The sequence below is a fragment of the Hymenobacter chitinivorans DSM 11115 genome, from assembly GCF_002797555.1.
Taxonomy (GTDB): Bacteria; Bacteroidota; Bacteroidia; order Cytophagales; family Hymenobacteraceae; genus Hymenobacter; species Hymenobacter chitinivorans.
The window spans coordinates 624,806-716,724 of the sequence record NZ_PGFA01000003.1 but is presented as its reverse complement, the minus strand read 5'-3'; the positions used below and the strand labels follow the sequence as shown (position 1 = coordinate 716,724).

Here is a 91,919-nt window from a genome sequence, read left to right as displayed (position 1 = left end):
TGCTCGACGCCGTAACGGGCCAGCAGGTGGACCTGCGGCAGCAGAGCACTTACCGCTTCTCGGCCAGCAACGCGGCCCTGATTACCGGCCGCTTCTCGCTCAGCTTCGGCAGCCTGCGGCCCCTGGCTACCAGCAGTGGCACGTTGGCTTCCAGCGTCGCCTTGTATCCGAACCCAGCCCAGAAAACGGCTTGGGTAGAGCTGCCTGCCGCGCTGGGTCGTAAGCCCGTAACGGCCACGCTGCTCGATGCGCTGGGCCGCGTGGTGCGCACCCAACAGCTGCCCGCCAACGGCGACAAGGCCCATGCCCTGTCGTTGGCCGAGCTGCCCGTGGGCGTGTACTCGCTGCGGTTGAGCACCGAAGCCGGCTTGGTTACCAAACGACTTATCATCGAATAAACTCACGGTAACCAACTCCCCAAAAAAGCCCCCGGAATATTCCGGGGGCTTTTTTTATGGTCTGGATTTCGGCTTTGCCAGGAGCGGCCTACTCGGGCAGCAACCCGCTGCTGACGGCGAACTTGATGAGGGCGGCGGTGTTTTTGGCCTGGGTTTTCTCGATGATGTTCTGGCGGTGGGTTTCGATAGTGCGCTTGCTGGTGAAGAGCTTATCGGCAATTTCGGCGTTGGTCAGCCCTTCGGCAATGAGCTGCAGTACTTCCAACTCCCGTTTCGAAAGGCTGCTACCCACCTTGGGCGCATCGTAGGTGCTGGTTTCGGGGCTTTGAAATTTGCGCAGCAAGCCCATTCCAATGGCAGTGCACAGAAATGGCTGGCCAGCGGCCACGGCGTACAGTGCGTAAATCAGCTCGGTACGCCCCGTATTTTTCAAAGCGTAGCCTAGGGCGCCGGCATCCAGGGCCTGCACCACGTAGCGCTCATGGTCGAGCATGGACAGCACCAGCACCCGGGTTTGGGGGTATTGCTCGCGCAGGGCCGCCAGCGTGGCAAAGCCATCCATGCCGGGCATGTTCAAATCGAGCAGGATGACGTCGGTGGGAGTCGTCGGTAGCATGGCCAGCAGCTCCTCGCCGTTGCTGGCTTCGCCCACGACCTCCAGGCCCGGCTCGTCGCGCAGCAAGCTGCGGATACCGTCCCGGATAATGGCGTGGTCGTCAGTAAGAATAATCCGAATCATAGGGGAATCAGTGTTAAACCGAGCGTGACAGGCCCCGTGAAAAAGACTGGCACTTGCTTTCAACAATGACGGGCTCATTCCCTCCTGCTGCTTCTGGCTGCCGCTGTCCCGCTATCGTGCCCATAACTCCTGGCACACGACTGGTAAACTGCAATATTAAGCGCTCCACTCCCCGAAGCAGCAGGTGAAAGGCAAAAGCCGTATTTACCACGTATTACGGCTCCGCGCCATTTTTGGTCCGTATAAATACCTATTGTTGCCTACCTTTGCCGCTGACTAGAGGTGGGTATTGGGTGGTACGGAAAAAGATCAGCGTTTGATGTGGCAGGACGCATGTCCCGGAGAGGTGCCCTCTTTTTCTAATCATGGGCTCATCTGAAACTCATTTTCTGGTCCAACCTTATCCTCGCAAACGGGTTGTAATGAAATTGTTAGTTTCTTTCCAGCGCTTCATCCTTTTGGGCTCCAACGCATGACTCGTATCATCTTAGCCGACGACCATACAATTCTCCGGGAAGGTATCCGGGCGTTGTTGGTTGCCGAGCCCGACTTTGAAGTAGTGGGCGAAGCCAGCAATGGTCAGCAGCTACTGGATTTGCTGGCCACCACCCCGGCCGACATCGTGCTGCTGGACCTGACCATGCCCGAGCTGGATGGCTTTGCCGTCTTGCCCCTGGTGCGGACCCAGCACCCCGAAACGCGGCTGCTGATTCTATCCATGCTCGAGCATGAGCGCTACGTGGCGCAGGCCCTGGATGCCGGTGCTACGGGGTATATCCTGAAGAATGCTGCCATTGCCGAAATTCTGCACGCCATTCGGACGGTGGCAGTAGGCCATCCGTTTCTGTGCACCGAAATAGCGCTGGAGCTGCTGCGTAAGCTTACGCTGAACATGGAAAAGCAGTGGGAAGAAAGCCTGGAGCCCCGCCCGGCTGATTTATCGACGCGGGAGCTGGAAGTGCTGCAGCTCATTGCCGAAGGGCTGACCAACGCCGAAATTGCCGATAAGCTCTTCACCAGCAAGCGCACCATTGAAACCCACCGCCAGAACATCATCGAGAAAACCCAGGCCAAAAACACCGCCGCCCTCATCAAATTCGCCGTCAGCAGCGGGTTGGTGAAGTAAGTGGCCGCCGTTGCTTAGCGGCAAGTCAAATACGTATTTTGCGGGGTAGCACTACGTAATTTTGGGCTCCGTTCAGATGCAATGCTATTGTAGCCCTTCCGGCAGCCATGCCGGCAGACTAGCTTAATTATTTTAGTTTCAGTAGCTACCGCTAGGGTTACCCGGACCACTCCCAGGGTGGGCTTCTTCAAATAAGCGCACCTATCCGGCAACCCCGCCGGGCAAATTCTCGCATGTAGTAAGGAAAGGAACAGCACTCATGTTCTTATTTACTGTATTGCCATGCCTGGCCGCAAGAAAAAAACCACCCGTTCACAGGACCCCAGCCGCCCCACCTGTCCGCTTCCCCAGGGCATTTTGATTGCCGTGGGAGGCCATGAAAACAAGGGCGAAGAGCCCGAAAAAGGCTCTAATCAGGACAACAACCGCAACTTCGTTCCCGACGGTATTCTTCAGCGCTTCGTGCAAGAACTCGTGGGGCACGACCCGTTGGTACTCGTTGTTCCAACGGCTTCGTCGGTGCCGGAAGAAGCCGCCCGCGACTACCACGAGGTATTTCGCCGCTTGGGAGTTGGCCGGATCGAAACCCTCAACGTGCAGCAGCGCTCCGACGCCAACGACGAAAAAACCCTGCAACTGGTAAATGAAGCCGCCGGCTTCTGGTTTACCGGCGGCGACCAACTGCGCCTGACGGCCATTCTGGGCGGCACGCACCTGTTGCAGCGCCTGAAAGAGCGGTATGCCTACGACAAGATTGTCATTGGGGGGACCAGCGCCGGGGCCACGGCTATGTCGACGCCCATGATTTATGAGGGGCGCAATGATGCCGGCTTCCGCAAGGGCGAAATTGCCATTACCACCGGCCTGCGCTTTATGCACGACGTAGCCATCGACACCCACTTTATTGCCCGGGGCCGCATTGCGCGCATGGCCCAGATTATTGCCACCAACCCCACCTGCATGGGCATGGGGCTGGAAGAAGATACGGGCGTTATTGTGCGGGAAGGCTACAAGCTGGAAGTCATTGGTAGCGGCCTGGTAACCCTGCTGGAAGGTAGCAGCTGCACGGCTACCAACATCTACGACATCTCCAACGACACTCCCTTCTCCATTCGGGACCTGGTGCTGCATTTTCTCAGCGCCGGCGAAGAATATGAGTTGCCCATCACCCCTGATATGTACCAGTAACCAGCCCGCAGCAAGCTGATCCGTAGCAACCTCGGGGCGGAGGAGCACCGTAGTACTGCATTCCACCAACCCGCTTCGTATGCAACGTACTTCCGCCTCTACCGTCTCGTCGTGGCTGGGCACCGGCCCGGCGCTGCCCACCTTTTCGCCGTTGACCAAGAATGCCCAGACCGATGTGGTGGTCGTGGGGGGCGGTATTGCCGGCCTGACGACGGCCTACCTGCTGCTGCGCGAAGGCAAAAAGGTAATCGTGCTGGAAAGCGGAGAGTTGGGCAGCGGCGAAACCGGCCGCACCACGGCCCACCTTTCCAACGCCCTCGACGACCGGTACACGCGCCTGGAGCACTTGTTTGGGGAGAAAGGCGCCCGGCTGGCGGCCGAAAGCCACGGCAGTGCCATCGACCAGATCGAGAAGATTGTGCTGGAGGAAAAGATTGACTGCGACTTCACCCGGCTCGACGGCTACCTGTTTTTGCCCAAAGACGGCAAGCCTAAGGAGCTCGATGAGGAGCTGGCAGCCGCCCACCGCGCTGGCCTTACCGGCGTGCAGCGGCTGGCCGACTCGCCCACCAAGGGCTTCCAGACCGGTGAGTGTTTGGTGTTTCCCAACCAGGGTCAGTTTCATATCACGAAGTACCTCAACGGCCTCATCGAAGCCATTGTCCGGCGCAAGGGTCAGATTTTTACTAACTCCCACGTCACCGACGTGAAGGGCGGCACCGAGGCCACAGTGACGGTGGTGACCGGGGCTACCGTGACGGCCCAAGCCGTGGTCATGGCGACGAATACGCCCGTCAACGACCGGGTGGTGATGCACACCAAGCAGGCCCCGTACCGCACTTACGTCATCGGGGCCCGAATTCCGAAGGGCTCGGTAACGTTGGCCCTGTACTGGGACACGCCCGACCCGTACCACTACATCCGGCTGCAGGAAGTGAAGGAAGGCCCCCGGGGCGGCACGCCCAACTACGACCTGCTCATTGTGGGGGGCGAAGACCATAAAGTAGGCCAGGGTGACCCGGAGGAAAGCCTGCGCTGCCTGGAAGAGTGGACCCGGGAGCATTTTCCGATGGTGCAGAGCGTGGAATACCGCTGGTCGGGGCAGGTGCAGGAACCCAGTGACAGTCTGGGCTACGCTGGTCCCAACCCGCTCGACAACGAAAACGTGTACATCATCACCGGCGACTCGGGCCACGGCATGACCCACAGCACGCTGGGCGCCATGATTGTGACAGACCTGATCAAGGGCCGGCCCAACCCCTGGGCCGAGCTCTACGACCCGGGCCGCGTGACGCTGAAGCCCGCCTCGGCCTACGAGTTTGTGCGCGAAAACGTGAATGTGGCCATCGAGTACACCGAGTTGCTCACCGGCGGCGACGTATCGAAGGAGGAAGACATTGCGGCCGGTAGCGGAGCCGTGCTGCGCGAAGGCATCACGAAAGTGGCCGTGTACCGCGACGAGCAGGGCCAGACCCACAAATGCTCGGCCATTTGCCCCCACCTGGGGTGCGTGGTGCACTGGAACGGTCTGGAAAAAAGCTGGGACTGCCCCTGCCACGGCTCCCGCTTCGACGCCCTGGGCAAGCTACTCATTGGCCCGGCCAACAGTGATTTGGCCGCCGTGGGGGAGCCTGCTGAGTAACCCTTTTAGGGCCGGGGTACACACGCGGATTTCCGTATAAACCCCGGCCCCAAAAGAGTATTTACCCTTGATATCGGCTTCTGTGGCCGGCCTATCTTTGTATAAGCCTTCGCCACGGCGGCGGGCTGGTTATTGGAACGATAACACAGTCAACAAATTATCGGGCATGGATATTCTGAAATTGTCGCAGCCCAACGTTTTTGTGGTGAGCTTACGGGGCAAATGCGAGGGTGAGCAGGGAGCCAAGCAGCTGGTCGACCTGCTGCGCGAAGCCACGCAGAAGCAGGCCGGCACCCTGTGGCTACTCTGCCAGGAACTCACGGCCATCGACTTTCGGGCCCAGCAGGCCTTGCTGCGCCACCTACCGTTTTTGCAGCAAGCCCGTATCAAGCTGACGCTGTGTGGCCTGCAGCCCGCCGTCCAGCGGCAGTTCGAAGCCTCGGGCCTCAACACCCTGATTTCGCTGCTGCCTTCCGAAGCCTACAAAGGCCCCCGCCCCATCCTGCGCTAGCCCCGCGGCGAAGGCTAGAGCACTCCTGCCAGCCCGCTGATGCTCAGGGCCACCACCGCCGTATTGAAGCCAAACGACACGAGGCCATGCAGCAGGGCCAGGCGGCGTACATACTGACTGCTAATGCTCACGTCGGCCGTTTGGGCCGTCATGCCCACCACGAAGGAGAAGTAAGCAAAGTCCAGATAATCCGGGGGCTCCCGCCCGGGAAACTCCAGGCCGCCGGCGTCGCCGTCGGCCGTGGCGTCGTAGTAGAGGTGGGCGTAGCGCAGCGTAAACACGGTGTGCACCAGCAGCCAGGCCAGGGCCACGGCCGCAATGCCCAGCCCCACGTGCAGGTGCAGGGCCGGCCGGCTGAGCTCGTGCACCGAGCTCAGCAGCAGTATCACGGCCAATAGGCTGCTCAGGGCCGCCACCAGCACGAAGGCAAACGACAGGGTGCGGCTGGCGTCTTCCCGCTGGGCAGTCTGGCGAATATGCTTCACGTCGGCGGTGGTAATGGCGGCCCAGAACAGTAGCAGCGTCGTAAGGCCAAAGGCGTCCCAGGCGGCTACGGCCCGGGCCATGGGCAGCAGCTTAGCCGGCAGCAGCAGCCAAGCCCCGGCGCCCAGCAGCAAGGCCACGACTAGGCGAATAGTGGCCGAGAGCTGGCCTAAGCGGTGGATAAACCGAAAAATAGCGGACGACATAGGCAATAAGAGTCGTCAAAAGTGCGCAATAAAGCTGGGTTTCAATTGGCCCCGGCTTACGCCAACCAGGTCAGGCAAAATTCCCGGCTTCTGCTTTTCACGGAAAGGCTACGTTAGCTGAGTTGGCTGGCTCAGGGTCTTTGGTGGCTGCTCCACTTTTTCCGCCGTTCCAAACCCGATGGTAAAGGCCGTCGTGCCCGCCGCGGTGGTTTCGAGGCTGAAGGTGAAGCCGTGCTGGAGCAGAATGTCGCGAATCATGGTCAGGCCGATGCCCTGCCCGTCGCGCTTGGTGCTGAAAAACGGGGTAAACAGCCGCCGCTGCACCTCGGGGGCAATACCGGCCCCGTCGTCCTCGATGCGCAGCAGGGGCGGCTGCAGGCTGGTGTGAATGGTCAGGTTGCCGTCCTCGCCGATGGACTCCAGGGCGTTCTTGACAATGTTGAGCAGGGCCTGTTCAATCTGCTGACCGTCCAGTTCCACCCAGAGCGCCTCGGGCGCCAGCTGCCAGTGCCAGCGGATACGGCGCTTCTCGCTCTGCACCAGCATCAGGCGGTGAATGGAGCGGAGCAGGTCGTGCACGTCGTGGGGGCGGGGCGTGGGCGCGGGCAGGCGCACCAGGTTGGCAAAGTTGGCAATGAAGTTGGCCAGGTGGGTATTGCGGTTGATGGATACTTCCAAGGCCTCGGCGAAGTCGGGCTGGTCGGCGGGGCGGAGCTGCTCGGTGTAGTAGCTGAAGCTTTGCAGGATGGAGTTGATGGCCCCGATGGAATTGTTGATTTCGTGCGACATCATCCGGATCAGCTTCTCGTAGGCCTGCTTTTCCTGGCGAATCAGCTCCTGGGTCAGCTCCTCGAGCATGATAAAGTTGCGGGTAAAGCCCCGGTCGAGGAAGTGGGAACAGTGGGCCCGGTAGGTTTGGATGCCCGAGAGCTGAATTACCTGGGGCTGCCCGGCCTGCAAGGTGCTCAGCCCCGGGCCCCACTCGCCCGGCAGCTCGGCCGGCAGCTGACGCAGCAGCTGGCTCTGGGGCAGGCGCAGGCACCGCTCGGCGGCGGGGTTGGCGGCCTCGATGCGGCCGTCGAAGTCGAGGAGCAGGATGCCGGCCGGCGAGGCCTGAATCAGGCGCTCCAGCAGGAAGCTTTTCTCGTGCTGAGTAACGCGCTCCTGCCGCAGCTCGTCAATCATGTGGTTATAGACGTCGATGAGCTGGTCCATTTCCTTCTGGCCCACGGGCACGAATTTCATGGAGAAGTCCTTGGACCGGATGGCCTCGGTGCCGGCGGCAATGAGCTGAAAGGGCCGCACGAAGCCCCGGTAGAGCTGCACGGTGAGCACAATGGAAATGACCAGCAGCACTTCCGTAGCCACAAACAGCGGGGCGTTGGTATGCCGCAGCTGGGCCGCCAGAGCAATGAGCACGCCGTGGATAAGGACAACGAAGAGCAGAAATTTGACGCGCAGGGTCATTCGTAGGAGTTAGGCTTCAAAGCTAGTAAGCTAGTTCCCCTCCTCAGCTGAGGAGGGGTTAGGGGTGGTTGACAACCATTGTTTATCTTGAACCTACTAAAACTATCTGCTATGTCGGCTACCGAGCATATCCACAACCTTATCCAGGAGAAGGACCACCGCCGGCAGCTTCGCCGCCACCTTACCCCGGCCGAGGCACTGCTGTGGCGGACCTTGCAGCGGAGCCAGCTGGCCGGCCGCAAGTTTCGGCGCCAACACAGCATCGGTTCCTACATCGTGGACTTCTACTGCCCAGCCGAGAAGCTGGTAGTGGAGCTGGATGGAGCGGGACACTTCACGGTGAGCGGCGAGGCTCACGATGTGGAGCGCACGGCTTACCTGAACAAGCAGGGAATACAGGTGCTACGGTTCGAAAACAAGCTGGTGCTGGAGCAGATGGATGGGGTGTTGGCTGGAATCGAGGCGGCGTTTGGTGCTGGGGGTCGTTCTGACGTTTCAACCACCCCTAGCCCCTCCTCATCTGAGGAGGGGAACTAGCTTGCTAGCTTCTTTTAGCTTTCCAGCCTTTTCTAGCTCCTGCCAGCCCCTGCCCTGCCCCTACTCATCGAAGGGAATGTCGTACTTCTCCAGCCTGCGGTAGAGGGCGCCGCGGCTCAGGCCCAGGGCTTTGGCCACGCGGCTCACGTTGCCGGCGTAGAACTCCATCGACTTGCGGATCATCTGCACCTCTACTTCTTCCAGGGTCATGGAGCCCACGGGCGGCAGCTCGCCGGGGGCGGCGGCTTTGGCGGGGGCTTTGGTAAACTGGGCCTGGAAGTCTTCGGGGCTGAGCTCATCCTTGCCCGACACCAGCACGGCCCGCTCCACCAGGTTTTTCAGCTCCCGGATGTTGCCCGACAGCGGCAGTTCGCGCAGCCAGTGCAGGGCCTTGGTGCCCACTTTCAGGGAGGGCCGGTTGTAGGTGGTGCGCAGGTTACTCACAAAGTGGTTTACCAGCAGCGGAATGTCGTCGGGCCGCTCGCGCAGGGCGGGCAGGCGCACGGTTATCAGGTTGATGCGGTAGTAGAGGTCTTCCCGGAAGCGGCCCTCGCGCACCATCTCGGCCAGGTTGCGGTTGGTGGCGCAGATTACCCGGATATCGAGGCTGCGGGCCCGGCTGTCGCCGAGCACTTCGTAGGTACGGTCCTGGAGCACGCGCAACAGCTTCACCTGGGAGCCCAGGTCCAGCTCCCCGATTTCGTCGAGGAAGATGGTACCCTTGTTGGCCAGCTCGAAGCGGCCCACCCGGTCGGTCTTGGCGTCGGTGAAGGCCCCGCGGCGATGCCCAAACATCTCACTTTCGAAGAGCGAGGCCGAAATACCGCCCAGGTTGACCTTCACGAAGGCTTTGTCGCGGCGGTGACTGTTCTGGTGAATGGCCTCGGCAATGAGCTCCTTGCCCGTCCCGCTCTCGCCCTCAATCAGAACGGAAGCATCGGTGGCGGCTACCTGCCCCACGTTGCGCAGCACATGCAGCAGCTGGGCGTCGGCGCCGATAATGGAGCGGAAGTTGAACTGCCGGTCCAGCTCGCGGCGGCTCAGCCCGGGCCCGGCGTCGGCGGGGCGGTCCTGGAGGCTGAGAATGGTGCGGATGGTCTGGAGCAGGGAGTCGTTGTTCCAGGGCTTGGTCACGAATTCGGCGGCCCCGGCCTTGATGCCCTCCACGGCCAGGGTAATAGAGCCCCAGCCGGTTATCAGAATCACGGGCACCTGGGGCGCAATATCTTTCACCTGGGCCAGCAGCTGCAGACCGTCGTGGCCGGAGGTGTCCAGGGAGTAGTTCATGTCCATCAGCACCAGAACCGGCGGGGTGGTGCGCACCACCTGCAGGGCTTCCTCGGGCGTGGCCGCGCCCTTGGTGGCGTAGCCGGCCTGCTTGAGCAGCAGCCCCAGGGAAGTGCGGACGGCCAGATCATCGTCTACAATCAGAATCATAAGCAGCAGCTGTTTCGGCGGGAGCAGGTCGGGCAGGTCGTCGCCCGGGAGGGGCATTGGCTGCGAAGGACGGAAAAGCCCGGTAAAATTCGAGAAAGAAAATATTGTTTTGCCCACCGGCGGCAGCCCCGGCCCGGCCGGGCCACGGGGCAGCAAGCCCAAATGTTGACGTTAGCGACTGTAAACACCAATCCGGAGCAGTGACTACCCTATTCCCTAGTCAGAGGTGGCGTTTGGGAGTACCGAATGCAACATTTGTGTATCCGGGGAGGCCCCTCCCGTGCAGCGGAGGGGCCTCGGCTGCACGGGAGGGGCCTCGGCTGCAGCGGAATGGCATTCCGGTGCAGCGGAGGCCCCTCCCGTGCAGCCGAATGGCAAACCGGTGCAGCCGAGTGGCATTCCCGTGCAGCGGTTTGCCATTCCGGTGCAGCCGAACGGCATTCCGGTGCAGCCGATTGGCATTCCGGTGCAGCCGATTGGCATTCCGGTGTAGCCGATTGGCATTCCGGTGTAGCCGATTGGCATTCGGCTACACCGGAACGCCAATCGGGTGTTGGGGTTTAGCAAGTTCTTGCAGCGCAGCGGTTTTCGGCCGCTTGCAGCTGGCTTATTCCTCGCGCAGGGACACGGCGGGCTGAATGCCGGCGGCAATGCGGCTGGGCTGCAGGGCACACACGGCCGTGAGCACGAAGATCAGCAGCGTGGCCAGGCCCATAGCCTGCATGTAGACCTCGGTGGCCACCCCGAATACGCCCAGCAGCGGAAACTGCGCGGCCAGCAGCAGCCCCCCAGCCACGCCCAGCACCGTCACGACCATCATTTCGCCCAGAAACTGCCCGCTGATGCCGTTGCCGGTGGCGCCCAGGGCCCGGCGCAGCCCGATTTCGGCCTTGCGCTGGTTAATGTTGTACCACAATACCCCGAACAGGCCCAGGGCCACGTTGATAATTAGAAACAAACCGACCATTCCCAGCGCCATCAGCGGGGTCATAATCACCTTCATTTTGTCGCGGCGGTTTTCGTCGAGGGTATTCACGTTGGCATCCCAGCCCTTGGTCATGGCTTTGATCTTGCGCACGAGCTGCTGCTCGAGTACGGCCCCGCTACCGGGCGCCACGCGCACCAGCAGCAGCGGGTCTTCCTGGTTGCCGATGCGGGTGGTGCCCTGCAGCACGCGGCGGTGGAAGATGGCGGGCTCGTTGGCGGCAAAGTCGCTGCCCGAGCGGTAGAAATCAATGACGCCCACTACCTGCCAGTCTTCGGTACCCTTCTCGTTGGTCATAATCTTGCCCACGGCCGGCTCCTGGCCGAACATGGCCTCGGCCAGCTTCCGGTTGATGATGACCGGCTGGTGGGCGGCGCCATCGTCGCGGCGGTCAAACCAGCGGCCGGCCACTACGTTCAGGCCCAGCACCGGCACCATGTCGTCGTCGGCGTCGTAGCGCTCGGTCAGGGGCGCCTGTTTGCCGTGGTAGCGGTACTCGTCGGTATTCCGGTTGTTGAACGAGAAGGGCGAGTTGGTGCTGGTGTGGGTCACGGCCACCACGCCGGGCGTAGCCTTGAGCTGCTGCATCACCAGGCGCAGCGTGCCGCGCCGGTCGGTGGTGTCCTGGCCGGGGCTCAGGTCAAACTCCCACACGTTGTCGGAGCGGAAGCCCATGGGCTGGTGGTAGTTGTAGTAGTTATTGACCAGCAGCACGCTCACCACGAAGAGCACGAAAAACGAGAGCAGGATTTCGGCGATGAGCAGGAAGTTGGACCGTTTCCGGTTCCAGATCAGGGTAAACAGGTGACGTAACATCGGTGAAATGGTGAGATGGTGAAATAGTGAGTTTGCTGTTCTGGGAAGGCAGTGAAGTGGAAGAGTGGTGAGTTGAACGTTTTGACGGGGCAGAGCCGCCCGAACGACAACTCACCAGTTCACCAGTTCACTAGTTCACCACCTCACTTTCCTTTCAGGGCCTGCACCGGCTGCAGGCGCGACATCTTAAAGGCGGGATACACGCCCGAAAGCACGCCGAAAAAGAGCGTCACGAGCAGGGCCCAGCTGAAAATGCGCCAGTTCAGCTCGAAGTGGGCGTAGGCCAGAATCTGGGCGCCGTCGATGAGCTGCAGGGCCACGTAGGCCAGCAGCAAGCCCAGCAGGCCCCCAATGGCGGTCAGGAAGATGTTCTCGACCAGAAACTGCCCGATGAGCGTGCCGCCGGTGGCCCCAAAGGCCTTCCGCACCCCGATTTCGGAGGACCGCTCCATAATGCGGCTCACGTTGATGTTGACCAGGTTCAGGGCTGGCAGCAGCATAAAGAGCAAAGCCAGGCCCGACAGAATAGAGTACAGAATGCTCAGGCCGTTGGACTCGTAGTTGGTCAAAGGGCTCATGATTTGCCGGGAGTAGGACGCCAGCAGCGGGTCGGCGTGCAGGTCGAGGTGGTCCATGTTTTTGGGGTCGGTCAGGGGAATCCGCTTGGCCATCTGGTCGAATTCGGCCTGCACCGCGCTAATATCCCCGGTGGACTTAGCCAGCACGATGGCCGAGAAGTCGCCGTCGAGGCTCACCCGCTGCAAGTCGCTGGGGCTGGTCGTGAGCGGCACCCACACGTCGGCGTAGGACGCCAGGCGCATGGCCGGCACGTCGTCGACCACCCCGATGACGCGGAACTTGGTTTGGTTGATTTCGATGGGGCGGCCCACCACGCCCTGGTCGGTACCGAAGTACTTGCGGGCCGTGGTGCGGTTGATAACAGCCACGTGGGCCGCCGACTTCACATCGGCCTGGTTGTAGGGCCGGCCAGCGTGGAAGGTGAAGTCGAGCACCTGCCAGAAGGCCTCGTCGGTGTACTTCAGGTCGAGGTCGAGGCGGCTGTTGCCCACGTAGCTGGGCGTGGCGTGGAAGTTGGAGTAGATGGCCACCTGCTCCGGGGTGCGCAAGGCACGCACGTACTTATTGAGCAGGTAGTAGCTGGGCGGCGAGTTCTGGTTGCCGCCGTCCTTGTACTTGATGTGCAGGAAGTTGGAGAACAGCATCCGGTCGAGCCGGCTTTCCGGGGCGTGGGCCCCCACGGTGTGGTCGAACATGGCCACCACCACCAGCAGCACCATCAGCGTGAAGCTGATGCCGAAGAGGCTGATGAAGGTGAAGAACTTGCGGCGCAACAGCACCTTCCAGGCGATTTTGAGGTAGCTAAGCAGCATAAGACTGGGGCTGAAAAGAAGAGGAGGAATGAAGCGAGGCCAGGCGGCGCTGGAGCAGGGCGCGGGCTTTGCTGAGCTGCGACTTGGAAGTACCCTCCGAGATGCCCAGCAGCGCGGCAATTTCGGGGTGGTTGTAGCCCTCCACGGCGTAGAGGTTGAACACGGTGCGGTAGCCGGCGGGCAGGTCCTGAATCAGGCGCAGCAGGTCGGCCGTGTCCAGGTTGCTTTCGGCCGTGGCCCGGATGCTGGCCACCGCGTCGTGACAGTCGTCGATGTCGAGGTGCAGGGGCTGGCGGCGGCGCAGCTGGCCCAGGGCCTCGTTGATCAAAATGCGCCGCACCCAGCCCCGGAAGCTGCCCTCGTGACGGTACTGCTCCAGAGCCCGGAACACCCGCACAAACCCCAGCACCAGCGCCTCTTCGGCTTCTTCCTGGTGGCGCAGGTAGCGCAGGCACACGGCCAGCATGCCGGGCGCCAGCCGGTCGTAAAGCACCTTCTGGGCCCGGGGATTACCGCGGCGGCACTCGGCCAGCAGGTCGGTTTCGGAAAGCTGGGCCAGGGAAGAAAGCAGCGTAGCCATGATGCAGCAGGAAAAGCGGAGGAAAAGGGTGAAAGGCGCGAATCGGAATTAGCTGACCTGGCTGCCGTCGAAGAAGCGGATAACCCGCTCGGTTTTCAGGGCCTGCTGCTCGTCGTGGGTTACCATCACGATGGTCACCCCGTCGTGGCGGTTGAGGCCCAGCAGCAGGTCCATGATTTCCTCGCCCATCACCGAGTCGAGGTTACCGGTGGGTTCGTCGGCCAGGATCAGCTCGGGGTTGCCGGCCAGGGCCCGGGCAATAGCCACGCGCTGCCGCTGCCCACCCGAAAGCTGGCTCGGAAAGTGGTTGGTGCGGGCACTGAGGCCTACTTTGTCGAGGGCGGCGTGGGCGCGCTGCCGGCGCTCCTTGCCGCTCACGCTGCTGCGGTAGAGCAGGGGCAGCTCCACGTTGTCGAGCACCGAGAGGTCGTTGATGAGGTGGTAGCTCTGGAACACGAACCCGATTTTCTGATTGCGCAGGTGGGCCAGCTCCTTGTCGGAGTAGGACGTCACCGGGCGGCCCGCAATTTCCACTTGGCCCCCCGAGGGCTCGTCGAGCAGACCCATGATGCTGAGCAACGTCGACTTGCCGCAGCCTGAGGGGCCCATAATCGACACAAACTCGCCTTTGTTAATGGTCAGGTTTACCCGGTTCAAGGCCACCGTTTCGATGGTCTTGGTCTGGTACACCTTTTCGATGTCGGTGAGCTTGAGCATGGCCTGGGCCGGAGCCGAGGCCACGCGGGCTTCGGGGGAATCGAACAGATTGTGGGGCGCCGTCGTGGAATTCATAGTGGAGGGTAGTTAAGAGTCGGAAGAAGGTTCAGGAGGAGCTCCCAGCTGTCCGTGTCCGTTTTTGCGCGGCAAGGCGGCTGGTTGTACTAGTAGTAGCCAACGCCCGTGCCAACTTTATAAATCACTGATTATCAAAAACCAAAACAACATTCGAGAAAATAGACTTTGGAAAATATTGTCCAAAACCGGACACGGTGTTCGATAATGGAAGCCGGCCCGTGCGATTTCGAACTATTGCCGCGGCCCGGCCCGCGGTGGCCCGAAAACGCAAAAAGCCGGACGAGACGTCCGGCTTTTGTAGCAGTAAGTGGCGACGGGGCCGCCCCACGCTGGAAGTATTAGTCGCAGTGGTTGGAGTTGTTGTAGGCATCCAGGGTGGCAACCAGGGCACTGGTCTGGGCCGTGGTGAGCGTGCCGCCAAACAGGCTAAGATTGCCAATCAGGGCATCGGCCTGGGCAATGGCAGTGGCAATAGAGGGGTCGTGGTCGACGGCCACGTTCAGTTTGGCCGCAATCAGCTGGTGGGCCAGGGCCAGCAGGCCGTTGCCTTTCACGGGCGTATTCAGCACCTTGATCAGGTCGGCTTTACTGTAAGGCGTGGCGACCGTGCCAATGGTAAGGCTGCTCACGGGCCAGCTGTCTGCGTGATTTTTCCAGTAGCCCTGGGTGTAGTTGCACTGCAAGCGGCAGAAAGCCAGGTTGTCGAGGCCAATGGAGCCGTAGATGGTCACCTCGATATAGCCCACGCCGGGCGTGTTGTTGAGGTTCACCAGGCCCACGCCGTTAGAACCGGTTTCGGGGAAGGTGGTGTAGTAGAGTTCCGTGCCGCCTTTCACGTCGAAGAGCTTTACTTCCCCACCTTCGAACTCGGCGCCTTCCCGGTCAATAATGGTCAGGGAGGTGGCCGTAATTGGGCCTACTTTGCTGAAATCGAAGTTGACGTAGCCCGTCACGTCGTCGTCGTTGGGCGTCAGGCCCCAGTCCACGAAGTTCTGGATAACGAGGATGTTGCCCAGGGCCGTATTGTTGCTCACCGTGCCACCGGCGCCGATGCCGGGGCCACCGTAGGCCACGTTGGGCGTACCCAGGTCATAATCCTCGAAGTGGGGTGCGGCCGAGTTGAAGACCATGGCGGCCACGGGCTGCTCGGGGGAGCGGGTATTGAGGCTTGTCAGCAGAATCGGACCGACGCCGCCGTCACTGTTTACCTGACTTAGCAGGCCGCTGGCCCCACTAAAACCGATGACGTCGCAGCCCGTGGGCACGGCGTTTTGCGCACTACCCGCCGCTTTCGGCGACGCAGATTCGGGGGCCAACTCCGTTTTTTGGCAACTAGCTGCCACCAATGAGGCAACTGCGCAGGCAACAAGGAATTTGTTTTTCATAGGTGATGGGGTTTAAGGGTGAACACGAGCAACGACACGGGTCTACGGTGGTGTTCAGCAGCAGGCAGGAAGAGCGGAAGTGTTATTCAATATACAAAGTTTATAATTAATAATTGGAATTATACCAATCATGACTACCTATCATCTTTTTACTGGAGTCATTTGACGCCGGTGCGCCTCATGGGGCAGAGGCCAACTCCTCTTGCGGCCTAGGGCGACTTTTTAGCGGGCCGACAACTGACCTTCAGCTTTTTATTAGCCCGAAAAGTTTTATCTTCTCCCTCCGTAGTGTTTCACCGACCTAACCCCATTTCCCATGCCCACCACAGCCACGAGTATCCGCGACGAAATCCGGCGCACCAACGACTCCTTCGAAGCCAGCTTCGAACAGGGCGACGCGGCCGCCATTGCCCGCCTCTACACCTCGGCGGGCGTGCTGCTGCCCACCGGTATGGCGCCCATTGAGGGCCTACCCGGCATCCAGGCCTTCTGGCAGGGCGCCATGGAAATGGGCGTCAAGCAGGTCAAGCTCAAAACCCGCGACATTGAGGAGCTGGAAGACACGGCCATTGAGCTAGGCACCTACACCCTCTTCGACGGTAACCACCGCACCATGGACGAGGGCAAGTACCTGGTGGTCTGGAAAGAGCAGCAGGGCCACTGGAAGCTCCACCAGGATATTTGGAACACCAACCTGCCCGCTCCCGGCCAGAAAGCCGCCTAAGCACTGGCCGCCTAGAAAAAGGAGCAGCATTACAGGCGGCGCAAACCACCGACCCGCTGAAATGTGCTGCGCCCTCTAAAGTAAGAAGCCCTTTCCCGTACCAACGGGAAAGGGCTTTGTGGTAAAAGAGCGGGGCGTACTGCGCAGAGGACGAAGTGCCCCAGCTGCGCCTCACAAGGGCAGACAAGAATGCGCCAGTCGCGCCATTTGAACATCAAACTCACCACTTCACCATTTCACTATCTCACAACTTCGCCACTTCACTGTAAAGCGGCTGCTGCAGGGCGAAGTCGTAGAGGGTGAGGGCGCGCAGGCGGTAGTGGGCCACCCAGCAGGCACGCAGGGCGGCAATGTAGGCGCGCTTGGCCTGGTCTTTCTCGGTCAAGGCAATGTTTAGATCCGTGAGGCTGATGCGGCCGACCTGGTAGGTGGCCCGGGCAATGGCGTAGCGCTGCTGGGCCAGCGAATCGGCCTGGGCCGAAAGCTCCAGCTGCTCGCGCAGGGAGCCAAGCTGGGCGGCCTGGGTCAGCACGCTCTGCTCGAAGGTAGTTTGCTCCTGGGCCACGGTTTGCTGCACCTGCTGGCGGGTCAGCTCGGCGGTTTTTACGATGGACTTCTGCCGGCCCCAGTCCACGAGCGGCATCGAAAAGGCCAGGCTCACTTGCTGCTTGTCCTGAGGGCTGTTGTAGGTTGACCAAAACTTGGAGGCGCTGTTGGTGTAGCCCAAGTTAGCCAGCAATGTGGCCTGCAGGCCCGTGGTACCCTTGGCCTGGGCCACCTCGCTTTCGGCCTGCAGCAGGCGGCGGCGGAAGGCCAGAGTTTCGCGCCGGTTTTGCCGGGCCTGGGCCAGGGCCTGGTCGGGGGCCACGATGAGCTTGGCCGTGGCTTCCGGAATAGTAAGCTGCAGGGCCTCCGTGGCCAGACCGGTGTAGCTCTGTAAGTTGACGGCGGCCGTCTGGGCGTCGAGTTGGGCCTGGCCCAGAGCTTTGCGGGAGTTGAGCAGGTTGAGTTGCAGCAGCAGCAGGTCGCTCTGGGACAGGCGGCCGAGCCCGAACCGTTCCTTGCCCAGGCGCAGCAGCTCTTCGTTGGCCCGCATGTTCTGACGAGCCACGTCGGCATTTACCTGCTGCAGCAGCACGTCGAAATACAGCTCCGTGATACGCTGGGCAATATTTTCGCGCTCTTCCACATACTGCCGACCCGACTCTTCATAACGCAAAGGCTCAATCTTGCGGGCCCAGCGCAGGCTGTTGTAGCGCCCGATAGGCTGGCTCAGGCCAATGCCGAAAGGCTGGTTGTTGTAGGTTCGCTCGTCGCGGTAAAAGTTCTCGATACGCTGCACGGCCGAGCTCAGGTAAATCTGGCCGCCGGTGGGACCGATGGCCTGGCTCAGCGTCACGCCCAGGTCGGTAAAGTCACTACTCACGGCCCGGTACACGGTACTGCCGTCGGGCTGGGTCACGGGCTTTATTTCCCGACCGAAGTTGGGCACCGTACCCTGCAACGCCAGCTGGGGCCGGTAGTTGGACAGGTAGGTGCGGTACTGCCAGTAGCTGGTTTCGCGGTTGGTAGCTGCCTGCTTGGCCACCGACGACTGGGCCAGGGCCTGCTCAATCACCTGGGGCAAGGTCAGGGGGGCAGGCGCTTGGGCTAGCGCGGGCCCGCTCAGCAGCAAGGCACTGAGGCCCGCCCAAAAAGAGAAACGACGCATACGAGTTGGTTTCATCACGCGGCGGCTTAGTTGTGGATGGTAATTGTGGGCGTGTCTTCGTATTGCTTCAGCTCGCTGAGCACGATTTCGTCGCCGGGCTGCAGGCCGCTGAGCACCTGCACGTAGTCGAAGTTGCTGTCGCCGAAGCGCACGGTGCGCTGCGTGGCTTTGCCATCGTGCAGCACAAACACACGCTGCTCCTTACCGCCCTGGTAAAACGGCCCGTTCTTGACGCGCACCACCTGGTGCTGGGCCCGGGTCACTACAAAGACGTCGGCACGCAGGTTGGAACGCAGCACCGGGTTGTGGTCGTCGGTGAGCTTGGCGTAGAACGTCACCACGCCCTTATCCACGGCCGGGCTGACGGTGGTGACCGTGCCGCGCAAATCAGTGTTGTTCACGCGTATTACTACCGCGTCGCCCAGATGCAGGGCGTCGGCGTAAGTGTCGGAAATGGTGGCCCGCACCCGGAAGCGGCTCAAATCGGCCACCCGGGCCAGGGCGTCGCCCTCGTTGACGGTGCTGCCAATATCCTCGTTGACCCAGGTCAGCACGCCGGGCTGCTGGCTGCTGATGTTGGCCTGGGCCAGCTTACCGGCCAGCTCGGTGATGCTGCGGTCCTGAATCTGCATGGTGAAGCCCAGCTCGCGCTGGTCGGCGGCGTTGGCGGCGCGCTGGTTGCGAATTTGCTCGCCCAGGCGCTGCAGCTCCAGCTGAGCCACTTTCAGGTTCAGCTCGGCCTGCCGCACGCTCTCGGCCGTACCGCCGCCCACTTTGAGCAGGTACTGCTCGTCGCGCAGGGTCGACTGCAGGCTGCGCACTTTCACCTGCTGCACCTGCTCCTGCGACTCCAAATCGTTCAGGGCCTTTTCCAGGGTGAGCTGCAACTGGCCGTTCTTGTTGCGGTTCTGCTGCTGCTCGTCCTGCAGCTTGGCCAGGGCCGTAGCGGTCAGCTCCTTATCGAGCTCCAGGATGGTCTGCCCCGGCTGCACCTTCTCCCCCACCTGCACGGCCACGCGGCGAATGGTGCTCTGGATGGGGCTGGTAATTACGGCTTCCCGGCTCGGAATAATCACGCCGGCCGCCGTCAGGGAAGCTTCCACGTCCCCGGTTTCGGCCGTGGTAGTCAGGATCTGGGCTCGGTCGATGCTGGGCTGCAGCACCGAGCGAAAAGCCAGCAGGCCGGCTACCAGCAGCAACGCGGCGGCGGTACCGATGAGCCACTGCCGGCGCCGACGGCGCGAGTGGGTGGCGGGGGATATTGCTCTGTCCATTTTCGTGCAGGAAGGTGGTGGTTTCCTGTACTACTAGCCAAGGGCTGTGCCATTTGCGCAACCCATTGAACCACTACATTTTATACACATTAAGCTTCAGACCACTCCCTAAAACATTGTCCGGAAACGGACAGGCTGTTCGAAAGTGGAAAAGACTTTTGCCCGCTTTCCAACAGCGCTCAGGCGGCGCGGCCACAGCTATTGGCAGCCCCGAACACACAAATGCCGCCCGCTGTGCTGACACAACGGGCGGCGGATGCAGACTAACGACAGACGGCTTAACGGCGGCGCAGGCGGCGCAAGGCCAGGGCTACGCCGCCTGCCAGCAGCAGGCTGGCCCCGCCGTCAATGGGTGCGGTGGTGGCGCCGGGCTGCGGACCGCCGTTGCCGGGGCCCTGGGCTAACGCCGGTAGTTGGCTTACACCAAGTAACAAAAGCCCGCATAGAGCTAAGCGACGAAGAAACGGAGTAGTCATGAGAGGTAGTAAACGAGGTATAGTGCTTATGGCTGGCACTAGAATGAAAAACTATTGAATGACGAGTTGACGAGTCAGCACCCCGGCTTGGCTGCGCACCTGCACGGTATAGATACCTTGGGCCAAACCCGATACGGCTAGTTGTGCGCGCACTTCTTTGCCGGCTACGGCCAGGTGCCGCTGCAGCACGCGTTGGCCCACGCTGTTGAGCAGGACCACCTCGGCACTATTGCCCGCTACGCCGCTGGCAACCACCGTCACCGGAGCCGTGGAGCTAGCCGGATTGGGATAAAGCTGCAGCTCCCCAGCCCAGGTACTGGCCTTCTGGCTGCTGAGCAGCGGGGCCTGGTGCAGGTGCAGCACAAAGCGCGTCGTGCTCAGCCCTGCACTCAGGCTGACGGCATAGCTGCCCTGGCGCAGGTCGTGCCAGGTGCCGGTCAGCTGGTCTTCCAGCCAGAGGGGCTCGGCCGCTGGCTGGTTCAGGACCTGAGCCGCTGAAAAGACGTAGCTGCCCGCGGCGGCCACGTGCACGCCCAGGTTCAGGCGCTGGGCACTGCGGCCCGTGGGCAAACCCTGAATAGCCAGGCCCTGGGCTCCTACTACCTGGTAGAGGCTGGGCTGCTGGCCCCCGTTGAGCTGCACTTTCACCGCGTCGTAGTCCGCGTCAAAGCCGATGGTGGCTCCATCCTGCTCGTAGACGTAGAACTGGTCCTGGCTGGCGGCATCCGAATGGTCCTGGCGCTGCAGGATCAGCTGCACCAAGGGCCGGGTTTCCGCCTGCGCCGGGCGGGCATACGTTGGATCCTGGTAGCTCGTCTCGCGCGAGGCATCCGAAAAGGCGAGGCTGCCGCTGGCCCCCGGCGCGCTGACGCGCACGAAGAAGGCCTGGCCCTGGGCAATGATGTTGGAGCCCACCCCGTTGACGTAGGCCGTGTAGCCACCCTCGTAGCGGCTCAGCGACCGGTACACGTAGGCCGCAGCCTGCAGATTGGTCCGGCTGACGCGGTTCCAGTCAATCGGCGACGGATAGGGGTTGCCCACTAGCTGCCAGCCGGCGTCAGGCTCACTGCTGCGCGTCAGCCCGCCCACGGCCACGGCCCCGGAGGTCAGGGTAGGGCCCGTTATTTCAAAGAGGATACCCGCCGGCTCATTGATGGTCAGGCCCTGGCCGCCGACCAAAACTTGGCTGGCGGCTACGGGCGAGGCCCACCCTTGGTTGAAGCCGGAGGCCCCCGCTACCGTACCCACCCGGCTCTGGTCGTAGGCCAGCACCGTGGGAAAGGGCGTGACCAGGCTCGGCTCGGCGGCTGAATTGTACTTGTCATTGAGTTGCAGCGGCCCCACGCCTACGGTGGCCTGGGGCGTAGTAGCCATGCTCAGGTTATTCAGCGTAGCGCCCAGTACGGCGGGAGAGTAATGGCGGTAGCCAAAGCCGGGGTTAGTCGCCGGGTCGATGTAGCGCTGCACCGTGACCGGGCCGCTCACCACCCCACCGCTGTTGACGACCAAAGCCGTACCCGCGTTGGAGGAAGCCAGCACCAGGCGCTGACCGGTCGTGCTCAGGTTGCCCGTGAGCGTGAGTTGGCGCTGCACCGTCACTGGGCCGGCCAGAATGGCGCCCGCCGCTCCAACGTTCAGGTTCTGCAGCGTAGTGGAAGCCGTGCCGCCCAGCGTCTGGGCCGTGGAGCCGGTAAAGGCCAAGCTACCCGCACCAGCCGCCGAGAACGTGCCGTTGTTAACCAGGTTGCCCGTTAGACTCAGCGTGCCACCATCAGCCAGGATGAGCTGGGCCCCACTGGCCAGCGTGAGCTGCTTGGCCGTGGGCGTGCTGGTGCTGATGCTGGGGTAACGGCTCAGGCCGGCCGGGATGGTCACGTCGTCATTGGCCGTGGGTACTACCCCACCCGACCAGTTGCCCGCATCCGTCCAGGACGAAGACACGGCACCCGTCCAACTCAGACCTGCTACCGTGACCGTGGCCCGGTAGGTAGCGGTGGCCGTAACGATGTAAATATCATTACCCTGGGTGACCGTGTTGGCGTAGATCAAACTCTGGGGCAGCGCCGGACCGGTACTCCAGGTACCGGTAGTCGGGTTATAGATTTGTACGTCGCTGGTAGCACTGGACGAGTTGGCTCCCCCCCCGAGGACGTACAGGTTACCATCCGAACCGAGCACAGCCGAGGCGCCCAGCTTCGCAACGGGCAACGGCGCTGCCGTGGTCCAGACGCCGGTAGCGGGGGTATACACTGCGTGCCGGGTATTGGCTTGTTGGTAAGCGCCGGGTACCGTACCGCTCTGCCCACCCCCGAAGGCATGAATCTGGCCGCTGCCATCCATGACCATAGCCATGGCATACCGGTCCTGAAAGCGCGAGTCGATGTTGGGCGGAGTTATGTCTTGCCCCCAGGTGTTGGCCACGGGGTCTAAAGCCAAAACACTTCTTTCCGGCTCGTGGACATAGATTTTACCATCTAAGCCAATCCAGGCCCGCGCGTTTGTAGTACTCTGGGTTCCTGCTTGGGAATAAGGATAGTTGGCAAAGGTGCTGGTAGCCCACGTATTGGCGCCAGGGTTGTATACCAACGATGTGCTGGGACTCTGCGGCACATTATCGACTATACTCCCTGAAAAATTATACAGTAACCCATCTTTGGCCACGCCGCCGTTGGCGGTTATACGGAAGGGCATATCGGCCGCCTTACTCCAAGTGTTGGTGGCAATGTCATACACCTGTACTTGCTTGGTAAAGTCGCCCCCAGGGTTGGTAATGGTCCGCAGATAGCCGCCAAAGACATAAATTTTACCATTGAGCACGGCCACTCCCCCATTACTCTGCCGTTCGGGCATGGCCGCCAGACTAGTCCAGCTGCTTATGGCCGCCGCCCGGGCCGCTGTGGCTGGGCCCGAGCCGATGGTATTAACGGGGAGGGCAGCATGTTGCTGGGCCCGGGCCGGCGCACTGAGGCTGCCCAGGAACGCAGCCAGGGCCGCGGCGGGTAATAATGTACGCATACATTTAGGGTAAAAGTGTTGAATGGAGCAGAGCAGCAGGTATCAGCTATAGCGAAGCCAATAGCAGGAATAAATCAAGCTCAAGTAACAACTTATACTCCATATAATCCAATTATAGTTGTATTATATATTTTCATCCACCTTTGCCCAGAGCTTAGCCCTTTGGTTGGGCTCCGGCCGGGTGGGTACTTCGGCCGTATGCCCTTGTGAGTATTTACATTTCGCCTCGTCAACCCCTGTCTGCAATGTCTCATTCTCAGGAACATGCGCCACTTTCCGGCCTTTACTCGTCGTCGCTCAGCCTCGTTACCGACCTCTACCAGCTCACAATGAGCTACGGCTACTGGAAGCAGGGCCTGCAGGATCGGGAAGCTGTTTTTCACCTTTACTTCCGCAAGCCCCCCTTCAGCGGGGGCTACGCCGTGTGCGCCGGCCTGGCCTACGCCACCGACTGGCTCCAGAACCTGCGCTTTTCGGCCGACGACCTGGCCTACCTGGCCAGCCTGCGCGGCTCGAAAGGCGCGGCCCTGTTCCCCTCCGAGTTTCTGGACTACCTGCGGGAGCTGCGCTTCAGCTGCGACGTGGATGCCATTGCCGAGGGCACCGTGGTGTTTGCCAATGAGCCCCTGATGCGCATCAAGGGCCCGCTGCTGCAGGTGCAGCTGCTGGAAACGGCCCTGCTCACGCTGCTCAACTTCCAGACCCTGATTGCCACCAAGGCCGCCCGCATCCGCGAAGCCGCCGGCGACGACCAGGTGCTGGAGTTCGGCTTGCGCCGGGCCCAGGGCTTCGATGGCGGCCTCGGGGCCAGCCGGGCGGCTTACCTGGGCGGCGTCGACGGGACGTCCAACGTGCTGGCCGGGCTGCGCTTCGGCATTCCGGTGCGCGGCACCCACGCCCACAGCTGGGTCATGTCGTTTGCCGAGGAAGAAGCTGCTTTTGAAGCCTACGCCGAGGCGTTTCCCGACGACTCCGTATTCCTCGTTGATACCTACGACACGCTGGAAGGCGTGCGCCGGGCCATCAGCGTGGCGCGCCGCCTGCGCGAAAAAGGCCACGAGCTGGGCGGTATTCGCCTCGACTCCGGCGACTTGGCCTACCTCAGCCGCGAAGCCCGGGCCCTGCTCAACGAGGCCGGCTTTCCCAAAACGCGCATCGTGGCCAGCAACGACCTCGACGAAAACCTCATCGTCAGCCTCAAGCAGCAGGGTGCCCAGATTGATACCTGGGGCATTGGCACCAAGCTGGTGACAGCCTACGACCAGCCGGCTTTGGGCGGGGTGTATAAGCTGGCCGCCCTGCGCAAAGCCGACGACTCGGGCTGGGAATACACCGTCAAAATCTCCGAGCAGCTGGCCAAAACCAGCATTCCGGGCATTCTGCAGGTGCGGCGCTACGAAACCGAGAAGGGCCAGCCCCGGGCCGACATGCTCTACAATATGGCCGAGCCCCTGCCCGCCGAGCTGACCATCGTGGACCCCGTGGACCCCACGCGCCGCCGGCCCATTCGTAGCACCCAGTTCCGGGAGCTGCTGGAGCCCATATTCCGCCAGGGGAAGCTGGTGGCCGAGCTACCCACGCTGCAGCAAAGCCGCGAAAAGGCCCAGCGCGAAGTAGCCAGCCTCGACCCCAGCATCCGGCGCTTCCTCAACCCCCACGTGTATCCCGTGGGCCTGGAGGAAAGCCTGAACACCTTCCGCACCAACCTGATTCTGGAGAAACGGCCCCAGCGCCCGGCGTAACCCGGCCAGCATTTATTGCCAATGAAGAGGCCCACGCTGCATCCGTAGCATGGGCCTCGTTGTATTCGCTCCGTGCTGCTACTACAACTCGGTATTGGAGCTCCCTCAGTTAAACTTCTTCCAGAGCCGCGGCAGCAGCTTGGGCAGTTGCTCTTCCCGCCAGTCCTCGCCCGTGGTTTCGGCGCCAAAGTCGTAGCTGAGGCCCCGGCTGGAAGCTACGGCGCGCGGAAACGTTTCATCTTCTTTTGGCTGCCCGGTGCGCCGCCCGAAGGCCTCGGTAGCCACGTAGAGCAGGTTTTCAAACTCCTGGTAGGGCTCCTGAGCCACCTGGGCCAGGGTGTCGGCGTCTTGCAGGGCCTGGCGGAACACGGCCTCGCCCTGCCCCACCAGCCAGCAGCGGAAGTACAGGTAGGAATCGTCGGAGACGAAGCCATCCATGATTTTCAGGGCGGCCATTATCTTGAAGTCGTCGGCTTCGCGCAGATGTTGGCGCAGCTGGCACTCAAACTCGATAATCTGCTCGGGCTCCAGGGCGGCCAGTTGTTCCGACAAATAATCGGCCTGGGCAGACTGGTTGCCGGTAGCGGCGGCGGTGGAGGCATCCAGCAATTGCCAGAATTCGGGAGTGGTCATAGCGGCAAGCGGAAGAAAGCGGCGAAGGAAGGACAGGGGGTATTCGGCCGTGAAATACGGTAAAAGTCGCCACTCGGACCGGCCCACGCAACCTTCCGGGCCCGGCGCCGGTCAGGCCCCTGCCCGCCGCCGAGCAGAGGCGGACTTGTCTATTTTTCCACTCCCCTTTTCTGTTGCTATGAAACGCACCTCCCTGCTACCCGTACTGCTTGGCCTGGCGGCCGGCCTCAGCTCCTGCGAAAAAAACGAGGAACTGCCCGAAAACATCCAGTGGCTCACGGCCAAAAATTGGCGCATGAGTGCCAACGTTACCACCTTCGTGTACGCCACCGGCAACGCCCGCCGCGACGTGGACAATTACAGCGTATCCCCGGCCTGCGACCTGGACGACTTCTGGCAATTCGCACCCGACCACGCCCTGCGCATCGACGAAGGCGCCAGCAAATGTGAGGCTGCCGCGCCCCAAGTCAACCTGGCCCAGTGGCAGCTCGACGCGGCCAACCACACGCTGTCCGTCATTGGCAGCTCGGTGCGCACCTACGAGCTGCTGGAGCTCACCGCCTCCACCCTCAAATTCAAGCAGGACAACGGCCTGAGCCCCCTCGACGGCGCCCCCTACTACACCACCTACACCTTCACGTCGTTTTAGGCCAAGCCCGCGTTGCCGGAAGCCGTCTTACCACCGCTCCGGCTTTGGCTCCGTACACCCAGGGTAGTTACCCGTTTCCTGTTCGGTCCTTACTCCGTGCGTTATGCCTACTCTGAAGTTCAAAACCAGCATCAACTGCGCCAACTGCCTGCGCGCCGTTACGCCCTTCCTCGACGCCGAAGCCAGCGTCGAGAAGTGGCAGGTCGACACCAATAGCTCCGACAAAATCCTCACCGTGGAGGGCGACAACCCCATTCCCGAGCTCATCATGAAGTCCGTTGCCCAAGCCGGCTTCGACATCGAGCCCGCAGAGTAATGGGCTACTGCTTCCTGTGCTGATGGGCTACTGGAAGGGAATGTGAGAAATGAACAGACGTGTCATTGCGAAGCCAAAGGCTGAAGCCATGACACGTCTTCCGCTCAGTACGACCCAGCCTTTCACCACAAAGCCCTTACCCGTTGCCAACGAGTAAGGGCTTTGTCTTCTAAGCTACTACAGCTCCTACCAACGGTCAGGCATCAACTACCGCCCGCCACATAGCAACTACCATTAGTCAGGCATCAACTACCCTACGCCAGCCATTAACTACCACTGGACAGATAGCAACTACCCTACGCCAGCCATTAACTACCACTGGACAGATAGCAACTACCATGTGACAGATAGCAACTACCATGTGACAGACATCAACTACCACTGGTCAGATAGCAACTACCGTCAGTCAGCTACCACCTACCATCGGGCAGCGAGTACCTACCGGCGGGCAGCGCGTAGCTACTAGGCTTCGTAGCGTAGCTCACCCGCGCCAACGTTCAGGCGCACGCCCGGCTCGGCCGTGATGCGGCCGGCGACCTGGGCCTGGTAGCCTTTGCCGCGCAGGGTTTCGGCGACGGCTTCGGCCTGGGCTTCGTCGGTTACGAGCAGCATGCCGTTGCCCATGTTCCAGTACAGGTAGGCTTCCGTGGGCGTAATGCCGGCCAGCTCGGCCAGCTGCTGCATGGCGGGCAGGGGCTCAAACAAGTTGGTCAATTCAGCTCCCACACCGTTTTTCAACACCCGCTTGAAGTTGTCGGCAATACCGCCGCCGGTAATGTGGGCCGCCGCGTGCAGGGGCAGGCCCGCATCCAGCACCGCCCCTACGCCGGGCGCGAAGATGAGCGAGGGAGCCAGCATTACCTCGCCCCAGGTCTGGCCCATTTCGGCCGCGTCGGGGCCGGAATAGGGTGCTTGGTGCCACATTTCGCCGAAGGCTTTGGTCAGGGCGCGGCGGGCCAGGGAGTACCCGTTGGAGCGGAACGAAGGCGAGCGAAGCGCCACCACGGCCTGCCCGGCCCGCACGTTGGCCCCGCTCAAAGGCCGCTCCAGGCTGGGGTGCAGCACGCCCACCGCCGTCGAGCACCAGTTGAAGTTCATCCGGGCCCCCGGGTAGCCCCCGATGCGGTTGCCGAGCTCGGCAATTTCGCCGCCCGTCACGGCAATCTGGCTGAACTGGGCCGCGTCGTGCAGGCCGTGCATCAGCTCATCCACCACCGCGTAGTCGAGCGTGTTCACGTCGATGATGTTCGACAGGTTGGTTGGGATAAAGCCCGCCACCACCAGGTCGTCGGCTACCATCGCAATCAGGTCGTAGCCCAGCGTGTCGTAGCGGTCCAGGCGCTCGGCCACTTCAATCTTGGTTCCGATGCCGTCGGAGCCGATACCCAGCCGCTCACTACCAAAGCGGATTTCGTTGGAGAAGCCCCCTGCTAAGTCCTGGGCCGGCTCGCCGGGCTTACCCGCCCGGGTCGAGAAGGTTTTCTGCGCCCAGTGGTAGGCATTCTTGGAGGCAGCGTTGCCTTCCTCGATGGAATAGCCGGCGGTTTCTTTGATGGTGTTGTTCATGTGGTAGACCCCACCCCCGGCCCCTCCCCTCCGGGAGAGGGGAGCCGGACGAAGATGTTTGAGAAGGCTGTTTTAAACTAAAACCTAGAGACTAAAAGTAGAGCCCCTCTCCCGGAGGGGAGGGGTTGGGGTGGGGTTAGTGCTCCGTCGGCTCGGGGGCTTTGGCACTGACCGAAGACACGGGCTCGGCAGCCGCGCTTTTCTTGTCGCCGCGGTGGCTCTGGCGCTCCTCCTGGATGTGGCGCAGGTACTTGGTCACGTCGCCGGTGGGGTACTGGCCGGTGAAGCAGGCAAAGCAGTTGCCGCCGTGGCCCTTGTCCTCGGAAAACAGCTCCTGCAAATCCTCGATGGACTGGTAAATCACCTTGTCGGCCTCGATGTAGCGGCAGATTTCCTCCTCGGTGTAGTTGGCCGCAATCAGCTCGGTGCTCATGGCCATGTCGATGCCGTAGATGCAGGGCGACACGATGGGCGGGGCCGACGAAATGAAGTAGACTTCCTTGGCCCCGGCCTCGCGCAGAATCCGCACGATGCGCCGCGAGGTAGTACCCCGCACGATGCTGTCATCAACCACGGCAATCTTCTTGCCTTCCACAAACTCCCGAATCGGGTTGAGCTTCTTCTTGACGATATCCTCGCGCCCGGCCTGGCTGCTCACGATAAAGGAGCGGCCCATGTGGTTGTTCTTGACCAAGGCCCGCCGATACGGCACGCCGATGGCCTCGGCCAACCCCGAGGCGGAGAAGTAGCCCGACGACGGCACGTCAATCACCATATCCGGCTGAATGCCCGACTCGATAACCTTGCGGGCCAGAATCTTGCCCAGGCGCACCCGTTCCCGGGCCACCAGCCGGCCGTGAATCGTGGAATCCTCGCGGGCGAAGTAGATGTGCTCGAACACGCAGAAGGCCTTGGGCAGGCTGTACGGGTTCTTGTAGTGCACCTTGTAGTTCTTGTCGATAAACACCGCCTGGCCCGGGCCCACGTTCTTGATGAACTCGAAGCCCAGGTAGTCGAAGCAGGTGCTTTCGGAGGCAAAGGCGTAGATGGGACCCTTCTCCGTTTCGCGGCGGCCCAGCACCAGCGGCCGGATGCCCAGCGGGTCGTTGAAGGCCAGCAGGCCGTGGCCGGCAATGACGGTAATGGTGGCGTAGGCGCCCTTCACCAGCTCCTGGGTCGTCTCCACGGCGTCGAAAATGTCGATAACCGAGAGGTTGTCGAGGTCTTTCAGGCGCAGCTCCGAGGCGAAGGTGTACATGATGAGCTCCAGGTCGTTGTTGGTCTTGGGCAGCACGTGGTACTTCTCGTGCAGGCGCTTGGCGGCCGAGCGGAAGTTGATGACGTTGCCGTTGTGCACCATAGCCAGCCCAAACGGGTAGCTGGTCGTAAACGGCTGGGCCAGCTCGGCATCGTTGGAGCCCTGGGTAGTATAGCGGGCGTGGCCGATGCCGATGTTGCCCTTGAGCTTCTTGAGCTGCTTGGGCTTGAAAACGTCGGCAATCAGGCCGTTGCCCTTGCAGAGGTGAAAATTATCGTCGAAGGTGGCAATGCCGGCCGCGTCCTGGCCGCGGTGCTGGAGCGCCGTCAAACCGAATACGATGTCGTGGGCAACGTCATCGGGGCCGTAAAAACCTACAATTCCGCACATGGCAGTTTCAAAAAATCAGTTGCTGGCCTAAGGGAGCCAGGTTCCGGGGTGGTGGGTGGTACTAGTTAACGAGAAGCCTCACCCCCCAGCGCTTCCCCCGCGGGAGAAGCCGAGCCGGACGACAATGGCACCAGAGGTTCGGAGGAGGACTGGGAAACCGCTGCGGAAGCCGCGGCGGGTTCGGGAGTGGGGGAAGGTAGCTCACCCCGAATGAGGCGGGCCAGGGTATCGGCGTACAGAAAGTGCTCCACGGCCAGGCCGCGGCGCTCTACTTCAGCCAGGGTGTCAGCTCCTTGTAGGTCAACCGGATGCTGGGCCAGCACGGGTCCAGTGTCCAGGCCCTCATCAACCAGATGCACCGTAATTTTGGTTTCCTCCAGCTGCTTTTCAAAGGCCCATTCGTAGGCGTGCAGGCCCTGGTGCTGGTGGGTGTCGGCGGGGTGAATGTTGAGGATGCGCCCGGCAAAGGCCCGGATAAAGGTGGGCGAGAGAATCCGCATGTAGCCGGCCAGCACAATATAATCGGGCTGGTAGCTGGTCAGAATGTCCACCACTTCGGCGTCGAACTCCTGGCGTTTCCGGCCCTGGCTCGTGAGGCTGGCTGTAACGCAGCCCAATGCGGCGGCCGTTTCGAGGCCGGGCGCGTCGGGCTTGTTACTGAACACCACGGCTACTTCGGCCAGCTCCCGCAGCACACCGCCGTGCACAGCCTTTACCAGGGCCACCATGTTGGAGCCCCGGCCCGACAGCAGAATGGCCAGGCGCGCTTTGCGGACGGTATGGTTACCAGTTGGCTGCAAGGGTCGGTTCCGGCCGCTGGCCGATATCGGTACGGATGTAGACATCCTGAAATTTGACTTTTTCGGCTTCGCGGTACACGTGGGCCACCGCGTCTTCCAGCTCCTCACCGTGGCCCACGAGCACCATCACCCGGCCGCCGGTGGTTACCAGTTCGCCATCCTGCTGCCTGGTAGCGCCATGGAAGGCCAGGATGCTGGGGTGGAGCTGGTCGAGGCCGGTGATGGGGAAGCCGGTCGGGAACTGGGCCGCCGGGTAGCCGCCCGAGGCCAGCACCACGCCCACGTAGGAGCCGCGCCGTTGCCGCACCACGGTTTGCTGGAGCTTGCCATCCAGGGTGGCTTCGATGAGCTCCAGCAACGAGCTTTCCAGGGCGGGCAGAAGCACTTCGGCCTCCGGGTCGCCGAGGCGGACGTTGTATTCGAGCAGCTTGGGCCCCTGCTCGGTGAGCATGATGCCGAAGTAGAGGAAGCCCTTGAAGTCGAACTGCTCGTTTTGCAGGCCGCGCAGCGTGGGGTCCACGATGCTGGTGCGGATGGCGGCTAATACGTTGTCGTCGCAGAACGGGACGGGGCAGTAGGCGCCCATGCCGCCGGTGTTGGGGCCCTGGTCGCCGGCCAGCAGCTGCTTGTGGTCCTGGGACGGGGCCAGCAGCCGCACCCGGTTGCCGTCCGTGACGCCGATAATGCTGATTTCGGGGCCGATGAGTTTTTCTTCCAGCAGGAAGCTAAACCAGCCGGTGTGCTGCTGCTGCAAATCGTCCAGGGCAGCCTGGGCCTCTTCGATAGACGAGCACACGTACACGCCCTTGCCGGCGGCCAGCCCGTCGTACTTCACCACCACCTGCCCATTGAGCTCGGTAGCCTTGGCCCGGGCCTCGGTCAGCTTATCACTGCGGTACTGCCACGAGAGGGCCGTAGCCACCCCGTGCCGCCGCATGAAGTCCTTGCTCCACACCTTGGAGCTTTCCAGCACCGCCCCGGCCCGCGAAGGACCAAACACGCGGATGTCGGAGCCGGCAAAGTAGTCCGTCACGCCGGCCGCCAGCGGGGCTTCGGGCCCGACTACAATCAGCTTCACGCCATGAGTTTCGCAGAAGCGTTGGATGGCCGGAAAATCGGTGGCGCTGATGTCGGGGTGGGAGTTGGGAATGCCGCCGTTGCCGGGCAGCACGTGCACCGTGGCCCCGTCGCGGGTCAGCTTCCAGGCCATGGCGTGCTCACGGGCCCCGCCGCCGAGGAGTACTATAGGTTTCTGCAAAGGACTAGTCATGAGAAAGTAATTCGGCTGCGTCAGAGAAGGTCAGAAGCTTGCCGAAGCAGGCAGAATTGTCGCGGCCGATGTACTGGCCGTAATTAGCACGGCGCTGGTAGCCGTTCTTGAGGTAAAAGCGGCAGGCTTCGGTATTGGCCACCCGGGTTTCCAGCCACAGCTCGGTGTAGCCGGCATTTTTAGCTTCGGCCTCCAACTGCTGCAATACAGCTTCGCCGATGCCCTGGCGGGAGTATTTGGCAAACATCCGCTTCACCTCCCCTACGCCGTCAGCCAACGGCCGTACCGCCCCGCAACCTACCGCTTCCCCGTCTTGCTGCCGAGCCAGCAGGAAAATGTAGCGCGGGTCGGCCGGGTGCCACTCCGTAAACGAGGCCCGCCCGTCGCTGCCGAAGCGCGTGCCCAGCTGCTCCGACAAAGCGTCGAGCAAGGGCTGGGCCTCCGCCGCCTGGGGCGAGGAAACGTCGAGCTGTATGGCGGTGGCGGTTGACATCGGGCGGAAGGTGCGGCTTAGCTAATATCGGTAATGGAAGTTATTTGCCCATCGGCAAACTCGAAAACGGACTTGCCTTGCAGCTGCAGCGGGTCGCCGGCTTTCAGACCGTTGGGAAAGTCTATGGCGGCCACGGCGGAGTAGTCGAGCCGGACTTCCACTTTGTCGGCGCTAAACTGCCAATCGGTGACGCGCTGCTCCCGTTGGGAGAAATACTGCAGGGCTTGCTCGGCCTGCTGGCGGAAGCTTTCCTTGCCGGTCAGAGTCAGGTCGGTTTCCCCATTGGTAACATTGCGAAACACCACTTCCTCGTGCAGGGGCTGAAGCATGCCGGCTACGTCGAAGCTATTGTAGGCTTCGATGTAGCTTTCCACAAGTTGTTTCTGTTGAGCAGCGTTATCGGGGTGCATTACTGTGGGGTTGGAGGTAGCCGAGGGCATAATTACCGGGCGAGTTCAGGCATCTTTCATAATGCCGGCCCGCACCAGGTTGCCCACGAGGCGGGCCTGCACGTCGTCGCCGGCCGTGGTTTCGTCGCCGGTGGGCAGCGGGGCCCCGGTGATACGCTCGTAGATGTCGAGGTAGCGGCGGGTGGCTTCGGCCGATACTTCCGGGGTGAGGGCGCGCGGGTACTGGCCGTCCTGCTTGTTGGCAATCAGCCACTGGCGCACGTACTCCTTGTCCATCTGCTCGGCCGTTTCCGGATTCTGGGCGTAGTCCGCGGCGCTCCAGAACCGCGAGGAGTCGGGGGTATGGATTTCGTCAATCAGAATCAGCTCCCCATCCAGCAAGCCAAACTCGTACTTGGTGTCCACCAGGATAATACCGCGCTCCGCCATCCACTGCGAGGCGAAGTTGAACAGTTCTAAGGACTTCACCCGCATCTTCTCGTAGAGCTCCGCCGCCACCCAGCCTTCCGCCACCAGGTTCTCCGGCGTAATCTCGCGGTCCGACTCCTCTTTGGTAGTCGGCGTCACGATGGGCTCGGGGAATTGCTGGTGCTTGGTCAGCCCGTCGGGCACGGTGACGCCCGAGAAGGTGCGCTGGCCCTGCTGGTAGCCGCGCAGCATCGAGCCGGTGAGGTAGTTGCGCACCACCATTTCCACCCGAATGGGCTCAGCTTCCTTGGCCAGCGTTACGTTCGGGTCGAGCAGGCTAATAACGTGGTTGGGAATGATGTGCTGCGTCTTGTCGAACCAGAAAGCGGCCAGCCCGTTCAGCACCGCGCCTTTGTGGGCCACCGGCGTTTCCAGCACCGAGTCGAAGGCCGACAGCCGGTCGGTTACCACGATGAGCCGCTCACCCGAAGGAGCGCGGTACGAGTCGCGAACTTTGCCGCGGTGCAGCAGTTCGAGCTGGGGGGTATCGAAGTGGTTGAGGGTGTTCATAAGGGGGAGTAGTCAACCGGCCCGGCCGGCAGGTTACGGCGGATTCTTAGGCTGAAAACTGGCTGGCCGTCTGGGGCGCGGCCACGGCGGGGCGCTGGCTTTGCACGTGCGCCACAATGTTGCGGAACAGCTTGAGCCCGTCGCCTTCCTCACTCAGATTCGGGGTCTGGCGCTTGCGCCGGGCCCAGTCGGGGTGGTTGTAGAGCGACAGAAATGCCTCGGGGTGGGGCATCAGCCCGAATACCTGCCCGGTGGTGTCGGTCAGGCCAGCGCAGTTCAGGTCGGCGCCGTTGGGGTTGTGCGGGTACACGTCGGTGGGCGAGCCGTCGTAATCGGTGTAGGCCAGGCAGTTCAGGCCCCGGGCTTCGATTTCGGCCAGGGTTTCTTCGCCCTTAATAATCAAACGACCTTCGCCGTGGCGCACCGGCACTTCCATGGAGTCAATGCCTTTGAGGAAGGGCGAGTTCGACTTGGGGTTAACCTTCAGCCGCACCCAGCGGTCCTCGTATCTTCCGGAAGCATTATGGGTCAGGGTCACTTCCGGCGTTACGGCGCCGCTCAGGTTGGGCAGCAAACCCAGCTTGACCAGGACCTGAAAGCCGTTGCAGATGCCCATCACGAACTTGCCGTTGGCCACGAACTGCTTGATGTCGTCGAGCAGGGTGCGGCCGGCGGCGTTTTTGCGGTAGCGCAGCTTATTGGCCAGCACCACGCCCGAGCCCAGGTCGTCGCCGAAGCTGAAGCCGCCGGGGAAGTTCAGGATGTCGTAGTCGTGGATGCTGACGTGGCCGTGCATCACCTCGTTGAGGTGGACGATGGTGGCTTCGGCCCCGGCCAAACGGTAGGCCGCCGCGAATTCCTCCTCGCAGTTGATACCAAACCCGGTCAGGATCAGGGCCTGGACGGGCTGGTTATTGATTGTTGGTTGTTGGCCTTCCATGTTACTGAGCTTCTGCGTGCTGGCCAAAGCCGATAATTCGATTCACGGGCCCGTTGGTCCACTCGTGGCGCAGGGCCTCGGTGCTGGCCGCAATAACGGTCTGGCCATTGTGGCGCACCGTGAGCTGACCATCAGTGGTTACCACGCCGAGGCGGGTAGCACGACTGCCGAAGTGCTGCTCGAAAGCCGTTACATCTTCCGGGGCCACCGTAGCCACGAAGCGGGAGTGCGACTCGGAAAACAGCTGCACCTGTACCGGCAAGCCTGTTGGTAGCTCTACCTCGGCCCCAAAACCGTAGCCGAACGTGGCTTCGGCCAGCGCTACCGCCAGCCCGCCGTCCGACAAGTCGTGGCAGGACTGGATGAGGCCCTGGTCGTTGGCCTGGCCCATGCGGGTGTACAACGTTTTAGCTTCCTCGAAACGCACTTTGGGCACGTTGGCGCCTAGCTCCCCGAAGAGCTGGTAGAACTCGGAGCCGCCCAGTTCGTCGTAGGTTTCGCCCAGCAGGTACACCACGTCGTCGGCCTGCTTGAAGTCGGAGGTGATGGTGCGGCGCACGTCCTCGACTTTGGCCGTCATCGAATACAGCACCGTCGGCGGCACCGAAATCTTCACGCCGTCGGCCTTGAAGTCGTTCTTCATCGAGTCCTTGCCACTCGTAAGCGGGATGCAGTAGGCGGCCGTGGCGTCGCGCAGGGCCTGGCACATGCGCACCAGCTTAGCCAGCTTGTGCTTGCCGTCGGGGTTGGTGGCGGGGTCGTACACCGAGTCGGGCACGCAGAAGTTGTCGTTTACCGACCAGAAGTTGCCGTCGCCGTAACTCAGGTTGGGTAGCTTCCCTCCTACCGCCACAATCTGGCGCACGGCCTCATCGAAGGCGCCGGCCGACATATCATACGCGTCCAAGTCGCCGAAGCGGGGCAGAATGCCGTTGCTCACGGCCACGCCTTCCCACGACTCGAAATTGAAGCGCACCACGGCGGCATCCTGCGGCGCCTGGCCCGTCGCGCCCATCAAAGGCTTGATAATGGTGCGGCCCTTCACTTCGTGGTCGTACTGGCGGATGACTGACTCGCGGGAGCAGATGTTTAAGCTGCCCAGCAAGCGGCTCAACACGTCGGTGTAGTCGAGGTCGGCAGGCAAAGTGGGCTCCTGGGTGGTAGGCTTCTGCCACTCGGCTTCCAGCACTTTGCGCGGCACGCCGTTGTGCAGGAATTCCATGTCGAGGTGGGCTACAGCTTCTCCGTCGAAGCGCACGTCGAGGTAGCCGTCGGCGGTGAAGTAGCCAATATCAGTCAGCTCCACTTCCATTTCCTGGCCCAAAGCCAGCAATTCGTCCATCTTCGCAGGCTCTACGGCTAGCGAAAAACGCTCTTGCGACTCCGAAACGAAAATTTCCCAGGGCCGCAGGCCGGGGTATTTCAGGGGCACTTTCTCTAATTCAACGACGGCGCCGCCGCTGATAGTAGCCAATTCGCCGATGCTGGACGACAAGCCGCCCGCGCCGTTGTCGGTGCTGCACTTGATCAGGCCGCGCCGGGTGGCCAGGATCAGGAAGTCCATGGCCAGCTTCTGGGTAATCGGGGAGCCAATCTGTACGGCCGTGGCAGGCGAAGTCTCGTCGAGCTCGATGCTGGAGAAAGTCGCGCCGTGGATGCCGTCCTTGCCCACCCGGCCGCCGGCCATGATGATGCGGTCCTGGGCGTCAATCTTTTTCTCCCAGGAATCGAGGCCGGCCAGCTGCATGGGCATCACGGCACCGGTGCCGCAGTACACCAGCGGCTTGCCGGCGTAACGGTCATCGAATACAATGGCCCCGTTCACCGTGGGCACGCCCGACTTGTTACCGCCGTCCTCGATGCCCTTGCGCACGCCCTCGAAAATACGGCGCGGGTGAAGCTGGTTGCTCAGCAGCGTGCCGTTAAACTCGGGGTTACCGAAGCAGAGCACGTTGGTATTGAAGAGCAGTTTCGCGCCGCCGATACCGGTAGCCAGCGGGTCACGGTTGTTGCCCAGAATACCGGTAATGGCGCCGCCGTAGGGGTCAATGGCCGAGGGCGAGTTGTGAGTTTCGACCTTCCAGACAAACAGCGACTCGGGGTTGATACGCACGGCCCCGGCGTTGTCACTGAACACCTTAATGAGCCAGTCGTTGCCATTGGCCCGCAGCTGCCGGTCTACTTCCGAAGTGGCGTCTTTGATGTAGGTTTTGAACAAAGAGTCCACTTCAAACTCCTCGCCGGTGTCGGCGTCCCGGTACTTGATGACGGCCGAAAACTCCTTGTGCTTGCAGTGCTCCGACCAGGTCTGGGCCACGATTTCCAGCTCGCAGTCGGTCGGGTCCTGGGGTAGGCCGGCGGCTTGGCGCTCATCGGCAATGCTGGTGTAATGGTCGCGCACGACGCGCATTTCCTCCAGGTTCAGGGCGTAGAGGTTGTCTTTGGAGAGCTTGACCAGCTCCTCATCCGACAAACCCACCAACCGCACGGTGTCCGTAATGGATTCGGCCCCACCGCCCGGCCGCGGCGTGTAGTCGCGAATCTGGGCTATGGGGCCGACCTCGAAGCGGTTAATCATCCTGTTGCCGAGCAGGTCTTCGGCCAGCTGGCGCAGACTACTCTCCGGCAGCTCGTGCTCCAGGAAGTAGAGCCGCTTACTGAAAATATGCTGGGTATGGGTGTCGAGCGGCTCGTTGAGAAAGTCGCCGAGGGCGTTCTGGGCCGATATACCTTCGTCGTCGGTTACGCCGGGCAGCTTGGCCACCAGAATGTAACTCTTATACTGGGAGCCGTGGCGGAACTCGTCGAGGGCCACGTCGTGCAGCACCGGGTCTTGGAGGCAGTGAGTGGCGAAGTCGCGCAGCTGCTGGTCCGTCACGGGGTAGCGCACCGTGTAGAGGGCGGTGCTTTGCACCCGGCCAGTAGAGAGGCCCAGGTGGCGGGAGGCAGCTTCGGCTACTCGTTGGCCCTCGCCATCGTGTTGGCCGGGCTTGAGCAGAAGCTGAATAGTTCTTTGGGTAGAGTCCAAAAGAGGGAGGTTTGTCTATTTTTCGGGTTTCCCACGCGTGGCAACAGCACCACCGTGAGGAAGCATACCCGCGCAGGGTACGCCGAAAATGCCTTGCCGAAGCGCCGGTTGCGCCGCGGTAGGTTTAAGAAAACGCTTTATCGGGCCGACTGCCCGGTTTTACCACCGGAATACCTGCCCGGCACAGCGGGCAATCATCGGGTGCGTAGGTAGCCGCCGTGACCGGCAGCAGGGCAAAGTTCGGAAAAGAAAGTGAAGCTTGCCCACCCGTGCGGTCAATTAAACTGGCGACGGCCAAAACTTTTGCCCCCAGCCCTTCCAGCACCCGCGCTACCTCGTTGGTGCTCTTGCCGGTAGTCACCACGTCTTCGGCAATAATAATTTTTTGGCCCGGCTCCACCGTAAAGCCCCGCCGCAGGGTCATTTGCCCAGTATCATCCCGCTCGGTAAAGATGCCGGGCACGCCCAGCTGCCGGGCCAGCTCGTAGCCAATAACCACCCCGCCCATGGCCGGGCCCACCACCACGTCGGGTTGCAAGCCGGCTGCCTGAATCTGACGAGCCAGCTCAGCCGCGGCCGGAGCCGCCAGGTCGGGGCGGCGCAAGAACCGGGCGCACTGCACGTAGGTATCGGAGTGCAGGCCGGAGGACAGGCGGAAGTGGCCGCGCAACAGGGCGTCTTCCTGCAACAGCTGCTGCTCCAGGGTTTCGGAAGTCAAGGTGGTTTGGGTGGTGGAAGGTGACACTATCGTATATAAGGTGTGAAGTAGAAAGTGTTTGAGTTCGTGTCGATCTGAGCGTCATGTCGAACAGAGTGAGACATCTCGCGTGGCGTCGTTTGATTAGTAACTCAACGTAAACACGCGAGATGCTTCGGCTACGCCTCTGCATGACGTTCTGCAGGGTTAGGCCAGCACCGACCGAAACTGGTTGATTTGCTCCACCAGCTCCCGGGCGGCGGCGGCGGCATCGGCCGCCTGCCACAAGGCGCGGGAAGTATTAATCAATAAGCCCGAGCCATCCGGCCGCAGACCGGCCCGCAGCGTGGCTTCCAAGTCACCGCCCTGGGCGCCCACGCCGGGCACCAGAAACCATTGCTCGGGGCTGAGGCTGCGCATCCGGGCTACGGCTGCGGCATTGGTGGCCCCTACCACCAGGCCGATGCCGCCGTGCTCCTCGTCGAGTTTGCGGGCCACCTGGGCGGCGCAGTCCGAGAGGTAGCCGCCGCGGGTCAGGGCCACATCCTGCAGGGAGTGCACGGGCTTGTTGGAGGTTTTGGCCAACACAAAGACCATCTTGCCGGGTTTGGCAAAAGGCACAATGGCGTCGTCGCCCATGTAGGGGTTCACCGTCACCGCATCGGCCCCAATGACGTCGTAGGCAAAGCGGGCGTAGTGGTCGGCGGTGTTGGCAATGTCGCCGAACTTGCCGTCCAGAATCACCGGAATGCTTTCCGGGATGCGCTGCACCGTTTCGCGCAAGAGCTTTACCCCGTCTTCCCGGCTCAGGAAAAAGGCCAGGTTGGGCTTGAACGCCGCCGCGTAGGGGCTGGTTTGGTCGATGACTTCGGCCAGACGGCGGGCTACCTGCTGGTCGTCGCCGGTGGGGTCGAGGCCCACGCAGAGCAGAGAATTGGCCTGCCGGGCACGTTGAATGAGCTTTTCCATGGTCGGGTGGGAAGAGTGACGCGAAGCAAAGCTTCGCAGGACGTTGAACGAGGTTAGGAAGAGGGTCTACCTACCCAGCGGCGGAGACGATTCACGAAGTGAAACTTCAAGTTACTGGCTTACGGCTACTAAATGCCCGCACTCGGCGGCCAGGCGGGCCGACAAACCAGGTTCCAGCCATTCGCCGCTGGCCACTTGCACGGCATTGGCCCCGCAGCGCAGGTAGTCCGACACATGGGCGGCCGTAAACACGCCGCCGGTGCCGAAAATGGGTAGCGTAATACGGGCATCATGGGCCAGCTCCCACACGCAGCGCAGGGCCACGGGCCGTAGCGCCTCGCCCGACAGGCCGCCGGTTACGGGCTCGGCCGTGGCGTCGTCGGACAGGTGCAGGGCCTTCAGGACGTTGGTAGCGGCCAAAGCCGTAGCCCCGCCTTCCTGGGCACCCAGGGCCAGCCCGCGGATATGCTCGGGCCACGGCGGCAGCTTCACCACGATAACCGCAGCTGGGCCCAGCTCGTTGCGCACGGCCTGGGTGGCTTCGCGCACGAATTTGGCGTTGAGCTCAGCGCCTTTCTCGGTGTTGGGCTGGGCTATGTAGACTTCCACGCCGGCAATTTGGGAGCCGACTTCCCGGGCCAGAAACCGCGCAATCTTGCGGAAGCCGGGAATACCGGGGGCCGTGATGCTGACCAGCACCGGCACGCCGTAGCTGAGCAGGTGGGGCAAGTGCTCCTGGACCAGAATTTCGGCGCTTTCGGTGCGCATGTTGGTGGCGTTGAGCAGGGTTTGCTCGTTCACTTGCCAAATGCCTTCCTCGTAGAGCCCGGGCTTGGGCTCCATCGTCACGGTACGGGTAAAAATGGCGCCTAGCCGCTCGTAGCCGGACCCATCCAGCTGCCAGGGAGCAGCTGCCAAGCAGATGGGATTTTGCAGGGTGAGGGTTCCTAGTTGCATGATTTACTTAGTAAAGAAAGATGCCATCCAGAACTGACGAAGGGAATCTAAACCAGGGACGGCAGCCTCTTTTTTCACCAAAAACCCACCGCGCCCTGACTCAGAACTTCCTCCGCCAGCTCGGGACGGCAGGTTAACTATTTCTTGGAGCGGCGTTGCTTGCGCGGCCACCCGAAAAGCAGAGTACCCAGTAGTGGCCGGGCGCTCTGAAAAGAGGTCAATTAGATGACGTTGGCGCGGCTGTCTTTGGGGCCGAGGGCGCCGCGGAACATGGCGGCCCATCCGTTGATAACGGCCATCCGCTTGGGGCCCGTGCTCAGGCTTACGCTGCGGGTGGCGGCAGGAGCGGCGGCTACCATCTGCTGGGCGAGGGTGGTGTCGTTCATGGCTGGTTACCAGTATGGGTTGAGAAGAGCGAGAAAGGTCTTAGGTGCGGGCCTGCCTACCCTACCCTGGCGGGCAAACCGACAGGACATAAAAAAACCGCTTCGGAAACCGGAGCGGTGAACGGGGCAAAAACCAGAAAAACAGAAGAGTCAGCGGGGGAAACGACCTTTCGATCATCTCGCAGAACGTTTCCGTGGAAGGTTCCGCGCTCCATCAAACGTTTGGAATTGAGGTGAAGCACGTCGCAAAAGTACTAATTGTTACCAACCCCGCTCCGTTGGTAACATTAAGTTTATGTTACCAAAATGTTAAGCAGCCCAAACCTAGGATTTGCACAGCCTGCCAGACACTATAGTATATATGCCGCACAAAATAATGATACTCAAGTTTTTACTGCGTAACAAAAATTTGAAGTAGGCATCTAAGCCGAGTTGCTTATCTTTGCTATGTCCCAACAAAATTCAACTTACTGGGTTTGTAAGAGCACCATCTTTCAATAGAAAAGTGCAATTTTAAACCATCTGCATCCTGAAGCCTGAAACAGAGCACCTTCCATAGTAAACAGCTCAGCAACTGTTGCTGCGTTTGTTCCCCACTCTTGGTAGTTCAACAGACTTCAACTCCGCTCCTCTTAATCCAACTCTTCCCGCCTAACTGCTTTTACTTCTGTCATATTTGTACTAACACTTCGGTTTCACTACGGTCATGAAAAAAGTGCTGTTTGGTTTGATGTTCGCCTGTCTGCTTGCAAGTGCTCCGGCAGCTAGGGCGCAGGATGGTTCGGGAGCCTCTGTGAGCTACACGGAGAACGTGCTGGCGGAAGAAGTGGGCAAGGAAGTACTTTACCGCCGCGCCCTGGAATGGACGGAAAGCCACTTTTCATACGGCCCTAAAACGGGCGCCAAGGCGGATCCTGCCGCGGGAATGGTGCGCGTAACGGGCACGGGCAAAGTGAAGCCCGTAGCCACAAACGGCAAAGAGCAGGAACAGACCATCCGCTTTGACTTCGTATTCCGGGCCAGCGACAAAGGCTACGAATACAGCGTGGGCTCGTTCCGCCTGGTGCCCGACCCCGCCAAGCCCGACGAAACGGTGATGCTCAGCGACTACATTGCCAAGCTGGCGGCCGAGAGGAGCAACGGCAAAACTTTTAACGACCGGCGCGTGACGGCCCAGGCCAACAACCTGGCCAGCGAAGCGGCCATGAGCTTCCGGTCCTTTATGAACACAATGCCCGCCGCCGAGGAAAGCACTGTGGGTATCCCCGCCAACGACAAAGACTAGCTGTATAGCTATCCGCATCAAAAAAGCCCCTGGCACGTGCCAGGGGCTTTTTTGATGCGGATGAATCGGGCCGGCGTGCTACCGTTCCAGCAAATCCAGGGTGCGGGCGGGCAGCTCCCGGGCGTCCAGCACAATGAATCCGTCGAGGGTATTGGAGAAGTTAGGGTCCAGGTTGAAGCCCAGCAGACGGGCGTTGCGCTTGAGATAGTGCCGCAGTAGCACCGGAATTCCCGCTCCCCCTACTTCGAAGGTGGCAATGAGCTTGTGCAGGTCTTGTACGCTGTTCAGACCGGTCTGCAGGGTTTCGGGTGCTTCCCCAGCATCGAGGGGGCGGTAGCGGAACTGCTTACGAGGCTTGACCAAGGCGGCCAGGTCGGCGCGCCAGTAGTGCTCGGTCAGGAAATTAACCATGACGGCCCGCGACACGCTCGAAAACCGGTTGCTGATGCTCACCGGGCCAATAAGGTAGCGGTATTCGGGGTGGCGGCTCAGGTATTCGGCAATGCCCTTCCAGAGCAGGGCCAGGGGCTGGGGCTGCTTCTGGTACTCGGCCCGCACGAAGGAGCGCCCCAGCTCCAGCGACTGGGCCAGAAAGGGCTCCAGCTCTTTTTTCAGCCGAAACAATGAATGCAGGTAAAAGCCCCGGCGGCCGTGCTGGCGCAGAATGGCCCGCCCCCGCCCGATGCGGTAAGCCCCAACCAGGCGCTGGGCAACCCGGTCGTAGAGAAACAGGTGGCGGTAATACTCGTCGTAGTGGTCCAGGTCGAGGGGTTGCTGGGTGCCCTCCCCTTCGCGGCGAAACGTCAGCTCGCGCAGGCGGCCCAGCTCCCGCAGCACGTGGGGCAGCTCGGCCTTGCTGGCTAAATACACCTCCCACTTCCCAGACCGCACCAGGCAGCGCGAGGCCCGCAGGGCGTTGATGTCGCGCAATACTAGCTCGGGAGCCGTTTCGGGCGCTACCGGCGGCGCGGTGGGGGCCGCCAGCAGCCCGGGAACCGGAGTGGCCAGGGCAAATACCCGGGCCCGCACGTAAGCCAGGCGCTCGGGAGCCGCCAGACAGGCCAGCTCGGCCGGGGCAATGGCGCGGCCCAGACGCACCCGAATGGTTTGGCCGCGCTTGTTGAGCAGTTCGGCGGGCAGCCGGGCCGTGCGTAGCCAAGGGTGCAGCAAACCCAGCAGGTTGAAAGCCCGGCTGTTGTGCCCGCTCAGCCACACGGGCACCACTGGCACTGGCGCCGAGGTGAGCAGGCGGCCGGCCGTGGGGTGCCACTCGGCTTCCAGCGCCGGCCGAAACGGCTGCAGCTGGCTGGCCACTTCCCCGGCCGGAAACAGCCCAATGGGCACCTCATTGTGCACGTAGTGCAGCAGTCGGCGCACGCCCGGCACGTTCTGGCCCGCCGCGGCCCGCTCCGGATTCACCAGAATCAGGTGGCTGCCGAGCTGGGGCAGCAGGGGCGCCAGCACCTCGTTGGCCACCAGCTTGAAATCGGGCCGCACCTCGGTCAGCACGTAGAGCAGGATCAGGCCGTCAAGCAGGCCGCAGGGGTGGTTGCCGACGGCCACGAAACTACCCGTGGCGGGCAACTGCCCCAGCTCGGCCGCGTCGTAGGCCACCGTAATGCCCAGGCGGCGCAGCAAGGCCCCAATAAACTCACGCCCGCGCAGGTGGGCCGTTTGCTCGTAGAGCTGCTGCAGCTCGCGGGCCCCGCTGAAGTAACTAAGTACTGGCCGCAGCAGCTCCTGGGAGCGGCGACCCAAAAAACCGGGGTAAGGAAAAACGGAGGAAGAGAGAAAATCCATCGGCAGGAGCTGCTAGTGGCCGGAGCCGCCGGGGCTCCACCATTTACAAATTTCACGACCGAGTATTGGGTGTGCGTTACCGTGGTATTATGAATCCGTTACCGACCGGCCCGCGGGAAAAGCTATACGCAAAAAGCCGCGTTGCAGCGCGGCTTTCTGGTACTTCTCACCTTTCACTCCTTTCACAATATTTGCAGAGTACGACAGGCTGGCAACGATAATTCAATAAGGTTTGAGCGGGCTAGAGCAGCTCTAATATAATGAAAATACCCTCACTACCAAGTCGGTAGCAAGGGTATTTTCGGGTACCGTTCTACTGGGCTCAGCTCGTGGGGCCGCTGTCCACGCGGGCCTCGATGGTGCTCTGCACCGTGCTCGACACCGCCGACAGGATGTTGTAGCCCGTGGCGGCCTCAATGGCGTCTACCGTGGTGCGGTAGCTGCCCCAGCTCGAGCTGATGGAGGTCGTATTGGGCGTGTCGATGGCAATAATGCGGGTGCCGGTGGTTACGCGGCTGGCGTCGCTGGAGCCTTCGGGCAACACGACCACGACTTTCCAGCAACGGGCCGGAACCGTGATTTTGCCGCCGGCAATAGTGGTAGCGTAGCCGTTGACGCCGGTACCGCCGCTGCCGTAGCTGCCACAGATAACGTAGAGCTCGTAGCCCTGGCTCACGAGAGTGCGCTCATAATTTTCGAGGCCGGCCCAGGTCTGCTGGTTGTTGTTCGCCGCCTGGGGCATCATGTTGGTCATCAGGAAAGTAGCCGAGTTATCGGCCACCGAGCCGGTGCGGTCGGCCGAGGGGCAATTGTGGCCCCGGTCGAAGCCCGAACCGGTGTAGCTGCTGCTCGTAGCGTGAAACCAGGTCGAGGGCAGTGTGGCATCCGAGGAGAAGTTGTCCTGGCGCGGGGTGCTGCCCAGCCAGGCGCTGCTCAGGTGCCAGCTCACCCAGTTGGGCTTGCCTTTGTCGCGGCTATACGACAGCACGTACTGGGCTTTGGACATCAAATAGTTGTTGGGCGAATTGGTGGCGTCGGTAATGGCTCCGCTGGGGTTACCCATCGTCAGGTGACTGTCGCGCGTGGCATCAAAACTCTGTGAAACAGCCGTGGGAGCACTGGTGGGCGCAACGGTTTCGTCTTTGGAACACGAAACTGCGAGGATGCCGAGCAGGCCACAGCTGAGCAAGCGGTAGAGGGTACGCTTCATTCGAAAGAGGTTTTGTATGGTGAAAAGAGAGGAGGAAAGGAAAGCGCGAGCGGCAGGCAGTAATTCGGCCGCAAAGATGCCGGGGGCCGAATTGAAATATGTTACCGAAATATTACCATTCTACTGGTCTTCGACAAATCCAGTTCTATCAAATTCCTATGCTAAGGCCCACTTAATTGCAAAACTTTTAATAAAATGGCCTTTTGCAGCCTAACAGGCTATTTTAACGTTTCGGCAAGGCAGAGTTTATATCATAATTTTATACATAATTCATCCCGTATATATCCTGTTTAGGTTGCTGCGAGGTTTTGTTCAACAAATCGGACTTTTTCTAGATTGAGCCCAGATTCAGCGGTTTTCTGATTTAGTGTTTTTAGAGGAAGAAGCACTATAAAAAGGCCCCGCTACGGTGAGTAGCGAGGCCCAATACTGATAAAGGCTAATGATTTGGCACGCAGTATAGCTTTGCAGCAAGCGCTACCGCCCCGTGACGACCAGACGCTGACTGGCTTGGCGCTGGCCGGCTGCATCGGTAAGCACCAAATGATAGAGTCCCTGACGAAGCGTGTGGAGCGGTATTTCCAGGGCCGAGCCGGTGGCGGGCCCGCGCCAGATAAGCTCACCTAAGTTGCCATACACCTGCAGGCTGGCACCGTCCGTGGGCAGCCCGACCAGCTGCACGTTGATGCGCTGGGTTTCCGCCGCCGGGTTAGGATACACCTGCAAAGCCGTAGTCTGCTCACTTTTCCAGGTAATTACCACCACGGGCGAGAAATGCTCGGTCCCATCCTGGTCGACTTGCCGCAGGCGGTAATACAGCGGGCCGCGGTCCTGCCGGGCGGCGGTTTCGTCGCGGAACTGGTAGCTGGCCCCGCGGGTGGTGGTGCCCGCCCCCCGCACCTGACCTATGGTGGTGAAGCCCGACTCGACGCCCAGGGAGCGTTCCACCAGGAAGTAGGCGTTTTTTTGCTCCGAAGCCGTTTGCCAGGTAAGCTCCACGGCCGTTTCTACGCTCCGCCCCTGGAAGACGCGCAGCTCCACTGGCAGCGGGTTAGCCGGCGGGCCAACTTCGGCGGGAAAAGCGGGGTTGGGGTCATCGGCAAAGGCGTAGTAGATCTGGGCGGCGGAAAACAGGCCCACCCCCCCGGTTATTTCCACTTCCACCCACTCGAAGTCCTGGGTGGTGAGGAAGCCCAGCTCGTGGCGGTTGTCGCCCACCAGGCCCAGGTCGAGCAGGGTGCTGGCCGAGGAGCTTTCCAGCAGGCGGCTGCCGTTGGTGCCGCCGTAGGTATTGATGCGGATGTTTTGCAGCAGCGTAGTGTTGAGCAGCGCGTCGTTGGTGCGCAGGGCAATACCGGCGCGGTTACCGGCTTTGCCCGCCCCGTTCAGGCGCAGCTTCAGCTTATAAGTACCCAGGGCAGCCACCGGGAACCGCACCTCCGCGTAGTCCGACTCGGTGAAAGTGTTGTCGGCCGCTTTTTGGGGATTGGTCGAGCTGCAGCCCAGGCACAGCAGGCCCGAGGCCGACTCCTGGTACTCGGTGCCGCGCTGGGGCGTCTTGAAGTCGGACAGCACCGGCGTATCGTCCTGAAAAGCCCGGGGCTCGATGCCAAAGCCGTAGTAGACCTGCAGCGTGTTGAGGGCACTGGCCAGGGCCGACTGCTTGATTTCGACCCGGTCGAAGGGCTGGCCCGACTTGAAGCTGACCTGGTAGCGGTTATCGGGTAGCAGGGTGAGTTGCAGCAGCTCGGCCCCGGCGCGGGTTTCCTGGGCCACCCCGTTGAGGTAAGTCGTAATCTGCACCGAGTTTAGGGCATTCACATCGAGTACGCCCCCGTTGCCAACCACAAAGCCGGCCTGGTAGCCCGCCGGGGCCGGTCCTTCCAGCTTGACTTGCAGGCTTGCTGAGCAGTTGCCCACCCCGGCCACGGTCGTGAGCGTGGCAAAGTTGTTCAGGCCCGCATCCACGGCGTTGGTGGGGTTAGCCACGCCCGTGCCCACGCAGGCCGCTACCGCGCCGCCTCCGGTCGTGACCTTGTAGTCGGCGGCGCTGGGCTCGGGGCTGCGGGACAGGTAACCCAGGGCCGTGGTAAACTGCGTGTTGGTGGGCACGCCGTAGGCGTAAAGCACCCGCACGGTATTAACGCCGTTGAGAATCCCGCCCACCACAATTTCCAGCTGGTCGAAGGGCTTGGCGGCCACAAACTCCAGGCGGGTGCGGCTATCCGACAAGGCAGTGCTGCTGACCAGCGCATCGTTGGCCAGCAGTTGCTGCTGCTGGCTACCCCCGAGGTAAGTGCGCAGCGTGATGGTGGCCAGGGCACCGGCATTGAGCACATTGCCGCTGCTGATGACCACGCCGGCCCGGTAAGTGGCCGGGGCCGTCCCCGAGAGCTGCAACGCCAGCGCAACTCCGCCGCCCAGCACGCCGAGCGTGTTCTGAATGGTGGCGTAGTTTTCCAGGTCGGTATCGGCGGCTCGCTCGGGGTTGGCCACCAGGCAGCCCAGGCACAGCCCGGAGCCCGTGGCGCTGGTCCGGTAGTTGGCCGGGCTGGCCGGAGTGGCGAAGGAGGAGTAATAGGCTGACTCGGTTTGGGCAACGGTGTGACGGCCCGGTAGCAACCCCACTAAGCACAAGCTTAGGATTCGGAAGTAGTAAAGGCTTTTCATAGGACGCAGGGAGTAAGCAGCCGTAGAGTAGACTGGTGCCACCTCTTCTTACAAGCCTGTTGCCAAGCACCCTATTTCAGATTAAAGCATTATCTATCAGATGCTTACATAAAGCAATAAAAGCCAATGTTTTCCCACTTTGGGAACTACCCGTCCTGCTTTGAGAGCCAAGTCTCGTCGAATACATTCAGGGCACGTGGCAAACCATTGATTATTTGGCACCTATGCCATTTGTAGTGGAGCAATTCGCAGCTTTGGCCAAGCTGTTCTCCCATTTTGACACACTTCCCCGGCTGGCTTCAGCCACGGAAGCTACGCCGGGCTTTCAACCGGGCCCAGGCACCAAAAAAAGGTGCTGTTACAAGCCGTAACAGCACCTTTTTATTGATCCAAGAAACCTGGGGGTTTACCGGGCTCCTACCACCAGCGTCTGGCTGGCCAGGTGCTGGCCGCGGGTATCAACCAGCACCACCCGGTAGAGGCCACTGCCGAGCCCGGTTACGGGCAGCTCCACGGTCCGCTCGGGCGCAGCAACGCTGCGCACCATCTGGCCCAGCATATTGTAGAGCTGCAGCGTAGAGCCGGCGGCCGGCAGTTGGGCCAGGCCTACCTGCACGCGCTGGGCGCCGGCGGCGGGATTGGGGAATACTTCCAAGGGCGCGGAAACAGCCGAAATGTCGCTCGACCGACCCGTGCGGGCTTCCGAAGGCGGTAGGGCTGGCCCAACGATGGCCGGGAAAGCGGGATTGGGGTCTTCGGCAAAGGCGTAGTAAATCCGAGCATCCGAGAACAGGCCCAGGCCACCGGTCAGCTCTACTTCCACCCAATCGAAGGCACGCTTGGTCAGGAAGGCTACTTCGTGGCGGTTGTCGTTGATCAGGCCCAGATCCAGCAGGCCAGTGCCCGAAGCCGATTCCACCAGCTGGTCGCCGTTGCTGCCGGCGTACGTGGTGAGGCGAATATTCTGCAGCACCGAGGCGTTGAGAATACCGTCGTTGGTGCGCAGTACTACTCCGGCGCGGTTGCCGGCGCCGCCGGCCCCATTCAAGCGCAGCTTCAGCCGGTAGGTCACCAGCGCCGACAAAGGAAAGCGGACACTGGCGTAGTCGCCGGCAGCCAGCACGTTGTCGGCCGCTTTTTGGGGATTGGTCGAGCCGCAGCCCAGGCACAGCAGGCCCGAGGCCGACTCCTGGTACTCGGTGCCGCGCTGGGGCGCCTCGAAGTTAGATAGCACCGGCGTCACGTCGTGGAAGAAGCGGGGCTCAATGCCAAAGCCGTAGTAAACGTGCAGCGTATTGAGAACACTGACCAGGGCTTTTTGCTGAAGCTCCACCCGGTTGAAGGCCTTCGTCGAGCGGAAGCTTACCTGGTAACGCTGGTCGGGCAAAGCCGTGAGCTGCAGCAGCTCGGCCCCGCGGCGGCTTTCCTGCCGCACCCCATCCAGGTAAGTAGTCAGCTGGAGTTCGTTGAGCACGTTCAGGTCCACCACGCTGGTGTTGCCCACCGTGAAGCCCGCCTGGTAGCCGGCCGGGGCCGTGCCCTCCAGCTTTACTTGCAGGGCCACCGAGCAGGCATTCACCCCGGCTTCGGTGGTCATGGTGGCGTAGTTGGTCAGATCTTTATCCACGGCATTGCCGGGGTTGGCCACGCCCGTGCCCACGCACAGGGCCAGCGGACTGCCGCCGCTGGTCGTCACGGCGTAGTCGCCGGCGGCGGGTACTGCGCTGCGCGAGAGGTAACCGATACCGCGCTGGGCCTGCAGGGCCCCGGGTACGCCATAGGCATACAGCACCCGCACCGTGTTGACGCCGTTGAGCAGGCCGCCCACCACGATTTCCACCTGATTGAAGGCCTTGGTGGCACCGAATTCCACGCCGTAGCGGTTGTCGGCCAGCAGAGTACTGCTAATTAGCGCGTCGCTGCCGCTGAGCTCCTGCTGCAGGACGCCCCCCAGGTAAGTACGCAGGGTAAGCGTAGCCAAGGTACTCACGTTCAGTACGCTGCCCGTGCTGATAACTACGCCGGCCCGGTAGCCCAGCGGGGCAATACCAGTCAGGTTCATCTTCAGCGACACGCCCCCGCCCACGGCGCCGAGCGTATTCTGAATGGTGGCGTAGTTGTCCAGGTTGTCGTCGACGGCGCGCTCGGGGTTGGTCACTAGGCAGCCCAGGCACAGCCCGGTACCGGTGCCGCTCACGGAGTAAGTGTTGGCGGCAACCGGAGCCTCAAAACCGGAGTAAAACCCCGGTCGGGTTTGCGCTAACGTGGTGTAGCTCGCCAGCAGGGTAGTGAGGCAAGCGCCTAGTAGGCGCTTGGAAAAGCGTAGAGAGTGTTGCATATGAGGAGGAGTCAGCTGCCTGACCATTAAGGCAGCAGCGTTGAGTTAACAAGTGTTTTGCCACCTATTAGTCCAATTATTTAACAATCTGTAAACCAACCGATTATTTACATATATAAAATTTAATATTTTCCCAATCGTAGATTGCACTTCCCATTTTGAGAAATATTGGCAAACCCCATTTTTAGGCCTATACTCGCGTTTTCAAGTGGGCAGAACTCCCCTTACGGTTCTACCCACTCTAAAAAAATTGCATATTTCCGAGCTTTTAGACTTTTCTCGTTTTGATAATTCGGAAGTATGCATTCTGTTCCAGCCGCCCCCTGATCTTATGCCCGCTTCTACAGTAGTTACTATTTTCATTGTCGAGGATAATGCCTGGTACGGTGAGGTACTGGAGTACCGCTTGGCCCAAAACCCTGATTACCAGATTCGGCGCTACACCACCGTGCAGGCCTGCCTCGATAATCTGGGCGACAAGCCCGACCTCATTACCCTGGATTACTCCCTGCCCGACGGGCGCGGTGACCAGGCCCTGCGCCAGATCAAGGAGCGTCTACCGGAAGTAGCCGTTATCGTTATTTCGGGGCAGGAAGACGTGCGCACGGCTATTGCCCTGCTGCACCAGGGCGCCTACGACTACCTGGTAAAGGACGAAGAAACCCTGGACCGGCTCTGGAATTCGGTTGGCAACCTGCAAAAGCAACTGCTGCTGCGTCGGGAAAACGCACGGCTGCGCGAGCAAATCGGGCAGAAATACGACCCGCAGCGGGCCATTCTGGGCGAGAGTGAGCAGATCAAGCAGCTGTTTGCCCTGATTGACAAGGCGGGCCGGGCTAACATCTCGGTGTCGTTGAGCGGGGAAACTGGCACGGGCAAAGAGCTGGTAGCCAAGGCCATTCACTTTCGCTCGGAGCGGCGCACCGGGCCGTTCGTGGCCGTCAACGTGGCCGCTATTCCGGGCGAGCTGCTAGAGAGTGAGCTGTTTGGGCACGAGAAGGGCGCTTTCACCGGGGCCATCAGCCGCCGCATCGGCCGGTTTGAGGAAGCCAACAAAGGAACGCTGTTTCTGGACGAAATTTCGGAGCTCGACCTGAGCCTGCAGGCCAAGCTGCTGCGGGTGCTGCAGGAGCGGGAAGTGGTGCGCGTGGGCGGCAACCAGCGCATTGCCTTCGACGCCCGCCTGATGGTGGCCACCCACCGCGACCTGAACCTGGAAGTAAAGGAAGGGCGTTTTCGCGAAGACCTCTACTACCGCCTGCTCGGGCTGCCCATCGTGCTGCCGCCCCTGCGCGAGCGGGGCCACGACATTCTGCTGCTGGCCAACTCTTTCCTGAACGATTTTTGCCGGCAGAACAGCATGGCCGCCTGCTCCTTGTCGGCCGAGGCCCAGCACCTGCTGCTGCAGTACCACTTCCCCGGCAACGTGCGCGAGCTGAAAGCCGTGGTGGAGCTGGCCGCCGTGCTGGCCGAAAGCGACACCATTCGGCCCCAGGATTTGTCGCTTCGCGGGGAGCGGCCCAACCACCCGCCGCTGATCGTGCCCGGTGAGGATGAGTCGTTGCGCGGGCAGACGGCGGCCATTGTGCAGCGCTATTTGCAGACCTACAACGGCAATATTCAGGAAGTAGCCGCCCGACTGCAAATCGGGAAGTCCACTATTTATCGTATGCTTCAGAAAAAGGAGATTCATCTTCCCTAATCTGACTTATAGCTACGGCGATATGACTTCAATGGCTTACCGACAGCTGCGGCGACGCCTGCAGCAGGCGCAGCGCCTGCAGGCTACCGCCCAGCTCGAGTTGCAGGAGCTCCGGGCTCTGGTAGATCAGCAGCGGGCGGCGGCGGCCAAGCAGACGGCCGCCCTGCTGCAAACCATTCATACCGGGCTGCTGATCGAAAACCAGCAGGGCATCGTGACGCTAAATCACCGGCTGGGGGAAATGCTCCAGCTTCCGGGGGAGGCAGCGGCCTACGTTGGGCAGCCCGGCGACGTTCTTTTTACCAAAAGCCAGCGGGGCTTTACCAACCCGGCCTGGGTGAAAGCCCAGATGGACGCCGCCAAAGACGCCCAGACCCAAGTGAAAGGAATGCTGCAGGAGCTCGTCAACGGCACGGTTCTGCAGGTCGATTACCTGCCCGTGGTACAGAACGGCGAAACCGTGTTGCACCTGTGGAGCTACGAAGACGTGACCCGGCAGCAGCAAACCCTACAGCACGTGCAGGAGCTTTCGCGACTGGCCGAGCAGTGCCCCAACCCAATTATCTGCTTTACCTACGACGGGCAGGCACGCTACGCCAACTCCGCCGCCCAGCAGGTGCTGCTGCTGCTGCAGGACCCGGCCGAGGTGGCCTGCCAGGGCTTTTTGCGCACGGAAATCAGCGCGGCCCTGGCGGCCCGGCAGCCGCGGGTGTACGAATACAGCCTCGGGCCGGCCCGCTACGTGTGGACCATCGCGCCCCTGCCCCAGGACGAAGGCGTAAACGTGTACCTGACTGATATCACGGCCCGTTACCAGGCCGAGCGGGAACTGGAACACAGCCAGCTGTTTGCCCGCCGCATCACCGACACGATTCCGCACCTGGTATTTTTGCTGGACCTCGACGAGAACCGGCTGCTGTACTGCAATAGCCAAAGCCTGCCGCTGCTGGGCTACACCGACGTGGAAATGGTGGCTCTGGGCCCCCGCCTGATGCCCAGCATTCTGCGCCCCCAGGATTTCCGCAGCGTGCAGCAGCGCCACCCTGAACTGGCCCAAACTGCGCCCGGTCAAACCCTGGAATCGGAGTACCAGGTGCGGCACAAGGATGGCAGCTGGCGTTGGATGAAAATCAAGAGCGCCCCGTTTCTGCGCCACCCCGACGGGCGGGTGAGCCAGATGGTGGCCAGCGCCGAAGACGTAACGACCCGGCGCTGCATGGAAGCCAAGCTGCGCCAAAGCCAGCTGTTTGTGGAGCGCCTGGCCAGCACCGCACCCAACCTGATTTACATTATCGACATTCAGGAGGGCCGCAACGTGTACTGCAACCAGTACATCGAAACGCTGCTGGGTTACTCCGAGGCCGATTTGCAGTCGATGGGACCCAACATGCTGGCCCAGCTGACGGCTCCCGACCAGCTGCTGCTGCTCCAGGACCACATCGACCAGCTCAGCCGCTGCGCCGACGGCGAAATACGGTCCTTGGAGGTGTTTATGTACCACCACGACGGCAGCCTGCGCTGGCTGCGGCTCAACAACACCCCGTTTGAGCGCAACGCCGCCGGCGAAGTGCGGCAGGTGGTGGGCACGGCCGAGAACATTACCCACTGGAAACTGGCCGAGGAGCAACGCCGGGCCGCCAACCGCACCCTGGCCGAGCAGAACGACCTGTTTCGCCAGGTAATCGACACGACGCCCCACTTGGTGTACCTCAAGGACGGGAACGGCAATTATCTGCTGGCCAACCAAGCTACGGCCGACCTTTACGGCCTGACCGTGGAGCAAGTCGTGGAAACCAACGTCAGCAACCTGCCCATTTCGCCCGCCGACACGGCCCGCTACCTGCGCGCCGACCGCCAGGTTATTACCGCCCAGCGGGAGCTGGTGATGGAAGAAACCTTTACCCGCCCCAACGGCGAGGTAGTGTGGTTCAACAGCATCAAGCGGCCTTTCTTGCTGGCCGATGGCACGACCCAGGTCTTGGGCGTGGACAGCAACATCACGGCCCTGAAGGAAACCCAGCAGGCGCTGCGCCAGGCCAAGGAGGCCGCCGAGGAAAACGCCCGGGTCAAGCAGGATTTCCTGGCCAACATGAGCCACGAGATTCGCACGCCCATGACCGGGATTCTGGGCCTGGCCGGGCTGCTGCAGAAAACGCCGCTCGACGAGCGCCAAAGCCAGTACCTGGACCACATCCGGCACTCGGCCGAGCAGCTGCTGGTCATCATCAACGACATTCTGGCCATGGCCCAGCTGGGCGCCGGCAAGGTACGGCTCGAAACCACCACTTTCGATTTGCGGGAAGTGCTGGTAGCCAGCCGCCAGCTGCTGCTGCCCAAAGCGGCCGAGAAAGGCATTGCCCTGGAGCTGGAGCTGCCCCCGGCCGATATTTCCACGCTGGTTACCGGCGACCCGTACCGCCTGCGCCAAGTGCTGCTCAACCTGCTCAGCAACGCGGTTAAGTTTACGGACCGGGGCCAGGTGCTGCTTACCTGCCGCCGCCTGAGCGCCCCGCACGAGCCGCTGGTGTTTCAGTTTGCCGTCCTCGATACCGGCATTGGCATCCCGGCTCACCAGCTAGAGCAGGTGTTCGACTCTTTCACGCAGGCCACGGCCAGCACGGCCCGCGAATACGGCGGCTCGGGCCTGGGCCTGAGTATTTCGCGGGGTCTGGTCGAGCTCATGGGCGGCAGCATCACCGTAGATAGTCGCCTGCACGAGGGCAGCACCTTCCGCGTGACCCTGCCTTTCGAGCGGGCCGAGGCCGCGCTGCCCGCCCCCGTCCCACCCGCGGCCCCCATCAGCTACCATAGCCTGGGGCCGCGGCGGATTCTGCTGGCCGAAGACAATGCCGTGACGCAATTTCTGGTGAATGCCCAGCTCAGCAGCTGGGGCTGCCAGGTCGATATTGCCAGCAACGGGCGCGAGGCCCTGCAGCTGTTTCAGCGCGCCGGCTACGATGCCGTGCTGATGGATATTCAGATGCCGGGGCTCGACGGAATTGCCACGGCCCGCCTGCTGCGCGAGTACCCCGACCCCGCCCGGGCCGCCACGCCCATCATTGCCCTGACGGCCCACGCCCTGCGCGGCGAGGCCGAACGGTATCAGGCGGCCGGCTTCAACGGTTACCTGTCCAAGCCCTTCCGGGAAGAGGAACTGTTTGAGGTTCTGGCCCGGCTCCTGCCGCCCGAGCCTACCAGCGCGGGGCTGCAGGTGGAGGAAGAAGCCCCGGAATACAGTCTGGTGGGAATTCGGCGCCTGGCCCACGGCAACGAAGAGTTTGTGGGCCGCTTGGTTCGGCTCTTCGTAGAAACCACGCCGCCGATTATTCAGGAGTTGGAACAGGCCCTGGAAGAGCAAAATTGGTTAGCCCTGAGTGCCACGGCCCACCATTTGAAAAGCTCCTTTGCCGGTCTGCACATGCACAATTTGCTGAACGTAGTGCGGCGCTTGGAAACCGTGACCCAGCACCCGGGCGACGAACTGCCGAGTATAACCAGCCTCGTCCAGCACGTGCGGAATAGCACCGAGCAGGTCATTGCCCAGCTGCAGCGGGAGCTTCCCGAGTAAGGCCGCGTACCTTTGCCCCGCTAGCCCCTTCCCCTGCCTATGCCCGACTCTTCCGTACGTATTGATACCGTCGTTATTGGGGCGGGGCAGGCGGGCCTGGCCGCGGCTTATTACTTGCAGCAACTCCAGCAGCCGTTTGTGGTGCTCGATGAACGGCCTGCCGTGGGGCACGTGTGGGCCTCGCGTTTCGAAAGTCTGCGCCTGTTTTCGCCGGCCTGGGCCAGCGGCCTGCCCGGCCTGCCCTGGCCCGGCAACGCCCGGCGCTACCCCACCAAAGACGAAGCCGCCGCCTATCTGCAGCACTACGCCGAACACTTCCACCTGCCCGTGCGCCTGGGCCAGCGCGTAACCCGCGTGGCCCCGGCCGGCACCGGCACGGGCTACTTGGTAAGCACCGCCGCGGGCCCGCACTACCAGGCCCGCAACGTCATTGTGTGCACCGGGCCCTACAACGCTCCCCGCCTACCCCAGTTTGCCCACCAGCTGCAGTCTACCGTTACCCAACTGCACAGCAGCGCCTACCGCCAGCCGGCCCAGCTGCCGGGCGCCGGGCCGGTAGCGGTGGTCGGCAGCGGCAACTCGGCCTTGCAGATTGGGGCCGACCTGGCCACGACGGGCCGCCCGGTGTACGCAGCCTATAATGAGCGCACGCCGGCCCTGCCCAACCACACCGGCATGTGGCTTTTTCTGCAGTCGACGGGGCTGATGCGGGTGCCGCGGCACTCCTGGCTGGGCCGCCGCATGCTGGCTCGCCCCGAGCCGGTCGTCAGCGCCGACTTGGCGCGGCTGCGCAGCTTCGCAAACGTGCACTTTATCGGGTCGGCCGGGGGCGTGGTGGCCGATGGCCGGGGCCTGCAAGGCACTTCGGGAGCTACGCCGCCCTTGCAGGCGGTAGTGTGGGCCACCGGCTACGGCCCGGCCTTCAACTGGATTCAGGTGCCCGTGTTCGACGCGGCCGGGGAGCCCCGCCACCACCGCGGCCTGACCGAGGCGCCGGGACTGGCATTTCTGGGGCTCCCCTGGCTGCACACCCGCAGTTCAGCCCTCATGGGTGGGGCCGGCCCCGACGCCCGCTACGTGGTGGAGGCCCTGCTGAAAAGGACATAATTATGTCGAAACCGAACCATAGTTTTTGGGGTTAGATCAAATAGTAACCACTTGCCGGTCATCAGCAAAATACTAGTTGTTCGGTACCGTTAGAGGTTGTAATTTGTCTTGTCTCTAATACTTTTCTTATGTCTTTGCTCCTTCTCAGCGGACTAGCCGTGGCCGCCGCCCTGCTGGTCTTCAATCCCTTTGACGACAACGACCGGAAAAAGCGCCTGCAGCCCGTTCGGGTTCCGGTGCGCAACCGCCGCTAATTCCCTTTTTTCAAAGCAGAAAGGCCTCCTACAGGGAGGCCTTTCTGCTGTTGGGGCACGGCAAAAACCGGCTGGAGTGCCCATAAAAAAAGCAGCCCCGGGGCTGCTTTTCAGAAGGTATAAAGCAAGTGGGCAGCGGGTTAGCGGATAACCAGCTTGCGCATTTCACTGGCATTTTCGCCTTCCAGCTTCACGTAGTAGAGGCCGCTGGCAAACTTGCTCAAGTCCAACGTTTTGGGGCCGCTGAGCTCGGTGATGGATTCGCGGTAGATAACCGTACCAATAACATTTAGGATTCGCAGCTCCAGGCGGCGGCCCTCAAAGCCATTGATGGCAATATGGACAATACCGCTGCTGGGGTTGGGATACACCAGAAAAGATTTTTCGTCAGCGGGCCGCGTGGGCGCCGACGTGCGAACAGCCGGTTGAGCCGAAGCTGAAGGCAGCGTGCTGCGGACAAAACCGAAGCCGAGCACGAGTAACAAACAAAAAAAGCGTAAGCGTTGCATCATAGCATGCTGTAGGGTGGGACAAGCGGCAGTCGTATATTGACTAGATTAACGGCCGGCGCTCAATTAGGTTTGCAAAGATAATACGGAATATGCATTAGAGTTACGAAATATAACTACGCGTTGATAAAAGATTTGTTTGCCCCCTCTTTTTCACCCTGTTACTACCCAAATTAAGTTGGACGTTCTCATTATTGGCGGCGGATTGGGCGGGCTCACCGCCGCCCTGGATTTGCGGCAGCGCGGCTATGCGGTGACCCTGGTGGAGCGAAAGCACTACCCCTTTCACAAGGTCTGCGGCGAGTACGTGTCCAACGAGGTGCTGCCCTACCTGCGCCGCCTCGGCGCCGACCCCGCCCCGCTGGGTCCGGCCGCCATTACCCGCTTTGTACTCAGTTCCCCGGCCGGCCGCATGCTCACGAGTCCGCTCGACTTGGGCGGCTTCGGCATCAGCCGCTACCAGCTCGACTATTTCCTGTTTCAGCTGGCTCAAGACCGGGGCGTGGTGTTTCACCAGCCGGCCACCGTAACCGAAGTGGCGTTTGATGAAGCTGCCAACGAGCACCGCGTGACCCTGGCCGACGGCCGGCAGCTCTCGGCCCGGGTGGTGCTGGGGGCTTACGGCAAGCGCGCCAACCTGGACCGGCAGCTGCAGCGGAGCTTTTTTCAGCAACGCTCCCCCTACCTGGGCGTGAAATATCACCTGCGCCTCGACTTCCCCCGCGACACTATTGCCCTGCACAACTTCGCCGACGGCTACGCGGGCCTCTCAGCCATTGAGGACGATAAATATTGCTTCTGCTACCTCACCACCCGCCAGAACCTGAAAGCCCACAGCACCATTGGGGCCATGCAGGAGCAGGTGCTGGCCCGCAACCCCCACCTGGGCCGGGTGCTGCGCGAGGCGGAGTTTCTCTATGAGCAACCCGAGGTTATCAATGAAATATCCTTCGCGCCCAAAAACTGCGTGGAAGACCACGTGCTCATGTGCGGCGACGCGGCCGGCCTGATTACACCCCTGTGTGGCAACGGCATGGCCATGGCCATCCACGGGGCGGAGCGGGCCAGCTTCCACCTCGACCAGTTTCTGCAGGGTCGCTGTTCGCGCCCGGCGCTGGAGGCCGCCTACCGCCGCGACTGGCAACAGCACTTCGGGCCCCGGCTGTGGGTGGGGCGGGCCGTGCAGCGGCTGTTTGGGCGGCCGGTGCTGAGCGAAGCCGTGGTGGGGGGCATGCGGCACTGGCCCGGCGGCGTGCGGGCCCTGATGCGGCGCACCCACGGCTCGGCGTTCTAAACGCCAAAACTGCCTGCTCATTCGTTTGTTGCACTCCGGAGCCGAGCCGAACCGACGGCAATTCCGTATACTGCCTTCAATGACGAGCTACTTGTGTGCCATTGGCACTGCTACCCCGCCCCACCGGATACCTCAGCCACAAATTGCCACCTTTATGGCCGAGGGCTTACAGCTGGACGCTGCCGATACGCGCAAGCTGCGCGCCCTGTACCGCGTCACCGGCATTGCCCAGCGCCACTCGGTACTGGCCGACTATGGCCGGGCCAACGGCGACTTCGACTTTTTCCCGAACACGCCCGACCTGGAGCCCTTTCCAACGGTGGGTCAGCGCATGGCCGCTTACCGGCAATACGCCCTGCCCCTGTCGGTGGAAGCGGTGCACAACTGCCTTAAGCAGCAGCCCGACGTAACTCCGGCCGACATTACCCACCTGATTACGGTCAGCTGCACGGGTATGTACGCGCCGGGGCTGGATATTGAGCTGGTGGAAAAGCTGGGCCTACGCTCCAACGTGCGCCGTACCTGCGTCAACTTCATGGGCTGCTACGCGGCTTTCAACGCCCTGAAGCTGGCCCAGGCGTTTTGCCTGGCCGACCCCAACGCGAAGGTGCTACTGGTGTGTACTGAGCTGTGCACCATTCACTTCCAGAAGAACAAGGAGGAAGACCACCTGGTGAGCAACGCCCTGTTCGGCGACGGTTCGGCGGCGGCCCTGGTGCAGGCCCAGCCGGCCCGCCACGGCTACAGCCTGAGCCTGGAAGCTTTTCACTGCGAGCTGGAACCCGACGGCCGCGCCGACATGGCCTGGCACATCAACGACTTCGGGTTCGAAATGACGCTCTCGTCGTACGTGCCAAAAATGATTCAGAAAGGCATCCGGCAGCTCACCGAGGGCCTGTTGCGCAAGCTGCCGGTCAAGCTTAGGGACATTCATGCCTTTGCCATCCACCCTGGGGGCCGCAAGATTCTCGAAACCATCGAGCAGGAGCTCGGCCTGAGTGCCCACGACAACCGTTTTGCCTATCAGGTGCTGCGCGACTACGGCAATATGTCGTCGGCCACGGTGCTGTTTGTGCTGCATGAGCTGCTGCAGTCCCTGACGCCAACCGAGGCCGGGGCCCCGGTGCTGAGCTTTGCCTTCGGGCCGGGCCTGACGCTGGAAGCCATGCTGCTGCAGGTTCATCTGGCCTAAGCCCACCCCACGCCCATGCCCGACCTGAGCACCCGCGCCACCGAGGAAGAGCTGATGGACGACCTGACGCTGGCGTCCGACGCGCTGCGGCAGAACCTGGACGAGCTCGAAACCATCAATACCTGGCTGGGTGGCTACCGCGTGGTGCTGAGCGGCCTGCAGCGCCTGCGCCCCCGCTTTCCGGCGGGCCGCGCCCTGCACCTGGCCGACCTGGGCAGCGGCGGCGGCGACACCCTGCGCCACATTGCCGGCTGGGCCCGGCGCCGGCGCGTGTCCGTCGAGCTGGTCGGCATCGATGCCAACGCCTTTATGATAGACTACGCGGCCAGCAAGGCGGCGGCGTTTCCCGAAATCAGCTTTCAGCAGCAGGACATCTTCTCGGCTGGGTTTCGGCAGCAGCAGTTCGACATAATTACCTGCAGCCTGTTTTGCCACCACTTTTCCAGCGAAGCCCTGGCTGTTTTATTGCGGCAGCTCCGGGCCCAGGCCCGCGTGGGCGTTATCATCAACGACTTGCACCGCCACCCCCTGGCCTACTACAGCATTAAGTGGCTCACCCGCCTGTTTGGGGGTTCCCACCTGGTGCAGAACGACGCGCCGCTGTCGGTGGCCCGGGCCTTTACGCGCCGGGAGTGGCAGCAGATTCTGGCCGAAGCCGGCATCGAGCGGTATTCTTTGCGCTGGTGCTGGGCCTTCCGCTGGCAGGTTATTTTCTAAACAGCCGCGCCTTACGTGTACAGCTCCGCCGCCACCCGGAAGGTATTGGCGTGGGCTTCCACGATGTCGGCAATACGTACCGAGTAGCCACCCCCCATGCAGACCACCACCGGCAATTGATTCTGCTGGCACAGGCGCAGCACCAGCTCGTCGCGCCGGCGGCAGCCTTCCCGGCTCAGGCCCAGGTGACCCAGCTTGTCGGTAGCCAGCACGTCGACGCCGGCCAGGTAGAACACGAAATCGGGCTGCACCTCGTCGAGCAGGCGGGGGAGGGTGTCGGCCAGCAGCCCGAGGTACGTGGCGTCGTCGGTGCCGTCGGCCAGGGGCAGGTCCAGGTTGCTCTGCTCCTTGCGCAGCGGGTAGTTGCGGGCCCCGTGCATGCTGAAGGTAAACACCCGCGGCTCGTGCTGAAAGATGGCCGCCGTACCGTTGCCCTGGTGCACATCAAGGTCTACAATCAGGATTTTGCGGATGCCGGGCTCGTGGGCCAGCAGGTAATTGGCCGCTGCGGCCTGGTCGTTGAGCAAGCAGAAACCTTCGCCCCGGTCGGCAAAAGCGTGGTGGGTGCCGCCGGCAATATTAAGGGCAATACCCTGGGGCAAGGCCCGCCGCGCGCACTCCAGCGTGCCGCCCAGAATGGTGACTTCCCGCTCGATGAGCTGCCCCGACCACGGAAATCCAGTGGCCCGCTCCTCCTGCCGCGTCAGCTCCCCGGCTACCAGCCGCCGGTAGTATTCCGCATCGTGGGTGCGCAGGATTTCAACTTCGGGCGGGGGCTGCGGGGTGAAAAAGCTGGCTTCCGTAACGACACCTTCCCGCAGCAGCTGCTCGGGCAGCAGCTCGTACTTGAGCATCGGAAACCGGTGATTTTCGGGCAACGGGTGGGCGTAGAGCGGGGCCCAGGCAATGGAAAGCATAGAACAGAACAAGGTCCGAAACAAGAATAACTGCCTTGCCGGGCAGTTATCCTGAATCTTTAACGTGAATTAGCCAGCTCGAAGCTAGCTGCGGGCCAAAGGCAGGGCTAGTCGGCAGCGGAAGAAGCGGCGAAAAGGCCCGGCTAACTAGCGTTTTGCACTATCTAGCCGGGCCTTTTACTCGCTACGGCCGCAGCGGCTTCCAGCTGGCAGCACGCGTTAGTACTTCACCACCCGCACCCGCTCAATTCCTTCCGCGGAGCTCACACTGAGGGTGTAGATGCCGGCTGCTAGTCGGGTCATGGGCACGGTTACGGCCAGGCTGCGGGCCGGGGCAATTCCGGTCCATACCTGCCGGCCCTGCATGTCGGTCAGGGTCAGACTGCTGGCACTGCGGGGCTGGGCAAACTCGAGCTGCACATCCTGGGCCGTGGGCACGGGGCCCACCCGTAGCCCCGCGCCAGCCGTGGCCACGGCCGTCGTAGCCGTGATGGTGGCGTCATTGATCAGGAACGGAAAGTCGACCGTTACATCCGGAGCCGCATCGGGGTTGCCCGCGTCGATGGTGGGAGTCCAAGTGCCGCTGGTTGGCACATACTGCAGGGCATTGGCCCCCACCGTTTGCCGGGCCCCGACCGTAGTAACCGGCACATAGAAGTGCGACAAACTACCCGCCGTTGCCGAAGTCCATTCGACCCAATACGTGCCGGCGGGCAGTACCGGCGCCGGCGACAAAGTGGCCCGCACCTTCCAGATCAGACGGGAGGTTGTCGGGGCACTTGCTGTGGGGTAAAGCGAGTTAAAAATGCGGTAGGAATTCGTGCTGACGGCCCCTGCGTAGCGGTTAGTGGTTAGGTCGCCGTACACCACGGTAGAGCCCGTCACGGCCGGTGAGCCGCGCCAGATGCGGACGTAGAGCTCCGTAAACGGCGACGTGGTGCCGGTGTAGCCACTCTGGTAGGCGAAGAAGGCCAGGTTGTTGATCGTCCAGCTTACCCCGCTGGGCACGACGAAGTTATCGGCCAGCGTGTAATTGCTCGACTTGGTAGCGGTGTAGCCCGCATTGGTGTTGGATATGGTGGTTACGCCCGTATTGTTTTGGACTTCACTCCAGGTGAAGCCCGCCGGGGCTACCACGCCGCTTATGGAGGTAGTACCGGTCGTAAAACTACCGTTGGTATAGAGCTGCTGCGCCTGGGCAGCGGGCGCCAGCAGGTATCCGGCAAGCAGAAGGAGGGAACTGGTAAAGAATGTTTTCATGAGTGATGATTGGTGAAAGTGTAAGAAGGATCAAAGCAACTGGAATCAAATAACCCAGCCCACAAATTTGATTTTCAAACACTTACCGTACAATCACATATATATGTGATAATAAATATATATCATATCATCTATAACACGAGCACAGGAAGCGCAAATCCATGAGCAAGGCTTCTGCATGGCCAGCCCCGCGGCCACGACAGGCAGGGGGACAATCCAACCGGCGAAACCTGCTTCGGAAGGAATGGGCCCAGAACACGGCACTTCCGTCCGTTCTCACTGCGTAAAGCTGATTTAGTTGGGCGTTGTAGCATCAACCACGAGCTCAACTGCTCCACTTGTCCTTGCTGAACTTGTGAAAAGCCGTGGGCCGCAGCCTACTTTCTTCTGGCAAGCCAATCAGCGTGTGGGTTTTTAAGTTATCCGAAGCTTGTCGGTAAGACTCTTGCATCAGTTTGTCGCACTTACCACGGAAGGCCCGAAAACAGCAATACCCGCCGGATAAGGGCGGGTATTGAAGGCGTGATGTGGGACATACTGGGCTCGAACCAGTGACCCCTACCTTGTCGAGGTAGTGCTCTGAACCAACTGAGCTAATATCCCATCAAACACTCTGGCGGCGGCCGGAAAGCGCCAAAGATACGGCCTTCATTCATTCATCCTACACTTGAGGGCAAGATTTTTTTAGCAGAAAAGAGCTTCGGCGCAACCTTGCTTTCGGCGGGCAAGTATAGCGGCTTACAAATGCTATTCGGCCGTTTTTCCCGGCCTCGCCTTGCAACTACACTTGACCTCCACCTTTCCAATGAAAAAACTTACCCTCCTGCTCGCCCTCTCCCTGGCCAGCCTCTCATCTTTTGCGCAGGTTGTCAAAATCGGGGAACGTTCATCGACCGACTACGACGCTGGCACTTCCGACTCCCGCAATACCGGCTTCGGTATCAAAGGCGGTTTTAACCTCTCCGACGTATACGGTGACGACAAGAAGAACTTCACCAACGGCTCTAATTACAAGTCCTTCCACGCCGGCGTATATGGCCAGTACGGCTTCAACAACCGCCTCTCCATTCAGCCGGAGCTGCTCTACAGCCGCCAGGGCTTCGAGGGCAACTCGGTGAAAACGACCGGAACGGGCACCGCCGCTACTACCACGACCGTGAATGAGCGCCGCCTCGACTACCTGAACCTGCCCGTCCTGCTGGTGTTCAACATCCTCGACAACGTGAGCATTCACGCCGGCCCCCAAGTGTCGCTGCTGACCAAGGTAACGGAGGACGGCAACGAGCGTAAGATTGCCGACGAAGGCGGCACCTACGGCTACAGCTACACTAGCTTCGACTACGGCCTGGCCGTGGGCGCCGAAGCCCGGGTAGGTCCGGCCCGCGTGGGGGCCCGCTACAACGCTGGCTTTAACGAAATCATCAAGGACCAGAACCTGGCCACGACGGGCAACAAAGCCCTGAGCGACATCAAAAACAGCAACTTCCAGGTTTACGTGGGCATTGGCTTCACCCAATAGCCTGACCCGTTTCGATACCGAAAAAGGAAGCCTCCCCGGGCTTCCTTTTTTTATGCGCTAGTTTGGCCTGCTCACTTACCGGATATCCTTACTAATGGCTGCTGACCTTGCCGCTACCTTACCCGCCCTCAACCACGGCCGCGAACTGCTGGCCGAGCACGGCATGGCCGTGCTCGGCACCTGGGCCCTGCTCAACCTGCTGGTGAGTGGCTACCTGGTGGCCCGCACCGACGGCCGCTTTGAAACCCACTATTTCCACCAGATGAACGTGGGTTGGAACTTCGTCAACGCCGTGCTGGCCGTGGTAGGCATCGTGCGGGCCAACCCCAACCACGTAGCCGGCCTGACGCTGGCGGCCAGCCTGGAGGCCCAGTTCAACTTCGAGAAGATTCTGCTGCTCAATGCCGGCCTCGACGTGGCCTATCTGGCCATAGGCAGCTGGCTGCGGGCCCGGGGCCAGACCGCCGAGGCCCAGCGGCCCGAGCGGCTGCTGGGCTTCGGCCGCTCCCTGTGGCTGCAGGGCGGCTTTCTGCTCTTGTTCGACGCGGGCTTTTACCTGGTCTACCACCACTACGCCGCCGAATTATTGGCTCTGGTGCACTGATAAGCCGGCTTGCCCCATCTTTGCGCCATGCCAACTACTGCACCTACCTTCGAAATCATTGAGTACGCGCCCGAGTACCACGACGATTTCCGGCGCCTCAACCATGAATGGATTACGCGCTACTTCGAGCTGGAGCCCGCCGACCATCTTACCCTGGGCGACCCGCAGACCCACCTACTGGACCCGGGCGGCTTTATTCTGCTGGCCCGCGCTGAGGGCAAGATCGTAGGCTCCGGCGCCCTGCTGCACAACCCCGCCGACCACAGCTGGAAGCTGGCCAAAATGGCCGTCACCAGCCAGATGCAGGGTCGCGGCATTGGCTTTGGGCTGTGCCAGGCCATTCTGGACCGCGCCCGGACGATGGGCGTCAAGCGGGTGGAGCTGGTTTCGAACCACATTCTGCTGCCCGCCCTGCACGTATACCGCAAGCTGGGCTTCCGGGAAATTCCGCTGGGCACGGTGATGTACAAGCGCGGCACCATCCGGATGGCCGTGGATCTGTAGCCCCTCTTCCACCGCACAAAAAAAGGCCCCGCTCATTGCTGAACGGGGCCTTTTTATAAAAATCAACCGCTCGGGTTACGAACGGGGGCGTGCTGGCCTTCCAGGATTTCCTCCACAATCTTCTTGTTGAAGGCGGGCAGGTCGCCGGGGTTGCGGCTGGTGATAAGGCCCTTGTCAACCACCACTTCACTGTCCTGCCAGAGGGCGCCGGCGTTTTTGAGGTCGGTTTGCAGGCTGGGCCAGCTGGTCATTTTCTTCCCGTGTACCAGGCCGGTTTCAATCAGCGTCCAGGGGCCGTGACAGATGGCGGCTACTACTTTGCCGGAGCGCATAAACTCGGCGGCGAAGTCCACCACTTTCTTTTCGGTGCGCAGCACGTCGGGGTTCATCTGGCCGCCGGGCAGCACCAGCGCGTCGTAGTCGGCCACGCTCACCTCGTCGATAGTTTTGTCGACGTCGACTTTATTGCCCCAGTCTTTCTCGTCCCAGCCCTTGATGGAGCCGCTTTTCAGGGAAATAACGTGGGTTTCGGCGCCTTCGCCTTCGAGGTATTTCTTGGGTTCTTCCAGCTCCGACTGCTCGAAGCCGTCGGTGGCTACAATGGCTATTTTCTTGCCTTTTAGTTTATCACTGCCAAAGATGCTCATGGGAATAGATGTTAGGGTTGGGTAGTAGGTTAGGAAACGAAAAAGCCGGTCTGCGCTAGGCAGAACCGGCTTGGGTAGTACGCAGATAGTGGAGCTGGGTTACTCGTCGTCGCGGCCGGCCCGGTCGCGCTTGAGCTTTTTGCGCAGGCTTTTCACCCGCTCGTCGAAGCCGTCGGGGTCGTAGCTCACGTCTTCCACGTCGAGCTGGTCGAGCATGTCCATCAGCGCGTCGGTGTGGTCGGTGCGGGTGGCGCTGGCCACGCGCACGAAGGCCATTTCCGACCACAGCACCGACTTAAGCCGGCTCCCGTCCTCGCTGAGCATCTGCATTTCGACCACCAGGTTGGAGTTGTCGAAGTTGATGAGCTGGGTGCGGATGCGCACAGTTTCGCCGTGGTTGGCGGGGCGCAGATAGGCAATCTGGTGCTTGGTAATCACCCAGCCGGCGCCTTCCTCCTTCGCCAGCTGGCCCAGGTTGAGAGCGTAGTGCTCGGTGGTGTGGTCTTCGCGGGCATTGAGAAAATAGTCGAGGTAGCGGGCGTTGTTGAGGTGGCCCAGCATGTCGCAGTCCTGGAAATGGATGCGGTAAGAGGTTTCGGGCGTTTGGAGCAGCTTGGCAGCCATGGTGTGGTGGTTTGGAAAGTAGATCGGGCGGGCAAAGTACGCGGAAACCGGGCAGACCGACCAGCGCCTTACTGGCCCGGCAGCCGGTAGGCATCGGCCCGCACCTGGTGGGCGGCGGGCTTGCGGGCCTCGCTGGGGCTGTCGAACACGAGCAGCAGGTGGTCTTTATCAATAATGCCCATGCCCTCGGCCTTGTCCTGGCCAGCGGTGGGCCCGTGGCCGTGGGGCACGTCGAACAGGCGCTTAATTTTGTCGGGCCCCACCAGCGAGTCGCCTTCCTGATTCAGAGCGCCGGGCCAGCAGTACACCGCAATGGTACCGTCGAGGTCCATAGTAGGGCCGGCCAGCAGATACAGGTCGTCGCCGGCCTGGCGCAGCTCGCGCAGGCCCATGCCGCCCAAGGCCAGAAAGTGCTTTTTGTAGTACTTCTGCTCCCCCCCGATTTTGGCCAGGCGCAGGCGGCCGTGCTTGTCGAGCTCGGGCAGCAGCTCCAGCACCACGGCCCAGCCCCGCAGCACCGGCCCGCGCAAGCCCACAAACAGGCGGCCGTCGGCGGCCGCAGCCAAGCCCTCAATGTCGAAGCCATTGTCTTTGCCGGGAATCTTGATGAAGGGCTTTAGGTGGGGGTCTTCGGCCAGCAAATCGGTCAGCTCGTTGGTGTCGGTGCTGCCGTGGAGCTGAGCGGCCCGCAGGGTTTCGGCGGCCTTGGTGGGGTGAGGCGCGGTTTTGCAGAGCTCAAAGTCGCCGGTTTGCTCGTTGCGCACCAGCGGAATCCGGGCCAGCAGGTAGCGGTTGGGGTCGTTTTCAACCTTGGCCAGCTTGGCAATCTGCTTGGCCACGTTTTCGTCTTCGTGGTCGGGCTTTTTGCGCTTGAGGCTGTGGGAGCCAATCACCCAGAGGTAGTGGTCGGCCTCGGCCAGGCCCTCAATGTCGATTTCACTGGCCTTGTCGGCGGGCAAATCGAGCAAATCGGCGAGCTGGTAGCTGGCGTGCTGCCCGTACTCGTGCGGGCCGGTGCGGGTGAGCCGCTCGATGCTGGTCCGCTCGTCGCAGCTCAGCCACAGGTTGTTGCCGGTGCAGAGCACCGCCGACAGGCCGTCGCGCACGTGCTTGCCGGCTTCGTTGAGGCTGAGCTTGGGGTTGAAGTGCAGGGTGTAGGCTTGGGGGCGCATGGCGAAGGGAATGGGTTGGAGTAGAACAGCAAACGGCCCAACCCGCGCAGGGTTGGGCCGTTTGCCAGGGCCAGAGTACGTTGTACCAACTCCAACTAGCCCTTTTTCTCGCCGTCGGCCGGCGGACCGAGCACCTTTATCTTGTCATCCTTCTTCAGGCCCGAAAGCACTTCCACGTTGATACCGTCCGAGAGGCCGGTCTTCACCAGGCGCTTCTGAAACTGCTGGGGGCCGGTTTCAACTTCCACAAACACGCTGTCCTTGTTGACCTTGCCGAACTGCAGCAGGCTTTCCCGGATGGCCAGCACCTGCTTGCGGCGGCCCAGCACGATGTCGCCGTTGGCCGAGTAGCCGGCCCGCAAAAACTGCCCCGGCTGCAGGCGCACGTTGGCCCGCACCTGAAACTTGATGGCGCCTTCCTCCGTGATGCCCTTGGGGGCAATGTATTCGAGCGTGGCGGGGAAATTTTCCCCTTCCAGGGCCCCTACGGTCAGGTTCAGGTCCATGCCTTCCCGCACTTTGCCCACCTCACTCTCGTCCACTTTGCCTTCGAAGACGAGGCTTTTCATGTCGGCAATGGCGGCAATGGTAGTGCCCTCGTTGAAGTTGTTGCGCTCCACTACCGACGAGCCGACCTTGATGGGCACGTCCAGCACCAGCCCGGTAATGGTGGAGCGGACGGTGTTGGAGGCGCCGCCGGTGTTGCGGGAGGCACCGCGCTGAGCAATCTGCAAATCGTTTTCGGCCGCGTTGAGGGCCTGCTTTTTGGCGCGCACGTCGGCCAGCAGGCGGTTGTACTCCTGCTCGGCAATGACTTTCTGCTCAAACAGGGGCCGCTGCCGGTCCAGCTCCACTTGCGAGGTTTCCAGGGCCACGCGGGCAGCCTGAATCTGGTTCTGGGCGTTGTTGACGTTGGCAGCATTAGCCACCGTGCGGATGCGGGCAATCAGCTGGCCTTCCTTGATGGGCTCCCCGGCCTCCACGTAGAGCTCCTCCACGATGCCCGACACCTGGGGCTTGATCTGGACTTCCCGCCGGGGCACGATACTGCCCGTAGCCACGGTTTTCTTCACGATATCGGCCACAAACGGGGCTTCGGTTTTGTAGGTCACCGGGTCGGTGTGGGCCTGCTTCCAGAAGTAGCGCGCCAGCCAGCCAAAACCGGCCAGCAACAAGAGCACTAGGAAGCCCAGAAAGATTCGTTTCATGGTAATAAAAGGTGTTTTGGGCGGCTGATACGGCGCCTGGTACTCGGAGGAAGGCCGGGCCGGAGCCGCTACGGGCGTCACTTCAACCATAGTTTCGTCGGGTAGGGCTGAGTTGTTCATAGCTGTTGGTGAAATAGTGAACTGGTGAACTGGTGAGCTTGCTGTTCTGGTGGCGACGGTTGAACGAAAACTCACCATTTCACCAGCTTACTACTCACCTTTCGCCGCTTTATTCGTCTTTAAGGGCCACCACGGGCTGCACGCGGGCGGCAATGGCGGCGGGCACCAAGCCAGCCACGCCCCCGGCTACTACCAGCAGCACCACGGCGGTAAGGGCCACGCCCAGGTCTACCTGCGGATTGGCGAAAAAGCCCACGTCCTGGCCCTGAATCAGGGTGGCAATGCCGGCCATGAGGGCCGTGCCCAGCAGCAGCCCGATCAGGCCCGCGGCGGCGGTTATGACAATGCTTTCCTGCACAATCAGGCTGATAATGCTCCAGGGCGTGGCGCCCAGGGCTTTGCGAATCCCGATTTCCTTGGTCCGCTCCTTCACCACGATGAGCATGATGTTGCTCACCCCGATGATGCCGGCCAGGATGGTGCCGATGCTCACGAGCCAGCTAAAGCCGGAAATACCCATGAACAGGCCCTGTACCCGGCCATATTCCTCCTCCACGTTGGCCGAGCCAAAGGCCCGCTCATCGGTGGGCGCCACCTTGTGCTGCCGGGCCAGCAGCTGCTTCACCTTGGTTTCGACCACGGCGGCCGGCACGCCGGTTTTGGGAATAAAGGCGAAGTAGCCCACCTGGTTTACCTGGTTGAAAGTCACCTGCAGGGCCGTGAGCGGAATCATAATGGTCTGGGCTTCCTCCTGGGCGTTTTCGGGCTTGCCCTCGGCCTTGAACAAACCTACGACCCGGAAAAAGATGCCCTTGATGCGAATTTCCCGGCCCAGCGGGTTGTCGGTGCCAAACAAAACCTCCGCCACCCGGTCGCCGATGATGGCCACCTTGCGCCGCTCATTAATGTCGATGTCGTTGATAAAGCGGCCACCGGTGAGGTGCAGGGGCTTCACGGCCGGGTAGCCGGGGTACTCGCCGTTCACCGAAAAGGTGGAGCTTTTGGGGCCGTACTGCACCGTAAACGTGCCTTCGAGGGAGCTGCGGGGCAAAACCACGGCGGCTTCGGGCACCTCGCGCAGCAGGGCCGCCACGTCGTCGTTGGTAAAGCGGATGAAGCGGCCCACTTTCAGGCCGGCATAGGGCACGCTCGTACGCTGGCTCCAAACAAACACGGCATTTTTGGCCACGTCAAACTCCTTTTCCACCCCGTTGCGGAAGCCCTTGCCCGCGCCCAGCAGCACAACCAGCATAAAGATGCCCCAGAGCACGCCAAACGCGGTAAGCCCGGTGCGCAGCTTGTGCCGCCGCACCGTCCCCCAGATTTCCGCCCATTTATCGAGGTCAAACATTGGTAGTCAAGTTACTTTTTCAACTCCCCTCCTTCCTTCAAGGAGGGGTGCCCGAAGGGCGGGGTGGTTGACTTGTTGAACGACTCTTTAGAACTAGCTTCTACATTCTAGCTGACCACCCCTAACCTACGCCGCTTGATGCGCGGAATTTGAAAAAAGGAGGGGAACTAGCATTCTAGTCTTAGTCTGCTCTTAAAGCTTCGATGGGTCTGACGTTGGCGGCTTTCATGGCGGGCACCAGGCCGGCTATGGCCCCGGATACGACCAATAGCAAGGTGGCGCTAACGGCCACGCCCAGGTTCACCTCGGGGTGGTCGAAGTAGGACGTGGTGCCGCCGGCTTTTTCGAGCAGGTAACGGACCAAGTCCAGCAGGGCCACGCCGAAGAGCAGCCCCAGGTAGCCCGAGAAGCTGGTAATGACCACCGACTCCTGCACGATCATGCTGATGATGCTGCCGGGCGTGGCGCCCAAGGCCTTGCGTACCCCGATTTCACGGGTCCGCTCCTGCACGATGATGAGCATAATGTTGCTCACGCCCACCACCCCGGCCACCAGCGTCAGCACCCCAATGACGCTGACGAAGATCTTGATACCGGTAAACAGGCCTTCGAAGCGCTTTACTTCCTCCTCGTTGTTGTCCAGCTCCAGGGCCTGCTTGTCGGCCGGGTCGAACTGGTGGCGGCGGGCCAGCAGCACGCGCACCTGGTCTTCGAGCTGCTTGACGGGCGTGCCCTTGGTGCTGCTGATGCCGATACGCTGCACCTGGTTGTACTGGTTGAAGGTGGTCTGAAACGTGGTGAAGGGCACGAAGGCCCGCTCCTCGTTGCGGCCGTTGTTGCCGGTGTGGGTAAAGATGCCGACCACCTTAAAAAATACGCCCTTCACCTGCACGTACTGGCCGATGGCGGGTTCGTCGCCGAACAAGACCTTGCGCACCTTCTCGCCCATGATTATCACCTTGCGCCGCTCCAGGCCGTCGAGCGGGCTCAGCATCCGGCCCTGGGTGAGCTTCTCGCCGTTGAGCTGAAAGAACTCGGCTGTGGCCCCAAACACCTGGTAGGAGCCGTTCTTGGCTTTGTTGGCAATGGTGTACTCGCCCGAAAGCCGGTTGCGCGAGGCCAGCAGCTCCACCCCGTCCACCTGCTGCCGAATGGCTTCCAAATCGTCGTTGGTAAACTTCAGCTCCCGGCCCGGCTTGAGGCCCTGCCAGGGTAAGGACGTTTTGCCGGCACTTACGAACAGGCTGTTCATGGCCCCGCCGCCAAACTCCTTCCAGATGCCGTTTTCCATGCCCTTGCCCGCGCCCAGCAGCAGCACCAGCATAAAAATACCCCAGAACACCCCGAAGGCCGTCAGAAACGTGCGCAGCTTGTTGCGGCGCATCGTCCCCAGGATTTCCTGCCATTTATCGAGGTCGAACATAGGGGTAAGGTGCTGAGGTGCTAAGGTGGGAATGGGAGAAGTGAAATTGATTTGCGGCGTCTTACAGCCACGTGCCAATCCTTAATTCCTGCTTCCGCAGCTCTGGCGCACTTTTTCCAGGCGGCGCATGACGTCTTTTACCGTGGCCTCGTTGGTGGTGTAGAGCGGAATTTCGAAGCTGACGTTGCTGGTTTTCTTGCGTTTGGTAATCTTGATTTGGTAGTGCCGGGGCTCGTCCTCATCCTCGTCCTTTTCCAGGGCATAGGTCATCGACGTCACGTCGGCCCACTCGAAGGCCATCTTCAGCTCGAAAAAGCCCTTGTCCATGCTCATCGACCAGCCCGAGTTGGAGCCGCCGTAGCTTACGGCCAGCGGCTTGGCCATTTCCACGTCGGCATCCCGGTCCCGGATAATCTGCTCGGCGTGGCAGCCTTTCAGAGCCAGGTGCAGCTCCTGCTTCGGTTTTTGCGGGTTGCGCATCAGCCGGTCCAGGTCGCGCATTAGAGCCTGTTGGTCGGCAACGGAGGTTTGAGCCAAGCTGGGCGTAGCGGCGGCCAGAGCGCCCAGGAAAGCCAGAGCAATAACAGTTGTTTTCATAGCTAAAAGAGTCAGGATCAGGAAGAATCAGAACGAAAAACTCACTATTTCACCACCTCACCACTTATTCCTTCACAATCAGGCCGTCCCGGATGCGGATCAGGCGCTGGGTTTGGTCGGCAATGTCGTTTTCGTGGGTCACGATGACGACGGTCATGCCCTCCTTGTTCACGGCCTTGAAGATGTCCATCACCTCCTGGGTAGTCTGGGTGTCGAGGGCACCGGTGGGCTCGTCGGCCAGGATGAGCTTGGGCCGGCTGATCAGAGCCCGGGCAATGGCCACGCGCTGCCGCTGCCCGCCCGAAAGTTCACTGGGCAGGTGGTCGGCGCGGTCGGCCAGGCCCACCCGGTCGAGGTATTCCAGGGCCAGGCGGTTTCGTTCCCGCCGACTCACTTTCTGGTAATACAGCGGCAAGGCCACATTTTCCAGGGCATTCTTGAAGTTGAGCAGGTTGAAGGACTGAAACACGAAGCCCAGAAACTGATTGCGGTACTGCGCGGCCCGGGTCTGGGTCAGGTTCCGGTCGATGCGGGTGCCAGCCAGGGTGTAGTCGCCCTGGTCGAAATCGTCGAGGATGCCCAGAATGTTGAGCAGCGTGCTTTTGCCCGACCCCGAGGAGCCCATGATGCTGACCAGCTCGCCCTCCCGGATGTGCAGATCGATGCCCTTGAGCACCTCCAGGCGGTTGGTACCCACCTCGTAGGTCTTGCGAATATTGCGAAGCTGAATCATAGGGCAGACCAGATATCAGGTTACTTGCTTAACACAGTAGCATGCAATACAAAGTAGAGCATATTACCCGAAAAAGCAAAGTGCGGCACATTATTTTTCCGCTACCCAGTAGCACTGCGGGCGGCGACGTGCGGATAGATGACGGTCCAGGCCGAAAGGTTGCCTGCCTTGTGTTGAATATAGGAAATACTGATTATAAAAGCGCTCCGTGAAGCCCGCCCGAACCTCTATATTGCTTCCGGTCCTACTTAGCTCACTGCGAATTAAATGTTCTTCTCCCAACAAGTCGTCTGGATTACGGGCGCTTCGGCCGGCATCGGCGAAGCCCTGGCCAAGGAATTTGCCCGGGCCGGGGCCCGGCTGGTGCTCTCGGCCCGCAACGTGGCCGAGCTGGAGCGGGTAGCCGCGGCCTGCGCCCCGGCCGCGGTGCTGCTCGTGCCCCTGGACCTGGGGCAGGCCGATACTCTGCCGGCCTGCGCGGAGAAAGTGCTAGCCCACTACGGCCGCCTCGACGTGCTCATCAACAACGGCGGCATCAGTCAACGCTCCCTGGCCCTGGACACCAGCCTCGACGTGCACCGCCGCCTGATGGAAGTCAACTACTTCGGCACCGTGGCTTTGACCAAGGCCGTTTTGCCCCGGCTACTCAGCCAGCAAAGCGGGCAAATCGTGGTGGTGAGCAGCCTGGTGGGCAAGTTTGGCTCGCCCTACCGCAGCGCCTACGCCGCCTCCAAGCACGCCCTGCACGGCTTTTTCGACTCGTTGCGGGCCGAAATCTGGCAGAGCGGAGTCAGCATCACCATCATTTGCCCGGGCTTTATCCGCACTGGGGTTTCCATCAACGCCCTCACCGCCGACGGCAGCCCCCAGCGCACCATGGACGCGGCTACTGAGCAGGGCCTGGCGCCCGAAGACCTGGCCCGGCAGGCCGTACGGGCCATTGCCCGGCGCCGGGAGGAAGTGTACATCGGGGGCCGCGAAACCCTGGGCGTGTATCTGAAACGACTGGTACCCGGCCTGTTCAGCCGGGTGCTGCGCAAGGCCCAGGTGCGGTAAAGCAACTTACTTGGCGGTGCGGCGGGCCTGCATCTGGGCCTGCATCTGGCGCTTTTTGCTTTGGTACTGCTTGTACTGCACGGCCGTCAGCACGGCCTTAAGCTGGCCCTCAGAGTCTGCGTTGATTTTCTTGAGCTCCGCCATCAAGGCCGTCTGGTTGCCGGCGTTGCGCTGGCGGGCATCGTTTACTTTTTCTACCGTGCCGCTCAAAATGGCCCGCACCTTGCCCTGCTGGTCGGGCAGCAGCTTGAGCTCGTCAGTCATCACGTCGGTCAGGTCGCGGGCGGCAGCTTTGGGTACCGGCGCGGGTGCCACGGGCACCGATTTGGCTTCCGGAATATCAGCCTTGTGCCGACGGGCACAACCAAACGTGACGGTGCTAAGCGCGCCAATAACCAGCAGGGAACGAGAAAGGAGCATAAGGAGCGGAGATAAACTGCGCTGCATACGCGAAAACTATGCCCGGCGGTTATCCGCCCAGCCTAATCCCGCCAGAGGCCGCGCCAAGATTCCGCAAAGATGCACCTTAGACGGTAGTTGCCGCCCGGTTGCTCGAAAAAGCTACTACGGGGCTGCTAGCCTTCATTTCCTGGGCCGTGTAGTGGGCCAGGGCCATAATGGTCAGCATCGGGTTGACGCCGCTGCAGGCCGGAAACGCCGAGGCGTCGGCCACGAACAGGTTGCGCACTTCGTAGGTTTCGCCGTTGGGCCCCACCGGGTGGGTGGCCTCGGTGCCGCCCATGCGGCAGGTGCTCATCTGATGGGCGCTGTAGAGGCTAAACTGGTTGGGTTTCCAACCCAGGTGGGGCAGCTTATCGAGCAGCTCGGGGTTGTGCAGCACGCCGCCGTCGGCTTCCAGCGTGGGCAACGTGCCGTGGGGCAGATACACTTTTTGGGCACCAGCGGCTACATGAATTTCGGCCGCCGCCCGCACACCCTGCAGCATGCTGGCCCGGTCGAAGTCGCTGAGCACGTAGTCGACCACGGGGGCGCCGTGCTTGTCGACGCTGACGCGGCCCCCGTCCCGGTCCCGGGTTAGCACGATAAAGCTGCCCAGGTGGGCCGCGTCCAGCATCATCTGCTTGTGCTGCTCGCCGCTAAGCCAGGGCAGCACCATAGCCATGAGTCCGGCGTGGGCGGGCGGAGTTTCAAGCTTGGCGCCGAAGTTGGTGCCGTTCAGCATTGTGAAGCAGTCATTCACCACCGACATGCTCGGGCCGTGCCAGGGGTTGATGGCGTGCGGATACAGGGCCGAAACCGCCACCGTGGGGTGCAGGTGCAGGTGCTGCCCCAGGTGCGGGTGCCGCAGCCCGCTGCGCAGCAGCAGCGCCGGTGACTGCACCGAGCCGCCGGCCACCACCACCCGCTTGGCCCGCACCGTGATGCTTACGCGGCGGCCGTCGGTGGTGGTGTGCACGGCCTGGGCGCCTTTGGCCACTCCGGCCTCGATGGTCACGCGCTCCACGTGGGTGTCGGCCAGAATCCGGGCGCCGTGCTCGAAGGCCTGGAGCAGATACGTGTTCAGCGTGCCCTGCTTGATGCCGTACCGGTCGCCCAAGGTAGTGTAGCCCAGGCCCTGGAAATGCTGGTCAGAGTCGGTAAGCCCCTTCTCGTTGCGCGGAATCAGCTTTACTTCCTGGCCCAGCTTGGTGGAACCGTCCCACAAGGCCTGGTTCTGCCCGTTGTGGCGGGCGTAGTCGATGTTCACGCTCAGGGCCCGCGACACAGCATCGAGGCTGCGCTTGAATTCCAAAGAAGTAAAGTGCGGCACCTGATGCTCCCGGGCCCATTCCTGCAGCACGTAGTCGGGGGTGCGGAAGGCCCCGGCCCAGTTGACGGTAGTGCCTCCGCCCAGGCAGCTGCCGGCCAGCAAGGCCACCCCGCCGTCCTGGGTGCAGAGGGCGCCCTTGGCGTCGTACAGCTTGCCCATCATGTCGACTTCGCGCTGGGTAAAGTCGCAGCCGTGGCAGTAGGGACCTTTGTCCAGCACCAGTACGTCGTAGCCGGCGGCGGCCATTTCGCCGGCCACCACCCCGCCCCCGGCCCCGCTGCCAATGACGAGCACGTCGCAGTCGTAGGTTGTGTCGGCAGTTGGCTGCAGGGTCCGGATGGGCTTGGGCGTGTCCACCACCTCGTCGGGCAGCGGGCCGGGGTAGCCGATGTGAGCCCATGCCCCGTTGCCACCCTGCTCGGCCGCCGACGAGCCGTAGTACAAGAACAGCAGCAGCTTGCGCAGGGCGTGAAAGCCTTTGCGCAGCTGGGGTAGGTTGCTCTGGGCCCAGCTGCGCAGCATCTGCTGGCGCTGGTCGGCGTCGAGGCGCACGAAGGGCTTGAGCGGGCCAAACCAGGTCAGGCCCAGCATGGGGTTGTTGAGCAAACCCAGCAGCTTGTCAAACTCCTGCTGAGCCGCCAGGGGCTGGGCGCTGAGTACTTCCGCTATTTTCTGCATATCCACGCCTTCCGAGCCGGCCCGCGCCCAGAACTCGGGCTTGTCGGGGCGGCCGGGCAGGGCCGGAATAAAGGTGTCGGCCAGGGCCTGCAGCGTGGGGTGGTGGGCAGCGGAGAGGTTCATGGTGTGGCAGAGCAATACGGGCGGGACGGAGGGCACAACCCCAACGGGCTGGCAGCCTGAAAATATCGGCATTTTCTCCCAGATAGTCGGCATGCCGCGTAATTTAAACCACTGGGGTTCGGCCCGATGTGCAGCTGGGCTTCCAGGAAGAAGGTACGCTTCGGCTGTCCTCCTGAGCTTTTGCGAAGGACCGTCCTCGCCTACCCCACCGAAGTTTCTACCAATGCACAAAGCCCTTTACCACTGACGCGGTAAAGGGCTTTGTGACGTTGAAAGAAGCTTGTCACTCAGGGGAGAAAGGTCCTTCGCAAAAGCTCAGGAGGACAGACTAAACAACGATTCAGACCGCTAAAACAGCCGCATCAGCCAGTCCACCATTTTCTGCACTTTCGGGGTGTAGGGCGGGTACATGAACTTGATGCCGGTGCGGCCGGTGCGCTGCTTGAGCACGGCTTTTTCGTTGGAGAAAGCCAGAAAGCCATAGTGGCCGTGGGCCTTGCCCATGCCGCTGTTGCCGACGCCGCCGAAGGGCAAATCGGGGTGGGCCAGGTGCAGGATGGTTTCGTTGATGCAGCACCCGCCGGCAGCCACGTTTTGCAGCAGGTAGCGCTGGTTTTCAGCGCTTTGGGTAAACAGGTACAACGCCAGCGGCTTGGGCCGGTCATTGACGAAGTCGGCGGCCTGCATCAGGGTTTTAAAGGGCTGAATGGGCAGCAGCGGCCCGAATATTTCCTCCTGCATCACCCGGCTGTCGGGGGCGGCGTCGAGCAGCAGGGTAGGCTCGATAAAGCACTGGCTGCCGTCCACGATGCCGCCCAGCACCACGTGGGCCCCGGCGCGCTGGGCGTCTTCGAGCAGGCCCGACACCCGGGCAAAGTGGTGCTTGTTGACGATGCGGGCGTACGATTGGGAGTTAATAACACCCTCGCCGGCGGGGTCGTAGAGGCGGCCCACCGCCCGGCGCACTTCCGCCACAAACTGCTCCTGCACGCTCTCCTGCACCAGCACGTAGTCGGGGGCCACGCAGGTCTGCCCGGCGTTGATAAACTTGCCCCAAACAATTTTTTCGGCCGCGTCGCGCAGGTTGGCCGTGGCATCCACCAGTACCGGCGACTTGCCGCCCAGCTCCAGCGTGACGCTGGTCAGGTGCTCGGCGGCGGCCCGCATCACCACCTTGCCGATGGCCGGGCTGCCGGTGAAAAAGATATGGTCGAAGGGCAATTGCAGCAGGGCCGTGGCCACGTCTTTGTCGCCTTCTACCACGACTACCTCGGCCGGATCAAACAGCTCCCGGGCCATGCGGCTGAGCAGGGCAGCCACGGCCGGCGTCATTTCCGAAGGCTTGATAATGCAGCAGTTGCCGGCGGCCAGGGCCGACACCAGCGGGTCGATGGCCAGGTAAAACGGGTAATTCCAGGGCGCAATAATCAGGCAGACGCCCTTGGGCTCGTGGTGCACCCAGGCGGTGGTGCCCATCAGCGACAGGGGTGTACCCACCCGGCGGGGCTTTATCCACTGCTTGAGATGGCTGAGCGTGTGCTTGATTTCGACCTGGCTCGACCAGATTTCGGTGACGTCGGTTTCGGCCGGGGGCTTGCGAAAATCCGCGTACAGGGCCTCCTCAATGGCCCGGCGGTTTTGCTCGATCCACTGGCCGAGGCGGCGGATGCGGCCGGCCCGCTCCTCGGCCGACTCGCGGCGCAGCACCGGGGCCCGCAGCCGTTGCTGCTCAAAGAGATGGGTCGGGGAGTCGGCTACGGGGGCAGCCGCAGCAGCGGCCGGCGCGGAAGAAACGGTCATGGAGGTAGGGCGGGAAGAGAAACCAGTCTGCCTAAGATACGCAAACGGCCCGGGAAGCGCTACTCCGGCCGGGCTACCGGGCTGGGGCCGGCTGAAAATCATCGGGCCGTGAGTTGCCGCCCCGGTCCAGCTGCCACGGCCAGCCGGCCAAGCATCCCCTTCACAATCAGCCGTTTTCAACCGGGGCGCGGCAGCACTTCCTGAGCATTTGCAGCCGTCGTTTCTTCATCATAAACTCACCGTTGGAGCTTACTAGAACATCTTCATAAACAATTATTTACGCCCCTATTATCTCCAGCTCCGCACTACATTCTTCGCAGGTTTTGCACTACTTTTGTGCCCGGATTTTATAGCTAGCAATGAGTTTTTTTACGCTTCCCGTTTCAATCTCCCGCCTTCTACTGGTAGCCGGCGGCCTGAGCCTGGGCCTCTCGGCCACAGCCCAGGACGTGCCAACGAGCCCACCGGTTCTTGTCCCGGCCGACTCGGTGCAGCAGCCCGCGCCCGATTCGAGCAAGGCAGTGGCCGCCGTAGCACCGGCCGACACCACGGGCCGCCCGCCCCGCCGCAGCGACTACCGCATGCCCTCGGGCGTGACCTATCATTACGAGCGGCCCAAGCCCTTCCGGTTTTTGCTCAACATCCCGCGCGACGTGGTGGCCTACCCCAAGTTTGCCTTTCAGAAGAAAAACCTGCCCATGATTGGTGGTGTGGTCGTCAGCACGGTGGTGCTCTACGCCTTCGACCAGCAGATTCTGGACGGGGCCAAGCAGCTCGGCCGCCACATGCACCTTTCCTCGGCCAGCACCCAAACGACGTTGTTTGACGTGCCCCTGCGCTACGGCAACGGCAAGCAGCTGGACCTGGAGTTCAACTACCCCTCGAACCTGAACAGCGCCATGTACTTTCTCGGCGACGGGTGGACCCACCTGAGCATTGCCGGCGGCTTCTGGGCCTACGGCCTGATCGGGCGCGACAACCGGGCCTCGCAAACGGCCAGCCAGGTGATGGAAGCCGTGTATACCAACGGCCTCGTGGTGCAGGTGCTCAAGCACCTCACGGGCCGTGAGAGTCCGTACACGACGACCTACCCGCGGGGCAAAATCCGGCTGTTCCCGAACCAGAAAACCTACAGCCAGCACGTGCCTAACTACGACGCCTACCCTTCGGGCCACCTGAGCACGGCCATGGCCACGGTCACGGTTATTGCCGAAAACTACCCCGAATACCGCTTTGTGCGGCCGGTGGGCTACTCCCTGATGGGCCTTTTGAGCTACGCCATGCTCAACAACGGCGTGCACTGGGCCAGCGACTATCCGCTGGCCCTGGCGCTGGGCTACGGCTTTGGCAAAATAGCGGTGATGAACGGGCGCAAGGAAGTAAAGCGCGACCAGGAAACCGGCCTGCTTATGCCCCAGCCCTGGTACAAGCAGGTGCGCCTCACGCCCACCGGCGGGGCCGGCAGCTACGGCCTGACGATGCAGTACCGCTGGTAAGCCGGGCGCCGCTTGAAAATAAAAAGACCGAAGCACGCGTTGCTTCGGCCTTTTTTGTGGTCTAAGGCGCCAAACCAGGCTCAGGTGTTGAGTACTTCGCCGCCGTTGGGGTGCAGGGCCTGCCCGGTAATGTAGGAGGCGTCGTCGGAGGCCAGGAACACGTAGCAGGGGCCCACTTCCGAGGGCTGGCCTGGGCGCTTCATGGTGGTGTCTTTGCCGAACGAAGCCACTTTTTCCGGCGGGAAGCTGGCCGGAATCAAGGGCGTCCAGATGGGGCCGGGCGCCACGGCATTGACGCGGATTTTCTTTTCGGCCAGCTGCTGGGCAATGGAGCGGGTGTAAGCCGTAATGGCGCCCTTGGTGGAGGTGTAATCCACCAGCTGCTGGTTGCCGCGGTAGGCGTTGATGGATGAGGTGTTGATGATGGCGTCGCCTTCCTGCAGGTGCTCCAGGGCGGCCCGCGTCACGCGCACGAAGGAGAAGAAGTTGACCTGAAACGTGTCGAGCCATTGCTCATCCGGAATTTCGGTCACGTCCTTACTGACGAACTGCTCGGCGGCGTTATTGACCAGGATATTGAGCCGGCCCAGCTCCTGCACCGTCTGGTCCACGATGGACTGGCAGAAGCCTGCGTCGCGCAGGTCGCCGGGCAGGGTCAGGCAGCGGCGGCCTTCCTGCTCCACCAGCTGCCGGGTATCGTACGCATCCTGCTCTTCCTCGGGCAGGTAGGTAAAGGCCACATCGGCGCCCTCGCGGGCAAAATGCACGGCCACCGAGCGGCCAATGCCCGAGTCGCCGCCCGTAATCAGGGCAACTTTGCCATCGAGCTTGCCGCTGCCCTTGTAGCCGGGGCGAATGTACTCGGGCTGGGGCGTCATCTCGGCCTCGAGGCCGGGCTGCTGGTCTTGCTGCTGCGGGGGCAGCGTGGTAGGCTTGTTTTCCATAGCGTTGGAGGGTAGAAGAGTAAGCTTTAGGAAACGCAGGGGCCGCCCCGGGGTTATAGCTCAGGTAAGTAAAACAGCGCGGCCCACCCGGCCGGATGGGCCACGCCAGCCCCGCAGAATACCTACTTGTGGGTATTGCGGACGAGCAGGCCGGACCGCTAACTTTGTCGGGAAAAGATCCTAAAAAAGCGGCCTAGTTTCAGGTTATTGAAAGACTTTACCAATTACTCCGCCAGCCTCGGCGGAAGCAGCTCATTCTTTCAATAACCAGCTACAAGACAGCACTATACCAGTCGTATTTCAGCACTGGCTACGTGCACACCGCTCCTTACCCGCCCGTCTGCCCGACGGCTGCGGCCGAGGTAGGATTCAATTTTCTTCCGCCCTGCTACTACTTACCCTAACGCAACACATTTACATGGTTAACCTCCGCCTGTGCGGGCTGATGCTGGCGCTGCTTCCGGGCAGCGTAGCGGCGCAGCAGCTGTTCAACAGCACCCGCAGCAACTACTCGGGCCTGACCGGCGCGAGCTGGAACCCGGCTAACATTGCCGACAACCGCTACTTTTTCCAGTTGCAGCTGGCTAGCTTCGACGTGCACGCCACGAACACGGCCTACCGCTACACCGGGGCCTGGAGCCCCCAGAACTCCAGCGCCAGCCTGGACCTGGATAAGGAGTTTTTGACCCGCAGCCCCAGCGACAAGCCCAAGCTCTTCAGCGCGGGCCTCAACCTGCGCGGACCGGGCATTATGCTGCGCATCAGCCCCACCCAGAGCGTGGCCTTCAGCACCCGGGCCCGGGTGGCCCTGCAGGGCAACTCGGTATCGGAAGCCCTGATTGTGAATGCCGTAGACGGGTTTAAGACCCGGGGCCGGGCCGCCGACAATACCTTCAACCTGAACCTGAACGCCTACTCCGAATACGCCCTGAGCTACGGCCGGGTGGTGCTCGATAAAAGCCTGCACTTTCTCAAGGGCGGCGTCACGGCCAAGCGTTACGTGGGCTTTGGCTCGGGCTACCTGCAAAGCCGGCAGGCCGACTACCAGATAGTGGACAAAACGGCGGCCACCGGCGACACCATCGTGCGCATCAACGCCCTGGATGCGGCTTTTGGCTACTCCAACCCCCACGCCTTCGACGACGTGGACGCCGACCAGGCCTTGCAGTGGCTCAAGGGTGGCGGGGGCAGCGGCGGCGGCTGGGGCCTCGACGTGGGCGTTGTATATGAATACCGCCCCAACATGGGCCAGTACCGCTACATCGACAAGAAGGGCGTGGACCGGCTCGACTACTCCCGCAACAAGTACAAGTACCGCGTGGCCGTGTCAGTAACCGATATTGGCTACATCCGCTACGCCGACAACGCCACGGCTTTCAACAACATCCAGACCAAGAACTCCGGCGTGAGCGAGTCGGATCTGGACGGTATTGACCTGGACAACTACGAAGTGCGGCTCAACAAAATTCTGCGCACCCAGAAGCAGGTGCGCGACAATAAGTTCGTGGCCGGGGTACCCACCACCCTGAACGTGGACGTAGATTACCACCTTTATAAGTGGCTCTACGCCAACGCCGCCGTGAGCCAGAGCCTGCGCGGCCGCTACGCGGTAGGCATGCGCAGCTTCTCTTTTGCTTCCATCACGCCCCGGGTGGAAAGCAAGTGGCTGGAAGTAGCCACGCCCATTACCATGGCCAACGCCTACCACACCCTGAACTACGGCCTGATGGTGCGCCTGGGTCCGCTGGTGGTGGGCTCCAACGATTTGTCGGCCTACTTTGCCTCCAGCAACCCCTACGGCTTCAACGGCTACGTCGAGTTTTCACTGCTGCAGCTGGCCAACGGCGGCAAAAGCAATAAGAAACACGGCAAGTCCCGCATCAAGGACAGCAACGAAATCAAGGCTACTAAATAGGCAGGCAGTACCCGGCAATTAACACCACATACTGACTACTCTTTACCAATACCAGCTCAGTTTTGCAAAGGCGGCCCCCACGGCCGCCTTTACTTTTTGTGGGCCTTGAGGTAGAGCTTGGCCTCGCGGTACTGCGGTGATTTGCGCTCCGACTTATCGGCCACCACCCCGTAGTAGCGCCGGGCCGTCTTGACGTCTTTTTCATCATCGGCGAGGCGGCCCAGGTTCAGGTTGGCCGAGAGGTAAAAGCCGCTGTTGGTGTCGCCGGTTTGCTCCGAAAACACGATGCAGCGCTGGAAATAGTCCTTGGCCTTGACCACGTCCTTGTAGCTGTTTTGGACGATGGAACCCAGAAAAAACGTCGCGTAGCGCCCACTGATGCCCTCGTAGCCGGGCAGGCCGCGGTTTATCTTGTCCAGAATTTCACGACTCACCCGCTCGCACTCTATCATGTCGCCCTGGTGGTAGCAGAGCAGGGCGTAGAAGCGCTGGAAGTAGGCGTTGTCGGGGTAATTATTGGCCAGGGAGCGGGCCGTGGGCATGGCGCCATCGAGGTTGTTTTCCTCGGTGTAGAGAATGCGCATCAGGTAGTACTTGGCTTCCAGGCCGGTGTAAAACCCGTTGCTGGCCACGTTCTTGAGCTGCTGCAAGCCCAGGGCGCGGTTGCCCTTCGGAAACAGCAGCAGCACGGGCCGCAGCAAGGGGTAGTTTTCCGAAATCCAGACGGCGTAGTAGTTGAATAAGGCCTGCCCGAACAGAAATTCCGGGCTCAAACCGTTGGCTTCCTTGCTTTCCTGCAGGTAGCGCAGGGCCTTGCGGCTGCTGAGCGTGGCGGCCGTCCAGTTTTTGCGCTCGGCGTTGAGGTGGGCATCGAAGCCGTAGGCGGCCGAGAGGAAAAAGCAGGCCTCGTAGTTCTTGTTGTCCTGCTCGTAAAGAACCTCGGCCTTGCGCACGGTGGTGTCCATGTAGGCGAAGAGCAGCTTGTCGTACTGCTTGGTTTGCAGGTTGGTCGGCAGGATTTTCCACCACTGGCTCAGGCCCATGAGCAGGTAGGGCAAGGGATGCTCGGGGTAGCGACGGCGCAGGGAGCGGAATTGCTTTTCGGCCTTGTCGTACTTGAAGTTGTAGAGGTTGTGAATGGCTCCTTCCAGCTCCAGCTGAATGTCTTTGTCGAGCATGAGCCAGCCTTTGCCGTCGCGGGCCCCGGGGGCAATGTCCACGTTTTCAAGCTCCACCTTGCGAATGGGCCGGGGCGTTTTGGTGGAGTCGGGGCGCTGGGCAGCGGCCGGCAGTGCGCAATACACCAGAAGGCCCAGAATAAGCAGTAACTGCCGCATAAAATCTATTTCCGATAAGGAGTAAGCGCCTTGAATTAGCCGCAACACGCGGCCCGTAGCTCGACACTCGGAGGGAATAACGCGCTATTGGCCCCACGGTTGGAAAAACGACAAACCGGGGCCGGCTAAAATAACGGCTTTCTTGCCAATTGCCTTTCCCCGGGGCCCGCTGCTGCCTGCTACGAGTGCAGGGCCCGCCCCCAAGCCAGAAGGCCAACGCTGTCCGCAGCGTTGGCCTTCCATAACAAGTTCACCTACATTTCAGCCGCGGGTATAGCCCCAGAGCCCCTGCACGAGCAATAAATTAAGAGTGAGCGGGCGGCTTAGTTATCCATGCGCGACTTCTCGGCCTCGATGCCCGTGTCGCGGCGCTGGCTGGCCTTCACGGTCTTTTTGCCAAACTTGTAGCTGAAGTTGAGCTTCACGAAGCGGCTTTCAACTTTGTCCAGGTTGTGGGAGCCCAGGCCGGCGGCCAGCACCTCGTAGCGCATTTGCTGGGTGTTCAGGACGTCCGATACGTTGAGCGTGAGCGTACCCGCGTCCTTGAGCACCGTTTTGGAAATGCCCACGCTGGTGAAGAAGCGCGACTGGAAGGCCATGCCCCCGAAGGTCATCGGCGACATGTACATACCCGACACCTCGGCTTTCAGGCCTTTGCCCAGGGTCAGGGTGTGGTTCGAGGACAGCATGGCCGAGGGCCGGGCGCTGCCCACGCCCACGCTGGTCGAGTTGATTTTGGCAAACGACACGCCCAGGGTCGTCACCGTCATCCACTTGTTGCTCAGCAAAGGCTTCATCAGCGTCAGGCTGCCGTCGAGCGACTCGGCGCTGCGGAAGTTCTGGAACGAGCTGACCACCACCTGCGTACCCTCCTGCTTCTGGTAGCTTTCCATAAGCACGCTGGTGTGGTGGCCGTAGCTGATGGACGTGGTCAGCAGGCTGTTGTAGGAGTGGGTGAATTCGAAGTTGTGCGAGAAGGACGGGCGGATGTTGGGGTTGCCCTGCATGTAGCGGTACTGGCTGATGTAGGTCACGAAGGGGTTGACGATGCCGAACTGGAACCGGTCAATCTTGCGGCGGTAGGCAAAGCCGAGCTGCACCTTTTCCGACTTGTTGTACTGCGCCGACAGGGTCGGAAACAGGTTGAGGTAGTGGCGGCGGGTGGTTTGGTCGAGGGTGAGGGAGGTGCCGGTGGTGTTGGTTTGCTCGGCGCGCAGGCCCACTTGCAGCTCCAGCTTCTGCACCGTGCGGCCGTAGGTGGCGTAGGCGGCGTTGATATTTTCGCGGTAGATGAAGTGGTTGGTTTTGCCCAAATCCACGGCCCAGGGCTGGCCGGCGGCGGCCTGCTCCCAGCGGATGTCGTTGTCGGTGGCGGTGAAGGTCGTTTTCAGGCCGGCTTCGAGCGTGCCTTTCTGGAAGGGCTGGGCATAATCGGCCGAGGCGGAGCGCACCGCGTTGCGGGCCGGGGAATGGTCCCGGCGCAGGTCAGCGGGCTGGTCGAAGCCGTCCTGCTGGTTCCAGAACGTGGTGAGGTAGTCGTTCTGCCAGTTTTTCTGGTAGCCAAAGTAGTCGGCGTTCAGGCGCAGGGTGTGGTCGGGGGCGCCGAGGGTGGTTTTGTAGTACAGGTTCACCGACGGGCTCAGAAAGCGGGCCTCGCCCTGCGTGCGCAGCTGCGACGATTCCAGGGGCTCGGTACCGGCCAGCACCCGGGCGTCGTTGCGGCCGTCCCGGTCCCGGTAGTTGAGCATGCCCTTCACCAGCACGCCCGCCGAGCTGGTGTTGCTCAGGGTGTAGTCGAGGCCGAGGCGGGCGGAGTTGTTCTGGTTGTGGCGCACTTCGCGGCCGTTTTCGGCAATGCGGGTTTCGGCCGTGGCGGCCCGCTCGGCGCTGGTGGTGGAGTACACCTGGTTTTCAAGCCGGTCGAGGCCGCCGTACACGTTGAGCTTGGCGGTGCGGTGGTTCAAACTCAGGCCGGCGTTGTAGCGGCCGTACTGGCCGGTACCCGCGCCCAGCGTGAGGGTGCCGTTGGTGCCGAGCTGCTTGCTTTTGGTGGTAATGATGTTGACCACGGCCCCGCCCTGGGCGTCGTACTTGGCCGAGGGGTTGCTGATGACTTCAACCTTGTCCAGGGTGCTGCCGGGCAGGGCGCCGAGCATGTTTTTGAGCTCCTCGCCGCTCAGGTTGGTGCTCTTGCCGTCGAGCAGCACCGTTACGGTTTTGCCCCGCAGCGTGTAGCCGCCGCCCTGCTCCACCACGCCCGGGGCCCGGCTGATAACCTCGGCGGCGGTGCCACCGGCGGCAATGGGGCTGGCCGCCACGTTGAGCACCAGCTTGCCGGCCTGCTGCTCGATAAAGGCTTTGGTCCCCGTCACGGTCACGCCCTTGAGCAGCTTCTGGTCGGGCGCCAGGGCCACGGCGGGAGCGGCATTCAGGCCGGCCGCTACGGTCAGGGCGGCCGGGGCCGAGGTTTTGTAGCCCACGTAGTTTACCAGCAGGCTGTAGGCACCGGCGGGCACGGCCTCGAAGCGGAAGCTGCCCTGCTCGTTGGTCATCGTGCTCAGGGCGTTTTTTGAGTCGGCGGCGGGGCGCAGAATGACGGTGGCAAAGGCCAGGGGCTGGCGCGAGAGGCTATCGGCTACCTGGCCCGTAACGGCGCCGGTAGCCTGGGCGGCGGCAGGGCTGGTTTGGGCCGAAACCAGGGCGGGAGCGGCAGCCAGAGTGCTGGCGAGAAGCAGGGCGGGGAAAACGTTTTTCATGGCGAAGGCGAAAGGAGGTTTCGAGTGGAAGACCCGCCGCTAACCGGCTGGGAATGGGACAAAACAACTGCTTCCAATCCGCTCCAATGCGCTTTATTCGACTACTCCCGGCCTTGTTCCGACCAATTCCAACCCCGCATTTTTTAGTCGAAAAAAAGGCCCCATTGGTCGAAAGTTAGGCCCGGCGGGGCGGCAAGCCGGCCGAAAAACCACCAACTTGCCCCCATGCAACAAGACGCTGCCGACCGGCCCAGCCGCTTTCCCCTCGTTTTCGAAATCCTGATGTGGGCGGTGTACGTGGGCCTCTACAAGTACTCGGCCTACGTGGAACGACTCCCGCCCCACCCGCCGCTGCGCCTCAACTTTCCCTTTCCCCACCTGTGCGCGTTTGCCGGGCTGTCCACGCTCTACGTGCTGCCTTACTACCGCTGGCTGATGCCCCGCCTGCTCCACCGCCGCCAGCACCTGCTGCTGCTCGGCAGTACGCTGGTGTACTTCTGGCTGGTTTCGGCCTGGAGCTTCCAGCTCACCGGCCTGCTGTTCAAGGCGCTGGCCCAGCTCGGCGGCCTGAGCAGCCTGGCTACGCTGCCCGGCTGGTGGGACCTGTCACTGACCGTTACCGACCTGATTGCCTTTAGCTGCGTGGCCTTCGTGCGGGTGGCCTTCGAGAATGAGTACCGCCGCCGCCGGCTGGAAAAAGACCACCTGGCCCTGCAGCTCGAACAGCTCAAAACCCAGCTCCAGCCCCACTTTTTGTTTAATACGCTCAACAGCATCTACGGCCTGAGCCTGGTGGGCTCCCCCGAAACGCCCCGCTTTATCCTGCTGCTCTCCGAGCTGATGCGCTACGTGCTCTACGACAGCGGCAAGGATTATATCGGCCTGCCCGAGGAAGTCACGTTTCTGGAAAACTACTTCGAAATGGAGCAGCGCAAATACCCCGGGGCCAGCATCCGCTTTGCAACCCACGCGCTGCCCGAGGGCCTGCAGATGCCGCCCCTGCTACTGCTGCCCCTGGTCGAGAACAGCTTCAAGCACGGCCGCCACCACTTTTCCGACGCGGCCACGGTGCAGGCCACGCTCACGGCCCGGCCCGGGCAGCTTCACTTTGTGATTGAGAATGATATGCTGCCCACCCCGCCCCCGGCCTCGCCCCGGCGCAGCGGCGGCATTGGCCTGGTCAACATCCGCCAGCGCCTGAACTTGTACTATCCCGGGGCCCACGAGCTGCACCTTACCGAACACGAGGGCCGCTACCGGGCCGAGCTAACCCTGACGCTACCAGCCGCCCGCTGAGACCAGGCTGGCGGATCGGCAGCCGGGTAATAGTCCCTGGCGCTGGCGAGGAGAAACACGGGTTATAGCACCAAATACCACAACTACGAAACTTTTCGTGTAACTCATAAAGTGCGGCCGTTTCTTTGGCAGAAACTTGTAAATCAGCTTTATGAAAACGTTGCTGCTCGTGCTTACGCTCTGCCTGATAACTGTCGGAGCCCGGGCCCAATCGGCTCCGCCCGCGGCCTACAACCCCGCCCAGACCTACCCGGTGGCGCAGCTGCAAAGTGATTTGACCTACCTGCGCCGGGCCCTGGAAGAGGCGCACCCGGGCCTGTACTGGTACACGAGTCCCGACTCGCTACACCGCGCCTTCGCCCGCGCGGCGGCCGCCCTTACGCACCCCATGACCGAGCCCGAGTACTGGAAGATCTTGCAGACCCTGGTGGCGCAGGTGCGTTGCGGCCACACCCGCGTGCAGCATTCGGCGGCTTACCGCACCTGGTTTCGCCGGCAGCCCCACCCCTACTTTCCCTTTTCCGTGGCTATCCGCCAAAACCGCCTGTTCGTCGTTGAAAACCAAAGCACGGCGCCGGAGCTGCGGCCCGGTACGGAAATCCTGACCCTGGACGGCCACCCCAGCCCGGAAGTCCTGGCCCGCCTGCGGGCCCTTATTTCCGCCGATGGCTACGGCACCGGTTTTCAGGACCACGAGCTGGAAGCCGGCTTCTTCGACGAATACTACTGGAGCTGCTACGAGGCCAAGCCGGCCTACCCCTTGCTCGTGCGCGACAGTACCGGCCACGAGCAGCTCCTAACCCCGCAGCCCCGGCCCAGTGCGCCCGCCCAGCCTGCCGGCCCGGCGCTGAGCCCCGGGGAGGCGCAGGCGCGCCGGTTGGCCAAGTTACGGTCGGTGCGCTACCCCGCGGCGCTGCCCGCCACGGCCGTGCTGCGCATCAGCAGCTTCAGCTACGACGAGGCCGATGACTACCAAACCTTCCACGCGGCGCTTTTTGCCGAGCTGGCTCAGCGCCGCACCAAGCGGCTGGTGGTGGACTTGCGGGGCAACCCGGGCGGCAACAACGCCATTGCCGTGGATTTGCTCAAGTACCTGCTCAAATCCGACTTTGTGCTCACCCAAAGCGCCCTGGCCCCCGTTCGGCTACCCTCGTTTATGCAACCCGACCCGAGCCAGGCGGCCTACTTTGATACGACGCTGGTCAAGCGCCTGCCCGATGGCCGCTTCGGCTTTGCCGCGGCCACCGTGGGCGTGCAGCATCCCTACCGGGGCCGCTACTTCCGGGGCCAGGTGGTGCTGCTGGTGGATGGGGGCACGTTTTCGGCGGCTTCCAACCTGGCGGCCAGTCTGCGGGCCCAGCGCCGCGTGGTCATTCTGGGCGAGGAAAGCGGCGGGGCGGAAGCGGGCCTCAGCGGCGGCACCATCTCGCGGCTGGAGCTGCCCCAGACCCACCTGGTGCTGCAGCTGCCGCACTTTCGCCTCCTCACAGCCTGCCCCAAACCACAGCCGGGCCGGGGCGTGCAGCCCAACCGAGTGGTCGTCCCGACCCCGCTGCAGGTAGCCACCCGCACCGACGCCATTCTCACGCAGTTGCCGCTGCTGCTGCGGTAGTCCGGCCCACTTACCGCTACAATCCTCGAAGCCAACTCACGAGCACTGCTACCTTTTCTTAATTTCTGTATTTGCAACTATGACCAACACGCCTGCCCCCGTCCGCTGCCTGATTGTGGACGACGAGCCCCTAGCCCACCAAGTACTCACCCAGTTTATTGGCCAAACGCCGGGTCTGACGTTGGCCGGTACCTGCCGCAACGCCATGGAAGCCCACGACCACCTGCTCCAGCACCCCGTGGATTTGATGTTTCTGGACATCGAAATGCCGCTGATTACGGGTCTGCACTTCCTCAAAACGATGCAGAACCCGCCCAAAACGGTGCTCACCACGGCCTACCGCGAATATGCCTACGAGGGCTACGAGCTGGATATTCTCGACTATTTGCTCAAGCCCTTCAGCTACGAGCGGTTCATGAAGGCCATTTCCCGCCTGCCCGCCGTGCAGCCCGTGCCTCAGGCCGACTCCGACGAGGAAAAATTCCTGCTGGTGAAAGAGCGGCAGGGCCTGCTCAAAGTCAGCCACCGCGAAATCGTGTACGTGGAGGGCTGCAAGGACTACGTCAAGATCGTGACCAGCAGCAAAACCTACCTGCTGCACCAGACGATGAAGGAAATGGTCGAAACCCTGGGGGCGGCGTTTCTGCGGGTGCACCGCTCCTTTATCGTGGCCGTGGCCCACATCAAGCTGCTGCAGCCCGAAAACGTGGTTCTCAACGACGGCACCTACATTCCCATCGGTAACTCCCACAAAGCCGATCTGCTGGCCTTTTTCAAGAAGTAGCCTGGCGCACGACGGTATAGGCCGCACGTTATACCAAGCGCATCAGGCGACAACGCAGAGTTGAATAATCCGGCGGGCTGGCGTTGTTTCCTCTGTCATCCTGACGCTTGCCGGCCTTACTTGCCTACCAGGCTGTTGAGGTACACTTCCAGCATGGTGTAGCCGTTTGCGCCGGTTTTGCTCCGGTCGGCGGCGTCTTTCGGGTTCAGCTTCTGCTTGGTTTCCCAGGCGTCGGGCATGCCGTCGTGGTCGGTATCGGCGGGGGCGGGCTGGGCCTTGAGCTCGGGCCAGGCTTGTTGCGAAACGCTGTAGGGCGTGCCGTGGGCGTAGCCACCCTGCACGTCGATGATACGGCCGGTGCGGCGGCGCACATCCCGCACGATGCGCTGGTCGAGGGTGTCGCGCTCGGGACGGATGGCGCCGGCACCTTGCAGCACGGCTTCGTAGGCCTGCTGGGCGGTTTGGGTAACGACGGGGCCCAGGTTGAAGGGTGCGTCTACTTTAGCCAGCACAGTGTCGGCGGCCGAGCCGTTGTTCATCGTCACGCCCCGCCAGTTGTGGCGCGTCACCTCGGCGCTGGCGTCGGAGTAGTTGCCGGCGAGGTAGAATTTGCCGTAGGGCAGCGGGTTTTTGCCGTCGGTAATCTTGTAGGGGTTCAGCACCCGGGCCTTCACGCTTTCCTTGGTGTTGGGGCCGTATTTGTAGTAGTTGCCCACGATGTTGTAGTTGCCGCCCTCGCCGGCGTACACGTTGTTTTCGCCCCAGTTGTAGATGACGTTGTTGCGGAAGTCGCAGTTTTCGTAGCCGGCCGCGTGGGTGTAGCGGCTGCCGTTGAAGCGGGGTGTGCGGTTGTTGCAGCTGGCAAACAGGTTGTGGTGCATCGTGCTGTGCTGCCCGCCCCAGATGCCCCCGAACCCGTGCCGCTCGAAGTCCTTATCCCCCTTCTCAAAGTGGTAGGAATAGTTGAGTGGCTCGCTGATCAGGTTCCACTGCAGCGTCGTACTGTCGCACTCGTACACCGAAAAGGCCTCGTCGGTGCTCCAGCTCATCGAGCAATGGTCGATGATGAGGTGCTTCTGGCGCATGCCGCCCCCAAAGGCATCGTCGCCCCCGGCCCCGTCCACGAAGCCCTGGTTCTGGTTTTTGTCGCCCATGCGGAAGCGCACGAAGCGCACGATGACGTTGCTGGCCTTGAGGCTCACCGGGTAATCGGCCAAGCAGATACCGGCCCCGGGCGCGGTTTGGCCGGCAATGGTGGTGTTGCTTTTGTCGATGACCAGCGGGGAAGCCAGGTGAATGGTGCCCGACACCCGGAACACCACCGTGCGGGCCGCCGCCGGCTGGCTCAGGGCGTAGCGCAGGCTGCCCGGCTGCCGGTCGTCATTCAGGCTGGTCACTTCGAAGACCGTGGTGGGCTGCTGCTTGGTACCCCGGCCGCCCGAGGTGAAGCGCCCCGCCCCTTCGGCCCCGGGAAAAGCCAGCTGCTGGGCCCGGGCCGGGCCGGCCAGCACGGCCGTAGTCAGCAGAGTGGCCGCGGCGGCGTAGCGAAAGTTATTCAGCTGGTTTTTCGAAATGCGTGGGAACATCGTGTGGTGGGTTGTCGGGACGAAGAGCGGCGGAAAATTCTGGCGCACAGCCGGTACCGCACCCTGATATTA

At 61.8% G+C, this 91,919-nt stretch carries 76 protein-coding genes and 1 tRNA gene; 27 read left to right on the top strand and 50 right to left on the bottom strand.

The window, feature by feature from the left end; translation table 11 throughout:
- The coding region (locus CLV45_RS20000) for a T9SS type A sorting domain-containing protein (protein WP_157807676.1) at positions 1–398 on the top strand (398 nt) is incomplete at its 5' end.
- Between the two features lie 88 nt (positions 399–486).
- Here the strand turns inward: CLV45_RS20000 and CLV45_RS19995 are convergent.
- Entirely contained in the window at positions 487–1,137 is a 651-nt protein-coding gene (locus CLV45_RS19995) for a response regulator transcription factor (RefSeq protein ID WP_100338238.1), read from the bottom strand.
- A 472-nt stretch (positions 1,138–1,609) separates the two neighbouring features.
- On the opposite strand from CLV45_RS19995, the gene CLV45_RS19990 reads away from it, so the two are divergent.
- The 4 genes from CLV45_RS19990 (at position 1,610) to CLV45_RS19975 (ending at position 5,604) form a co-directional block, all read left to right on the top strand.
- Positions 1,610–2,263 (top strand): response regulator, encoded by a 654-nt coding sequence (locus CLV45_RS19990; RefSeq protein ID WP_100338237.1) that lies wholly within the window; start codon positions 1,610–1,612, stop codon positions 2,261–2,263.
- A gap of 282 nt (positions 2,264–2,545) precedes the next feature.
- A complete protein-coding gene (locus CLV45_RS19985; protein WP_100338236.1) occupies positions 2,546–3,451 on the top strand; it encodes a cyanophycinase in 906 nt (301 codons plus the stop codon).
- Between the two features lie 79 nt (positions 3,452–3,530).
- Entirely contained in the window at positions 3,531–5,093 is a 1,563-nt protein-coding gene (locus CLV45_RS19980; protein ID WP_100338235.1) for an FAD-dependent oxidoreductase, read from the top strand.
- Positions 5,094–5,259: 166 nt separating this feature from the next.
- Positions 5,260–5,604: an STAS domain-containing protein gene (locus tag CLV45_RS19975; RefSeq protein WP_100338234.1), complete on the top strand. Its 345-nt coding sequence runs from the start codon at positions 5,260–5,262 to the stop codon at positions 5,602–5,604.
- A gap of 14 nt (positions 5,605–5,618) precedes the next feature.
- On the opposite strand, the gene CLV45_RS19970 is transcribed toward CLV45_RS19975, so the two are convergent.
- Positions 5,619–6,293, bottom strand: coding sequence for a DUF1345 domain-containing protein (locus CLV45_RS19970; RefSeq protein ID WP_100338233.1), 675 nt, complete (start codon positions 6,291–6,293; stop codon positions 5,619–5,621).
- 108 nt (positions 6,294–6,401) lie between these two features.
- Complete coding sequence (locus CLV45_RS19965) at positions 6,402–7,760, bottom strand: sensor histidine kinase (protein ID WP_100338232.1); 1,359 nt, start codon at positions 7,758–7,760, stop codon at positions 6,402–6,404.
- Between the two features lie 111 nt (positions 7,761–7,871).
- On the opposite strand from CLV45_RS19965, the gene CLV45_RS19960 reads away from it, so the two are divergent.
- Positions 7,872–8,297: an endonuclease domain-containing protein gene (locus CLV45_RS19960; protein WP_100338231.1), complete on the top strand. Its 426-nt coding sequence runs from the start codon at positions 7,872–7,874 to the stop codon at positions 8,295–8,297.
- A gap of 60 nt (positions 8,298–8,357) precedes the next feature.
- Here CLV45_RS19960 and CLV45_RS19955 read toward each other — a convergent pair whose 3' ends face one another.
- From CLV45_RS19955 to CLV45_RS19930, 6 genes are all read right to left on the bottom strand, one after another.
- Entirely contained in the window at positions 8,358–9,734 is a 1,377-nt protein-coding gene (locus tag CLV45_RS19955) for a sigma-54-dependent transcriptional regulator (protein ID WP_100338270.1), read from the bottom strand.
- Between the two features lie 607 nt (positions 9,735–10,341).
- Complete coding sequence (locus CLV45_RS19950) at positions 10,342–11,535, bottom strand: ABC transporter permease (RefSeq protein ID WP_100338230.1); 1,194 nt, start codon at positions 11,533–11,535, stop codon at positions 10,342–10,344.
- Positions 11,536–11,678: 143 nt separating this feature from the next.
- The gene (locus CLV45_RS19945; protein WP_100338229.1) at positions 11,679–12,926 is read right to left on the bottom strand and encodes an ABC transporter permease; all 1,248 of its coding nucleotides are present in this window, start codon (positions 12,924–12,926) and stop codon (positions 11,679–11,681) included.
- Complete coding sequence (locus tag CLV45_RS19940; protein ID WP_100338228.1) at positions 12,916–13,506, bottom strand: RNA polymerase sigma factor; 591 nt, start codon at positions 13,504–13,506, stop codon at positions 12,916–12,918. The genes CLV45_RS19945 and CLV45_RS19940 overlap by 11 nt, the downstream gene beginning before the upstream one ends.
- 48 nt (positions 13,507–13,554) lie before the next feature.
- Positions 13,555–14,223, bottom strand: coding sequence for an ABC transporter ATP-binding protein (locus tag CLV45_RS19935; RefSeq protein WP_100338269.1), 669 nt, complete (start codon positions 14,221–14,223; stop codon positions 13,555–13,557).
- Positions 14,224–14,639: 416 nt separating this feature from the next.
- Positions 14,640–15,617, bottom strand: a complete 978-nt coding sequence (locus tag CLV45_RS19930; protein ID WP_157807675.1) for a hypothetical protein — start codon at positions 15,615–15,617, stop codon at positions 14,640–14,642.
- 385 nt (positions 15,618–16,002) lie between these two features.
- Between CLV45_RS19930 and CLV45_RS19925 the strand changes: the two genes are divergently transcribed.
- Positions 16,003–16,410 carry a YybH family protein gene (locus tag CLV45_RS19925; RefSeq protein WP_100338226.1) on the top strand — a complete coding sequence of 136 codons (408 nt, stop codon included), beginning with the start codon at positions 16,003–16,005 and terminating at the stop codon, positions 16,408–16,410.
- Between the two features lie 244 nt (positions 16,411–16,654).
- On the opposite strand, the gene CLV45_RS19920 is transcribed toward CLV45_RS19925, so the two are convergent.
- The 4 genes from CLV45_RS19920 to CLV45_RS19910 form a co-directional block, all read right to left on the bottom strand.
- Positions 16,655–18,121 (bottom strand): TolC family protein, encoded by a 1,467-nt coding sequence (locus CLV45_RS19920; RefSeq protein ID WP_100338225.1) that lies wholly within the window; start codon positions 18,119–18,121, stop codon positions 16,655–16,657.
- 26 nt (positions 18,122–18,147) lie between these two features.
- A complete protein-coding gene (locus CLV45_RS19915; RefSeq protein WP_100338224.1) occupies positions 18,148–19,395 on the bottom strand; it encodes an efflux RND transporter periplasmic adaptor subunit in 1,248 nt (415 codons plus the stop codon).
- A gap of 278 nt (positions 19,396–19,673) precedes the next feature.
- On the bottom strand, positions 19,674–19,829 hold the full coding sequence (locus CLV45_RS25175) for a PID-CTERM protein-sorting domain-containing protein (protein ID WP_170061905.1): 156 nt from the start codon (positions 19,827–19,829) through the stop codon (positions 19,674–19,676).
- A 93-nt stretch (positions 19,830–19,922) separates the two neighbouring features.
- Positions 19,923–22,886 carry a kelch repeat-containing protein gene (locus tag CLV45_RS19910; protein WP_100338223.1) on the bottom strand — a complete coding sequence of 988 codons (2,964 nt, stop codon included), beginning with the start codon at positions 22,884–22,886 and terminating at the stop codon, positions 19,923–19,925.
- Positions 22,887–23,131: 245 nt separating this feature from the next.
- Here CLV45_RS19910 and CLV45_RS19905 point away from each other — a divergent pair, with 245 nt between their 5' ends.
- Positions 23,132–24,628 (top strand): nicotinate phosphoribosyltransferase, encoded by a 1,497-nt coding sequence (locus CLV45_RS19905; protein ID WP_100338222.1) that lies wholly within the window; start codon positions 23,132–23,134, stop codon positions 24,626–24,628.
- A gap of 105 nt (positions 24,629–24,733) precedes the next feature.
- Here the strand turns inward: CLV45_RS19905 and CLV45_RS19900 are convergent, their stop codons facing one another.
- Positions 24,734–25,261 (bottom strand): DUF4240 domain-containing protein, encoded by a 528-nt coding sequence (locus tag CLV45_RS19900; protein WP_100338221.1) that lies wholly within the window; start codon positions 25,259–25,261, stop codon positions 24,734–24,736.
- Between the two features lie 178 nt (positions 25,262–25,439).
- Here CLV45_RS19900 and CLV45_RS19895 point away from each other — a divergent pair, with 178 nt between their 5' ends.
- Entirely contained in the window at positions 25,440–25,910 is a 471-nt protein-coding gene (locus CLV45_RS19895) for a hypothetical protein (protein ID WP_100338220.1), read from the top strand.
- Positions 25,911–26,013: 103 nt separating this feature from the next.
- Entirely contained in the window at positions 26,014–26,226 is a 213-nt protein-coding gene (locus CLV45_RS19890; protein WP_100338219.1) for a heavy-metal-associated domain-containing protein, read from the top strand.
- Between the two features lie 462 nt (positions 26,227–26,688).
- On the opposite strand, the gene CLV45_RS19885 is transcribed toward CLV45_RS19890, so the two are convergent.
- The 13 genes from CLV45_RS19885 to CLV45_RS25060 form a co-directional block, all read right to left on the bottom strand.
- On the bottom strand, positions 26,689–27,792 hold the full coding sequence (locus CLV45_RS19885; RefSeq protein WP_100338218.1) for an AIR synthase-related protein: 1,104 nt from the start codon (positions 27,790–27,792) through the stop codon (positions 26,689–26,691).
- A 136-nt stretch (positions 27,793–27,928) separates the two neighbouring features.
- Positions 27,929–29,440, bottom strand: coding sequence for an amidophosphoribosyltransferase (gene purF / locus CLV45_RS19880; RefSeq protein ID WP_100338217.1), 1,512 nt, complete (start codon positions 29,438–29,440; stop codon positions 27,929–27,931).
- Positions 29,441–29,505: 65 nt separating this feature from the next.
- A complete protein-coding gene (gene purN, locus CLV45_RS19875; RefSeq protein ID WP_100338216.1) occupies positions 29,506–30,285 on the bottom strand; it encodes a phosphoribosylglycinamide formyltransferase in 780 nt (259 codons plus the stop codon).
- On the bottom strand, positions 30,224–31,510 hold the full coding sequence (gene purD, locus CLV45_RS19870) for a phosphoribosylamine--glycine ligase (protein ID WP_100338215.1): 1,287 nt from the start codon (positions 31,508–31,510) through the stop codon (positions 30,224–30,226). Before purD ends, purN begins: the two co-directional genes overlap by 62 nt.
- Positions 31,503–32,003, bottom strand: a complete 501-nt coding sequence (locus tag CLV45_RS19865; RefSeq protein ID WP_100338214.1) for a GNAT family N-acetyltransferase — start codon at positions 32,001–32,003, stop codon at positions 31,503–31,505. Before CLV45_RS19865 ends, purD begins: the two co-directional genes overlap by 8 nt.
- 17 nt (positions 32,004–32,020) lie before the next feature.
- Positions 32,021–32,443 (bottom strand): nuclear transport factor 2 family protein, encoded by a 423-nt coding sequence (locus tag CLV45_RS19860; RefSeq protein ID WP_245882920.1) that lies wholly within the window; start codon positions 32,441–32,443, stop codon positions 32,021–32,023.
- 15 nt (positions 32,444–32,458) lie between these two features.
- Positions 32,459–33,391, bottom strand: coding sequence for a phosphoribosylaminoimidazolesuccinocarboxamide synthase (locus tag CLV45_RS19855; protein ID WP_100338212.1), 933 nt, complete (start codon positions 33,389–33,391; stop codon positions 32,459–32,461).
- A 46-nt stretch (positions 33,392–33,437) separates the two neighbouring features.
- Positions 33,438–34,358: a phosphoribosylformylglycinamidine synthase subunit PurQ gene (locus tag CLV45_RS19850; RefSeq protein WP_211289975.1), complete on the bottom strand. Its 921-nt coding sequence runs from the start codon at positions 34,356–34,358 to the stop codon at positions 33,438–33,440.
- Positions 34,333–37,359: a phosphoribosylformylglycinamidine synthase subunit PurL gene (locus CLV45_RS19845; RefSeq protein ID WP_100338210.1), complete on the bottom strand. Its 3,027-nt coding sequence runs from the start codon at positions 37,357–37,359 to the stop codon at positions 34,333–34,335. Before CLV45_RS19845 ends, CLV45_RS19850 begins: the two co-directional genes overlap by 26 nt.
- Before the next feature lie 124 nt (positions 37,360–37,483).
- Positions 37,484–38,104, bottom strand: a complete 621-nt coding sequence (gene pyrE, locus CLV45_RS19840) for an orotate phosphoribosyltransferase (protein ID WP_100338209.1) — start codon at positions 38,102–38,104, stop codon at positions 37,484–37,486.
- A gap of 159 nt (positions 38,105–38,263) precedes the next feature.
- Complete coding sequence (gene pyrF, locus CLV45_RS19835) at positions 38,264–39,025, bottom strand: orotidine-5'-phosphate decarboxylase (RefSeq protein WP_100338208.1); 762 nt, start codon at positions 39,023–39,025, stop codon at positions 38,264–38,266.
- Positions 39,026–39,136: 111 nt separating this feature from the next.
- The gene (locus CLV45_RS19830) at positions 39,137–39,982 is read right to left on the bottom strand and encodes a dihydroorotate dehydrogenase (protein ID WP_100338207.1); all 846 of its coding nucleotides are present in this window, start codon (positions 39,980–39,982) and stop codon (positions 39,137–39,139) included.
- Positions 39,983–40,203: 221 nt separating this feature from the next.
- Positions 40,204–40,368 carry a hypothetical protein gene (locus tag CLV45_RS25060; protein ID WP_157807674.1) on the bottom strand — a complete coding sequence of 55 codons (165 nt, stop codon included), beginning with the start codon at positions 40,366–40,368 and terminating at the stop codon, positions 40,204–40,206.
- A gap of 793 nt (positions 40,369–41,161) precedes the next feature.
- Here CLV45_RS25060 and CLV45_RS19825 point away from each other — a divergent pair.
- On the top strand, positions 41,162–41,653 hold the full coding sequence (locus CLV45_RS19825) for a DUF4468 domain-containing protein (protein WP_157807673.1): 492 nt from the start codon (positions 41,162–41,164) through the stop codon (positions 41,651–41,653).
- 78 nt (positions 41,654–41,731) lie between these two features.
- Here the strand turns inward: CLV45_RS19825 and CLV45_RS19820 are convergent, their stop codons facing one another.
- The 4 genes from CLV45_RS19820 to CLV45_RS19805 form a co-directional block, all read right to left on the bottom strand.
- Entirely contained in the window at positions 41,732–43,411 is a 1,680-nt protein-coding gene (locus tag CLV45_RS19820) for a lysophospholipid acyltransferase family protein (RefSeq protein WP_157807672.1), read from the bottom strand.
- Positions 43,412–43,775: 364 nt separating this feature from the next.
- On the bottom strand, positions 43,776–44,663 hold the full coding sequence (locus CLV45_RS19815) for a DNA/RNA non-specific endonuclease (RefSeq protein ID WP_100338204.1): 888 nt from the start codon (positions 44,661–44,663) through the stop codon (positions 43,776–43,778).
- A gap of 477 nt (positions 44,664–45,140) precedes the next feature.
- Positions 45,141–47,333: a T9SS type A sorting domain-containing protein gene (locus CLV45_RS19810; protein ID WP_157807671.1), complete on the bottom strand. Its 2,193-nt coding sequence runs from the start codon at positions 47,331–47,333 to the stop codon at positions 45,141–45,143.
- A 406-nt stretch (positions 47,334–47,739) separates the two neighbouring features.
- Positions 47,740–49,671, bottom strand: a complete 1,932-nt coding sequence (locus CLV45_RS19805; protein ID WP_157807670.1) for a T9SS type A sorting domain-containing protein — start codon at positions 49,669–49,671, stop codon at positions 47,740–47,742.
- A 331-nt stretch (positions 49,672–50,002) separates the two neighbouring features.
- Between CLV45_RS19805 and CLV45_RS19800 the strand changes: the two genes are divergently transcribed.
- The 4 genes from CLV45_RS19800 to CLV45_RS25510 all read left to right on the top strand — a co-directional run bounded on the left by CLV45_RS19800 (position 50,003) and on the right by CLV45_RS25510 (position 56,302).
- Positions 50,003–51,373 carry a sigma-54-dependent transcriptional regulator gene (locus tag CLV45_RS19800; protein WP_100338201.1) on the top strand — a complete coding sequence of 457 codons (1,371 nt, stop codon included), beginning with the start codon at positions 50,003–50,005 and terminating at the stop codon, positions 51,371–51,373.
- A 22-nt stretch (positions 51,374–51,395) separates the two neighbouring features.
- Positions 51,396–54,941, top strand: coding sequence for a PAS domain-containing hybrid sensor histidine kinase/response regulator (locus CLV45_RS19795; RefSeq protein ID WP_100338200.1), 3,546 nt, complete (start codon positions 51,396–51,398; stop codon positions 54,939–54,941).
- 39 nt (positions 54,942–54,980) lie between these two features.
- Entirely contained in the window at positions 54,981–56,048 is a 1,068-nt protein-coding gene (locus tag CLV45_RS19790) for a flavin-containing monooxygenase (protein ID WP_100338199.1), read from the top strand.
- 128 nt (positions 56,049–56,176) lie between these two features.
- Positions 56,177–56,302: a hypothetical protein gene (locus CLV45_RS25510; RefSeq protein ID WP_262496899.1), complete on the top strand. Its 126-nt coding sequence runs from the start codon at positions 56,177–56,179 to the stop codon at positions 56,300–56,302.
- A 140-nt stretch (positions 56,303–56,442) separates the two neighbouring features.
- Here the strand turns inward: CLV45_RS25510 and CLV45_RS19785 are convergent, their stop codons facing one another.
- On the bottom strand, positions 56,443–56,778 hold the full coding sequence (locus CLV45_RS19785; RefSeq protein WP_245882927.1) for a T9SS type A sorting domain-containing protein: 336 nt from the start codon (positions 56,776–56,778) through the stop codon (positions 56,443–56,445).
- Between the two features lie 211 nt (positions 56,779–56,989).
- Between CLV45_RS19785 and CLV45_RS19780 the strand changes: the two genes are divergently transcribed.
- The 3 genes from CLV45_RS19780 (at position 56,990) to CLV45_RS19770 (ending at position 60,014) form a co-directional block, all read left to right on the top strand.
- Entirely contained in the window at positions 56,990–58,105 is a 1,116-nt protein-coding gene (locus CLV45_RS19780) for an NAD(P)/FAD-dependent oxidoreductase (RefSeq protein ID WP_100338197.1), read from the top strand.
- A gap of 79 nt (positions 58,106–58,184) precedes the next feature.
- Positions 58,185–59,297, top strand: a complete 1,113-nt coding sequence (locus CLV45_RS19775; RefSeq protein ID WP_100338196.1) for a type III polyketide synthase — start codon at positions 58,185–58,187, stop codon at positions 59,295–59,297.
- A 15-nt stretch (positions 59,298–59,312) separates the two neighbouring features.
- The gene (locus CLV45_RS19770; protein ID WP_100338195.1) at positions 59,313–60,014 is read left to right on the top strand and encodes a methyltransferase domain-containing protein; all 702 of its coding nucleotides are present in this window, start codon (positions 59,313–59,315) and stop codon (positions 60,012–60,014) included.
- 11 nt (positions 60,015–60,025) lie between these two features.
- Here the strand turns inward: CLV45_RS19770 and CLV45_RS19765 are convergent, their stop codons facing one another.
- From CLV45_RS19765 to CLV45_RS19755, 3 genes are all read right to left on the bottom strand, one after another.
- Complete coding sequence (locus tag CLV45_RS19765) at positions 60,026–60,931, bottom strand: histone deacetylase family protein (RefSeq protein WP_100338194.1); 906 nt, start codon at positions 60,929–60,931, stop codon at positions 60,026–60,028.
- Positions 60,932–61,150: 219 nt separating this feature from the next.
- Positions 61,151–62,191: a T9SS type A sorting domain-containing protein gene (locus CLV45_RS19760; RefSeq protein WP_100338193.1), complete on the bottom strand. Its 1,041-nt coding sequence runs from the start codon at positions 62,189–62,191 to the stop codon at positions 61,151–61,153.
- Positions 62,192–62,719: 528 nt separating this feature from the next.
- Positions 62,720–62,794: transfer RNA gene (locus CLV45_RS19755), tRNA-Val, on the bottom strand.
- 202 nt (positions 62,795–62,996) lie between these two features.
- Between CLV45_RS19755 and CLV45_RS19750 the strand changes: the two genes are divergently transcribed.
- The 3 genes from CLV45_RS19750 (at position 62,997) to CLV45_RS19740 (ending at position 64,818) form a co-directional block, all read left to right on the top strand.
- Positions 62,997–63,710, top strand: a complete 714-nt coding sequence (locus tag CLV45_RS19750; protein WP_100338192.1) for a porin family protein — start codon at positions 62,997–62,999, stop codon at positions 63,708–63,710.
- A gap of 94 nt (positions 63,711–63,804) precedes the next feature.
- The gene (locus CLV45_RS19745; RefSeq protein ID WP_100338191.1) at positions 63,805–64,314 is read left to right on the top strand and encodes a DUF6992 family protein; all 510 of its coding nucleotides are present in this window, start codon (positions 63,805–63,807) and stop codon (positions 64,312–64,314) included.
- A gap of 27 nt (positions 64,315–64,341) precedes the next feature.
- Positions 64,342–64,818, top strand: a complete 477-nt coding sequence (locus tag CLV45_RS19740; protein WP_100338190.1) for a GNAT family N-acetyltransferase — start codon at positions 64,342–64,344, stop codon at positions 64,816–64,818.
- Positions 64,819–64,880: 62 nt separating this feature from the next.
- Here CLV45_RS19740 and CLV45_RS19735 read toward each other — a convergent pair whose 3' ends face one another.
- From CLV45_RS19735 to CLV45_RS19700, 8 genes are all read right to left on the bottom strand, one after another.
- On the bottom strand, positions 64,881–65,465 hold the full coding sequence (locus CLV45_RS19735; RefSeq protein WP_100338189.1) for a type 1 glutamine amidotransferase domain-containing protein: 585 nt from the start codon (positions 65,463–65,465) through the stop codon (positions 64,881–64,883).
- A 99-nt stretch (positions 65,466–65,564) separates the two neighbouring features.
- Positions 65,565–66,089, bottom strand: coding sequence for an acyl-CoA thioesterase (locus CLV45_RS19730; protein WP_100338188.1), 525 nt, complete (start codon positions 66,087–66,089; stop codon positions 65,565–65,567).
- Positions 66,090–66,157: 68 nt separating this feature from the next.
- On the bottom strand, positions 66,158–67,261 hold the full coding sequence (locus tag CLV45_RS19725; RefSeq protein ID WP_100338187.1) for a DUF3616 domain-containing protein: 1,104 nt from the start codon (positions 67,259–67,261) through the stop codon (positions 66,158–66,160).
- A gap of 95 nt (positions 67,262–67,356) precedes the next feature.
- Positions 67,357–68,589, bottom strand: coding sequence for an efflux RND transporter periplasmic adaptor subunit (locus CLV45_RS19720; RefSeq protein WP_245882919.1), 1,233 nt, complete (start codon positions 68,587–68,589; stop codon positions 67,357–67,359).
- A 109-nt stretch (positions 68,590–68,698) separates the two neighbouring features.
- Positions 68,699–69,940 carry an ABC transporter permease gene (locus CLV45_RS19715; RefSeq protein ID WP_100338186.1) on the bottom strand — a complete coding sequence of 414 codons (1,242 nt, stop codon included), beginning with the start codon at positions 69,938–69,940 and terminating at the stop codon, positions 68,699–68,701.
- Between the two features lie 181 nt (positions 69,941–70,121).
- The gene (locus CLV45_RS19710; protein ID WP_100338185.1) at positions 70,122–71,363 is read right to left on the bottom strand and encodes an ABC transporter permease; all 1,242 of its coding nucleotides are present in this window, start codon (positions 71,361–71,363) and stop codon (positions 70,122–70,124) included.
- Between the two features lie 81 nt (positions 71,364–71,444).
- Positions 71,445–71,960, bottom strand: coding sequence for a hypothetical protein (locus tag CLV45_RS19705; protein WP_100338184.1), 516 nt, complete (start codon positions 71,958–71,960; stop codon positions 71,445–71,447).
- A gap of 64 nt (positions 71,961–72,024) precedes the next feature.
- Positions 72,025–72,693, bottom strand: a complete 669-nt coding sequence (locus tag CLV45_RS19700) for an ABC transporter ATP-binding protein (protein WP_100338183.1) — start codon at positions 72,691–72,693, stop codon at positions 72,025–72,027.
- Between the two features lie 267 nt (positions 72,694–72,960).
- Here CLV45_RS19700 and CLV45_RS19695 point away from each other — a divergent pair, with 267 nt between their 5' ends.
- Positions 72,961–73,749, top strand: a complete 789-nt coding sequence (locus tag CLV45_RS19695) for an SDR family oxidoreductase (protein WP_100338182.1) — start codon at positions 72,961–72,963, stop codon at positions 73,747–73,749.
- A gap of 6 nt (positions 73,750–73,755) precedes the next feature.
- Here the strand turns inward: CLV45_RS19695 and CLV45_RS19690 are convergent, their stop codons facing one another.
- The 3 genes from CLV45_RS19690 to CLV45_RS19680 all read right to left on the bottom strand — a co-directional run bounded on the left by CLV45_RS19690 (position 73,756) and on the right by CLV45_RS19680 (position 78,121).
- Complete coding sequence (locus tag CLV45_RS19690; protein ID WP_100338181.1) at positions 73,756–74,169, bottom strand: hypothetical protein; 414 nt, start codon at positions 74,167–74,169, stop codon at positions 73,756–73,758.
- A gap of 106 nt (positions 74,170–74,275) precedes the next feature.
- On the bottom strand, positions 74,276–76,321 hold the full coding sequence (locus tag CLV45_RS19685) for an FAD-dependent oxidoreductase (RefSeq protein WP_170061904.1): 2,046 nt from the start codon (positions 76,319–76,321) through the stop codon (positions 74,276–74,278).
- Positions 76,322–76,669: 348 nt separating this feature from the next.
- On the bottom strand, positions 76,670–78,121 hold the full coding sequence (locus CLV45_RS19680) for an aldehyde dehydrogenase family protein (RefSeq protein WP_100338179.1): 1,452 nt from the start codon (positions 78,119–78,121) through the stop codon (positions 76,670–76,672).
- A 359-nt stretch (positions 78,122–78,480) separates the two neighbouring features.
- Between CLV45_RS19680 and CLV45_RS19675 the strand changes: the two genes are divergently transcribed.
- Positions 78,481–79,617 carry a phosphatase PAP2 family protein gene (locus tag CLV45_RS19675; RefSeq protein ID WP_100338178.1) on the top strand — a complete coding sequence of 379 codons (1,137 nt, stop codon included), beginning with the start codon at positions 78,481–78,483 and terminating at the stop codon, positions 79,615–79,617.
- 80 nt (positions 79,618–79,697) lie between these two features.
- On the opposite strand, the gene CLV45_RS19670 is transcribed toward CLV45_RS19675, so the two are convergent.
- Positions 79,698–80,561, bottom strand: a complete 864-nt coding sequence (locus CLV45_RS19670; protein WP_100338177.1) for an SDR family oxidoreductase — start codon at positions 80,559–80,561, stop codon at positions 79,698–79,700.
- Between the two features lie 418 nt (positions 80,562–80,979).
- Between CLV45_RS19670 and CLV45_RS19665 the strand changes: the two genes are divergently transcribed.
- Positions 80,980–82,476, top strand: a complete 1,497-nt coding sequence (locus CLV45_RS19665) for a DUF5723 family protein (RefSeq protein WP_100338176.1) — start codon at positions 80,980–80,982, stop codon at positions 82,474–82,476.
- An 89-nt stretch (positions 82,477–82,565) separates the two neighbouring features.
- Here CLV45_RS19665 and CLV45_RS19660 read toward each other — a convergent pair whose 3' ends face one another.
- The gene (locus CLV45_RS19660; RefSeq protein WP_100338175.1) at positions 82,566–83,813 is read right to left on the bottom strand and encodes a tol-pal system protein YbgF; all 1,248 of its coding nucleotides are present in this window, start codon (positions 83,811–83,813) and stop codon (positions 82,566–82,568) included.
- Between the two features lie 323 nt (positions 83,814–84,136).
- Positions 84,137–86,569 (bottom strand): outer membrane beta-barrel protein, encoded by a 2,433-nt coding sequence (locus CLV45_RS19655; RefSeq protein ID WP_100338174.1) that lies wholly within the window; start codon positions 86,567–86,569, stop codon positions 84,137–84,139.
- Positions 86,570–86,794: 225 nt separating this feature from the next.
- On the opposite strand from CLV45_RS19655, the gene CLV45_RS19650 reads away from it, so the two are divergent.
- The 3 genes from CLV45_RS19650 to CLV45_RS19640 all read left to right on the top strand — a co-directional run bounded on the left by CLV45_RS19650 (position 86,795) and on the right by CLV45_RS19640 (position 90,261).
- Positions 86,795–87,865, top strand: a complete 1,071-nt coding sequence (locus CLV45_RS19650) for a sensor histidine kinase (protein WP_100338173.1) — start codon at positions 86,795–86,797, stop codon at positions 87,863–87,865.
- 151 nt (positions 87,866–88,016) lie between these two features.
- The gene (locus CLV45_RS19645) at positions 88,017–89,477 is read left to right on the top strand and encodes a S41 family peptidase (protein WP_100338172.1); all 1,461 of its coding nucleotides are present in this window, start codon (positions 88,017–88,019) and stop codon (positions 89,475–89,477) included.
- A gap of 79 nt (positions 89,478–89,556) precedes the next feature.
- A complete protein-coding gene (locus tag CLV45_RS19640; protein WP_100338171.1) occupies positions 89,557–90,261 on the top strand; it encodes a LytR/AlgR family response regulator transcription factor in 705 nt (234 codons plus the stop codon).
- Positions 90,262–90,377: 116 nt separating this feature from the next.
- On the opposite strand, the gene CLV45_RS19635 is transcribed toward CLV45_RS19640, so the two are convergent.
- Positions 90,378–91,847: a pectate lyase family protein gene (locus tag CLV45_RS19635; RefSeq protein WP_245882918.1), complete on the bottom strand. Its 1,470-nt coding sequence runs from the start codon at positions 91,845–91,847 to the stop codon at positions 90,378–90,380.
- Positions 91,848–91,919: the final 72 nt, after the last annotated feature.

What these genes read in the sequence shown, in the direction of transcription:
- CLV45_RS19995 (WP_100338238.1), bottom strand. Translation starts at nt 1,137, where the DNA reads ATGATTCGGATTATTCTTACTGACGACCACGCCATTATCCGGGACGGT.
- CLV45_RS19990 (WP_100338237.1), top strand. Translation starts at nt 1,610, where the DNA reads ATGACTCGTATCATCTTAGCCGACGACCATACAATTCTCCGGGAAGGT.
- CLV45_RS19985 (WP_100338236.1), top strand. Translation starts at nt 2,546, where the DNA reads ATGCCTGGCCGCAAGAAAAAAACCACCCGTTCACAGGACCCCAGCCGC.
- CLV45_RS19980 (WP_100338235.1), top strand. Translation starts at nt 3,531, where the DNA reads ATGCAACGTACTTCCGCCTCTACCGTCTCGTCGTGGCTGGGCACCGGC.
- CLV45_RS19975 (WP_100338234.1), top strand. Translation starts at nt 5,260, where the DNA reads ATGGATATTCTGAAATTGTCGCAGCCCAACGTTTTTGTGGTGAGCTTA.
- CLV45_RS19970 (WP_100338233.1), bottom strand. Translation starts at nt 6,293, where the DNA reads ATGTCGTCCGCTATTTTTCGGTTTATCCACCGCTTAGGCCAGCTCTCG.
- CLV45_RS19965 (WP_100338232.1), bottom strand. Translation starts at nt 7,760, where the DNA reads ATGACCCTGCGCGTCAAATTTCTGCTCTTCGTTGTCCTTATCCACGGC.
- CLV45_RS19960 (WP_100338231.1), top strand. Translation starts at nt 7,872, where the DNA reads ATGTCGGCTACCGAGCATATCCACAACCTTATCCAGGAGAAGGACCAC.
- CLV45_RS19955 (WP_100338270.1), bottom strand. Translation starts at nt 9,734, where the DNA reads ATGATTCTGATTGTAGACGATGATCTGGCCGTCCGCACTTCCCTGGGG.
- CLV45_RS19950 (WP_100338230.1), bottom strand. Translation starts at nt 11,535, where the DNA reads ATGTTACGTCACCTGTTTACCCTGATCTGGAACCGGAAACGGTCCAAC.
- CLV45_RS19945 (WP_100338229.1), bottom strand. Translation starts at nt 12,926, where the DNA reads ATGCTGCTTAGCTACCTCAAAATCGCCTGGAAGGTGCTGTTGCGCCGC.
- CLV45_RS19940 (WP_100338228.1), bottom strand. Translation starts at nt 13,506, where the DNA reads ATGGCTACGCTGCTTTCTTCCCTGGCCCAGCTTTCCGAAACCGACCTG.
- CLV45_RS19935 (WP_100338269.1), bottom strand. Translation starts at nt 14,223, where the DNA reads ATGCTCAAGCTCACCGACATCGAAAAGGTGTACCAGACCAAGACCATC.
- CLV45_RS19925 (WP_100338226.1), top strand. Translation starts at nt 16,003, where the DNA reads ATGCCCACCACAGCCACGAGTATCCGCGACGAAATCCGGCGCACCAAC.
- CLV45_RS19920 (WP_100338225.1), bottom strand. Translation starts at nt 18,121, where the DNA reads ATGCGTCGTTTCTCTTTTTGGGCGGGCCTCAGTGCCTTGCTGCTGAGC.
- CLV45_RS19915 (WP_100338224.1), bottom strand. Translation starts at nt 19,395, where the DNA reads ATGGACAGAGCAATATCCCCCGCCACCCACTCGCGCCGTCGGCGCCGG.
- CLV45_RS19910 (WP_100338223.1), bottom strand. Translation starts at nt 22,886, where the DNA reads ATGCGTACATTATTACCCGCCGCGGCCCTGGCTGCGTTCCTGGGCAGC.
- CLV45_RS19905 (WP_100338222.1), top strand. Translation starts at nt 23,132, where the DNA reads ATGTCTCATTCTCAGGAACATGCGCCACTTTCCGGCCTTTACTCGTCG.
- CLV45_RS19900 (WP_100338221.1), bottom strand. Translation starts at nt 25,261, where the DNA reads ATGACCACTCCCGAATTCTGGCAATTGCTGGATGCCTCCACCGCCGCC.
- CLV45_RS19895 (WP_100338220.1), top strand. Translation starts at nt 25,440, where the DNA reads ATGAAACGCACCTCCCTGCTACCCGTACTGCTTGGCCTGGCGGCCGGC.
- CLV45_RS19890 (WP_100338219.1), top strand. Translation starts at nt 26,014, where the DNA reads ATGCCTACTCTGAAGTTCAAAACCAGCATCAACTGCGCCAACTGCCTG.
- CLV45_RS19885 (WP_100338218.1), bottom strand. Translation starts at nt 27,792, where the DNA reads ATGAACAACACCATCAAAGAAACCGCCGGCTATTCCATCGAGGAAGGC.
- purF (WP_100338217.1), bottom strand. Translation starts at nt 29,440, where the DNA reads ATGTGCGGAATTGTAGGTTTTTACGGCCCCGATGACGTTGCCCACGAC.
- purN (WP_100338216.1), bottom strand. Translation starts at nt 30,285, where the DNA reads ATGTCTACATCCGTACCGATATCGGCCAGCGGCCGGAACCGACCCTTG.
- purD (WP_100338215.1), bottom strand. Translation starts at nt 31,510, where the DNA reads ATGACTAGTCCTTTGCAGAAACCTATAGTACTCCTCGGCGGCGGGGCC.
- CLV45_RS19865 (WP_100338214.1), bottom strand. Translation starts at nt 32,003, where the DNA reads ATGTCAACCGCCACCGCCATACAGCTCGACGTTTCCTCGCCCCAGGCG.
- CLV45_RS19860 (WP_245882920.1), bottom strand. Translation starts at nt 32,443, where the DNA reads ATGCCCTCGGCTACCTCCAACCCCACAGTAATGCACCCCGATAACGCT.
- CLV45_RS19855 (WP_100338212.1), bottom strand. Translation starts at nt 33,391, where the DNA reads ATGAACACCCTCAACCACTTCGATACCCCCCAGCTCGAACTGCTGCAC.
- pyrF (WP_100338208.1), bottom strand. Translation starts at nt 39,025, where the DNA reads ATGGAAAAGCTCATTCAACGTGCCCGGCAGGCCAATTCTCTGCTCTGC.
- CLV45_RS19830 (WP_100338207.1), bottom strand. Translation starts at nt 39,982, where the DNA reads ATGCAACTAGGAACCCTCACCCTGCAAAATCCCATCTGCTTGGCAGCT.
- CLV45_RS25060 (WP_157807674.1), bottom strand. Translation starts at nt 40,368, where the DNA reads ATGAACGACACCACCCTCGCCCAGCAGATGGTAGCCGCCGCTCCTGCC.
- CLV45_RS19815 (WP_100338204.1), bottom strand. Translation starts at nt 44,663, where the DNA reads ATGAAGCGTACCCTCTACCGCTTGCTCAGCTGTGGCCTGCTCGGCATC.
- CLV45_RS19810 (WP_157807671.1), bottom strand. Translation starts at nt 47,333, where the DNA reads ATGAAAAGCCTTTACTACTTCCGAATCCTAAGCTTGTGCTTAGTGGGG.
- CLV45_RS19805 (WP_157807670.1), bottom strand. Translation starts at nt 49,671, where the DNA reads ATGCAACACTCTCTACGCTTTTCCAAGCGCCTACTAGGCGCTTGCCTC.
- CLV45_RS19800 (WP_100338201.1), top strand. Translation starts at nt 50,003, where the DNA reads ATGCCCGCTTCTACAGTAGTTACTATTTTCATTGTCGAGGATAATGCC.
- CLV45_RS19795 (WP_100338200.1), top strand. Translation starts at nt 51,396, where the DNA reads ATGACTTCAATGGCTTACCGACAGCTGCGGCGACGCCTGCAGCAGGCG.
- CLV45_RS19790 (WP_100338199.1), top strand. Translation starts at nt 54,981, where the DNA reads ATGCCCGACTCTTCCGTACGTATTGATACCGTCGTTATTGGGGCGGGG.
- CLV45_RS25510 (WP_262496899.1), top strand. Translation starts at nt 56,177, where the DNA reads ATGTCTTTGCTCCTTCTCAGCGGACTAGCCGTGGCCGCCGCCCTGCTG.
- CLV45_RS19775 (WP_100338196.1), top strand. Translation starts at nt 58,185, where the DNA reads ATGACGAGCTACTTGTGTGCCATTGGCACTGCTACCCCGCCCCACCGG.
- CLV45_RS19770 (WP_100338195.1), top strand. Translation starts at nt 59,313, where the DNA reads ATGCCCGACCTGAGCACCCGCGCCACCGAGGAAGAGCTGATGGACGAC.
- CLV45_RS19765 (WP_100338194.1), bottom strand. Translation starts at nt 60,931, where the DNA reads ATGCTTTCCATTGCCTGGGCCCCGCTCTACGCCCACCCGTTGCCCGAA.
- CLV45_RS19760 (WP_100338193.1), bottom strand. Translation starts at nt 62,191, where the DNA reads ATGAAAACATTCTTTACCAGTTCCCTCCTTCTGCTTGCCGGATACCTG.
- CLV45_RS19750 (WP_100338192.1), top strand. Translation starts at nt 62,997, where the DNA reads ATGAAAAAACTTACCCTCCTGCTCGCCCTCTCCCTGGCCAGCCTCTCA.
- CLV45_RS19745 (WP_100338191.1), top strand. Translation starts at nt 63,805, where the DNA reads ATGGCTGCTGACCTTGCCGCTACCTTACCCGCCCTCAACCACGGCCGC.
- CLV45_RS19740 (WP_100338190.1), top strand. Translation starts at nt 64,342, where the DNA reads ATGCCAACTACTGCACCTACCTTCGAAATCATTGAGTACGCGCCCGAG.
- CLV45_RS19735 (WP_100338189.1), bottom strand. Translation starts at nt 65,465, where the DNA reads ATGAGCATCTTTGGCAGTGATAAACTAAAAGGCAAGAAAATAGCCATT.
- CLV45_RS19730 (WP_100338188.1), bottom strand. Translation starts at nt 66,089, where the DNA reads ATGGCTGCCAAGCTGCTCCAAACGCCCGAAACCTCTTACCGCATCCAT.
- CLV45_RS19725 (WP_100338187.1), bottom strand. Translation starts at nt 67,261, where the DNA reads ATGCGCCCCCAAGCCTACACCCTGCACTTCAACCCCAAGCTCAGCCTC.
- CLV45_RS19720 (WP_245882919.1), bottom strand. Translation starts at nt 68,589, where the DNA reads ATGAACAACTCAGCCCTACCCGACGAAACTATGGTTGAAGTGACGCCC.
- CLV45_RS19715 (WP_100338186.1), bottom strand. Translation starts at nt 69,940, where the DNA reads ATGTTTGACCTCGATAAATGGGCGGAAATCTGGGGGACGGTGCGGCGG.
- CLV45_RS19710 (WP_100338185.1), bottom strand. Translation starts at nt 71,363, where the DNA reads ATGTTCGACCTCGATAAATGGCAGGAAATCCTGGGGACGATGCGCCGC.
- CLV45_RS19705 (WP_100338184.1), bottom strand. Translation starts at nt 71,960, where the DNA reads ATGAAAACAACTGTTATTGCTCTGGCTTTCCTGGGCGCTCTGGCCGCC.
- CLV45_RS19700 (WP_100338183.1), bottom strand. Translation starts at nt 72,693, where the DNA reads ATGATTCAGCTTCGCAATATTCGCAAGACCTACGAGGTGGGTACCAAC.
- CLV45_RS19695 (WP_100338182.1), top strand. Translation starts at nt 72,961, where the DNA reads ATGTTCTTCTCCCAACAAGTCGTCTGGATTACGGGCGCTTCGGCCGGC.
- CLV45_RS19690 (WP_100338181.1), bottom strand. Translation starts at nt 74,169, where the DNA reads ATGCTCCTTTCTCGTTCCCTGCTGGTTATTGGCGCGCTTAGCACCGTC.
- CLV45_RS19685 (WP_170061904.1), bottom strand. Translation starts at nt 76,321, where the DNA reads ATGAACCTCTCCGCTGCCCACCACCCCACGCTGCAGGCCCTGGCCGAC.
- CLV45_RS19680 (WP_100338179.1), bottom strand. Translation starts at nt 78,121, where the DNA reads ATGACCGTTTCTTCCGCGCCGGCCGCTGCTGCGGCTGCCCCCGTAGCC.
- CLV45_RS19675 (WP_100338178.1), top strand. Translation starts at nt 78,481, where the DNA reads ATGAGTTTTTTTACGCTTCCCGTTTCAATCTCCCGCCTTCTACTGGTA.
- CLV45_RS19670 (WP_100338177.1), bottom strand. Translation starts at nt 80,561, where the DNA reads ATGGAAAACAAGCCTACCACGCTGCCCCCGCAGCAGCAAGACCAGCAG.
- CLV45_RS19665 (WP_100338176.1), top strand. Translation starts at nt 80,980, where the DNA reads ATGGTTAACCTCCGCCTGTGCGGGCTGATGCTGGCGCTGCTTCCGGGC.
- CLV45_RS19660 (WP_100338175.1), bottom strand. Translation starts at nt 83,813, where the DNA reads ATGCGGCAGTTACTGCTTATTCTGGGCCTTCTGGTGTATTGCGCACTG.
- CLV45_RS19655 (WP_100338174.1), bottom strand. Translation starts at nt 86,569, where the DNA reads ATGAAAAACGTTTTCCCCGCCCTGCTTCTCGCCAGCACTCTGGCTGCC.
- CLV45_RS19650 (WP_100338173.1), top strand. Translation starts at nt 86,795, where the DNA reads ATGCAACAAGACGCTGCCGACCGGCCCAGCCGCTTTCCCCTCGTTTTC.
- CLV45_RS19645 (WP_100338172.1), top strand. Translation starts at nt 88,017, where the DNA reads ATGAAAACGTTGCTGCTCGTGCTTACGCTCTGCCTGATAACTGTCGGA.
- CLV45_RS19640 (WP_100338171.1), top strand. Translation starts at nt 89,557, where the DNA reads ATGACCAACACGCCTGCCCCCGTCCGCTGCCTGATTGTGGACGACGAG.
- CLV45_RS19635 (WP_245882918.1), bottom strand. Translation starts at nt 91,847, where the DNA reads ATGTTCCCACGCATTTCGAAAAACCAGCTGAATAACTTTCGCTACGCC.